71 protein-coding genes, 3 tRNA genes, 4 pseudogenes and 1 other annotated feature are annotated in these 84,034 nt (G+C 42.6%); of the genes and pseudogenes, 16 read left to right on the forward strand and 62 right to left on the reverse strand.

The genetic code is table 11. The features are described 5' to 3' along the window. Positions 1–479: 479 nt before the first annotated feature. The 8 genes from BLS16_RS17040 to BLS16_RS17075 form a co-directional block, all read right to left on the reverse strand. Entirely contained in the window at positions 480–1,685 is a 1,206-nt protein-coding gene (locus BLS16_RS17040) for an FAD-dependent oxidoreductase (RefSeq protein WP_092334871.1), read from the reverse strand. Between the two features lie 99 nt (positions 1,686–1,784). Continuing rightward, positions 1,785–2,108 (reverse strand): thioredoxin family protein, encoded by a 324-nt coding sequence (locus tag BLS16_RS17045; RefSeq protein ID WP_092334872.1) that lies wholly within the window; start codon positions 2,106–2,108, stop codon positions 1,785–1,787. Between the two features lie 232 nt (positions 2,109–2,340). Then, positions 2,341–4,227, reverse strand: coding sequence for an aryl-sulfate sulfotransferase (locus BLS16_RS17050; protein ID WP_092334873.1), 1,887 nt, complete (start codon positions 4,225–4,227; stop codon positions 2,341–2,343). Between the two features lie 271 nt (positions 4,228–4,498). Further along, positions 4,499–6,007 carry an SLC13 family permease gene (locus BLS16_RS17055; protein WP_092334874.1) on the reverse strand — a complete coding sequence of 503 codons (1,509 nt, stop codon included), beginning with the start codon at positions 6,005–6,007 and terminating at the stop codon, positions 4,499–4,501. A gap of 332 nt (positions 6,008–6,339) precedes the next feature. Then, positions 6,340–7,257, reverse strand: coding sequence for a LysR family transcriptional regulator (locus tag BLS16_RS17060; protein ID WP_092334875.1), 918 nt, complete (start codon positions 7,255–7,257; stop codon positions 6,340–6,342). After that, positions 7,238–8,188 (reverse strand): LysR family transcriptional regulator, encoded by a 951-nt coding sequence (locus tag BLS16_RS17065; RefSeq protein WP_092334876.1) that lies wholly within the window; start codon positions 8,186–8,188, stop codon positions 7,238–7,240. The genes BLS16_RS17060 and BLS16_RS17065 overlap by 20 nt, the downstream gene beginning before the upstream one ends. A gap of 114 nt (positions 8,189–8,302) precedes the next feature. Then, positions 8,303–8,590, reverse strand: coding sequence for a hypothetical protein (locus tag BLS16_RS17070; RefSeq protein ID WP_092334877.1), 288 nt, complete (start codon positions 8,588–8,590; stop codon positions 8,303–8,305). A 339-nt stretch (positions 8,591–8,929) separates the two neighbouring features. Then, on the reverse strand, positions 8,930–10,582 hold the full coding sequence (locus BLS16_RS17075) for an FAD-dependent oxidoreductase (RefSeq protein ID WP_092334878.1): 1,653 nt from the start codon (positions 10,580–10,582) through the stop codon (positions 8,930–8,932). 334 nt (positions 10,583–10,916) lie between these two features. On the opposite strand from BLS16_RS17075, the gene BLS16_RS17080 reads away from it, so the two are divergent. Together BLS16_RS17080 and BLS16_RS17085 are read left to right on the forward strand one after the other, a co-directional pair. Continuing rightward, entirely contained in the window at positions 10,917–11,342 is a 426-nt protein-coding gene (locus BLS16_RS17080) for a MarR family winged helix-turn-helix transcriptional regulator (RefSeq protein WP_092334879.1), read from the forward strand. Positions 11,343–11,549: 207 nt separating this feature from the next. After that, the gene (locus BLS16_RS17085) at positions 11,550–12,269 is read left to right on the forward strand and encodes a DUF169 domain-containing protein (RefSeq protein WP_092334880.1); all 720 of its coding nucleotides are present in this window, start codon (positions 11,550–11,552) and stop codon (positions 12,267–12,269) included. Between the two features lie 224 nt (positions 12,270–12,493). On the opposite strand, the gene BLS16_RS17090 is transcribed toward BLS16_RS17085, so the two are convergent. The 18 genes and pseudogenes from BLS16_RS17090 to BLS16_RS17175 form a co-directional block, all read right to left on the reverse strand. Further along, positions 12,494–13,858: an MATE family efflux transporter gene (locus BLS16_RS17090; RefSeq protein WP_092334881.1), complete on the reverse strand. Its 1,365-nt coding sequence runs from the start codon at positions 13,856–13,858 to the stop codon at positions 12,494–12,496. Positions 13,859–13,970: 112 nt separating this feature from the next. Beyond that, a complete protein-coding gene (locus tag BLS16_RS17095; RefSeq protein WP_092334882.1) occupies positions 13,971–14,543 on the reverse strand; it encodes a MarR family winged helix-turn-helix transcriptional regulator in 573 nt (190 codons plus the stop codon). A gap of 321 nt (positions 14,544–14,864) precedes the next feature. Continuing rightward, the gene (locus tag BLS16_RS17100; protein ID WP_034601260.1) at positions 14,865–15,779 is read right to left on the reverse strand and encodes an ABC transporter permease; all 915 of its coding nucleotides are present in this window, start codon (positions 15,777–15,779) and stop codon (positions 14,865–14,867) included. After that, positions 15,776–16,843 (reverse strand): ABC transporter permease, encoded by a 1,068-nt coding sequence (locus BLS16_RS17105; RefSeq protein ID WP_345788541.1) that lies wholly within the window; start codon positions 16,841–16,843, stop codon positions 15,776–15,778. Before BLS16_RS17105 ends, BLS16_RS17100 begins: the two co-directional genes overlap by 4 nt. Continuing rightward, a complete protein-coding gene (locus BLS16_RS17110) occupies positions 16,830–18,362 on the reverse strand; it encodes an ABC transporter ATP-binding protein (RefSeq protein WP_092334883.1) in 1,533 nt (510 codons plus the stop codon). Before BLS16_RS17110 ends, BLS16_RS17105 begins: the two co-directional genes overlap by 14 nt. 451 nt (positions 18,363–18,813) lie before the next feature. Further along, complete coding sequence (locus tag BLS16_RS17115; protein ID WP_092334884.1) at positions 18,814–19,839, reverse strand: BMP family protein; 1,026 nt, start codon at positions 19,837–19,839, stop codon at positions 18,814–18,816. Between the two features lie 167 nt (positions 19,840–20,006). Continuing rightward, positions 20,007–20,810, reverse strand: coding sequence for a response regulator transcription factor (locus BLS16_RS17120; protein WP_092334885.1), 804 nt, complete (start codon positions 20,808–20,810; stop codon positions 20,007–20,009). An 8-nt stretch (positions 20,811–20,818) separates the two neighbouring features. Then, complete coding sequence (locus BLS16_RS17125) at positions 20,819–22,537, reverse strand: sensor histidine kinase (RefSeq protein WP_092334886.1); 1,719 nt, start codon at positions 22,535–22,537, stop codon at positions 20,819–20,821. 455 nt (positions 22,538–22,992) lie between these two features. Next, positions 22,993–25,674, reverse strand: coding sequence for a formate dehydrogenase subunit alpha (gene fdhF / locus BLS16_RS17130; RefSeq protein WP_092334887.1), 2,682 nt, complete (start codon positions 25,672–25,674; stop codon positions 22,993–22,995). A 521-nt stretch (positions 25,675–26,195) separates the two neighbouring features. Next, positions 26,196–26,294, reverse strand: a pseudogene (locus tag BLS16_RS17135) (DUF3102 domain-containing protein); the annotation flags it as partial. Positions 26,295–26,376: 82 nt separating this feature from the next. Then, a complete protein-coding gene (locus BLS16_RS17140) occupies positions 26,377–27,105 on the reverse strand; it encodes a class I SAM-dependent methyltransferase (RefSeq protein ID WP_092334888.1) in 729 nt (242 codons plus the stop codon). Between the two features lie 27 nt (positions 27,106–27,132). After that, positions 27,133–27,405, reverse strand: a complete 273-nt coding sequence (locus tag BLS16_RS17145; RefSeq protein ID WP_092334889.1) for an FAD-binding protein — start codon at positions 27,403–27,405, stop codon at positions 27,133–27,135. Between the two features lie 50 nt (positions 27,406–27,455). Next, entirely contained in the window at positions 27,456–28,277 is an 822-nt protein-coding gene (locus tag BLS16_RS17150) for an FAD binding domain-containing protein (RefSeq protein ID WP_092334890.1), read from the reverse strand. Beyond that, positions 28,271–28,738, reverse strand: coding sequence for a (2Fe-2S)-binding protein (locus BLS16_RS17155; RefSeq protein WP_092334891.1), 468 nt, complete (start codon positions 28,736–28,738; stop codon positions 28,271–28,273). The genes BLS16_RS17150 and BLS16_RS17155 overlap by 7 nt, the downstream gene beginning before the upstream one ends. Beyond that, positions 28,738–30,852, reverse strand: coding sequence for a xanthine dehydrogenase family protein molybdopterin-binding subunit (locus tag BLS16_RS17160; RefSeq protein ID WP_092334892.1), 2,115 nt, complete (start codon positions 30,850–30,852; stop codon positions 28,738–28,740). The genes BLS16_RS17155 and BLS16_RS17160 overlap by 1 nt, the downstream gene beginning before the upstream one ends. 68 nt (positions 30,853–30,920) lie before the next feature. Next, positions 30,921–31,568: a nucleotidyltransferase family protein gene (locus tag BLS16_RS17165; protein WP_092334893.1), complete on the reverse strand. Its 648-nt coding sequence runs from the start codon at positions 31,566–31,568 to the stop codon at positions 30,921–30,923. Between the two features lie 150 nt (positions 31,569–31,718). Continuing rightward, positions 31,719–34,286: a selenium-dependent xanthine dehydrogenase gene (xdh, locus tag BLS16_RS17170; protein WP_092334894.1), complete on the reverse strand. Its 2,568-nt coding sequence runs from the start codon at positions 34,284–34,286 to the stop codon at positions 31,719–31,721. A gap of 116 nt (positions 34,287–34,402) precedes the next feature. Beyond that, positions 34,403–35,332: an NTP transferase domain-containing protein gene (locus tag BLS16_RS17175; protein WP_092334895.1), complete on the reverse strand. Its 930-nt coding sequence runs from the start codon at positions 35,330–35,332 to the stop codon at positions 34,403–34,405. A gap of 230 nt (positions 35,333–35,562) precedes the next feature. On the opposite strand from BLS16_RS17175, the gene BLS16_RS17180 reads away from it, so the two are divergent. Beyond that, positions 35,563–35,814, forward strand: a complete 252-nt coding sequence (locus BLS16_RS17180) for a putative Se/S carrier protein (RefSeq protein ID WP_092334896.1) — start codon at positions 35,563–35,565, stop codon at positions 35,812–35,814. A 61-nt stretch (positions 35,815–35,875) separates the two neighbouring features. Here BLS16_RS17180 and BLS16_RS17185 read toward each other — a convergent pair. From BLS16_RS17185 to BLS16_RS17260, 15 genes are all read right to left on the reverse strand, one after another. Continuing rightward, positions 35,876–35,951, reverse strand: a tRNA-Lys gene (locus BLS16_RS17185). A gap of 3 nt (positions 35,952–35,954) precedes the next feature. Next, positions 35,955–36,030: transfer RNA gene (locus BLS16_RS17190), tRNA-Glu, on the reverse strand. 9 nt (positions 36,031–36,039) lie between these two features. Further along, positions 36,040–36,113 (reverse strand) — tRNA-Gln (locus tag BLS16_RS17195). Positions 36,114–36,287: 174 nt separating this feature from the next. Beyond that, positions 36,288–37,760: a glutamate--tRNA ligase gene (gene gltX / locus BLS16_RS17200; protein ID WP_207649771.1), complete on the reverse strand. Its 1,473-nt coding sequence runs from the start codon at positions 37,758–37,760 to the stop codon at positions 36,288–36,290. Positions 37,761–39,069: 1,309 nt separating this feature from the next. Next, positions 39,070–39,600, reverse strand: a complete 531-nt coding sequence (locus BLS16_RS17210) for an RDD family protein (protein WP_092334899.1) — start codon at positions 39,598–39,600, stop codon at positions 39,070–39,072. Positions 39,601–39,617: 17 nt separating this feature from the next. After that, positions 39,618–40,619: a signal peptide peptidase SppA gene (sppA, locus tag BLS16_RS17215; RefSeq protein WP_092334900.1), complete on the reverse strand. Its 1,002-nt coding sequence runs from the start codon at positions 40,617–40,619 to the stop codon at positions 39,618–39,620. Positions 40,620–40,805: 186 nt separating this feature from the next. Then, positions 40,806–41,120: a hypothetical protein gene (locus BLS16_RS17220; RefSeq protein ID WP_083856548.1), complete on the reverse strand. Its 315-nt coding sequence runs from the start codon at positions 41,118–41,120 to the stop codon at positions 40,806–40,808. 191 nt (positions 41,121–41,311) lie between these two features. Further along, the gene (locus BLS16_RS24780; protein ID WP_176786214.1) at positions 41,312–41,545 is read right to left on the reverse strand and encodes a hypothetical protein; all 234 of its coding nucleotides are present in this window, start codon (positions 41,543–41,545) and stop codon (positions 41,312–41,314) included. A gap of 146 nt (positions 41,546–41,691) precedes the next feature. Further along, on the reverse strand, positions 41,692–42,102 hold the full coding sequence (locus BLS16_RS17230) for a hypothetical protein (protein ID WP_092334902.1): 411 nt from the start codon (positions 42,100–42,102) through the stop codon (positions 41,692–41,694). After that, a complete protein-coding gene (locus BLS16_RS17235; protein WP_092334903.1) occupies positions 42,092–42,715 on the reverse strand; it encodes a CobW-like GTP-binding protein in 624 nt (207 codons plus the stop codon). Before BLS16_RS17235 ends, BLS16_RS17230 begins: the two co-directional genes overlap by 11 nt. 71 nt (positions 42,716–42,786) lie before the next feature. After that, the gene (locus tag BLS16_RS17240; RefSeq protein ID WP_092334904.1) at positions 42,787–44,595 is read right to left on the reverse strand and encodes an ASKHA domain-containing protein; all 1,809 of its coding nucleotides are present in this window, start codon (positions 44,593–44,595) and stop codon (positions 42,787–42,789) included. Between the two features lie 87 nt (positions 44,596–44,682). After that, positions 44,683–45,699: a uroporphyrinogen decarboxylase family protein gene (locus tag BLS16_RS17245; RefSeq protein ID WP_092334905.1), complete on the reverse strand. Its 1,017-nt coding sequence runs from the start codon at positions 45,697–45,699 to the stop codon at positions 44,683–44,685. Positions 45,700–45,741: 42 nt separating this feature from the next. Next, positions 45,742–46,401, reverse strand: a complete 660-nt coding sequence (locus BLS16_RS17250; protein WP_092334906.1) for a corrinoid protein — start codon at positions 46,399–46,401, stop codon at positions 45,742–45,744. 30 nt (positions 46,402–46,431) lie between these two features. Next, positions 46,432–47,520, reverse strand: coding sequence for a uroporphyrinogen decarboxylase family protein (locus BLS16_RS17255; RefSeq protein ID WP_092334907.1), 1,089 nt, complete (start codon positions 47,518–47,520; stop codon positions 46,432–46,434). A gap of 84 nt (positions 47,521–47,604) precedes the next feature. Beyond that, positions 47,605–48,483 carry a uroporphyrinogen decarboxylase family protein gene (locus BLS16_RS17260; RefSeq protein ID WP_092334908.1) on the reverse strand — a complete coding sequence of 293 codons (879 nt, stop codon included), beginning with the start codon at positions 48,481–48,483 and terminating at the stop codon, positions 47,605–47,607. Between the two features lie 358 nt (positions 48,484–48,841). Here BLS16_RS17260 and BLS16_RS17265 point away from each other — a divergent pair, with 358 nt between their 5' ends. Together BLS16_RS17265 and BLS16_RS17270 are read left to right on the forward strand one after the other, a co-directional pair. Next, positions 48,842–48,991: a small, acid-soluble spore protein, alpha/beta type gene (locus BLS16_RS17265; RefSeq protein WP_092334909.1), complete on the forward strand. Its 150-nt coding sequence runs from the start codon at positions 48,842–48,844 to the stop codon at positions 48,989–48,991. A 131-nt stretch (positions 48,992–49,122) separates the two neighbouring features. Beyond that, a complete protein-coding gene (locus tag BLS16_RS17270; protein WP_092334910.1) occupies positions 49,123–49,704 on the forward strand; it encodes a DUF3102 domain-containing protein in 582 nt (193 codons plus the stop codon). 121 nt (positions 49,705–49,825) lie between these two features. Here the strand turns inward: BLS16_RS17270 and BLS16_RS17275 are convergent, their stop codons facing one another. After that, positions 49,826–52,642 carry a response regulator gene (locus tag BLS16_RS17275; RefSeq protein WP_092334911.1) on the reverse strand — a complete coding sequence of 939 codons (2,817 nt, stop codon included), beginning with the start codon at positions 52,640–52,642 and terminating at the stop codon, positions 49,826–49,828. A gap of 154 nt (positions 52,643–52,796) precedes the next feature. Between BLS16_RS17275 and BLS16_RS17280 the strand changes: the two genes are divergently transcribed. Next, positions 52,797–53,054, forward strand: coding sequence for a hypothetical protein (locus tag BLS16_RS17280; protein WP_092334912.1), 258 nt, complete (start codon positions 52,797–52,799; stop codon positions 53,052–53,054). A gap of 150 nt (positions 53,055–53,204) precedes the next feature. Here the strand turns inward: BLS16_RS17280 and BLS16_RS24385 are convergent. Together BLS16_RS24385 and BLS16_RS17290 are read right to left on the reverse strand one after the other, a co-directional pair. After that, a pseudogene (locus BLS16_RS24385) lies at positions 53,205–53,321 on the reverse strand (MarR family winged helix-turn-helix transcriptional regulator); the annotation flags it as partial. A gap of 8 nt (positions 53,322–53,329) precedes the next feature. Next, entirely contained in the window at positions 53,330–55,072 is a 1,743-nt protein-coding gene (locus tag BLS16_RS17290; protein ID WP_092334913.1) for a sigma-70 family RNA polymerase sigma factor, read from the reverse strand. 528 nt (positions 55,073–55,600) lie between these two features. On the opposite strand from BLS16_RS17290, the gene BLS16_RS23785 reads away from it, so the two are divergent. From BLS16_RS23785 to BLS16_RS17315, 6 genes are all read left to right on the forward strand, one after another. Next, positions 55,601–55,753, forward strand: a complete 153-nt coding sequence (locus tag BLS16_RS23785) for an RAxF-45 family protein (protein WP_176786215.1) — start codon at positions 55,601–55,603, stop codon at positions 55,751–55,753. Positions 55,754–55,853: 100 nt separating this feature from the next. Then, a complete protein-coding gene (gene abc-f, locus BLS16_RS17295) occupies positions 55,854–57,776 on the forward strand; it encodes a ribosomal protection-like ABC-F family protein (protein WP_092334914.1) in 1,923 nt (640 codons plus the stop codon). A gap of 377 nt (positions 57,777–58,153) precedes the next feature. Continuing rightward, positions 58,154–59,539: a B12-binding domain-containing radical SAM protein gene (locus tag BLS16_RS17300; protein ID WP_092334915.1), complete on the forward strand. Its 1,386-nt coding sequence runs from the start codon at positions 58,154–58,156 to the stop codon at positions 59,537–59,539. 496 nt (positions 59,540–60,035) lie between these two features. Next, entirely contained in the window at positions 60,036–60,590 is a 555-nt protein-coding gene (locus tag BLS16_RS17305; RefSeq protein ID WP_092334916.1) for a DoxX family protein, read from the forward strand. A 243-nt stretch (positions 60,591–60,833) separates the two neighbouring features. Beyond that, positions 60,834–61,721 carry a phosphatase PAP2 family protein gene (locus BLS16_RS17310; RefSeq protein ID WP_092334917.1) on the forward strand — a complete coding sequence of 296 codons (888 nt, stop codon included), beginning with the start codon at positions 60,834–60,836 and terminating at the stop codon, positions 61,719–61,721. A gap of 264 nt (positions 61,722–61,985) precedes the next feature. Continuing rightward, a complete protein-coding gene (locus tag BLS16_RS17315; RefSeq protein ID WP_092334918.1) occupies positions 61,986–62,885 on the forward strand; it encodes a PLP-dependent cysteine synthase family protein in 900 nt (299 codons plus the stop codon). A gap of 368 nt (positions 62,886–63,253) precedes the next feature. Here the strand turns inward: BLS16_RS17315 and BLS16_RS17325 are convergent, their stop codons facing one another. From BLS16_RS17325 to BLS16_RS24395, 4 genes and pseudogenes are all read right to left on the reverse strand, one after another. Beyond that, positions 63,254–64,750 (reverse strand): hypothetical protein, encoded by a 1,497-nt coding sequence (locus tag BLS16_RS17325; RefSeq protein ID WP_143015548.1) that lies wholly within the window; start codon positions 64,748–64,750, stop codon positions 63,254–63,256. A 168-nt stretch (positions 64,751–64,918) separates the two neighbouring features. Further along, a complete protein-coding gene (locus BLS16_RS24390; protein ID WP_242876344.1) occupies positions 64,919–65,068 on the reverse strand; it encodes a DUF5316 family protein in 150 nt (49 codons plus the stop codon). A 723-nt stretch (positions 65,069–65,791) separates the two neighbouring features. Beyond that, positions 65,792–67,399 carry a hypothetical protein gene (locus tag BLS16_RS17340; protein WP_092334922.1) on the reverse strand — a complete coding sequence of 536 codons (1,608 nt, stop codon included), beginning with the start codon at positions 67,397–67,399 and terminating at the stop codon, positions 65,792–65,794. A 136-nt stretch (positions 67,400–67,535) separates the two neighbouring features. Continuing rightward, positions 67,536–67,643: pseudogene (locus tag BLS16_RS24395) on the reverse strand (DUF3102 domain-containing protein); the annotation flags it as partial. Between BLS16_RS24395 and BLS16_RS17345 the strand changes: the two are divergent. Next, positions 67,627–67,820, forward strand: a pseudogene (locus BLS16_RS17345) (DUF2922 domain-containing protein). The pseudogenes BLS16_RS24395 and BLS16_RS17345 sit on opposite strands and share 17 nt — an antisense overlap. A 142-nt stretch (positions 67,821–67,962) precedes the next feature. Here the strand turns inward: BLS16_RS17345 and BLS16_RS17350 are convergent. The 6 genes from BLS16_RS17350 to BLS16_RS17375 form a co-directional block, all read right to left on the reverse strand. Further along, positions 67,963–68,811, reverse strand: a complete 849-nt coding sequence (locus BLS16_RS17350; RefSeq protein WP_092334923.1) for an amidohydrolase family protein — start codon at positions 68,809–68,811, stop codon at positions 67,963–67,965. A 14-nt stretch (positions 68,812–68,825) separates the two neighbouring features. After that, entirely contained in the window at positions 68,826–69,818 is a 993-nt protein-coding gene (locus BLS16_RS17355) for an NADH:flavin oxidoreductase (RefSeq protein WP_092334924.1), read from the reverse strand. 176 nt (positions 69,819–69,994) lie between these two features. Continuing rightward, positions 69,995–71,440, reverse strand: a complete 1,446-nt coding sequence (locus tag BLS16_RS17360) for a DEAD/DEAH box helicase (RefSeq protein WP_092334925.1) — start codon at positions 71,438–71,440, stop codon at positions 69,995–69,997. Between the two features lie 313 nt (positions 71,441–71,753). Further along, positions 71,754–72,056, reverse strand: a complete 303-nt coding sequence (locus tag BLS16_RS17365) for a nucleotidyltransferase family protein (protein ID WP_092334926.1) — start codon at positions 72,054–72,056, stop codon at positions 71,754–71,756. 271 nt (positions 72,057–72,327) lie between these two features. Beyond that, positions 72,328–72,705, reverse strand: coding sequence for a nuclear transport factor 2 family protein (locus BLS16_RS17370; protein WP_092334927.1), 378 nt, complete (start codon positions 72,703–72,705; stop codon positions 72,328–72,330). A 251-nt stretch (positions 72,706–72,956) separates the two neighbouring features. Continuing rightward, positions 72,957–73,304 carry a DsrE family protein gene (locus tag BLS16_RS17375; RefSeq protein ID WP_092334928.1) on the reverse strand — a complete coding sequence of 116 codons (348 nt, stop codon included), beginning with the start codon at positions 73,302–73,304 and terminating at the stop codon, positions 72,957–72,959. A gap of 591 nt (positions 73,305–73,895) precedes the next feature. Here BLS16_RS17375 and BLS16_RS17380 point away from each other — a divergent pair. Next, entirely contained in the window at positions 73,896–75,338 is a 1,443-nt protein-coding gene (locus BLS16_RS17380) for a 4-hydroxyphenylacetate 3-hydroxylase N-terminal domain-containing protein (protein ID WP_092334929.1), read from the forward strand. Positions 75,339–75,597: 259 nt separating this feature from the next. Here BLS16_RS17380 and BLS16_RS17385 read toward each other — a convergent pair whose 3' ends face one another. The 6 genes from BLS16_RS17385 to BLS16_RS17410 form a co-directional block, all read right to left on the reverse strand. After that, positions 75,598–76,353, reverse strand: a complete 756-nt coding sequence (locus tag BLS16_RS17385; protein ID WP_092334930.1) for an EFR1 family ferrodoxin — start codon at positions 76,351–76,353, stop codon at positions 75,598–75,600. A gap of 121 nt (positions 76,354–76,474) precedes the next feature. After that, complete coding sequence (locus BLS16_RS17390) at positions 76,475–76,771, reverse strand: ArsR/SmtB family transcription factor (protein ID WP_092334931.1); 297 nt, start codon at positions 76,769–76,771, stop codon at positions 76,475–76,477. 191 nt (positions 76,772–76,962) lie between these two features. Next, positions 76,963–77,553, reverse strand: coding sequence for a hypothetical protein (locus tag BLS16_RS17395; protein ID WP_092334932.1), 591 nt, complete (start codon positions 77,551–77,553; stop codon positions 76,963–76,965). 207 nt (positions 77,554–77,760) lie between these two features. Beyond that, positions 77,761–78,186: a PaaI family thioesterase gene (locus BLS16_RS17400; protein WP_092334939.1), complete on the reverse strand. Its 426-nt coding sequence runs from the start codon at positions 78,184–78,186 to the stop codon at positions 77,761–77,763. A 146-nt stretch (positions 78,187–78,332) separates the two neighbouring features. Continuing rightward, on the reverse strand, positions 78,333–79,091 hold the full coding sequence (locus BLS16_RS17405; RefSeq protein ID WP_092334933.1) for a 4Fe-4S binding protein: 759 nt from the start codon (positions 79,089–79,091) through the stop codon (positions 78,333–78,335). Between the two features lie 129 nt (positions 79,092–79,220). Further along, complete coding sequence (locus BLS16_RS17410) at positions 79,221–79,685, reverse strand: MarR family winged helix-turn-helix transcriptional regulator (protein ID WP_092334934.1); 465 nt, start codon at positions 79,683–79,685, stop codon at positions 79,221–79,223. 248 nt (positions 79,686–79,933) lie between these two features. After that, positions 79,934–80,219, forward strand: a binding site (T-box leader). Between the two features lie 62 nt (positions 80,220–80,281). On the opposite strand from BLS16_RS17410, the gene ilvB reads away from it, so the two are divergent. Next, positions 80,282–82,009: a biosynthetic-type acetolactate synthase large subunit gene (ilvB, locus tag BLS16_RS17415; protein ID WP_092334935.1), complete on the forward strand. Its 1,728-nt coding sequence runs from the start codon at positions 80,282–80,284 to the stop codon at positions 82,007–82,009. A 28-nt stretch (positions 82,010–82,037) separates the two neighbouring features. Beyond that, complete coding sequence (gene ilvN / locus BLS16_RS17420; RefSeq protein WP_092334936.1) at positions 82,038–82,535, forward strand: acetolactate synthase small subunit; 498 nt, start codon at positions 82,038–82,040, stop codon at positions 82,533–82,535. Between the two features lie 98 nt (positions 82,536–82,633). Here ilvN and BLS16_RS17425 read toward each other — a convergent pair whose 3' ends face one another. Both BLS16_RS17425 and BLS16_RS17430 read right to left on the reverse strand, forming a co-directional pair. Continuing rightward, entirely contained in the window at positions 82,634–83,005 is a 372-nt protein-coding gene (locus BLS16_RS17425; protein ID WP_242876345.1) for a putative quinol monooxygenase, read from the reverse strand. A gap of 178 nt (positions 83,006–83,183) precedes the next feature. After that, positions 83,184–83,777 (reverse strand): C1q-like domain-containing protein, encoded by a 594-nt coding sequence (locus BLS16_RS17430; RefSeq protein ID WP_092334937.1) that lies wholly within the window; start codon positions 83,775–83,777, stop codon positions 83,184–83,186. Between the last annotated feature and the right edge of the window lie 257 nt (positions 83,778–84,034).

Genomic DNA, 84,034 nt, shown 5'->3' on the forward strand with positions numbered 1-84,034 from the left:
AAAGGTGTTTTTCCTGTCAATAAACTAAAATATTTTGTTCTAAGCTAGATAGATACAGGGTTAGAGGTAACTTTCGCTATGCGAAAGTTGAGTAATAAACTATCATACCCGTACAAAATTGCAGTTGGGTCTTTTGACATTTTTGAGACCAAATAAACAGGAATAGCAAATTTTTAGCACAGCGAATCGCAGGGATTTTAGAAAATTTTTATCCGTAGAAATAAATAATTCTGATGCTAATTTTTTGCTAAAACTGTGTTTAAATTCTGCTAAATTAAAGGAGGCCCCACTATTTTCAAGGCCTCCAGAGTTTTAATTAATGCTAGTTTCATGCTAATTTTCTGATAAAAAGGGTGCTAAAATCAAAATTCCACTCCAAAACTGAACCCCATACGATTACGATTGCCGGAGTCTTTTTGCGTTAATTCACAGTAACAACAGGTTGCTCTCAAGATAATTTGCTGCACAGATCATAGACATTAGATCAGACCCTCTAGGCTCTCCTCTAATCCCTCAAGGCGGCTGATCTCAGTTCCCTTATCCAGCACAACGACTGAGGGGATGGTTTTTATGGCATATCTTTCCGCTAGGTTTTTTTTCGTTGCCATATCGACGCTGAGGATTTTGTAGTCCGTACCCGATTTCTCGTTCAGTTTTTCCAAAGCTGTGCGATACTTAATACTTTCATTGTCCTGGGCATTAAAGAATAATAACAGAACCTTTTTATCGCTTTGCAAAACATTCCTGTTAAAGTCATTAACTTCTTCTATATAGCGCTCTGCTGCAACGGCGGCAGTTGCACCGTCCCCAGCGGCAGAGACAACTTGTCTGAGATATTTTACTCGGTTGTCCCCTACTGCATAGACCCCTTCAAGGTTGGTTTCCATCAACTCGTTGACGGGGATATACCCTCGTTTATCCATCTCTATACCACCGTCTTTAAGATAGCCCGTCGAGGGGACCATCCCCACGAAGAAAAAGACCCCTTGGCAGCTAAGCTCTGCTGTCGAACCAGTTTTCAAATTCTTGATTTTTACCCCTTCGACATTCTCTTTACCTACAACTTCCTCAATGGTCGAGTTCCAGATAAACTCCATTTTTTCATGATTTAAGGCTCTCTCTGCACTGACCTTATTGCAATCTAGAATTCCTTCATCATGTAAAACGATAACCGTGACCTTACGAGCAAACTTGGTAATAAACATGCCTTCTTCAATAGCCTGGTCACCGCTTCCCACGACAACGACATCTTCCCCTTCGAAGAACTCGGCATCACAAGTCGCGCAATAGGCTACGCCCATACCCCTAAGCCGCTTTTCACCCGGGATATTGAGTAACCTAGGCTCGCTGCCACAAGCCACAATAACCGCTTTCGCTAAAAACTCCTGGCCCTTTTTGGTCACAACCTTCTTTTCCGCTTGTGAAAAATCCGTCTGGGTAATCTCACCTTTTAAAAATTCAACCCCAAAAGTCTCCGCATGCTTCTTAAAATCCTTCATGAGATCCGGACCGCTGATTTGTCCATAGCCGGGGTAATTGACGATTTCCCGAGTGGTATTTACTAAGCCGCCGATTGCTCCTTTGTTGATGACCAGGGTCTTAAGTTTAGCCCTTCCACCATATATTGCGGCAGAGAGCCCAGCCGGCCCCCCTCCAATAATGATCAAATCATAGCTATTTGCCATGCCTTTCACTTCCTCTTCCTAAATCGTCAGTGTTGTTTACCATTGTGTCGGGTGTGAAGGTCAGACCCCCACACACTCCTACATAAGTCGTCACAACTCCTACTTGAGGATGTCGGCGATTCTTTCTTCAATTTGGTCCTCCTCAACCTTGCCGGCTTGTTTACCGTGGTACTCACCGTCTTTAAAATAGAGTAATTGGGGAACGCCTTTTAAGGAGAACCGTTGGAATAAAGCCTTGTCTTCTTCGACGTCAACATAATAGAAACCAAACTTGTTTTCGTATTTCGGTTGTAATTCTTCTAAGACTGGCACAACTTCTTTACAAATATGGCAATCTTTTCTGGAAAATATGACTACACACGGTTCACCATTATCATAGATAACTTCCTCAAAACCTACAGCGCTTAATTGTTTTAATGACATAGTCTCCAACTCCTTCATAAGAAACATTTAAAGCAACTGAGAAGTAAGTATCTCTATCGTTACTTCTCAGTCGCTAATTTAGTTTGTCATGTAGCTCACTAATACTAATTCTCAAGCTATACTCTTAACGATATTTAACTGAGGTAGATCATAATTGTTAGAATCGTTTCCCGTTGTGTGGGTGGCAGCCCCCCCACACAACTACTCAACTAAGACTACTTCCAAACAAACCCTACGCCGAGATCGTCACGCCGGTTGCGTAAATTTTTTCTTCGGCAACCAATTTGACTTGATATTTCCCGAGTAGACCGGTTTTGTTGATGAAGACGTCGACATTCCTAGGATCAGCCTTCTGGAAGGTACCTACACACATAGCTTGGAAGTTCTGAGCGACGGTATTGATGGGATAACGTCTTACCTCTCCGGCCTCGTCTACCAAGAGTAATTGTGCCATTTCGCCGGATTCAAAGATGGCGTTAAAGGTCATGCGGTCCTCTTCCTGGATGATGGATGCCTCATAGTGGTCGGGTACCAATTGACCGGTTTCTTGAGCTTTAATCTTCATTTTCGTGGTTTGGGTCTCGATTAAACTGCCAAGAACTTTTCCGGCACCTAATTCAGCGGTCTCATTAGCATAGTAAAGGGGCAGCTTTTCTGCACGATAGCAATTGGCAGGCACGTGTAATTCATACATTATGACATCATCTTTAAGTTCACAAGTAATGGAGTTGAAGGCAATGCTATCCTTCAATTCGGGCTGCATTACTTTCATAACGGCCATTCCCTCGCAGGTCTCACCATTCTCGTAGCCGATTCCCCCGGAATGAACCATGTAATGTCCTTCATTGTAATACTCTACATTACAGATATAAGGAGAGAAGAATTCAGCGCCCCGCTCTTTACCGTATTGCCAAATTTGTTGGATGGTCATTTTTTCAGTATCAATGCGATATCGGACGCCACGGGAGAAGTTTTTCCTGTTGGCCAGGTAGTTCTCTTTATTCTTTGATCTAAAATGGCCGTTGTCAAAGAGCATAACATCCCCATCCGGCAAAATAACACAGGCATGCTGTTCATATTGCCAGTCAAACTCTCCATCGCCAACCGGTGTAAAGAAATATTTATCAACCATTTCCTGGGGCCAACCCTCTGGATCACCAAGAATCCAGTTTAACTCTCCAGTTTCGAAATCCAGGTTAATTACGGCGTCCTGATGACGACCAGAGAGGGTCAGACTGTGGGTTTTCTTATCATACCAAACAGCATTGTTATGAAACCAGTCATGCTCATCTTGGCTACCCGAACCCGCGACATTCTGAGGCAGGACGTTTTTGTAATCCCACGACTTTAAGACTTCACCCGTGTTAGGATCGATCAATAAGCACACATCTTCAACCGTACCTGAATAAAAATCAAAGGAAAGCACCAAGATATTGCCATCTTCCATGACGAATTGGTCGTGGTGATAACCACTAGGTGTTCGGTATTCTTTAAAGATCTTACCGCTAAAGGCCATTTCGTAAAGTCCTGTAGTAAAATAAGGCATTTTAACTAAGCGCTCAGTTCCAATTAAAATATGTCCATTAGGCATGCGCTTCAGATCGAAGGCAAAATTCTCGTTGGTATACCAACGAACATCCCCTGCATAGTCATAGCCTACAGGCATAGATCTCATAGCAGCTGTCAGGAACATCAGATTATCTCCCATATACTCAGATGTGGTCTTAATCGAGGTTGCCAAGGGTACATCGGGGTGAATAGGACCTGTTTGAATGCGAATCATGTTTTTCTGACCATTAGCCATCACGATCTCAACGGTATTTTCATAATCAGCATAAAGGCCATAAACAGGCAGAATATGCTTCTTGCTGGCCGGGAAGGTATGTCGAATATCTCCAGGATGTTCTTTCCCTTTAACAACGATCGCAGCTTCCGTCATGACTGGAGTTTCGAATAAAACCATAGCCGTCAGAGGGCAAACCCCATAGGGATTTAATTTAACCAAAGGGTTATCAATCGTATAACTGCCAGCTTCGAATTCTACTAGCATTGCTTGCTCTAAGCTATCTTGCTTCGTGATAATATGGGCTATCTGTTCATGTTTGATTTGATTTGTCATGGTTTAACCCCTTTCATACTTAAGTTAATACTCGGTTCTACTTCCGCTTGATCAGCGGGAATCTTACAATTGGATCACAAGGTTTAAGAATGTCACAAGGAGAATTGCGAGGTCTAAGGATTAAATTAAAAAACAGTGTGCTTCTATCAGCTATTACAATAGTAGCCCAAAACCACTCTCAGGGCGTAATATAGGTTTCGTAATAATTGATATGTAAAAAATACTATTTCCACTTCTTGTAAGTGAGCGTTGGATGCTTTGAAAGATTATTTTAATAGAAGAAACCCATGAAGAGGTAGTTAACCGCAACAGCGATAACAGTGACCACAAGCACTGTAATTCCACCATATTGATAAATATCTTTCGCACGAATCCATTCAGTATTGGGGAACAAGAGAACGGATGCTGCCGAGGCGGCTGGGGTCAAAATCGCAATGGTACTAACCACCATAATTAAATAAGAAATTTGTTCCGGATGGATGCCAATAGTCGCAGACATACTGATTGCTACTGGTAAGAAAATGGCCACGATCACCATATTAATCATGAAGTTGGTCAGTACAAGTGTGATTGTCGTGATGGCAATCACAAACATCACTGGGGATAAGCTAGTGAGGAGCGGAGCCATGTTTTGCTGAAGAAAGGCATTAATCCCAGTGGAAGGGCTCATTAAGCAGCCACCGATGGCTAAAATAACTACAACCATAGCCACCATATTCCAAGGTATCCCATTACGAGCGAAGGCAGCAAAGTCGAAGATATTCTTACCATCGACTTTGATTAATGAAAGAACGGCAAAGACGAATACCATAACCCCAACGATACCCATGTTATTGAGCAGATACCAAAGTGGAGTGCCTTTTGGTAATAGGCTTGGTAAAAGCAAGAGGAGAATAAAACTTCCTAATGCGACTAAAGCTATTTTTTTCACTTTAGTTAATTGGAGATCCTTAGGGTCAATCATGTTACCCGTTAGTTCTTTAAGAGGTGTGATATCTAATTTAAAGACATACTTACAAAGTACAAGATAAGCAATTATGGAAAGGATACCTACCGGCACGGTGTATATAATATAGCGAACCATGTTACCTGGTTCACCCATCAAGTTAGCATAAACCCCTAAGTTTATAATAGAATTATTACCCCAAGGCATTGCCGAAAGGCTCAAGGCCCCCATCATGGCAACTCCGAAGATCATTAGGGTTGGGAATTTGTCAAAGGGTTTTTGCTTGATGGTTTTAGTAATGGTGTAAACGATTTCCCAGACTAAGAAAATACCGATAAAGGTGTTGACTAAGCTGCAAACGACATAAGCGGTCACTAAGATCATAAAAATCAAACGCCAAGGGTGCCCCTGTATAAACTTACGGCTCATGAGCCAAGAAGCTAAGAATTGGCTAACTCCTGCTTCCTCTAAGAACTTAATTAGAGCAAAGGTAAGTATCATGAAATAAAAGGCATCGCTGCCCCAGCCCATGGCAATGAATTGCTTCATATTGACAACACCCGACAGTGGGAACATTAAACAAGCTAATAAGCTAGGCCAAACATGCTTGGTTACCGTCCAGCCATAAACCGTTGCTAGAAAAACCAAAAACACTTTCATTCCGATGGGTGTAATAGGTGCCGGAGCCGGCAAAATCCAGCCTAAGCCTGCAATCACAAAAAATCCAAATACTTTCAATAATTCTTTATCCATGCCTGGTTTTGCATCGATACTCTTCAGTTGATTATTTATCGGTTGTACGTTGCTTGGTTGCTCTTCTAATTTAACTGTCATTGTCTAAAGCCTCCTCCTATCATTTTCCGTAAAGGATCTAAGTCCTCATCACCAACCCTTCGTTTAATGATGGACTTACGGATTAGCTGCCCCCCAATCAGTGATTGTGCACGATTTCGCATGATTGGGTATAATCTAATCCGAATAAAACGATTATCTTTTTCTATTGTAGATTAGGATAATCAATCTGCATAATATAGGTTTTCTCATAGGTAGTATGTCAAAAAAAATATACCCACTGGGCTCTAACCCTCGTGAGTATATTGAAAAACCATTTTGTTCGCTATTTATCCTAGTTAAGTGTCGAGGCTCCTACTAAGTTCAGTGTTGCTTCATAGTGTATCCGTAATCAACTCTTTTACAATCGTCAGCAATTCCCTTTCAATAAACGACAAGGACTCTTTGCTGGAATAAAGGATATAAAGATTCGATGACTCACTTAATTCTTTAATAGGAACAACCTTGATCATACCACTTTTTACATACAAATCATCATAGGCTAAGATTTCTGGAAAGACTGAAAAACCAAAGTCATCACTGATCAGTTTTTTCAAAAGTTCAACATCTTCAACAATGACAGGTTTTTGTGAATAGCGTTCTAAGTCTTTAGAAATCTTGGAATAATTCTCTTTATAGGAAATCATCCTCAAATTCCTTAGTTCGGATCTACTGACCCATTCCCTATCAGCCAAAGGATTCTTACTGCTTATAAAAAGAGACAATCTTAAACACTCTCCCCCAGGAATAACCTCCCAGGCAATATCTCTTTCTTTGAGCTGTTGAATAAAATTATATTCAAGATCCACTCTACAGCTTATAATCCCTATGGAATATATCCCTTTGTCCATTAGATCTACAATTTCATAATAAGACGCCTCATGTATATGAAGATTAACATTAGGATAAAGCTCTCGAAATTGCCTAAGAAGCCCCGGAACAATGGCATTGGCGAAGGCAGCCGGCAGGGCCATCCGAAGATTGCGAATCGAGGCCTTAGTCCCCTCCATAATTCCAGTTATCTTATCTCTTAAGTCCAGTATATTTTCAGCTAGTCTCAATATTTCTTTCCCTTGCTCCGTGGGAATCACTCCTGCATTGCTTCGTTCGAATATTTTAAGGCCAAGTTCCTCTTCAAGATTATTGACGGATATGCTTAACGATGGTTGGCTGATAAACAAGTCACTGGCCGCTTTGGATATGGATTGTTGCTCTTGAATTTGGACAATTTGTTTAAACTGTTCTATGCGCATTGTATGTTAGACTCCTATGCATAGTTTCCCGAATGGTCTCGATAATCATTTTGATCAATTGTTTAGCTAACGGCGATAAGGGTTCAACCCTAGAATATATAAGGTACATCGTCACTTTCATCCGATCCGTAACGTTTTCTATCCCTTGTATGTTAAGCAGTCCTTGATCAAAATAAATATCATTTAGCAAGAAAAACCGTGGAAAAATTGCAATTCCTTCATTAGCAGCGATGACCGATTTTAAAACCTCACGGTTATAAACAAAAATGGATTGATTCTTTGGTTTAATCCCAAACATTCTTAAAAAGCCTTCCGTGAAGCCGTAATAATCGACAAAGGTCATTTCTTCAAGATCCGCCAATGTGACGACTTCTTTTTTAGCTAAAGGATGATTTCCAACAATCAAGCCAAAATAGTCCTTAATCACTTCTTGATAGGCAATATTGCTAGCATCAAGGAGCATCTTCCTAGTATCATCCTGTTCATCAGGCCAGCCCGTAACACCCAATAAACAAGTCCTGTTTGCCACTTTCTCAATGACTTCTAGAGCTACATCTTCTGTAATCATTAGGTTAACATTCGGATACATCTGATAAAACCTTTCAATGATTTGAGAACCATAGGCGTTAAAAACAGCTGGTCCCAGAGACAAACTCAAATTTCCCGTGAGATCTGCTTCCCTGCTTCCAATCGTTTTCATTTCTTCGACATTATTGATAATTTCACGAGCCAGTCCCAAAACTTCTTTACCCTGAGCAGTCGGTATGAGACCCGCTTTATTACGCCGAAAAATCTTATAGCCTAATTGAGCTTCCAGATTCTTAACAGAGTGACTAAGCTGGGGCTGACTCATAAAAAATGTTTTGGCTGCTTCGGATATGGATTTTTTATTGTCAATTTCAATAATATGCTGGAGCTGTTCTATGCGCATTGCCCACCTCAATCATAGTGATAAAACGCTATTTTCTGTAATCATAATAGCATTTAGAACAGCTGATTGAAAGTTGAAGACTCCACCCCTCTAATTAAGAAAGGCGGAGTCTTATTATTTTACTCCAACAGCATGATCGATTTCATTCATCCAATCAGCAAATGCTGCACAAGGAGTTGAGTATGCAGTCTTCGTTTTCTTAAATAGGGCATTATAGATCGTTTTAATCAGCGAAAAGGAATGCATCTGTTGGTAAGCGCAATCCAAAATAGCACTCATAGATGGATGATCCTCCTCGATCGCTGCTGGTTGATAACCCAGGGTTATCTGTCCAGCGTCATTCGTTGTAACTCTGATAGAATCCTTGATGCGTTGGATCTCCTCTTTTGAATACTCGTACATACTAAATCCTCCCAGTCCCTTATCTTCGCTGATATCCTAGTGCGTCTATCATAATACCAAGAATGCCGAAAGTGAAATTGGAACTTAGTATAAGTTGTATTAGTTTTTTCTATTTGTCAGATTTGTTCCCATAGTGTGACTTACATCAAGGTTCTCTTTTTGAACGTAACCTCTCAGAAAACTGCCGGACTATTGCCGCGCCTAATAAGTTAACGCAAATAAAACCCGGCACGATTGAATGCCGGGTTTTATGCATTAATTCACAGTAACAACAGGTCGTTTTCAATATACCTTCAATACCTATGGGGCAGGATTCTTTCTTCGCTAATTCGTGAAAACTTATCCAAAAACAGCTGGGTAATAAGTAACCCAACCACCGCACAAATTCCTGACCTGAGTAAATCCGTGCTGAGTCAAGATTCGATAAGCAACGTAGCCTCTGAGCCCTATCTCGCAGTAAACTACGATTTCCTTATCTTTTGGAAGTTCGGATAATTTGCTGCGCAGGTCGTTGACAGGTATATGCAGTGAACCGCGGATAAATTTAGCTTTACGTTCTTCTTCATCCCGTACATCAATAATACATGTATCTTTTGCATTAAGTTTACTAAGTTCCTGCCAATGAATCATTTTAACATCACCATTAATGATGTTTTCAGCCACATAGCCGGCCATGTTCACTGGATCTTTAGCCGATGAAAAGGGCGGGGCGTAGGCCAGTTCCAGGTCCTGTAAATCATAGATAGTCCCTTGGTTACGGATTACCCCGGCGATATCATCGATCCGTTTATCGACACCCTGAGCTCCGACAGCTTGGGCACCCAGGACTCGGCCGTTGCTTTTATCAAAGACAAGTTTCATGGATAATCTTGTTGCTCCGGGATAATACCCGGCGTGGGAATTGGAGTGCGTAAACAACACCTCATGAGGAATTCCTAATTTCTTAAGCATTTTTTCATTTGCCCCAGTCGACGCTGCCACTAAATCAAAAACCTTGGCGATGGCAGTCCCTTGGGTACCCTTATACCGGCTATCCCGACCTGCGATAATGTCGGCAACAATGCGGCCTTGTTTATTAGCAGGACCGGCAAGGGGTAAGAGAGCAGCTTGTCCTGTTACTAAGTGTTTTACTTCAATGACATCCCCAACGGCGTAAATATTAGGGTCTGATGTCTGGAGTCGTTCATTAACCTTGATGCCGCCTAACTCTCCGATAGTTAGCCCGGCTTCCTTGGCTAATTTAATTTCCGGTTTTACCCCAATAGCCATGATTGTCAAATCAGCTTGTACTTCCCCACCGCTTTGGAGTGTAATAACAGTCCCATTATCCTTTTTAGCAAAGGATTTCACCCCATCTTCCAAAATGAGATTGATTCCTTTATTAAAAATGTGCTCATGCAGAATTGCTGCCATCTCAAAATCCAGCGGAGCCATGACCTGATCGCTCATTTCTATAATCGTTGTCTCTACTCCTCTGGCATGAAGATTTTCAGCCATTTCCAAACCAATAAAGCCCCCGCCTACGACTGCTGCCGTTTTAGGATTCTGCTCATCGATGAATCGTTTAATCTGATCAATATCTGTAACATTACGTACAACAAGAGCCTCGATGTCATTGATCCCGGGAATCGGCGGACGCAGCGGAGCTGCCCCGGGAGAAAGGATCAATTGATCATAAGATTCTCGATAGACCTTGCCACTCTGTTCTTGAACTTCGATGGCCTTTTCCTCAGGAAAAATACGGGTAACCTCACTAAAGATTCTCACATCAATACGGAAGCGGTTTCTCATCGCTTCAGGCTTTGAAACCAAGAGAGCCTCCCGCTCATTAATAACTCCACTGACATAATAGGGTAAGCCGCAGTTAGCATATGATATATGTTCTCCCCGCTCAAAGATAATGATTTCCGCCTCTTCATCCAACCGGCGCAAGCGTGCTGCAGCACTGGCTCCCCCTGCAACTCCGCCAACAATGAGTACCTTTTTACTCATTACAACATCTCCTTTAGCATAGATTATCTCTGTATAACCAAGTTTATGAAAATAATAACATGATTAATTGGCATTCACAATCATGTTATCTTCTCTTTTGTAAGTTAATTGCTCCCTTAGAAGACTATGATATGATTCATCTATCTTAGTTCCATAAACCTTAAGCAACCACTTCGGTTCTTGATTGGATAAGTATTGTCTAATTGGGCCAGCAAATCAATGAATCTTCTTTCTAATATATTATAACTCAAAAATTGGATTATATCTTGATATTGACTGAATAATACAACGCATTTATAATATAGTTGTTAAGACAACTGAGGTGAGGATTAAGATGGACTTTAAACTAGAGGATTCATTGGGATTTATCCTAAGTAAGACAAATACAAAGCTTAAAAATAAGTTATTTCAACGATTCAGTGAATATAATGTAACACCGGAACAATGGTCTGTACTTAACTGTTTATGGACACAAGAAGGTCTTACTCCTAAAGAGTTGGCTGATATGATCTTTAAAGATAAACCAAATACTAATCGCATTCTTGAAAAATTAGAAACCAAAGAATTAATTGTCCGTAAGCCTCATCCAGTAGATAGAAGATCTTATCAAGTTTTTCTAACTAATCGTGGTTGGGCATTAAAAGAGGAATTAGTTCCTAAGGCTGTTGAATTATTAGAGGAAGCTACAAAAGGAATCGAACAACAAAAACTCGCAGAAATGATCAAACTGTTAAATCAAATCTACGATAATATCAGCTAATATTATTTTGTTGTTATAGTTGTTCTGACAACTATAGTGCAGAATTGATTGGGTGACTGAAACAATAAAAGGAGGCAACTAATATGAAAAACTGTTTATAAATTACGCCTAATTAACCGCTGGTAATAGTTACTTTTATAATCAATGAAAATCTAATGCTATTCGGGTTTATTTAAGAAAAGAAAATTAAGAATAAGAGGTGTTAGTATGAAAAGCAAGATTGCCGATTCCATAAAACTTAAAACCCAACCCGTTGCAGTATTTCGTACAGATCTCAAACCTGAAGGGGCCTTACAGTTTAAGGAAGGAAAATGGGGCTGCGTGATTTCTATGTTAAGTGCTGCCGCCAAAGGTCGTGTCGCTGTTTTTGACGAGAAATCAACCACCTGTGTAGGGGGCAAAGTAGGCCTTGGTTTTAACCGCTTTCAATTAGGCTTTATTGAACATTTTTTGTCCACCGGCGGTGTCGGTAATAGAGAAGGAGAATTCTATAAGAAGAGTCCTGAGCTTGCAGCAAAATTTGCTACCGGATTACCGGAAGTTACCCCAAAAACTTATATTGTCTTTAAACCTTTACTAGAGTTGGCTGAGGGCGAAACACCGGAAATCGTTATCTTCCTAGTGAATGCAGACCAACTATCCGGACTGGTACAGTTCGCTAATTATGATAAATCAACTCAAGACAATGTCAAAATAGATTTTGGTGCCGGCTGTCATCAGTCCGTACTCTATGCTCTAGAGCAAGTAGAGAATGATAATTCCAAGTGCATTGTAGGGCTAACTGATCCCTCAGCACGTAAATTTATCGACAAAGACATCCTTTCATTCAGTATCCCCTATAAACGGTTTTTAGAGTTAGAAGCGCAAGTGGAGGAGAGCTTTCTGACCAAAGAAACCTGGTTGCCAATTGCAGCTCGGATTGAGTAGGCTTTCCCTTGGCGGGGGCGGTTATTCTTCTTTATGAAGGACTCTGTTCCTCACTGGATGTATATAGTTGAAAAGGATATATGCATCCAATTAATTTGTTCCGGGCAATCCAAGATCAAACTGATATCATATGCTAAAGCCTGAGGTGATTCACTTAACCGTGAATCACCTTAGGTTTTAACATATGAATAACTTAGTTCAAAATCCTAATTGAGTACTATGCTTTATGAGTAGGCAGGATTTATTTTCTTCCAGATTCCCAGAAACAGGATAAGCCCTATCAGACAGGTAATTCCTTCTGAAATCGTATTAGCCCATATAACGCCATTGACAGCAAATAACAAATTTCCAAAAAACAAAATCGGAATAAATATAACACCCCTTAGAGAGGACATAATCGTGGATTGTACACCTGTGCCAAAGGCTTGAAATATACCGGTAAAAAGTGCAGACAGTCCGGCAAATATGGTCGAGCAAAGCTGGGCAAAGAGAATTGTTTGCCCGATAGCAATAACCTCAGGATCAATACTAAATATACCTATGACTTGTGACCTGAGTCCGAAGAGAATTACTGACAACCCCAACGTAATACCCATCATGTATAATAGGCTGGTTTTGATAATAAGCCTTAGTCGCTCTTGATTTTTTGCTGCATAGGAATAGGCTATCAAGGGAACGGCCCCCATGGAAAAACCCATTCCCACAAAGTCAATAATTTGAATAACTCTTTGCGATATACCTAACCCGGCAACAACACTATTGCCATAGAGCATGGAATAATGATTAAAAAGCAAGGTGGTAATTACCATAAACCCATCCAGCAAAAAGGCTGAAATTCCCACTTTAAAAATATTTTTATAAATCTCTTTACTGGGTTTAAAATCTTTAATTGATACACTCTGAACTGTACTTTTTCGCTGCAAATAGTATATGAACCATACTACAGAGACAATATTACCAATTACAGAAGCAAGTGCTGCCCCCATGATATCCAGATGAAGAAGAAAGATAAAAATGGGGTCGAGGATTATATTAATGACGACACCGGATATCAAACCAATCATCGAGGCAGTGGATGCCCCCTCAGCTCGGACAGTTTCCTCCAGCGAAAGATTAGCAATAACAAAGGGAGCGCCAAGCACAAACACCAGAATATAATTTCTTGTGTAGAGCAATGTATCCCCCTTAGCTCCCAAAAGCTGCAAGAGGGGAGATAGCAAAGGCAGACACAACGCCATAAAGATGACCCCGGCGAGGATTGATGACCAAAAATTTACAGAACATACTATTTTGGCGCTTTCTGAATTCCCTTCACCTAAAAGTCTTGATACATAAGTTCCCGCGCCCACTCCGAACAGGTGGCCTAGAGCCATTAATATGCATGAAAATGCCAAGGCCAAGGTAACTGACGCCATCATCGCTGTGTTGTCAAGTTTGCCAATAAAAAAGGCATCCGTAATATTGTAGATGATAGTAACAATAAAACTCAGCATCATAGGAATAACCATGTGCATAATAGCTTTGGAAACAGGTGCCTTTTCCAGATAGTAGAGAGATACTTGATCATCAATCTTTTCAATGTTTTCCATATTCAACACTCCTTTACATAGTAAACCCTTAAAATTGGCGCAAAAAAATAAGGCACTGTTACAAGAGGTTGCCGCAGTGCCTTCCAATCGTCTGCTGTACTACTGATAATTTTTATTCAGGTTTATCTGGGTATGAGCCAGGTCGTCGTCCATGGCCCATTCCGGGCCGTGGACCAAATCGAAAAGGATGCTCAAATGGATTTCCCTGGTGTAAGCGCGGGTCGAAATTAAATTCTGGTTCTTCATCTCCAAGTTGAGTTTCAAGTGTTTTGATAATACGGTCAAGAAAGCCGCTCATAGTCTTTTGTTCGTCTTCACTCAGGCAGTCAAACAACTTATCAAAGCTAAATTCTTGCTCAGTTGATTCAGTTGCCTCAATTCCCTCTTTTGTAAGCTTAATATTCATAACCCGGCGGTCTGTTTCTGATTGTTCGCGAGTAATATACCCGCTTTTCTCCAACTTAGAAAGAAGTTCACCTAAGGATTGCGGTCTCATGTCCAGCAGGTAGGATAAGTCTTTTTGGCTAATTTCCGGCTTCATTTTAAGAATCCCTAACACTCTGCCTTGCCCTCTGCGGGGATCTCCCATAGGGCCAAAATGCCTGTGGTTTTGTTGATGGTACCTGTGAAGCAGCCATTCAACCCGAGTAAGTTGCATAATCAAATCAAAGTTCTTTTCTACCATTTATATCTCTCCTTTTAGTATAATGTCCATGTTTCTTATAAGGTACCTTACAATTTATATTCTAAAGGTACCTTTCCTTCTTGTCAACTACTTTTTGAAGGTACCTTACAATAAAGAGAACCAAAAAATAACACTCCAGGTAATTTACCCGAAGTGCATCCATAGTTAAGAGGAATAATAGTAACCATTGTCCTGACAATCCGGCCCTTGAGTGACTATAAAAAGGGGTTCTGCTCACCGCTGCCTCAGTCAGCGTTATATCCTGAGGAAGATAGAGGACTTGAATTTCTTCCTCTAAGGACACTTCATTTTGTCAGGTTCTTAATTTTCTTTCACATAAGGAACTCCCAATTTAGCAGGTACACTAAAAGATTTTCTGGAAACCGTTAAAACAATCGTCATAATATAGGGCAGAGCAATAAATAATTCGTTGGGAAATAAAGCACTGTTCCCTGTAGACTGCATATAAATAGCAATTGCTTCGGCAAATCCGAAAGCCAGGGTACCAATAACTGCTCCTTTGGGATTCCAATTACCTAAGAAGCAAATGGCAAAAGCAATCCAGCCACGACCACCAATAATATTCGTCGTAAACATGCCCAGAAAACCAATGGAATAAAAAGCACCGGCTACTCCACCCATAACCCCTGCTAACAGCACCGTAAGAAAGCGAACCCTAAGAACATTGATGCCTGCCACATCCACCGCTTCAGGATTTTCCCCGGCGGACCGGATGGTTAAACCGATAGAAGTTTTATAGAGCATGAAATAAGAGAGGGGTGCCAACAAATAGATAATGTAGGTCAATATAGTTTGATTAAACAGTATTGGCCCAAGCAGAGGAATATCTGAAAGTAGAGGAATTGGAATCGTTGCTAAAGGATTAACGGTTAGGGGAGTTATAGGAACTCCAAAAATGACCCGGTACAAAAACGAACAAAGGCCCACTGCCAAAAGATTGATGGCCACCCCTGTAACCACTTGATGCTGCTTTAAATAGATGCAAATCCAGCCATATAAAGCTGCCACCAATAAACCGGCCAGCATGGCCGATAAAAATCCCAGGGTCAAACTACCGCTTAAATACCCTCCCACAAAACCAGCCCAAGCTCCCATTAAAAAGATTCCTTCAATAGCCGTTACCATCATCCCTGTTCGTTCGGCAATGACTTCTGCTAGAGCTCCAAACAGCAATGGCGTCCCCATCATGATTGTTGTACTTAACAAAAAGATCATTTTGCCACCGCCTTTTGTAATTTGCGTTTTTCCCGGTTATTTTCCAACCAGGTCCGAACAAAATACGAAAGAATGACAAATACCATCACAAAGCCTTGCATCAATTCAATGATACTTGAGGGGATCCCTGACATTTGCCCCATAATAGTACCGCCAACCTTCAGCGCACCAAATAAAGTAGCGGCAAAAATTATGCCTATGGGGTTGCCATTGGCTAAAATTGCAATGCCAATCCCAGCTGCTCCCAGGTCCGGATTAAAGCCCTGAACCAACATATGCTGCACCCCGTTAACTTCCGTAAATCCTGCCACTCCGGCTAAGGCTCCACTGATAAAAAAGGCCAGGATATAAAGTTTCTTGGCATTGATGCCTGACATTTCCGCTGCTCCCGCATTATACCCTACAGCCCGGATGCGATAACCCAAGGTCGTCTTGTAAAGCAGAACCCAAACCCCAACACAGGCCAGCACTGCCAAAACAAAACCAATGTGCAGCCTGGTACCGGGAATGAGACGAGGCAACCAGACAGCCGCAGCCAGGGCATCCGTTTGAGGGTATTCAGCTTTCCCTTCTATGAGAAAGGTTCGCAACAAATAATTCATAATGGCCAAAGCCACATAGGTGGACATCATACTAACCAAAAATTCATTGGAATTGTACCTGGCCTTGACAAAACCGATAAAAGCCCCCCAGAGGCCGCCGCCAACAATGGTTAGGACCAAGGTAATAATCAGAACCAGCCAACCGGGCAGGATGTTCTGAAGAAACAAAGATCCAGCTGCGGCAATTACCGCACCAATGTAAAACTGCCCTTGAGCGCCAATATTGTACAAATTAGCTTTGTAGGTAAATGCAAAGGCTAAAGCAGTGAACATTAAGGGGGTTGCCTTCACAAAGATGTCCGCAAAGGTATAGCCGTCACGCACCACTGAGGTGATTAATACGCTATAGGCGTTAACAGGATTTTTGCCCAGAAAAAGCAGCATTAACCCACTGGCAACGAGTCCTAAGACAATGGCCAGAATATTGGTGATCAGGAGATCTCTTAGCTTAGCCTGCATCATTGCTCACCTCTCCTTCGCGAAATCCGGCCATTAACAGACCAATCTTTTCCGTGGTAAGCTCGGCACTGTTAAATACCCCTTGGATTTCCCCTTTATACAAGATCGCAATCCTGTCAGAAAGGGCAAAAATCTCCGAAAGCTCAGTAGAAACCAGTAAAATACTTTTTCCTTTGGCACGTTCCTTAAGAATTACTTGGTGAATGTGGTTAACCGCACCCAGATCTAACCCTCTGGTCGGTTGATCGAAGACGATTACCTTCTCTCCATTATCCACTTCCCTGGCCAAAACCACTTTTTGTTGATTACCCCCTGATAAACCACGGGCAATGGTCTCCGGGGAAGGAGCCTTAATTGAATAGTCTCGGATCTCCTGTAAGGCGTATTGATTAAGCTTTTGCTTGTCAATAAACCCGCGCTTTTGCCATTTTTTATCGTAACTACTCTTCAGCAGCATATTCTCGGCAATGGACATATCCATAATCATGCCGTCACTGCTTCTGTCCGCAGGAACATAGCCAATTCCCAAGTCAATCCTGTCTCTGATTTTCCGTTCAGTAATATCCTCCCCATCCAGCAAGACTCTTCCCTTTGTGGGCAAAAGAGCACCACACACTATTTCGCAGAGTTCCTGCTGACCATTGCCGCTAACCCCGGCAATCCCCAAGATTTCTCCTTTGTGCAAGGTCAACGAAATATCCTTCAAGGCCGGAACCCCGGTTTTCTCCTGCAGGGTAACCTGTTGGAGTTCCAAGCGCACTTCCTGATCAAGAGATTCCTGCCGCTCATCTTTATTTACCCAATTTAAATCTCGGCCGATCATCAATTTGGATAATTCCAGTTCATTGGTCTCAGCCCGTTTTATGTCTCCATAGACCCTTCCTGCCCTCATGACAATAATCCGATCCGCAACACTCATGACCTCTTTTAACTTGTGGGTAATAAAAATAACCGAATTACCTTGGGCGGTAAAATCTTTGACAAAGCCCATGAGGTTTTCAGCCTCTTGAGGGGTGAGAACTGCCGTTGGTTCATCCATAATTAACAGATTGGTTTTTTGATACAGGGCCTTTAAAATTTCTACCTTTTGTTGAACACCCACGGCCAGGTCGCGGATATAATCATCAGGATTAAGCTCGAAGCCATAAAGCTTGGCCAGCCTTTTGATTTCTTCGCCAAGCAACTTCTGCTCAATTATTCCCTTAACATTGCCTAAGATAATATTTTCGGTCACTGTGTGAGCAGGCACCAGAGAAAAATGCTGTTGGATCATGGAAATCCCCAGCTCCATGGCCTCCTTAGGCGAATCTATTTTTATCTCCTTGCCATCTTTAAATAGCTTCCCTTCGTCAGCCTTATATAGTCCGTAGAGGATCTTCATAATCGTACTTTTACCAGCTCCGTTTTCTCCCAACAAAGCTAAAACTTCCCCTCTTTGAATGGAAAAAGAAACATCTTGATTAGCAATAACTTTGGCAAAGTATTTACTGATCCCCCTAAGTTCAAAAAAAGCTGTCTCCACAATTTCACCACCTATTCAAAAAAATAGAGGCACCTCTCGGAACCGCTATTTTCTGCTTTATTTATTTATCCTAAGTACCTCTGAAAAATCCCAGTCAGACCCCAAAGGGCGGCTTCGATCCACAGGAGTGAACCCATTGCATGGAGAGGCGGTAAGGCCCACAAAGCTGGCGCGGGGAAGCGGAGCCACGGGTTCACATCAGGTATTACCCGGAGGTTTGGCGTAGCCCCGCGCCAGCGAGTGGGCGAGCCTCGGAGTGCTGGGTACACGAAGACACTGTCTTCGCACGGATTACCCTTCTTGCAACGAAGGCACTGCCTTCGCACGGGTTAAACCTTCTTGCAGCTGTCTTCGCACGAATTAGCTGGTCTTGCACGGATGTGGGCGAAGCCGCCCGACCCGAGGGACCCCATTTTCATCCTCTGATGGCACCGCATAGCGGCATGACGCTCTATTTATTCACAAACATTGCGTTAAAATCAACTTCACCTTTTTTAGCTTTTTCCATGCCTGCAGCTACTTTGTCTTGAATATCTTTACTAATGTTGGCTGTATAGACCGGCTTAAAGATATTCTCAGCGATTCCTGCTTCATGAACCTTGTTGCCATCTAAACTGCCATCCAGGTATTTTTGAATAGCCCAGACATAAAAGGTTTCAAAATCAAACACCACAGAACTGACTACTGTATTGGGATCAATGGTTGTCTGATCTCCCGAGAAACCGATGAATTTAACCCCTTTTTCTTTGGTAGCCTGGATAGAGCCTAGGCCAACCTGATTGGCATAAACAAACATTACATCAGCGCCATTATCAATCATTGTCGAGGCCATTTGTTTGCCTAAAGCTACATCATCCCAGCTATTGGCATAGGCACGGACTGCTTTGGCACCTGAAATTCCGCGCCCTTTAGCAAGATCCACAGCAACTTTTTCATAGACATCCAACAAATGTTCCATAGCCTTATTGGGGAAACCGCCGATGGTGGCAAATTGACCGTTTTTGCTAACTTCTCCAGCCATTAAGGCTGCTATATAACTGGCCTCATATTCTTTCGGGAAAATTGGAGCAACATTTGAACCCTTACTAACCATACCATTGACAACGCAAAAGGTTGTTTTCGGATAGCTCTCTGCAACCTTATTGGCCGCTTCATCAAATTGAGTACCTGCTGCCATAATCAGGTTATAACCACGCTCAGCATAATTTCTAAAGGTAGACTCATAATCAGCCGCCTGTACGTTTTCCACGTATTCCATTTTTGTGCCCAGAGTTGCATTGGACTTAACCAGCCCGGCGTAGTTTGTGGCATTCCAGCTTTGATCGTTAATAGGACCGGGTAATATCAGAACCATTTTGTAATCGCTTGCACCTTTTTTACCTGAATCTACTACTTTGGTGGTGCCACATGCTGTCAGTAAAAACAGCATTAAGACGGCCAAGACAGCTGCTGTCAATTTGGATCTTTTCTTAATCATTTCTCTTACCCCCCAATATAATCTAGTTACCTTGCCCAAGGATTATGGTTAGCCCTTTAAATCTAGCCCTATTGTAACAAAAATAAGCCGCTCTGATAGTAACGGTCATGTCGAGTTTCTAGCACTATCTTGCTGCAGTACACCAGCCCTTGTCACTTTCTTAACATTTAGCACTTTTTTGCTTTAGGGCTGTTTTTTCTCCGCTCATCCTCTGGGGTAATTCCCATATACTTCTTGTATAGTCTGGAGAAATAACTTGGGTTCTGGTACCCTACCCTATAGGCTATATCTGTAATTTTAAAATCTGTATTGACTAATAGTTTTCGCGCTTGGGTCAGTCGATAATTAATCAGGTAAATACTAAAGTTTTCGCCGGTTACTTCTTTAAACAAGCGGCTGAAATACTCAGGAGACCGATACACCTGGCCGGCAACATCCGCCAGGGAAATGGCTTTGTCGAAATGTTCATGAATATAAATTAAGGCCTTTTCAATAAATTGATTGTTGGTATCAATATGCTCACCGGCATACTCTGTCAAAGCTTTTTGGGCCGCACGTTCCAACTGATCCGCAATTCTTGGTCTGTCATATTGGGTATAACGATCCTCTTCGATTTTTACCAGTATTTCAATTAATTCCGAGCTTCGTAACTCAGACTTTAAGATGTATTCCTTAGCACCACAGGTAATTGCTTGTTTAGCGTAGGAAAAATCAGCGTAATTTGTCAAGATAACAAATTCCGTCTGAGGCAGTACTTTCTTTATATTTTTCATCGCCGTAATTCCATCCATTTTCGGCATCCTGATATCCATGATCACCACATCAGGCTTCTCTTTCACAGCCAGCTCTTGGGCCTGCAAACCATCAGAGGCGATTCCAACAATCTCTAACTTGGTATTTTTATCTTTCAGACAATAGTTCAGCCACTCCCGAATGGGCAGTTCATCATCTGCAATGACAATTCTTAACATAGTTCCTCCTAAGCATAGTGTAATTTAAGAATCACTATAGTTCCTTCCGGTTCATTCTGTTCAATGGTCAGACCGTAGGCGCCTCCGTAAAGAATTCTAATTCGTTCATGCACATTTAAAATTCCTACTCTGCTCATTTGAACCTCTTTATTAAAGATCTCGGTAATTTTCTCTTGGCTCATGCCGATTCCGTTGTCGGAAATCTTGATATATAAATCATCATCTGCTAATTCAGCTTCCACCTTAATCACAATCAATCGATTGACCTGCAAACCGTAAAAAATAGCATTTTCAATAATTGGCTGCAGGATAAAGGAGGGAATCTGAGCATTTAAGGTGTTTTCTGCCAGTAAAAATTCTACGAGAAAGGCGTTGGCATATCTCATCTTTTGCAGAACTACATAGTCCTCCAAATGCTTAACCTCATCCCTTAACAGGACGAATTCATCCCCGCGGGACAGTACCCTGCGCAACAGCTTAGAAAAATGATAAAGCATCTCCTCAGCTTCTTTGTTTTTCCCCATTTCCACATAAAAGCGAATAGAGCTTAAGGTGTTATAGATAAAATGGGGGTTAATTTGAGCTCGCAAAAAATCAAGCTCCAGCAAACGTTTTTGTCGTTCATTGTTGATGTTTTCTTTAAGCAAAAAATTCACCCGCTGAATCAGTTCATTAAAGGAAATGGAGATTTCCGAAAACTCCTTATAAGTACTATCCTGAATTTGAATGGAAAGATTACCATCGTTGAATTCAGTCATTTTGTTTCTGAGTAAACTTAAGGGTTCCGCAATCTTTCTTGCGACAACGCATAGTACCACACCCGTCAGTAAAGTGCATAAAATCCCAAAGGCAATTAAAAACAGCTCAATTTTTTTGAGCGGCAGCAAGGCACTTGCTAAAGAAACCGACTCCACAAGGTACCAGCCGCAACCGCTGATCGGTTGAGAAATAAAGAGCTTATCATCTTGCAAATAATAGTTATTCAGCTTGTTTTTGCTATTGGCTTCCACAAAGCTATTCAGCTTTTCAGTGATTTTATCTTTATCCTGGTGAGAAATGATCAGCCCATCCTGGTCAACGATAAAGAAATCTTTTTCTTCATTGGTCAAGCGAATATAATTATCACCCAGTAGTTTTTCATTGACGTTTAACAAGAGCACCCCATAGTCTTGTTTGGAAATATAGTCTTCAACTTTTCTGGCTACCTGGAAATAATAATTATTTCCCCCTGTGGAGGTAAAGTAAGACTTGATAGGAAAAATTTCACTACCCTGTCCATTTTCCAGAACTTTGTCTAAGGCTGCTAAGTCAGCCTCCTGATTGGAGGACATGGAATAGGAGGTGGAATAGGTATTGCCGCGCTTATCGATCAAATGGGCGTCGATGAGCATGGCCGTACTTCGATAAGACCAGATGTAACCTGACATAATTCCTTCAATTTTCAGAAGCTGTTCCTTGTTGGCCCTCTCTCCGTCAGAGCTTTTTTTCAGTGATTCAATAATACTTGTATCATAGGCAATGCGGCTGGCCAGAACTTCAACATCCTTTAATTCTTGATTGATCCTGATGGCAATCTGCTGAAGCATATTAGTGTTCAGCTGAATCACTTCTTTGAGAATCACTGATTCCGCATATTTATAAGTCGAATAGGCCAAAAAGGCAATGAGGCATTGGAGAATGATAAACAGCATAATGAATAACTGCAGAATTAAACTTCTTTTTTTCATTTGCAATTTTCCTTCAATCTGGGATTCTTGCGCGAAGCTTCTTAAGAAATAAATTCGACAAGGCTTGGAATTACCCTTCCGCCCTTGTTAAAGTGCAACAACTATTTAGGACTTATAATCTAAGCAACATTTTGCTTTAGCGACTAGGGTAGAGTTCCCCATAAAAATATGACACCCCCAAAGTATTTTGGTGACGTCATATTTTTATGGGAACCTGGAAAACGAGTACCAAAGCAAATTTTAAGTTATTGGCACCAGTCATGTAGCTCACTTTAGGGCGATCCTAATTGTCAGCCCCCCGCACAACTCCCATAACTCTACGCAGAGATCGTCACGCCGGTTTCGTAACCAGGTGGGGCAACAACCTCAAAGAGACTCATACGGCCTTTAAGATTGCACCAAAGTATGCATGCTAAGCAAAAGGCGCCAATCAACTGATCGGCGCCCTTAGTTAATCAGGCGATTTTTGTGATTTTTACTCCGCAAGCTTTATACTCATAGGTCTTGGATACCTTATCCGCAGCTGCATTGGTTAAGACATTCGTAGGGGTCTCCATATAATGGAATGTCATAAAAATCATCCCCTGGGGTACCCGCTCAGTTATGCGGATTTTCGTTTCCAGTTCTCCCCGCCGGGAGGCCACCTTAACACGTTCCCCCTCTTTAACGTCCAGGTGTTTAGCATCTAAGGGATTAATCTCAGCAAGTTCTTCGGGAGCATAACTTTCCAGAGCTTCTGAATTTTGGGTAAACACGTTGTAATGAGAGAGTTTGCGTCCGGTATTTAATACGAAGGGATACTCTTCATCCGGCAGTTCATTGGCTGCCTGATACTCTATAGGCATAAAGAGTCCTTTACCGCGAGAGAAGGTTTCTTGATGGAGGACCTTGCTCCCGGGATGGTCCAGACCCGGCACCGGCCACTGCAAGCCTTGCGTCCCCAGACGTTGGTGAGTAATTCCGGCATAGAGAGGGGTAAGGCTGGCTACTTCCTGCATAACCTCTTCGGAAGAATCATAGGAGGATAGATAACCCATACGGTTGGCAAGTTCAATAATGATCTCCCCATCCGTCCTAGCCTTGCCAATGGGCTTGATGGCCTGATTAACCATTTGTACCCGCCGCTCCGCATTGGTAAAGGTGCCGGTCTTCTCGGCAAAACTGGCTCCCGGCAGCACCACATCGGCCAGTTTTGCTGTCTCTGACATAAAGATGTCTTGAACAACAATGAAATCCAGGGACTCTAAGCCTTTGCGGACATGATTGGCATCGGCATCAGTGATGACAGGGTCCTCACCCATTATATACATGGCACGCAGATCTTTGTTAATGGCAGCTTTGAACATATCGGGAAGCATGAGTCCCATATTAGGATCGAGGGAAACGCCCCAGGCTGCTTCAAATTTCTTGCGTACCTCCGGATTTACCACCTTCTGATAGCCGGGGTAATCGCCGGGCAGAGCTCCCATATCGCAAGAGCCTTGCACATTATTTTGTCCGCGCAAAGGGTTAACTCCGGAACACTCTTTACCAACATTCCCCGTCAGCATAGCCAGGTTGGCCAGACTCATTACATTGTCCGTACCGGTGGTGTGCTCCGTAATCCCCAAGGTATAGAAAATCATGGCCCGGTCTGCCGTAGCATAAATCCTGGCCGCTTCCTCAAGTTGTTCCACAGGAACCCCGGTGATTTGACTTACTGTTTCCGGCGGATAGTTGGCCAGATTATCCCGGAACTTAGCAAAACCTTCCGTCCTTGCTTCAATAAAGGAAGGATCTTCCCAGCCATTAGCCAGGATAATGTTCATGATGCCGTTAATAAGGGCGACATCCGTCCCCGGGCGAAGTCTTAACCAAAGATGGGAGCTCTCCGCCAGCTCAATCTGCCGGGGATCGACGACGATCAGCTTGGCTCCTTTGGCTAAGGCTTGTTTCATCTTTGTCCCCACGATCGGGTGGGCTTCCGTAGGATTTGCTCCGATGACGAACATCACCTGGGCATTGGGAATTTCTTCGAAGGAGTTAGTTGACGCTCCCGAACCAAAGGAAACGGCCAGACCGGCGACTGTGGGAGCGTGGCAGACCCTGGCGCAATGATCAATATTATTGGTTCCGATAACCCCACGCATAAATTTTTGCATGAGGTAATTTTCTTCGTTGGTGCAGTGGGCCGAACTTAAGGCCGCCAGAGCATTTGCCCCGTAATTTTCCTTGATTTCGCGGAACTTTGCCGCCACCAAATCTAACGCCTCATCCCATTCCGCGGGCACCAGCACCCCATCTTTGCGAATCAAAGGGGTGGTTAAGCGGTTCGGGTTATAAATCATATCCATTCCGAAGCGGCCTTTGACACATAAAGCTTTGCCGTTGACCGGGGCATTGGGATTTGAGGTAACCCCAATTACTTTGCCGTCTTTCACATTGAGATCAAAGTTACAGCCTGTTCCACAAAACGGGCAGGTTGTTTGAACTCTTTTCACTTCCCAGGGACGTCCTTCGCCAATCATCTTCTTCTCGCTTAGTGCACCTACCGGGCAGACTGAAACACATGAACCGCAGAAAACACACTCGGATTCGTGATAAGGAAGATTAAAAGCCGGACCTACCTGAGTATCGAACCCCCGGAAGGAAAAATCCAAAACGCTCCGGCCTTGTATCTCCTCACACACTCGAATACATTTGCCGCACAAGATACATTTATTAGGATCCCTGACAATGAAGGGATTCCCGTCGTCCAGGGGCAGTCTGCGGCGTTCGCCCTGATAAAGTTTTCCGGTAACACCATATTCATAGGCGTACTTAGCCAAAGAACAATCCCCCATCTTTTGACAAGTCATACAATTCAAGGGATGATTCGTCACCAACAGCTCCAAAATAGTTTTTCGGGCTGCCCGGACTTTGGGATTTTGGGTTTGCACCACCATGCCCTGGACTGCTTGGGTTACACAGGACGGAGGAAGATTGCGCATTCCTTCGATTTGGACAATACACAAACGACAGGAACCAGCAGAGGTAAGTTCCGGGTCATTACACAACGTAGGAATTGGAATATCATGCATCCTACAGGCTTCAAGTACGGTCGTTCCCTGGGGTACGCTCACTTCGCGTCCATCAATTGTTAAGGTAAACCACTCCAAAATATCTCACTCCTCATTTGTAATCTTAGCAATATCGCCTATATTACTTAAAAATCACCAATACGTTGTTTTTCTGCTTAAACAAAGTATTGGTGATTTTAAAACGTTAGAGACTTGGTCTATACTCCATAAACACATGTGCCGCAAACAACCAGGAACTTACTCCTTTATCGTACATAATATAATGGTTATAAAACAATATAATATAACGCTTATGAAACTTATTATAGCCTGTTTTGTACATATATGCTAGTCATAACTTTGACTTTTATGGGAAAATTCACACAAGAATCACATTCCATTACTTTCCAGTAACTCCCGGAGTAAATTCATGCAGACAGCTTCTTCCAAGGATGACGGGTGCTAAAAGCCCAAAAACAACAATTTCAACTGGTTCAACAACAACTGCAGCAAGCCCTTCAACAATTAAAGGCGTCCTCCTTTCACTATCTAACAGTGGAGAGAGGACGCTTTAGTATTAGCTCAACCCTTTATCTATGCCTTTAACCATTATTAAATAGTATATCTAGGATGAATTGCGCCCGTTCCTCCTGTGGGATACCTAATAGAAGCACCGCCTGGCTGTAGTTCAAATTTGGATTCGGATACGAATTTGAGGAGTTAGCAAAACATTCCTCTAAAACCCCGGATTTGTCAAAGTTTTACTATCACTAACGGTTACAATAATATTCTAACGGCTTGTTAGACTCTTTTAATAGCTCCAAAAGCTGCAAAACATGAATTCTTGTGTAGCAGTTCAATATGGTCAAATCCAACTTTTCGAAGCAAGTCCAATTGATATGTGACGGAACGAGGCGAATCCTCTTTGTCAATATAGGAAAATACGTTGTTTTTATACTCCTCTCCGCCAATTGAGCACAAATATGCTCCATATCTATCCCACATCATCTTTTGAACTTGCTTGGTTTCATGGGATACTAAATCCGTAATCCAAACACTTCCGCCTGGTGCTGTCAATCTATAAATCTTATGGAACACATTTTCCCAGTCTTGATCATCTCGCAGGTGATGTAAGACAGCAGCAGCCAGGATAATATCGTACCTTTGGTCCGGTAAATCGAGCATGCGGAAATCACATTGAAATGTTCTGATTTCACCCGAATTGGCCGCCGCAATCCTAGTATGTGCCCTGTCGAGCATAGGTTGACTTAAGTCAACAAGGTCACAATCAAAGGGACTGGCATACTGAAGAAGTTTTAAAGTGTTGTTGCCGGCTCCACAGCCTATATCCAGGACTTTTTTGATGTCTGTAGTACTTGATACCGCAGCTTGGGTAATTAACTCCATAGCAAGCGGAGCATCGACTGTGGAAACCTGTCCAGTATCAAGACTTGAGAAACGATCAACATCGTTGTCAAATCGCTTCCTGATGTCTTCTAAAGTTGACTTATCTTTAAAATGTGTTTTCATATTAATCCCTCCCAGGTGGTTGTAACGTCATAGGTCATCACATCCTCCGCCCAGAGTGTATCCGACAACTCCCACTGTAGGACAGGTTCCGCCGGGAAATGGATAGCCTTCTGCTCCCGCATAATTATACACCTCTTGGTTGGCAGCTCCGCTTTGAATACATAAAGTATGGTTAGCTTTATCAAGCTTGATTCCCTTCATCGGACTGACATCTATCACCAGGGCGAGATTTCCTGTCGAGTATCCTTCACAGAACGCCCCTATCCAGGGGCGTTCTGTTGGTGTCAGTTCAGAATGCATCGTTCAATATAATCCTCAGATAGAAAGAGCTCTCATCTTAACGAAAAGAATCAGATTCCATTGCTTTCCAGGAAATCCCGCAGTAAATTCATGCAGACAACCTTGCGATACTCTGCGGAAATTCTCCCCCTGATGGGAAGGATTGCCTGATCATAGGCTCTCAGATATTCTTCCTTAACAGCTTTTTTGGCTTCTTCAATAGTCTTACCACTAAGCATAGCGTCAAGATCAGGCCGTCTGATCACAACCTCGCTGATTGCCCCGAAGGCAGTCTGACAGTTGACAATCCTGCCGCCCTCTATCTCAAGGATGCCGGCAAAGGATACCCTGGAAATTGCCAAGGCATTTCTTGCCCCAACCTTCTTGTAATAGTAATTATTGAGGCCGATTTTAGGCATCAGAATCTCCGCCAGAAGTTCATCAGCCTGCAGGGACGTTTTATTTCTGCCCAGATAGAACTCACTTATGGGAATGACTCGTTCCCCTCTGCTGCTGACCAGGCGCAGTTTAGAATCCGTGGCCCAAAATACCAAGGCACTGTCCGCTTTAGGGGAGCCATTGCAGATATTGCCGCCAACCGTGCCCAGGTTGCGAATGGCAGGTGCCGCTATCTGGGATACAGCTGCTTTCAAAATTGCCGGAGCCAGCTCACTTTCTTGAATAGCTGTAAAAGTACAGGCAGCTCCAATCCGAATATATTCTCCATCCTCAGTGATTTTTTTCAGTTCAGATAGATTGTTCAGGAAGAGATATCCGGCCTTTTCATCCCCTTTAATCATCAAATCAGTTCCTCCGGCGTAAGGAGTGACTGCCTCCCGGGCCCGGATTGCCAGGGCTTCCTGCAAGGATACCGGATGATAACTCTTTACCATAGTCCTTTCCCCTCCTCTGCGGCAATGCTGATTGCCTGGACAATGGCATTATAACCGGTACACCGGCAAAGATTCCCGGAAATACCGGCCCGGATCTCAGCTTCCGTAGGGTTGGGATTTTTCGCCAGTATGCATTCAGAGGCCAAAATCATACCGGGAATGCAAAACCCACACTGGACAGCACTGACTGAGGCATAGGCCTTGTCCAGAGCTGCAAAACGCTCAGTTTCACGGTAGCCCTCAATGGTGGTAACTGTACTTCCTTCAATACTGCCCAGGGCTACCAGACAAGAGTTGACCAGCTGGCCATCCAGAATGACTGAGCAAGCCCCGCATTCACCTTCTTTACAACCACACTTAACTCCGGTAATCCGGAATTCCTGGCGCAGGACATCGAGCAAACGCTGGTTTGCTTGGGCCTGCGAGACGACCTCTTGGCCATTAAGTCTAAACTTGACCATTACTTTAGCCCCCCTTGTAAAACTCTCATGGTATCTTCCGGCGTGAAGGGCGCTTTATTCAAGTTAACGCCCAAGGCGTTTTCCATGGCTTCTACATAAGCCGGAGCCGCACCAACGAGAGGAAGTTCACCGGCACCTTTGGCCCCATAAGGACCGTGGGTATAGGGATTGTTAATGATTTTTGTGACAAGATTGGGCACATCCAGGGCTGTCGGAATGATGTAATCGCTCAAACTGTTGTTGCGAATCATTCCTTGTTCGTTGCAATTCATCTCCTCCATGGAAGCATAGCCAATCCCCTGGAGAAAACCGCCTTGCATCTGTCCCAAAATAATATTCAGATCTACAGGAACGCCTACATCGAAAGTACCCCAGGCGCCCAAAATTTTGGTTGTGGCGGTGAGGGTATCAACTTCCACTTCTATGGCATTTACCGACCAGGAATAGGTAGGATAGGCATCCCCCTTGAATTCTGTAATGCTGAAGGGAATGACAAAATCAGGCTCAACGAAATGTTCTTCAATCACTTGTTCTTCCCCGGCTTTCCATTCGTCCTTAAGCCTCTCTGCCGCCCGCCTGAGCAATCCCCCGACGGTCATCAGGGAACGGCTGGCTACTGTGGGGCCAGAGTCAGGAACCCGGTCCGTATCCGGATTTTCTATTAAAACCCTATCCAGGGAAATTCCCAAGGTATCGGCCACAATTTTACTAAAAGTAGTTTTCAGGCCTTGCCCGATATCCGAATTACTGGCCAGGATCTCTACCGTCTCATCCGGGTTTTTTCTGATCCTGACCACGGCCTTAATGATGTCCCGTTCTCCGCTGCCGGTGAAGCCACAGCCATGGAAGAAGAGAGACATCCCAATGCCTTTGCGGTAGCGGCCAGTCTGATTTCTGTACTGCCGGCGTTTTTCCCGGTAATTAGTCAACTCATCAATCTGCTCAATCATTTCCGGCAAGGGTACATGGAAATGATATTTACCGCCGGTAGACGTAGCATCCCCCTGCTTAACCATATACTTTTGTTTAAGTTCCAGGGAATCCAGACCCATTTCCTTGGCAAGATGATCCATCATCATTTCTACAGCGAAAAAGGTCTGAGGAGCACCAAAACCCCGGTAGGCACCGCAAGGTACAGTATTTGTCTTAACCGCCCTCCCGACAACCCGGAGATTGTCCAGGCGATAGACACCATTGGCACAGATCAAGCCCCGCTGCAGGACAACGGGAGAAAGGGTGGTATAGGCACCGCTGTTGAAGAGGACATCAATATCCATCCCGGTAATTTCCCCATCTTTGACCGCAACTTTGTAGGTACAAATGGACGGGTGACGTTTGGAAGTAAACTCCATGTCTTCCCGCCGCTCAAAGATGACCTTGACCGGCTTGTTGGCTTTTTTAGCTGCTACTGCAGTTTGGCAGGCGAGGATGGAAGGGAAAGCTTCCTTACCGCCAAAGCCCCCGCCGGTGACATCCTGGATGACCTGTACATCCTTCTCCTCATAGCCCAGGGCCTTAGCGACTGCACCGTGGACATAATAAGGACACTGCAAAGAACCGCGGACAGTCATGCGCCCATCATGGGGATAAGCAAGCATGCCCTGGGTTTCCAGATAAGCCTGCTCCTGATAACCGGTTTGAAAGGTCTCGATGAACACCCGATCCGCTTCTTGTAAAGCCTTCTCCATATCTCCTTTGGCATAGTTATACTTGAAGAAAACAGTATCCGATTTGAGCATATCCAGAACCGGCACCAGTTCTTCATAGACAACAACAATCTCCTTCAGGATTCTCTCCACTTGTTTAAGCTCCGGGCCCACAACCATCAGAATCGGGTCACCCACATATTCCACCGTATCCTCAACAAAAACCGGGGTGTCATCCTGAACGATATGCACCTGATTGATACCCGGAACGTCATTCTTATCCACCACATAATAGCCCTCAGGCAACTGGGGCAGCAGGATACTGGTAATGCGTGCCTTGGCCTTAGCAGAGTGCAGAAGTCTCCCCCAAAGCATATCATCCAGGACATGATCATCCACGTATAGAGCACGACCGCTCATTTTAGCATCATGATCCTTTTTCTTCACAGGTTTACTTATCGCTTCCATAAAGCCCCTCCTCTTTTAATAAATTGACCATAGACCACCAACCACTCGCCTCTGTACCTCTAACATGGCTAAAAGCAGTTCTCAAAGATTATGGGTTTGAATTCGAATCTTTGATCATCCAGGTAGTTTACCAGTTTATCATAATCTTCCTTTGTGTCTGTATCGATCAGGCAGCCCAAGTCGTCCACAGGAACTGTTGCTATTTGGGTGGCAAGCTTTTTCCAGACTTCACGCAGACCGCCTTCTCCTTCAAAATTGAGAATGAGATCTCTGCATTGCCAGGAAATCAAAGGCGGATGTTTGCGCTGTCCCTCAATGGTCGGAAAGGCCACCAGGGCCTGAGTTCTGAGCATAGCCTCTTTTACTGCCCTGAAAGTCCCTGTCTGAATGGCCGGCATATCTCCCGGCAGAAGATAAAAAGCAGCACAGGGCTTAAGGGCAGAGACCCCGATTTTTATCGACGTCAACATGTCAGTTTCTGCATAGTTTTGATTATAGGCAAATTGCAGCCGGGAACCGGCATATTTATCAGCCAAGTAAGCTTCAACTTCTTTGCCCCGATAACCCAAGACGAGGATAACTTGATTTACACCGGCGCGAAGCATACTGTCAATACAGTATTCAATCACTGTTTTGTCTTTCAATTTCAAAAGCGGTTTAAAGGCAGGCATACGGCTGGATAACCCGGCAGCTAGGATGATGCCGTTAATTTTCATTTGCACCTCTCGCTTTCTAATTAAACAGTCCTTTAATTTTATGCTTCTGCTTGCATTAATTAAACAGTCTTTTGATTCTTATGCTTTCTCTTGCTTGATGATTAAACAGTTCTTTGATTCTGATTCTTTCTCATGCTTACTTCTTGTCTGTTACTTAGTTGGTGGCTTTTTATAAAAGGTATCTTGCAAGGGCAGCTGAGCACGGAACTTGCCATCCAATCGATAATAAGCATGAGAGCAGGCCGGAGCTGTGGGAATCAGGCATAATTCTCCAACCCCTTTTGCTCCATAGGTTTCAGGGATTTTCCCTTTACCTTGCACAAGGATAACCTCCAGGTCCGGAACCTCCGTGGCCCTCATCAGTCCTAAGGTACCTAGTTTGGTCTTGGGATAACCGCCCTCAACCTTGAACTCTTCCGTCACAGCATAGCCTAAGCCCATCACGATACCCCCTTCAATCTGTCCTTCAACGGACTGGATATTCACGGGGGTTCCCACATCAAAGGCTGCCACGACTTTCTCGATTTTCCCTGTTTCATTAAGAATAACAACTTGAGCTCCGTAACTATAACTCACATGACTGATGGGATTCTCTTTTACAGCTCCCATGGGATCCGTTTGGGCAGAATAATCTCCATAAAACTCTTTACCTTCCAAATCAGCCAGGGTTAAGCCTTGATCCAATTCTGCTTTCAATTTTTCCGAGACTCGTCTTACGGCTTCCCCTGTTACCACCGTCTGCCGAGAAGCGGTACTGGTCCCTGAATTAGGCGTACGCAGAGTATCCGCTCTTTCGTGAACGATCAGAGCCGGATCTATTCCCGTAGTCTGACAGAGCACAGTGGCACACATTGTGCCAATTCCCTGTCCCATACAGGCTGCCGAGGTGCGAATATGAACTTTGCCCTCCTCAATGGATAAAATACAGCGGCCGATATCCTTCTTGCCCACACCTGTTCCGCTGTTTTTAAATCCTATGGCCAGACCGGCATAGGGATTTGATTCATAGACATCCTTAACAGCTGCCAAACATTCTGCCATGGCCACACTTTCATCCGCTACCTGCCCATTAGGCAAGATTTGCCCGGGACGGATTGCATTGCGATAACGCATTTCCCAGGGGGAGATACCCACCATTTCCGCCAGTAGGTTAATATTGTTTTCCGTGGCAAAGCAGCTTTGGGTTACCCCAAACCCCCGGAAAGCCCCGCCCACAACATTATTGGTATAGACAGACATGCCAAAAATATCAATATTTTGATAATTATAGGGTCCCGCGGCATGGGTGCAGGCCCGGTGCAACACAGGGCCACCCAGGGAGGCATAAGCCCCGGTATCTGCAATGATAACCCCTTTCATCCCTGTCAAATAACCATTTTCGTCACAAGCTGTGGTGAACTCCAATTCCATGGCATGCCTTTTTGTATGATAATCCAGACTTTCCTGCCTGGAAAATTTAACTTTGACTGGTTTTTTGGTATGCCAGGCCATTAAGGCTGCATGGTGTTGCACACTCATATCTTCTTTGCCGCCAAAGCCGCCACCCACCAGTTGGGTACGACAATGCACTTTTTCCGGGGGGATCTCCAGCATCATGGAGATTTCACGCTGCTCATCATAGACGGACTGGGAACCGGAATACAAGAAAATACCATCCTCTCCCTCGGGCAGGGCAATGGCACATTCCGGTTCCAGGAATCCATGCTCCTGAAAGGGGGTTTTATATTTTCGGGTTACCACATATTTGGAATTCTTAATGGCTTCCGCCGCATTACCCCGCTGCAGACTGGCACGGCTCATGACATTCCCATCCTCGTGGATTAAAGGGGCATCAGCCTTTAAGGCATCTGTGGGGCAAGTTATGGGCTCCAGTTCGGTATAGTCTATTTCAACTAGTTGGCATACTTCCTCCAGTTTGTCTTTATGATAAGTTGCTACTAAGGCCAGGGCATCTCCCACATATCTGGTGGTACCGCCTTGAGCAATCATAACATCCCAGTCCTGCTTGGCATGTCCAATCAGATTATTGGGGACATCTTTGGCCAGCAAAATTTTCACACAGTCCGGATGAGCTTCAGCTTTGCTGATATCAATTTTTTCCACAATAGCTCTGGGATATTTGGAACGCACTGCCTTAGCATAAATCATGCCCGGCAGAACAAGATCATCGACAAAAACCCCCGTTCCATTGACTTTTTCCGTTACATCGATACGTTTAAATTTCTGAGCCACTTTTAGCTCCCTGGGTGTACTGGGGATTTCCAGCTTATCCCTAAAATAGTCCGCAGCCCTTAAAATAGCTTCTTCAATTTTCTTATACCCGGTACAGCGGCAAATGTTGCCTTTGATGGCTTTCTTGACATCCCCTGGGGTGGGATTGGCATTAACATCCAACAAGGCTTTGGCGCTGATGATCATGCCCGGAATACAAAAACCGCACTGAACCGCACCTGCTTCTCCAAAGCAGTGTTCATAAACAGCCTTTTCTCTCTCACTCAAGCCTTCAACCGTAAGAATCCGTCTTCCTACGAACTTGGATACTTTCTGCACGCAAGCCTTAAGGGCTTTGCCATCCACTAAAACCGTACATGTCCCGCAGGCCCCTTCACTGCAGCCATCTTTTACCGAAGTAATTCTCAAATCATCTCTTAAAAAGAGTAATAAAGATTTGTCACTCATAGCAACGACATTTTCACCATTGATATTTAAGGTAAACATAAATAACCTCCTGTCTGACAATGATTTAACAGCTGGTGTTATGAATCATTATAAGTAGGAGGTTATACTTCATCAAATTCTTTCTCAAAAGCACTCGCTATATATAAAGCCGTCTTCTAAAACAATTTGTTAAATTCATCCTTGGCGTATTGGCGCACCTTCAGCTCAAACTGCTGGTATTTTTCCAGGAATTCAAGCCCTTCTTTTGTCAAATAAGTCTTGCCGCCTTTACTGCCGCCATGTTTCCTTTCGACCACTGCATACCCTAACTCTTGTTCCAGCCCGTTGAGCATATTCCAGGCTTTACTATAAGACAAGGCAATATGCCTGCAGGCACTTCGGACAGAGTTTGTTTCTTGAATCAAAAGCAACAGCAACTTTGTTCTGGAATCGAAAAACAAAAATTCTTTTTCAATACTTATTCTCACAAAGGGGTGCAAAATATGCTGGTTGTGTTTTTTTAAGAGGAGATCCAAGCGATCAATGTCGTCCATATCTCTGAGAACACCCTCGTCGTCGATATCCATCCATTCTCTTTCGATCCCCAGACTGCGAATGGCTCCCCGCATTCCCAAACTTCCATTATATTCCAATATCTTAGGGATCAACTCTGAAGCCAGCAAAAGAGGATGACCCCCTTTCCCCTGATAGGATGGTGAAATTACCTTTGCCCTGCATTCCATCATCTTGCGAAGAGTCTCTGGGGTAAACATGGGAATATTAACCGGATTGAAGAGTACCTGATCACATTTATGCTGTAAAAATCTCAGCCCAATTTTGGCGGAATCAAACATCTGAGAGTTCTCATATTGTATATTTGGCAAAAAGATGACTCCATAATCCGCTAAATCATGTTCGATTTCTCCTGTTTCGCTTCCGGTAATGACGACAATCGGGGAAATTTCAACTTGTTGAAAGGTTAAAACAATTCTTTTCACTGCAGTAATAGAGCCAATTTTCCAGAGTGGTTGTCGTTGGTCTCTATCTGAAGTTTTTCCGGCAGCCACAATAATTCCGCCTGTTGTTTTCTTTGCTTTTCTTTCCATACTCTTACCCCGTCCGGTAGTGGCCTGTTTAAAAGTTGGCTTTACCGATTTATTATCAAGAATACATATTAATGATAAACAATTCAGACAAAGATGTCCATGGCTTTAACCTGGTTCCCATTTTAAAAGGATCTACATACTTATATTGGGTAATAATCTTTCCCCGTTGAATCCACTCTTAGTTGCAGTAGTTACATAATGCCTAAAGACTTATAAGGAGATTTTAGAAAATGGAATCAAGCGAAGAATATTTTGCCGTATTTTTTACCACTTCCGGAGCAATAAGATTTCATAGGTTTTTACGCAACAATACCATTCCGGCTGAAGTTAAGCCGGTACCCAGAAATCTGAGCACAAGTTGTGCCATAGGCATTGAGTTTTTCTATAAGGGTAATTTAAGTCTGTTAATCATCCAGGATATTAAACAAATCTACATTAAGCAAGGCAATCAGTACATTTTAAAGTACGCCAAAGGCCACTAACTGCCTGGTTTAAACGAAATATTTAAAAATCCCGCAATCACTTGCGGGATAAAGTAGTCTCTGGTGCGCCACCCCAGATTCGAACTGGGGACCTGCCGATTAAGAGTCGGATGCTCTACCAGCTGAGCTAGTGGCGCATTTGGTAGCCCCAACGGGATTCGAACCCGTGTTTCCGCCTTGAGAGGGCAGCGTCTTGGGCCTCTTGACTATGGGGCCATGCAATTTTGGCTCCGGGACTAGGATTCGAACCTAGGCTATGTGATTCAGAGTCACACGTGCTACCACTACACAATCCCGGAAGACTAACTGCCTTCCAAATCAGCAGTCATCACTAAAACAATATGAATGATCATTTGCTTTAGATTATGTCACGCCCTCTATTATAGTTTATTTATTACTTATATGCTAGTCATTTTTTAATTTTTTTTTTATGACTCCGGGGCTTAATTCGAAATTTCGCAGTCCCTTCCCCTTTAAAGTTTCTGAATATAGTCAACGGCCTTTTCTAAACGTTCCAAGCATTTCTTTTTCCCTAATAAAGCCATAACGTCAAACAAACCCGGGCTGACGGTCTGACCCGTCAAGGCTAGTCTGGTCGGGTGAATAAGGGTGCCGCCTTTAATCTCAAGTTCCTTCATCAATTGGCGATAGGCACTTTCCACCCTTGCCACATCAAACCCATCCAGGGTTGCCAAACACGCTCTGCCCTTGGCAAGCAAATCAGCCACGTTTTCTTGTTTAACAAAGTATTTCTCGCGGCCTTTTTCATCATAGGCAACAATATCCTGAAAAAAGTAACGACTTGCTTCCACCAGTTCTCTTAGAGTTCTTACTCTTTCCCTGACCGTGTTTACGACGTCACGAATGTAATCTTGCTTATCTTCTGCTTCCCTAGGAGTGATTAGACCCGCCTGAATGAAAAAGGGTATGGCTTGCAGCGTAAGGCTATCTAAATCACAAGTGGTCATATATTGGCCATTAAGCCAGATTAATTTTTGAACGTCATAGACCGCAGCGGTTTTGGATACTTTTTCGAGGGCAAAAGCCGGGATGGTTTGGTCTGGGGAGATGAGTTCACTCTGCTCCCCTGTGGGAGCCCAGCCCAGAAGGGTCAAATAGTTGACTAAGGCTTCAGGAAGACAACCCATCTCTTGGAATTCTCCCACAGAAGTTGCGCCGTGTCGCTTGCTTAACTTACTGCGATCCGGTGCTAAAATCATGGATAAGTGGGCAAAGGAAGGGATTTCGTATCCCAAGGCATCATAGATAAGATGTTGCTTAGGGGTATTGGACAAATGTTCTTCAGCCCTAATAACATGACTAATTTCCATGGCATGGTCATCGACGACACAGGCAAAATTATAAGCCGCCGTTCCATTGGATTTCATTATGATAAAATCATCAAATTGCCCCAACTCAAAGCTGACTGTTCCTCTAATAATGTCTTGGACGATAACTTGACCTCTTTCCGGCACTTTAAGCCGGATCACTGAAGGCTGCCCCTGATCCAGGCGCTCTTTAACCTCCTCCTCCGATAAATTCCGGCATTTCCCTGAATAACGAAAGGGTTTACCCTCCTGCCGTTGCTTTTGACGTTCTTCTTCTATTTCTTCTCCCCTGCAAAAACAATGATAGGCTCTTTTCTCTTGTATTAAGGTTTGAGCGGCCCTTGTGTAAAAGCCTTGTCTTTGAGATTGAAAATAGGGGCCAAAATCCCCACCTTTTTCTGGGCCCTCATCCCAGTTAATCTTTAACCACTTCAGGCTATCCAGAATTTGCTGAACAGAATCGTCGATAAGCCGTTCGGCATCCGTATCCTCAATTCGAAGGATTAATGTGCCGTTATGTTTTTTGGCAAACAGCCAGTTGAACAAGGCTGTTCTTGCTCCCCCAATATGCAAATAGCCTGTAGGGCTGGGGGCAAATCTTACTCTGACCTTTTCCATAGTTAACTCTCCCATACTTAATTGTCTCTCCTCATACTGCTTAAGGTATTTTCGTTACTTTATAAATGTTTAACAGAATTGATCATCATTTTTAGATTATCATTAGTTATTATAATTTAATTATATATCTGTGCTTGTCCAAATATCAAGCTGCGCGACACATGAAGGAAAACTTCCATCTTTCCCCGCAAACCGAACTTGTTCTTTTTACAAAATAAAAATCCCAGGCCGTAGAGCCCGGGGCTGATTTGCAGAATCCTCTTAAAACTAAGCGACTTATCTTCAAGGTACAAACACTAACAAAAGCGACTAAATCTAGGGCACCTCAGACAATCCCATTTTATTGTTTCACATTTAACCGATTAAAACAGGTCTTAACACCCTCTTCAGCTGTTACCTTCAAACCTTCCTTTGACGCTCCAAAAGCTCTTTTGCGGACAGCGTTTCGCTGACGATGGGTTTGAGATTCTTTTCCTACTAAAATACTCGGTGGTTTTCTAATACACTGCACGAAATAAGAATAGCCGGAAGATAATAGGTTATAGTACATAAATAATGTTTTTAGGGATTAATAGCTCTTTACACACACTTCTTGTAAGCACCTATTCAGAAAAAAATTGCATTACCAGGATGCCATAGCTCTAGAGCCTCTTTTTCTCGGGATATAATTTCCTCTATTTGCATATAATCCACTTCTCCCCTCTAAGAGCCTATTTATAAGAATACAATTGTAGTTGGGTTTTATCAAATTAATACTGTGTTACATAATTGAATCAAGTATATATGACAACTAGTATTTTATGAATGTGAAATCTAATATGAGGGTAGGTCAGATAACATGGCAATTATTACTTTTCTTATTATTGGTTGGATCTTAAATTTATTCAAATTCGAACAATTGTTTATTCAAGCTTTTAAAGAGCTATTTGGCAAAGATATGACAAAGGCTACCTACTATTTCTCGTTTTTGTGTGTAGGAGTTTTCGGTGAAATAGTTCTATTTTTTCAAGGTGCTTACTATGAATATTTCTTACATCGCTGAGACAACGTTCAAGTCAGTAGTAATTCAGATAGAAGTGATAAATCAATGGAATTAGATAATAATAACCACTCAGTATTTCTTATGTGATCTTTTCTGTCAATTCGATTCACCAATCACCAAATATTTCAAAACTATGCTAAAGGGCGTCAGTCAGTAATTATACTAACTGGCACCCTGGATTTCTCAAACATTGGGTATTGTTAAAACCGCCCGCTAAGTGGGTGGTTTTGATTAAAATCAATTGAGGCATAACTCAAGTCAATCCGACTATTTTGCTGCTGCTTGGTCAGCTGGGATCTGAACCAATCTACCCAACTTTTTAGCACCAGCATAAACCACATAGGTATCGCCTAGGATATCAGACAATCCCTGCTTCCGGGGATGAAACGCACAAACCAGATACCCCAGGTAGGTACCAAGCAACTGTGCCAGTATTCTTCCGGCAACTTCCCGCATGATGACTGTAAGCCAGCTAAGAGGATGTCCGTCCTTCCTTACGACTTTAATTCCCATGATCATTTTTCCCAGCGTTTGTCCAAAATACATAGTCATCAATACAAAATATAGGCTTCCCCAGATACCGGGGAAGAGTGAATTCATGAGAATAAATGATTTGACTGTTGTTGTTTCCAGACCTGACGGCCATACCAGGCGGAAAAATATCTGACTGCTCATAGCAATGACCAACAGATCAAGGATAAAGGCAAAAAATCTGGTCCAAAATCCCACGACTCTCAGAGTTATAACGTTTCCACTTTCCATTAACTGATTGCCGCTGTGCTCATTAATGATATCCATTGATTAATCACCATCCTTTAGCGGTATAGGTACATAGCTGTAGGTACCGCACTGTTCTGCAAATCCTCTTTGATCCGCGAAAAGTCAAGTCGCGACGACGGAAGGGACAAGAGTGTATTCAAATTGAACAGATCTTCTTTTTTATATTTAATAACTTTAGGGTTCGTTTCGTTAATCATTTTTGCAGCTTCGGTAATAGCTCCGTCCAAATCACCTATTTGGTCTATTAAGCCCAGTGACTTGGCCTGCGACGCTGTATAAACCCTTCCATCAGCAATACTGATGACTGCCTGTCGGTCCATTTTCCTTCCTTTAGCCACGACATCTACAAAATAACCATAATACTCATCAATGATCCCCTGCATGATCTGCATTTCTTCCTGCGTCGTATCACGCATCGGATTTAAGATGTCTTTATTTTTACCACTTTTGAAAACCAGTTCCTCAATACCCCATTTATCTGCCAGCTGGCTGTAATTATATGTAGACATAATGACGCCGATTGATCCGGTCATCGTAAAGCGATTTGCAAGAATCTTATCCGCCGGCATAGAAATATAGTACCCTCCCGAAGCTGCCATTGAACCCATAGATACAACCAAAGGTTTTTGGTATATGTCTTTTAAGCTCTTTAGTTTCTGATAAATTTGATCACTCTCATACACGCCACCGCCAGGTGAATCCACTGCCAGAATGATTGCTTTTATTTCCGAATTTTCAAAGGCGTTTTCGACTTCCTGCAAAAACACCTGATGATCAAAGTTATTGGTACCGGTTGACAATGCATTGCCCGAGTCTTCAATTGTCCCGTCTACGTTAAGAATAGCAATGGTTTGGCCTAATCCTTCTTGATAAGTCTCAGTACTAAATGGTGATTTTGAAGATAACAGCGATAGGGGATCTCCTAATTTTTCTGTCGTTGTTCCAGTTTTTGCCCTTGTAGAAACAACATCTGTACGGATATACACTACCAACAATACAATGATAACAGCTATAGAAACCCAGCGTTTTTTATTCATAACTTTCCTCCTAGTTTATTTATCATCTTGCAGCGAGAAGACTCAGAATTTCCGGAATGACACAATGGATTTTTGATTCCCTTCCGAAGAATTGCGAATCAAATCGACAATGTAGGCAAAGAAATCGAAAACACTGCGAGGCAACTAAAAAGCACCTGCGAATTGCGCGAGTGCTTTGTCTTATATTTATAGATTTGCAGTTTTTTTCTCTAAAGCCTTAATTCTGCTCTCATAGTCGTTAAAACTATTATCTGCAGCAATAACGAATGACTTAATTATTTGTAAATCTGATTTTACTTTCTTCATATCAGATTCTAATGATTTCTGCCCATTTTCTAGTACCTTCTGTCCATTTTCTAGTACCTTTTGTCCTTCTTCTAATACTTTCTGTCCTTCTTCCACTTTTCCCAACCTATTTTCAATAATCCGCTGTCCCTCAGCCAGGGTTTTGAACATATCCCGAACTTCTTCAAGTATTACACCCACCTGATTTTCATTCATAAGTTCACCGCCTTATATATGTTCAAGCCTTTTTATTATACCATAAGTGGGTTTTAAGGGTAATATATTTCGCCTCGATATTTTCATGCTTTGCCGCCTCAACGCTGCACAATTTGACTTACTCCCATGCCAATATCCTCTAAAACCATTAGGAAACAAATTCAGGCAATATATTCCTTATCCTGGGAAATTTAGGGTTTGCCACCATTTTTATCGAATGTTATATTTGGGGTAGCCAAAATATCCGAAGGGGTGAAGAAATTATGGACTATCAGAACGAAGGTAAGATTAATGACTACCGTGTTAATTTCCATAATAACGGAAAAATCATCAGCGTTGAAGTAACCTGCTGCGGTGGGCATATCGGAGAGATGCGCTTCAAAGACGGCGAACATAAACAATGCTTGGCTTGCGGGACGCTGCATACATTAAAGCTCCAGCACAATCACTTTCATATCCGCCAATCCAAGTGAAGACATTATATCATAATATGGCTATATCATAACCCAAATAATCCCAGTCGCATTCGCTATGAAGGGTCTAAGGCATACTAATACCTTTGACCCTTTCGCTAAAAACCTTTTATCATATTTGGCAAGGATGTATTAAAACAGGTCTTAAGACTTTCTTCGACTGTTTCCTTCAAGGCTTCCTTGGTCGTTCCAAAAACAATCACTGTCACGCAGAGGGTGGCTCTATCTAAAAACCATTCACTCCACCCCTGGGATTGTTGACTACTAATGCTTCTGCCGGTAGACGATAACCATAAATTTTCCTGACCCTCAACAAAAACTTTAATATGCCCAACAAAACAGGCCTTAGCACTTGTCCAATCCCTGATCTCTTCAATCCATTGAGTGAGAGCTTGTTTAACCCTTTCGGACTTTACCTTTTCTAAAAGCGCCAGGCTGTAGGTCTCAGAAAAAATCGCCGGGTCAGAATGCTTAGTCGAGCACTTAAGTAAATCCTGATCACTCACCATTAGTCACCACTTTACGCCAGATTTGAGGATCGACTTCAGCCTGGGCGGAGATTGAATAGAAGTGGCCAGAAGAATTGATCCTTTTAATGTCTTCTGCGACTTGGCTAACTTGCTCAGGTTCTAAACAGTCGATTTTGTTCAAGAGAATAACGTTTGCCTGAGCGATTTGTTCTTCTATTAAACCGGGCATGATCGTAGAAAGATCATCCCATCGTTCTGCATCAGCCACAACAATGGTCTTCAAACTATCTATGCCCTTCCCATACTTAGTGATGGTTTCCGCGATGGTATGGGGGAAGGCCATTCCCGTTGTCTCAATGATCACCCATTCCGGCGATAACTCCTCCTGAATTTTATTAAGACAGACGGTAAGCTCCGCGTTCAGGGTACAACAGATACAGCCGGCAATAAGTTCTCGAACATTTAGCCCTTCTGCTTTGAGAATCTTATCATCAATACCCGTTTCCCCTACTTCATTTTCAATAATTACCAAAGAAGGTTTGCCACTATCCAACTGTAGTGCCGAAAGTTCTGCTGTTAGGTATCGAGCAACTTGCAAGATAACCGAAGTTTTGCCTGAACCTAGAAATCCGCCAAAAAGTAAAATATTCATTGCCTATAACTCCTTACGCTGACATTCCGCACCCTTAGTTAAAGGCCCTTGATTGAGGCGAATAAAAAGTTCTATTTCACCTTAAATTGAGAGCACTCAGCAAATAATCGTTCATAACCTTTGGTCACACTTAATTCGAGATAGTTAAAGTCTCGGGCCAGCTTTATCATTTCTCGGCGGGTTTCCAGGGACATCAGGGCCAGATAAGCCCCGGTTTTTGAGGAATTACCGATGTAGGTGATTTTATCTCGGACAGCCTTCGGTAAAATATCCGTCCCCACCAAACTTTCGACCGATAGATGAGCGCCGAACTGACCAGCCACAATCACCTCATCCAGATCCGAAAATGTGAGATCCATAGCCTTTACCAGTGCCACAAATCCGGATAAAATCGCACTCTTGGCCAGTTGGACCTGGCGCACATCCCCCTGGGTAATGAGGACTTTATGGGGGCCCTCTCCGATACGAATTCGTCGTTTCTTGCCATCCAGGTCAATATAGGGCAGTCTCGGGTCCCCAGCCTCTAACTCCTCAGGCTTAACAATATTGCCACGGGCAGTGATAAACCCATGTTTTAACAATTCTCGTATAGCGGCCATTATCCCACTGCCACATAAACCCAGGGGGGCCTTATCTCCGATAACTTTCAGATCAAAACCCTGCTCTTTTTCGAAATAAACTTCCTCAATGGCCCCATCGGCAGCACGCATACCGCAGCTGATATTCATCCCTTCCAGGGCTGGTCCCGCTGCACAAGAGCAAGATACTAACTTTTCCCCGTCGGAGAGAACGATTTCTCCATTGGTACCGATATCGATAAAGAGCACTTTATCCTTCCTGTTGTGGAGCCCAGCCACATAAGCCCCTGCCACGATATCTGCTCCTATATAAGAAGAAACCGCTGGCAGACAATAGACTCGACCAAAGGGGGAAAGGGCCGTTAAACCCACATCCCTTGCTTTAATATCTTTGGCCCCGACAAAGATCGGGGCATAAGGAGCTTTCCCAATGGAGAGGGGATTAACTCCCAAAACCATATGCATCATCGTGCAATTAGCCGCAATAGCGATTTCATAGATCAAAGAAGGGGAGATCTGCTGCCTTTCACACATGGTGTGGAGCATCTCGTTTAAGGAATCGACAATGGCTGTCTGTAACTGATCCCGCCCCTCCTTACCTTGATCGAGAACATAGGTGATGCGAGTAAGCACATCCTGACCAAAATTTTTCTGGGCATTGATGGCCGCTTCGCTATCTATTTCATCTCCTGTCCTTAAGTCGATGAGTGCAGCTACAACGGTGGTCGTTCCGATATCAACGGCGACTCCGTAAAGTCTTTCCCGGGTATCCCCTTTTTCAATCCCAATCAGTTGATCTTGATTAAATACCCCAGTATAGGTTCCCTCCCCCATGATAATTTGGCGGAGCACATCCCAGGGCAGCTGATCCATACCCAGGGCCCTTGCAAACAACAGTTCATAAGGAGTTTGGTCTTCCAGAGTAGGCTTGATGATCTCAATGGTCTTTTTCCGGATTGCCGGATTGGGTTCATACTCTGGTACATAGCCTCCTGTCAGAACCTGGTGATTTTCCTCCTGATCAACGATGTCGATCTCTAAATCCCCTGTCGGATAGATAAGACAGGCCAAACGGATACCTTCAGCGATCTCTTTTGGGGTAAGGCGTTCTTTCTCGTCGTCAGATAGAGGCGGGAGATCTCCTCCTAAATGTTTAATCTTACACTTGCCACAGCTTCCTCGTCCTCCACAGGGACTTTCAATGAAAATCTGCTGGCCGACAAGAATATTCAGGAGATTTTCCCCTGCCCCTATGTCATAGGAAAATTTAATAGTTTGTCTTGGTAAGGCAATTGTATGCATGCTAAAACCTCGTTTTCCAGTACACAGCCCTCTAAATCCTATACTTCAGAAGCTTCATGTGTTTCCTATACTTCATGAGCTTCATAACTACTTTCCTTGAACAGCCCTTAGCATCGCCTGAATATTTTCCAGGGAAGACTTAGTTCCCAGACCACAAGCAGGCGCGATAATATCGGACCCCTCCTCCATCACCTTCCGAGTCATAAGGCGAATGCGGTCTGCATCAGTAAGCTCCAGAGCAAAGGTACTTACATTACCCATCATAATCTTACCTGGCAACATTTTTTTCGACTCTTTGATGCTGACAATCGAGTCAAAGCTGTGGGCATCAGCACGAAGTTTATTCAGTGGTTCATAAACTTTATGCATCCGTCCGCAGATGTGCACAATGATCGGGATTTCTGGATTTCGCTCACGGAGTCCATCGATTAATTGATTGATATAGGTCACTACGTATTCATCAAATAAACGCGGACCTAAGATTTCCCCTGTGCCACTGGGGTCAGAGATCGCAATCACATCGGCTCCTGCTTCGATCTGAGCCCGGCCAAAACTAATCAGACCTTCCGTGACAAACTTCATGAAAGCATGGGCCTCTTCTTTACGGCGTCTTAAAGCCTTATAGTAAACCACCGGTTCAATTAGGGAAGTAGCAACACTGACAGGTCCGGAAAGATTGCCAATAATGGGCACCCGATCAGCGTGTTCTTTCAGAATTTTAATGGCATCCAGCACCACTTTTGCCCGTTTGCTGTAGGGCTCCAGGGGAGTTAATTTCCTCCATTGAGAAAGTTCCTCAAAGGCATACCCTGTGACATGAGGTTCATAAACGGTGGAACCCAAGTCCACGACGGCACCCAACTGTTCTGCTTCAATAGTCATACAGAAGGGTACGCCGTAATTTTCGAAACAACCATAATCATAGACAGCCTTGGCTAGTCCCGCCATTTTTATAGGATCAGTATGCGCTTCCGGCCAATGAATGTCGACCTTTTCCATCAAGGCAGTGACCACCATATTCATCATCCCACCCGGGCAAATACACGGTGAGCGATCCGTATTTACACCCTTTAGAGCGTTAAGAAGTCTTTCTTTTGAATCCATAAGGACGTCCTTTCCGGTCCTGAATCTATTCTGATCCTATGTCTAAGCCATTCCCACTAATTGTTTGGCCAAAGTTACCGCCCCGGTGGCGTTAACGGCATAACCATCAGCGTTGATTTGATTACAGTAGGCCTGAGAAAGTGGCCCGCCGCCGATCATAACTTTTACTTTGTCTCTGATTCCCTCTTTGACGAGGATATCTACGACCTCTTTCATACCGGGCATAGTGGTAGTCATCAGTGTGGAAAGACAAATTAGCTGCGCATCCACGTCCTTTGCTTTTTGTACGAAACTCTGAAGCGGGACATCTCTGCCCAAATCATACATTTCAAAGCCGGCGGTTTCGAGCATGATACGCACCAGGTTTTTGCCAATATCATGGGTATCCCCTTCTACAACGCCGATAACACATTTGTAGTTGACAGCACCTGCGGCCTTCTCTTGAGGCAGATGCTCTCTTAAAACATCCAGACCATTATACATAGCATCGGAGCACACCAAAAGGTCGGTAACAAAATACTCTTCTTCTTCATACATTTGACCGGCGCGGTTCATTCCATCAACAAGTCCTTTTAGGACCCCGTCAAGTGCTTCGTAACCTGCTGCAATATATTCTTTAGCCACATCGGCTACATTTTCATCGTCCATTTCAAATACACTATCGGATAATTGTTGTAATAATTCTTCTTTTGACTTAACCATTACCTTCACCTTCACCTTCTAATTTGTTGATTAATGGTCCGTTGCGGGTTCATTTAATAACGCTTCATCGATAGGATAACGTCCATATTTGCGAACCGCTTCCATCATATAGTCTATATTCTCAACAGGCACATTTTGAGTAATATCACAACCGGAAGCGATAATATAGCCCATAGGGCTGTCTTTTCCCTTGAGGATACAGGTCTTAACCGATTCAAAAACGTCTGATCTGGAGCCCAGCATCAGCACGTCGACGGGGGGAACATTACCCAAAATGGGTAAACGCTTGCCCACTTGTTCTTTCACATATTCCAGATCCACCAGGTTATCAATACTCAGCATATCCGGTCCTGTATCCACCATTTCCATGACAATACTCGTCGTATTGCCACAGATGTGATAGCAACACATTCCCCCCAATTCATGAATATAGCTCATCAATTCCGTAGCATAGGGCTTGACGAATTCTACGTATTGGCTTTTTTTCAGGAGGGTGCCTGAGGCAATGGGATCACACATGAGAATAATAATGCCGCGCTCAATATATTCCTTATAAATATCCTTAAGGGCGTCGGTACACAGGCGAAGCAGCCGGTGGATGGAGGCCGGATCTTTGCGGGTAGCTCTTAAAAGATTTTCAGTGGGAAGGATACTGGAGACGGCTGTGAAAGGTCCTGTAATCAATACCCCTGTCGGGACCTCCTGCCCCATCTTTTCCTGACAGATTTCACAGGCCTCTAAGGTTCTGGCAAACCAAGGATCATTTTCTTTTTTGGTCTTGTTGAAATCCAATTGATCAATATCTTGAAGATTTTTTAAAACGTGATTCACAATTGCAGGCAGACTATCCTCAGGATCATTCATTTCTGATCCCAGGGCGGTTCCTATCCCATGAAGACCATATTCAATGATCATCATATCGTTCCCATAACGTTGATAACAGTCGATTTGGGACTGGGCCTGCTTGAGTGCCGAAGCACGTTTTTCTCGATGGGTCATCCCTGAAACTCTGTGGGAGATAGAAACTAAGATAGGCATCGCCAGAATGCGATCCATTTTTTCTCCTTTCATAAAAGCTTGTAGCCGTTCATTGGGTGTCATTTGGTCTTGTGCGTGCATAGCAAATCCTCCTTTTTATTTCTGTTCATCAATCCTCTACCGAAACCCCGATGTTCGGCTTTAGCTGAACGAGTTCACCGGAAATTACGCTGTCAAAAGCTTTAAGATCTTGATTTGGGCATCTTGGAGTATGTGATTACGATTATGGATACAGACATTGCCTACAAGGTTAACTTTACCGCGCAGTTCCAAACAGGCTTGGGCATAGGACATGGGTTCAGGTAAAGGGTAACTCTCCCACTCAGCCATTCCCAGCGCCGTCAACTGCAGGGCAGTCTTAGGACAGAGATGCATTACCGACTGTCCGCCAATTATCTTCAAGGCCTCTTCCACAAAAGGTTTAGAAAACTGTCGGCCCTGCAACTCAAAGTATTTGGGTCCAAGGATATTCAGCCCCCCCACCGGATCTTCAAAGGCAATGAAGTCCACTCCAGCTGCGAGGGATTTTTCAATATACCGTAACAGCTGAAGGCGTAGCTTCTCTACTACTTTTGCAATGACTTCGGGATTTTTTCTCCAGATCTTAAAGACTCTGCTGATATCGCTTAAATTGTTTAAGATCGTCATTGGGCCGCAGATCTCAACCCCAACCGCTTCCTTTGCTGCTTTAAGAAGTTTTACCGCTTCCAGGGTCTCTTTTAAGCGACCTTTCTCAAAATCCAAATCGGGGAGCCCCAACAAATCTTCTTCATCTTTGCACACCGGTTCCTGGCAGCGTGGCCCAATGGTTGCCGTTCCCAGCTTGATATTGCCGCCTAAATTCTCCGCTTCAACGGTATGACAAAAAGGCACCATACAGAGGGTGCCTCCTTCTACTTCTCGTAGGGTGCCAGCAATCCTAGCCATTCCTTCTCCATAAGTGTAAGCCTCGGGAAAAGGCAAACCTACCTTTTCCACCACACTCTCTGTGAAACCGCTGGTATCCGACCCTTCAGGGCATTTATAATTTGTAAATTGAATCATAGAGTTCCTCCTGACTATATCTAGACGTTATATCGAACTAAAGTTTCATAACTATTTAATAATGCTTTAATCTAACCAAAAAATTATATCATAACTCATAAAAATTTTAAATAATTGTACTGAATTGTGTTCATATTTCAAATTTATTTCCCTTCCACCGAGGATGAGCAGCTGGGTGTAGGTCAAATTCGTCAGTACTGACGAATTTGACTAGCCGCCTCATTCGTTAATTTCACCTAATTGTTTCCTTGAATAAGTTTCGGAATTTAGGAAAATTTAAGATTAACCCCCTAGTCAAAACCTTAGAACCAAATTGATTTGTTGCAAACTTATCTTAATCTCAAGGAGGTACCTCATTATGGCAAAATACAATTTACCTGTCGACAAAAATCAAGTAGCTGCTCAATCGGGTGTTACTCTTGGCCCTGACACTACGTCTCGTCAGAACGGCAGTGTCGGTGGCGAAATGGTTAAACAAACCTTCGAAAGTTTCGGAAAGAAAAAATAATCTGCCCCTTAGGACATATTAGATGGTAATCCCGCTGTGTTGTTCTCGGTCATAATCACGAAAGAGGTTAAATAAAATAACGCCCCCAGTCGGGGCGTTATTTTGGTGTTAGTTCAGAATGCGAATGACTGATGAAGCTCTGCCATGAATATGGGACGGAAGAGCTAGCCTCTCCTAACAGTGACAGCTATCCAAAATCGACACTGGTGTCGAATTTGACCTACACCCAGGCACTCATCCTCCTCGGAATTCCGGAAGAGGAACGGGAGGAATTTATCGAGAACCATGATGTCGAGAGCATGACCAAATTGGAACTGCAGCAGGCTGTCAAGGACAGGGACCAAGCCATTCAGGAAAAGAAAGACCTCCAAAAGAACCTGGACGTAAAAAACAGCGAAATCACCCAACTAACCGCTCAGACCAAAAGTCTCGAAGAACAGATGAACCAGTGCCAAGCTGAAAAAGTTCAATCTTCCATCTCCAAGGCTGATGAACAATTCACCATTCACCGCGATGTCATTCTCAATGCTTGGAAAGAGCTTTCACAAATACTTTCCACTTTAAACAAAATAGATCCGAAGATAAAGGAAACTTACAGGGAACAATTGCATACCATGCTTCAAAACTTGACTAAGCGTATGGAAGTGTGGCCGCCCATTGTCACTACAAATTTATCGATTAAACCCACTCCGGGAGTTAAATCTTCAAACTAAAGGGCCCAGTAGTATCCGGATCACGCCTGTTCCCGAAATCTGGCTCCTCGGCAGCTGATGATCGGATTTCGGGACTGCTAACATTTTCATCCCTCCATACTTATCACGTAGTGCGCAATGCTTAAGAAAATTTTTGATTTATATGCTGAGAAACTATCTTTTGAAGTCCTGCCAGGGTGATTGGCTTGCTAATATAATCATCCATACCAACAGCGAGACATTTTTCGCGATCGCCCTCCATAGCATGGGCGGTCATCGCAATGATAGGAGTGCCCTGATTAATACTACTCCTCTTTTTAATTTCTTCAGTCGCTCTATAACCATCCATAACAGGCATTTGACAATCCATCAAGATTAAAGCAAATTTTTCCTTATCACTTTTCTCAAGTGCTTGTTGTCCATTTACTGCCAATTCCACTTCATAGCCCAATTTTTCCAGCATGGTTTTTTCTAATCTCTGATTGGCTACCATATCTTCTACCAGAAGTATCCTGGCCTTGGTCATTTCATAATCTTCTTCTATCATAGAATGTCTTGTTGCTAGATTTCCACTTTTTACGGACAGCCCTAATTCAGCAACATCCAAGACTATATTAATTAACTCCATTTTTCGTACAGGTTTCGCTATGTAACCGGAAAATCCAATATCCTTAGCTAATCTTGCTTCTCCTTGCTGAGCCGTGGAGGTAATCAAAATCAGCTTAATATCTCTTAGTCTTTTCTCCTTCAACACCAATTTTCCAAATTCATGACCACTCATTCCAGGCATCCTATAATCCACGAGTATTATTTGCGGTAAACTTTCAGAAGGCAGCCCTTTAAGCATTTCAAGACCCTCTTGCCCGTTTTGTGCACTAATAACCTTACATCCTGTTGCGCCAAGATATTCTCGGAAGATCATCCGGTTGCTGTGAGTATCATCGACAATCATAACCGTTAGATGACTTAAGTCATAAGATTTATGAGTTGAAAGTCTCTGGGAATCGTCTTCAATTCCGCCATTCTCTAGCTCTAAGGTGATAACAAACGTGCTGCCCCGATCCAGCTCGCTCACAACTTCAATGTCACCGCCAAATAGTTCTATTATCTTTTTGGAAATAGATAGTCCAAGGCCGGTTCCTTCATATTTTCTCGTTGTCGAAGCATCCGCTTGCATAAAAACCTGGAATAACTTGCGTTTTGTCTCTTCAGACATACCAATTCCTGTATCCTGAATTATTATCTGCAAAAGTACCTTCTCTTTACTTTCTTTTAAGGCCTCTACTTTTACAACGACTTCACCCGTATCTGTGAATTTGACAGCGTTTCCAATAATGTTATTTAACACCTGCCTCAGCCTGCCGGAATCACCTAAGACTCTGTCAGGAACTTCACCGATATAGGAAACGATTTCAATTCCTTTCCCGTAAGCTTTTGGAGAAAACAAGGTGACCGCCTCGTCAACAAGTTTATGAAGACTAAATGGTATATTTTCAATTAACAACATACCCGCTTCGATTTTCGAAAAATCCAAGATATCATTAATTAATAAGAGCAATGCGTCTGATGAAGCTTTCACCTCTGCTATGTAACTTGCTTGTTCCTTTTCCAGAGGCATACTGGAGAGTAGTTCTATGAAGCCAGTAATTCCATTCAAAGGTGTCCTTATTTCATGAGACATGTTGGCGAGAAACTGGCTTTTAGCGATATTGGCCGTTTCAGCAGCAGACACATCTTTCATTACCCCAAAAGTTACTTCTTGACTATTCCATTCCCCAGTCGTGATACGTGTTTCCATAGGAATCTCTTGGCCGTTTTTTGTGATTGCAGGTATCGGAGAATAATCAATTTTGCCCTTTAAAATATCTCTAACAACACCCCCTACTTCACCTCTTCTGTTTTCCGGGTGAACCATTAAAACCGATTTCCCTAGCAGCTCAGCCTCTGAATAACCTAATCTCTTGCAAACAGTACTATTCATATGCTTAATGATTCCATGATGATCTGCTGTTGGATTTAGTTCCAGCATCGTTTTACCAATGATCTGTTCTTGAGATTGATTCATGAGAGTTTCAAAAGCCTGGTTTACCATAAGATAGCGAAAATCGACAACCTCACCTTGGTCATTTGTAATAACTTCTTGAAGTGAAAAACCGTTGGTCATATTTTCAAAAAGAAGTCTCAAATTCTTCTCACTCTGGCGAAGCTTTTCTTCAATTCTTTTTCTTAATGTAATATCTCTTGAAATACCAATAACACCACTTACAACACCGTTTTCATTATAAAGTGGAGTCTTGATCGTTTCATATTCTGCAATTCCCTGAGGGGTTTTCAAGGTGATGTAATTAAACACATTTTTTTGCGATTCCATGACTTCCTTGTCTTGCAGCACATTTCTGGTAGCCACTGAATCATCAAAATAGTCGAAGTCTCCCTTTCCAATCACTAAACTTTTTTCAGAGTGTGCAACTCTTTCAGCGAAGGATTTATTGCAACCTAAATACTTACTGTCCTTATCTTTTAAAAAAATCACATCGGGGATGGCATCAATGATAGAGTTTAGGAACCTATTTTCGTTTTCCAGCTCATATTTAAGTTGTTTTCTTTTAGAAAGATCCCTAGCAGTAATATAAATTTTGTCCTCATAAACCTCTAATTCCCATTCAATATATTTATAGCAGTTGTTTCGGCATTGATACCGGTTGGTAAAATTCATCATCTGGTCAAGTTCTTGAAGAGTATTCATTACTTTTAATGATGCATCTAAATCATCGGGATGAATGAATTCCAGAAATTTTCTACCTTCGAGCTCCTCTGTAGTGTATCCCAGTATAATCTTCCAGGAATTGTTCAGTTTAATAAAAGCACCTTGCCTATCTGCTACAGCTAACATATCAAGGCTCCTTGAAAAAAAGCGTTCGAATGTAATATCAGTACTTTTTTCAACTGGTCCTGACATTTGATAATACCCCCTAATTATTGTTTCTTGTTTTTTAGAACGAGATATTATACAAAATTACTGATGATTAAAGGATTGTAACTTAGAAAATGATTGTTCGCTTAGGCTGTAGTGATAGATTACGTTATAATTACAGTGAATGGAGTTGTTGTTCATGAAAAAGAATTTAGGGTCTGTCAACACCCTTTACCCCATGCCGGTTGTTATTGTAGGAACTAAGATAAACGGTAAGGCTAATTATATTACTATTGCCCACGTTGGAATTATCGATATGAAAACATTCAACATATTACCCTTCTATCCTCCTAAGATTTCAAAAATAAGACAACTTTATCGCACTCTAGTAAATGGAAAGACGCCAGTCATTAAACATGATTGGCACCTTTTTATACATAATTATCATAGTACCTAATTATAAATTGCCCGTTCATTACACTTGTCACGGAAAAGACAAACCCTACATGCTCTAGTTTATAGAAATCATCAGAATTACCGCAGTGCGTAGGGTCATTAAATCTGGTGCCAAAGGCACAATTGCTCATAACATCAGCCCGGAGATTTTAGTCTCCGGGCTGATGTCCAGCAGGTAGGATAAGTCTTTTTGGCTAATTTCCGGCTTCATCTTAAGAATCCTTAAAACTCTGCCTTGCCCTCTGTGGGGATCTCCCATAGGGCCAAAATAATACGCTACTCACCAAGGCGCGGAAATACCTGCGTCAATTTTCCAGGGATTTTGAGCAACACATCTTTTTCAAGCTGCCCGCCGCAGGAATAATAGTAACCATTGTCCTGCCAATCGAGCATGTATTTCACACCCGCTAAATCAATCTTGGTGAGTCCTCCGGTTGCTTTCCTGCCGTCGAACTCAAGTTCTACGGGTTCTTGGCTAGCATTTGGAGGTAGATTGGTATGCGGAACCGGCCCTTGGGTAACAATCAACAACGGGTTCTGCTCACCGAGGACGAAATACATACTGAGCAGAGCACCTTTACCCTCTTTTACTTCAATCCATTGGTGTTTGATCTTATAATTCTGACCAGGCAAAAAATAGGGTACTTGATCAAAACGCTCTGCTGCCTCAGTCAGAGTTATATCCTGAGGAAGATTGAGAACTTGAGTGTTTTCCTCCTCGATAGTTACCCCTTCAGGAAGATCCAGTTCAAACAGGGAGTCAGGCAGTCCCTGATTGAGGCGAAGCTCCCTCACTTCCCGGCGGTTTACCAGCTCTCCTTTGACATTATAATATTCCGTTCGTATTGGCATCCAGGTTTCTTTGTCCATCCAGTGATGAGTATTCATTTCCCCCAGCCCGGGGACTTTTTCACTGAATTGCACATGAAGAACCGGTCGACCTTGCAGGTATTCCGTACCTAAGATCCGGCTGGATTTATTCTCGGCCATGGCCTTGAGGCTGTCCGGGAAATTAAAGTTGCCACGTTCTCTGTATTCCTGGCTTAAGATAAGTTTACTGACCTGGCGCTTATCGGCAAGCCAACTCAGCATAACTCCGTCTTTCATAATTACCGTTATGGGCCCGGTTGCTCCACTGTCCCCGTCTGTCCGATAGTAATCAGGCTTTTTAAACCAGATATGGGAGGTCATGGTGGTCGGTTTTCCCTGCTCAAAGAAAGTAGCATCCACGATTTCCTCGTAATCCTCTGTTTTCTCTATCACCGCCTGCACCTTATCCTTAATTTCGGCTACGGAAAGGGTTATTTTACCGGTCAGTGAATGTAAGAATGTCAAAAAGTCCTTCTGCTTTTTCATCTCCTCTTGCCATGCAGGGTTTTGCGACAGTTCTTGTTCAAAAGCATTTCTGGCCGCTGCCTCCATGGTTCCTTCCAAATAGTCACAAATTCGATCCTTTATATCTGATGACTCTAACGTCATGTCTAATCGCTCCTTTGGCTTTTTTCGATAATCTTTTAGTGTCTCCTGCAGACGGGCCCGGGCCCGGAATAACCGGGACTTAACCGTTCCCAGAGGTAGATTGTATTCTTCCGCAGCTTCCTGTAAATTCAATCCTCGTAGATCAATATCAAGCAGGATTTGCTGTTGTTCCAGCGGAAGCCTCTTAATCGCCTGCCCCATTTCCAACTTCAGCGTGACTGCATCCTCGACAGACAGTTCCCCGGTAGTTAGAAGTTCCGGTGATATCCCCGGCATTACCCTGCTGCTGAAACGCAACAACAGGTATACTTCGTTGGTTAATATCCGCCGCCACCAACCGGTAAAAGCAACCTCATCTTTTAAGCCTGACAGGTTATTAAAAACCTTAAGCATAGTGTTTTGGACGGCATCCTGGGCCAGATCTTTATCTCTCAGCAGGCAGAAAGCCTGCTTGGATGCCAGGGGATAGATATCCCGAATTAATACTTCCCAAGCTTCAATGTCACCCTGCCGAGCCCTCCCAATCAGATCTATTTTCACGCTTTGATCCTCACCTCAACTATTTCAATTCGAAATGCATTTCAGTACTTAGGATTCATAATGGGGTTAAAAAGTTCCACAGTTTAAAAAAATATTACGAGCCAGTCTAATCTTTTTTACTTATCAAAGATTTATGGTCTGTTTTGTAAATAACAAAAGATTTTTTATAAGGAAATCCACAAAATAGTAATATTCCTATTACTATACAATCTTTTACATTAAGACTTCAAAGTTTTATCCTAATATTACACACCACTTCATTACAAACCCTGTAACGGCTCCTTCATCTTATGCATTGCTGACCGGTACCGAAGTAAGCAAGCGTTCCCATTTTATGGCCTATCCATATGTGGGCTGGTTGCATATTTTACAATTCATGGGTATAATATAAGAAAAGGACTGACGTGTTGCAAGCACGCCAGCCCGGCAGATTGTCTAACCAAACGGTTAGCCCGAATTAGAGATTATAAGAAATAACCGCCATCCAGTAGGGGCGGTTATTTCTTCTTCATGAGGAGGTGTGGTAGGATGAATCGTGATTTTGCAATGCTCCGTCTTGAACAGTTGCCAATAGCAATCTTTGGAATTAGGTATGCAGTTTTATTTAACGGGATAGCTATGCCCATTTTTAAGCAACTGAGTACGGATCAACAAAATCACGAAATGACACACCTACCATAACCGCAACGAAACCTTAAAGCTGCGACCGTAGGGACATTTCCCTACGGTTTTTTTTATACTTAAATCCGTGAAAGTGTCATTTCCCTAAAGGAGAATGAACATGATTATTAATTTTCAACACATTAAACTATCTTTTGGCACCAATGAAGTGCTTACCGACGTCTCCTTTGAAATCAGGCAAGGAGAACGAGTAGGTCTAATAGGCCGTAACGGAACAGGAAAGTCCACAATTTTGAAATTAATCATAGGATCCCTTCAACCTGAACAAGGGCAAATCGCCATACGCAAAAATACCAGGATTGGTTTCTTGGCTCAGGCCCCGGAATATAACGACAACATGAGCGTCTATGAAGTGTTGGAACAGTGCTTTCAAGAAGTAAAGAAGTGGCAGCAGCAACTAGAACTATTAGAGCAAAAAATGTCCGACCCCATGAACACCGAGAATAATAAACTTAGTCAGCTTATGCTAGAATATGGCAAACTTCAGGAAAAGTTCGAAGAGGCTGGTGGATACCAAATCTCTTCCCATATCGACGGGATTGCCACTGGACTCGGTATCACAGCGGATTACTATCCACGGCCATTTTCCTCTTTATCCGGCGGAGAAAAAACGAAGCTGGGCTTAGCAGCCTTACTATTGACGCAGCCTGATATTTTATTACTGGACGAACCGACCAATCACCTGGACATGTCTTCCATCGAATGGCTTGAGACCTTTTTAAATAACTATAAGGGCACCGTCATCGTTGTTTCTCATGACCGTTACTTTTTAAATAGAGTGATAACTAAAATCATTGAGCTGGAAGACGGGGAAGCCGTAACTTATCAAACCAACTATACGGACTATCAGAAAGAAAAAGAGAGCCGCCTGCTCTCTGAGTTTACAAATTATCAAGAACAACAGAAAAAGATTAGGAAGATGCAGGAATCCATCAAACAATTAATTGAGTGGGGCAACCGCAATCCGCCGAATCCCAGTTTTCATCGTCGTGCTGCATCAATGCAAAAGGCCCTAGATCGAATGGTTAAATTAAAGAGGCCGATCTTAGAACGCAAAAAAATTGACCTGCATCTCGAACAAAGTGACCGTTCCGGAAAGCAAGTGATTTCACTGGAGGGAATCAGCAAATCCTATGCTAACCGCTCGCTTTTCTGTAAAGTCAGTGCCCAGTTATTCTACGGCGATCGGACCGTCCTCATCGGAAAAAACGGCTGCGGTAAAAGTACTCTTCTAAAATTAATCTTAGATCAGGAAAACCCAGATCACGGTGAAATACGTCTTGGCTCACGAGTTGACACCGGATATCTCTCTCAAGACAGTGCACCCCTCAAGTCCGACCAAACCGTCCTTCAATATTTCCGTGCTGAACTGGACATGGAAGAAGGTGAAGCCAGAAAACAGTTAGCGAAATTTCTCTTCTACGGTTCCGACGTTTTCCAGAAGATTAGCAGTTTGTCCGGTGGAGAATGGAGCCGGCTGCAACTGGCATTACTTATGTACCAAAGGCCAAATCTGTTATTGCTCGATGAACCTACGAATCACCTGGATATTGATTCCCGGGAAGCTCTGGAAGAAGCCTTAGAGGAGTTTCCCGGCACGCTGCTGGCAGTCTCTCACGACCGGTATTTTATCAATCGTTTGGCTCACAAGATGTGGGTGCTTGACCAAGGCGAGGTTACTGCCTACTTGGGAAATTATAATGACTATCTGGAAAGAAAGAACCAACAAATTATTAAACTCGCAGGTAAAGCAGACAGTTCGGCTAGCCTTGCTATTGAACGTGGCCAGCAAGTTAAAGCGTCTGTTTCAAAGGCAGCTAATCCGGATAAATCAGCCACTCAACTAGAAAAGGAAATAACCGCACTGGAACAACAAATTCTCAATATTGAGGTACAAATGTCTGACCCTGCAATTTCTTTCGACTCATTAAGACTCGCTTCGTTTCAGGATGAACGTGAGACAATTGAAAGCCGGCTTAATTTTTTGTATGAGAAGTGGGTTAGGATATCTGAGAAGTCCTAGAAACTCGTCATCCGTAATGGTTATTTCGAATTAGTCCTCCTGATCTCCAATAATCATCGACATATTTATGACCACCTCTGCAATTATTGAACTTATTGATAAGAAAAGAGATCCCCTAGACATCTTTCGAGTTGAACAATGTTAAACAATCGAAAGGAAGAACAAAAACTAAATTAACGGAGCGTATTTGGAAACACTTTCTTTGTTCTAATTGAAGGAAATAGAGGATAAATGTGTAATTAATACGATATATCAATGTTCATGTAACCACATGTCGAGTAATATTAGGGGAGAAAGGTACCCTAATCAGTTCGACGAAGGTACGAATAGTGCTAGGTAAAAAAATAAGGGTTCAAAATGAAATAAGGAGGACTACTATGCACGTTGCATTCCGAAAAATCATGCTCATCAACCCACCTGCGGATCTCCGGCTTTGGGAACCTCACAGCGAAAATCTCGGTCTCGGTTACTTGGCTGCCGTTCTCAGGCAGTTAGGATACCAGGTCACCATTCTTGATGCGTCACTTTTCCGGCTCGGTGTGTCCGCAACGCTCAAATGCGTTCGGGACCAAAAGCCAGATCTGGTCGGCTTTCGTCTGCTCCAAGTCAACATGCCATATGTGATCGACCTGGTGGAGCGTCTGCGTCGCGGAGGCTACACAGGACATATTACAGCGGGCGGGCCAGTCGCTACGTTGATGGAGTCTGATATTCTAGGATTAGTTCCAGGCCTGGATAGCCTCATGGTGGGGGAGGGCGAGGAAACGCTGCCGGAGCTGCTGGAGGCCCTCAACTCCTACGGCTCTCTGAGACCCTCCGGAGATTTTTTAACTAAGATACTCGGCCTGCATTATCGGGATGGCGACACTGTTAGGGCCAACGGACCTCGCCCTCTCATAGAGGATCTCGATGCGCTGCCTTTCCCGGCTCGGGATACGCTACCACATATCCTCAGATGGGGCCGACTGCCAATGGCTATCTCCTCCAGAGGGTGCGATGGGCACTGTATCTTTTGCTGTCCAGCTGCAATGAATGCTAAATCGCCCGGGCCAAAGTGGCGCCCACGCAGCGCCGGCAACGTCGTCGACGAGATCGAGGAACTGCAGCGGCGTTACAAGGTGAGCCATCTTGATTTTTTAGACGATAACTTCTTCGGCCGCGGTGAGGTGGGGGTTCGGAGGGCCTGGGATTTTATCGAGGAATTGCGGCGGCGTGATCTGCGTATAAAGTTTTCGATAGAGTGCCGGGTAGACAACGTGGAGGAAGACCTTTTCAAGGCTTTGCGTGACGTCGGGTGCGTAGAGGTTCGCATGGGCATCGAGTCAGGCGTTCAGCGTATTCTCGACCGCTACGGCAAAGGAACGACAGTCGAGCAAAACCGCCAGGCTTTGCTCAAGCTAAAAGAGTGGGGCCTGCCGGCTAAAATCGGGTATATCCCGTTTGATCCGACGCTATCTTTCAATGAACTTATGCAAAATGGGGAGTTTCTACGCTCGGTTGGTAACCCCGAAGCTTTCAACTATAGTAAGATCGAAGCCGGGGTTGGGACTCCTCTGGAACGCCTGTTCGAGAAAGAGGGACGCCTGACCAAACCCAAGCCGTGGATGTGTGATTACAAGTTTGATGAACCGGCCGTGGGCTTTACGTGGAAAGCAGTTCAGGGATATGTAATGGTCAAGCGGACAGCCTTACAACTAGCCGATGGGTGTAAAGTAGGGCTTGCTGACCTCCAGGCCTTGCTCCGTGGGGAGAGAATCAGATGAGTCAAGTCTGATTTGGATTTAATCCTATTAAAATTTTAGAGAATCTAATAAACTTACTGATTAGGTCAGGCCTCCAAAGTTGGAAGACCAAAAAGCAGGTGAAAATGCACACAGTGCGAGAGCGGGGTTAAAATCAAATAATCTAAGCAGCTTTTGCGAGAAATAAAAATGGCCATATGTAATCCAGAGCGATTAAATGCTCTGGTTTTTTTTATAATGCTCAACGATTAGGGCATTGCCGACAAGCCAGACGGTTCTGGTAGCGAGCGCTGCTATCTTCATGGGTTCGCACTCTTGTATTCTGTCCTGAATTATTCAAGACCATTAAATATTCAAAATTATAAAATTCTTCTTTACTTGTATTAACATTTACCTTATAATAATTATAATATAATAATTACACACTTCACCATTTGTTTATACATAAGGTTCTATTCTTCTTAAGCTTTAACCAGGTGTAAAAGAATCTATTAAAATTATTTGAGGAGGGGATTTTATGACATCTTATATTGAAACAGTAAAGACACAGTTTAAGGATCGGAAAGTTGCTTTATTGGTGATCATCTTCACAGTAACAAGATTAATCTATGGATGGGCTTGGGTAGAATCTGCTTCGCACAAGTTAGCTTGGTTTTCTGATGGCAAACTAAATTCAGCCGGAAAAATTGAAACTCTCATTACTAATATAGCAGGTCCAAAGGTTACCAACTTTGATCCGCTTTACATTAACAAAGGATTTTCTTGGCTAGCGCAAAATATCTTTCTAAGTATGCCAGGAGTGACAGATACCTTAGTCGTAATTTTTGAACTCTTAGTGGGTTTATCAATGATTCTGGGATTCCGGATATTCTGGTTTGCTCTTTTAGCAATGTTTATGAATGTACAGTTCCTAGCCGGTGGGTCATTTAATAATTTCGGCTATATTTGGACTAACTTAGCATTTTTAAAATTTGCTCCCTATGCCGAACTCCTGGGAGTAGGAGGCTTCCTGAAATACAAACAAAATAAGGAATTATTAAGCCAAGGCAAGGGGGAACTATCAACCACCTGAGTAAAATTCAGACAATTCTTGGCGGGGCGGTTATTTCTTCTTTATGTCAAAACAACGAGTGTTGCAAATGCAATCATGAAATACATCGCCTCAACCATTGAGATCATCCTACTATATGTATTCCTAAGCTCAAAACAACTACACCCCGCGACGGGATAGCCCCACCCGTCGGGGGTGTAGTTGTTTGGAAATTTACTTTATAGTAAGAAAAAGAACAATTGTGCAAAAAGGGGGTATCAATCAATGGAATATTTACTGGAAATGCTTAAGTGGATTCAGTCTATCAGAAATCCTGTGCTAGACCAGGTGTTTACATCCATTACCGTATTGGGTGAGGACTATTTTGCTATTGCGGTTTTATGCCTTATATTGTGGTGTGTAAATAAAAAGTCCGGTTACGTGATTGGCTTTGCCTACCTGACATCCTGGATATTCAATTTTTCTTTGAAAGAGGCTTTTAAAATACCAAGACCTTTTGTATTGGATAAAAGCATTATCCCTATAAGACCAGAAACAGCCACAGGCTATTCCTTCCCCAGCGGTCATACTCAGGGCATATCGGCCTTAAGCACAGCCGCAGCATCAGCATTCCGAAGAAAATGGATCTATGCTGCAGGGATCATACTGGTGATCCTTATGGCTATGTCCAGGCTCTATCTGGGAGTCCATACACTTCTGGATGTAGCGATCGGGGCAGTTGCAGGTTTTGCCTGGGTATATGCTGCCAATTTTGTATTCAGCTATGCCGAGAGGACAAACCGGAAGGCACTGCTACTAATCCTGTTTATTCCAATGCTGCTGGGTATGATTTTTGTACGCACCAATGACTATTACAAAATCGCCGGAACCTTCTCCAGCTTTATCATCGGATACCTGCTGGATTCCCGGTACATACATTATGAAGCAAAGGGCCTGATCTGGCAGCAGGTTATTAAGTTTATTCTTGGTATGACCGTACTGATTGCCCTTAAGATTATTGTCAAGGAAGTACTAGGCGAAACCCTTACATCAGATTACATACGCTATCTTATCATAGGATTTTGGATAACCGTTGCCGCTCCCTTGCTGTTTAATAAAATGTTCGCCGCAAAACCCTATGATGCTGCCGATAAAGTTAACAGCCAAATTTAGTCTCTTTACTTATCAGGAAGGTACCTTCTCCTCTTTGTTTTTGGAGAAACCCGTATAGTCGTAATGAAGGCGGCCATCAGAAAACATGCCACGAGAGTAGTCCATAGCTATTTAAGTTTTTTTTCATCGCGTTCACAATACTCTCCTGTCCCATTATATAATGGTGTATGAGCTTAAAGAAGGGATATTGTACTTCTTTTCTCATTCCTGCCTGCTGCAGATGTGTACTATATTAATTGGTAATAAACTGGAAGGATGAAGTACATGTTCAACAATATTCTTGACACTATTGGACATACTCCTCTAGTCAGAATCAACAAGCTAAACCCCAATCCGGATGTTCAGCTCTACGCAAAGCTGGAGAGTTTTAACCCAACCGGTAGTATCAAAGACCGCATTGCCTTAAAAATGATTGAGCAAGCAGAGGAAAGCGGTGCCTTAACTCGAGATAAAATTATCATTGAACCCACCTCCGGTAATACCGGAATTGGCCTAGCCATGACAGGCGCAGTAAAAGGGTATTCCGTGGAAATAGTCATGAGCGAGTCTGTTTCCATTGAGCGTCGTAAAATGATAGAAGCTTTTGGCGCAAAGATTATCCTTACAGAGGCTTCCCAGGGAACTGACGGAGCGATTAGGAAAACTAAGGAACTCTGCCGCAATAATCCTGATAAGTATTTTATGCCGAATCAATTTTCCAATGAATTCAACAAGCTGGCCCATTATTATACTACAGCCAATGAAATCTGGGAGGATACCCAGGGAAAGGTCACCCATTTTGTCTCGGCACTTGGTACATCTGGGACCATCATGGGTGTAGGAATGGGACTAAAAAATAGAAACCCCAGTATTCAGATCGTGGAGGCTCACCCTGTTCTCGGCCACTACATTCAAGGCCTCAAAAATATGGAGGAGGCAATTGTCCCAGAGATCTACGATCCAACGAAAATTGATCGGACGATAATGATTGAATCTGAAGCAGCCTTTGCCATGTGCAGGAACATCGTATTACAGGAAGGGATTTTTGTGGGTATGAGCAGTGGGGCCGCTATGCTTGCGGCCCTGGAATGCATCAAGGATATTAAAGAAGGCTTTGTGGTAGTCCTCTTCTCTGATGGCGGTGAAAAATATCTCAGTACAAGTTTGTTCAATCCACCAGGTTAATAAATATCATCCTCCTGTCCTTCTACAGCATATAGAGCGAATATCATCCGCTGGCCGCCTCGAGTATGAGGCGGCCTGATAACAATGAGTGTCGCAAATGCAATCATGAGATGCATCCCCTCAACTATTTAATTCTAATATCAAACTCGCCCGTAATCCGACTTGGATAATCATGAATTTGAAATGTGATCGGAGATTCGTAAGATTGGTTATCCGGTAGTGTTAGCCATAAGGTTTTATCATACCCTGGTTTGTCCGAGCTAGTTGCAGTACTTTGCCCTTTAATCTCGAATGAATAACCACTATGCCCCACACCGGATCAGCAAGGTGTGGGGCATAGTGGTTATTAGTATCATTAATCTTCTTATTCAACCTTCGACAATAACCTTACCATTAGCTAAAGGAAACACAAAATCCAAACCCTTTTCATCTTTGTACTTATCATAAGTTTTTCGCCATTCAATAGTGTTATCATGCTTATATTTGATCACTACAAGCTCAGTATCATACCAAATGGAAGAGACATACGCAGGTTGAGGTATACATTTTATTTCCCTGACAGCAGTAACTATGTAACCGCCGTCCGACGTGGGCCTGATCTTCCCTGCCGCGTATTTTATATCATTCATTCTTTTCTCTTCCTGACCATTATAATCAACAACCAAGATACTGCCTTGATTTTGTTGTCCTGCCGCAATAATAATATTGTTATTTGGAAGCAAAGATAAGACACACCCCCACAACCCCTTATGAAGGTCGGATTTCAACCATACTCTGTTTCCATTTTCATCAAGCTTTATTAGAAATCCGCTGACAAGAGTACCTTCAACGACGCTGCACCCCTTGTCGCCAAGAACATAGATATAACCGTCAGCAAGGCCAAGTTGATTATAGACAAAGTGTTCGTTTTCGTTAGTCTTGACTACCCATTCCAAGGAAAGGTTTACAGCGATCCTAGCAACAAAATCAGCAAACTTTTGTCCTTCAGGCAGTCCGAAATCTCCATTTTGTGATGTCGTGTGGCCATTGATGATCATTCCCAGATCCTTGTCATATTTTGCACCGTCAAGATTTTCAAAACCGCTGCCCCCAAACCCTTTTTGCTGTATGACCTGACCATCTTTAGCCAGTTTCGTAACGACAATATCGAATTCTCCGCCCCTCGTCTGTTTCCCGTTTTCACCCGACCACTTTCCTACCGCCAGGATTTCTTCCTTCTCTGTGATAAAAAGATACCGCAGCATATCCCCTAGATCATCGTCAAACTCCCGTTGCCAAAGTTCTTCTCCATTCTTATCACATTTTACAAGGATACTTTTTTCGCAAATCATGCCCTGATCACTGTAACGGGGGGATGTCTGAACTGAAAAGATATAACTTCCATCAGGAAAAACCTGCAGATTATTGATCTCTCCCGAGATTGTCGGATACATGTAAACTTTGTCCCAGACAACGTTGCCTTCAAGATCCAGCTTCAATATTTTAGGCCAGCTTTTAGAATTATTTTCATTAACCAAACTCGTTGCAAGATTTACTTTATAACCGCAGAGTAACCCGTTGTTTGTTTCTCTGACAATCAAACCGCCCAAAGAATCAATGTTTAGATCCATCTTTATCTCAGGAACCATGCTAGGGTTTATATCTTCCAACTTGACATAATTTGTTGATATTCCGCTGATGGTAAGCCAATTATTTTCGTTATTAAAATCATTATGCAAATGCAGCCCTGCCATCGGTAAGCCTTCATCAGTATTCTCTGGATCATTCTTACCTGTACTAAGTCCAGGCTTGCTGAACCCTAACGATGACCATAACAAGGCACAAAGCAAGCCAAGGATAAGAACTAATTGTATCTTCCTTTTCAAACAGTCATCTCCCTCACAATCCAGAATTATTTCGATATTGTTCAAGAAAACAACTCCAGACTATTGCAATAGTTTTGGTTTATACTACTGCAATAGTCTGGAGTTGTCAAGGAGAATCTACTTCGCTTAACTGTTCTCTTAGCAGGGGCGGTTATTTCTTGTTCGTGATCATAACAATAAGGAAATCACTATTGCCGACAACACGCAAGGTAACCCAAATACAAATAAATTGGTTGACCTCCTTGAGCGTTCATAAAAATCTTTAGGATCAGTATAATTACCTCTGACTCTATCACCGCTAACATAGGCTCCAGACATAAAACCAGCTATCAAAATAGGAATAAATCCAATTACTAGTAAGGCATAGAAATCTTGTCAGTTTCGTTTAAAAAGATCGACATGATTAAGCTAACAACTCCAACAACTAAGCCTGACAAAAATGAACGCATAACCCCATCACTCCTCGAATTAAGGCTCTATTCAACAAACTCTTTATTTTTAGTGAATAGGATCAAAAAACTATTTTCTACAACTAAAACTATCCAGAAAACTAAAAGCTCCTTCATTTCTTTTATATTCGATTCAGTTGGCGGAGGCGGAGCATCCTGTATGACCAACACATAGTACATAAGAGCCAAATTACTAACAATAAATAAGACTAAAATGCTTAAGATAATCATTAGTATTCTAAAAATCTTATTAAGGGAAATTTTCTTCATACTCTCACCATCTCACACTTTTAACTCATTATATAAATTATGTAAAATTTCTACAATAAAAAATTTAGCACGGCTATCCCCTTCAAGAGAATGTGATTTATGTTTAAAAAGGCTACTGCCAAAAGATTTCCTTCACCTGGAATTCTTTGAGCAATTCAACTTCTCCCCTTATATATTTGAATAAGCACAAGCATCCAACCCGTTCATACGGATCGTTTGCTTGTGCTTTTGAATTCTTGTCAATAATCACCGCATTTTATCAAGTTTTCAAGACTCCCACTTCAAGTGGGAGTGGTCCCCCTGACTCATCTAAATTTGATTACTAAAGCAGCTTCACGATACTATTGACTGTTTCTTTTTCTTCTACATATTTTACACTGATCGTATCACCGATTTTTAAGAAGGGTAATCTTTCTGATTGGGTGATATTTGCAGTAAAGACATCCTCCTGTCCTTCTAACAAGATATAGTAATAAGTATTTCCTTCGATAACGAGATTTTGAATATCTGTAATCTTCGCTATTACTTCAAACTGTTCTTTGAGTTCTGAAACTTTTTCGGTTGTTGCAGTACCCTTATTCGTAAACATTTCAAAGGTTGCTTCTACAGTAACACCTATGATTACCTTTTGATAATCCTCAGCATCTACTAACGCATACATCTTAATAAGCCCTGCGTTATCTTTTAAAGACATGAAATAGGTTGGCTTGCCGTTGATATTTAAAAGAAGCGGAAACGTCGAGACGTACCCTTTCTCTTGTACTGCACCTTGAGCGCTCTCCATAGCGGAATATTCTTCGGCTGACGGTATACTGTAAAATGTCATAGCTTTTGTTCGCAGATTGACTAGGATAAACCCAATATTTGATTCATCACGCACTACAGAGGTTATTCCTGTATACAAATACACATCATCATTAATGGCTAGATAGTTGTATCCATCTGTTGAAGCAAGCACACCTCGTTGTCCAACGATTGAATTCCAAAAACCGCCTTGATATTTACCATTGTAATTAACTTGTTCTATCACAAGTTCAGACTCAAAGACCGTATCCACCCAGGTTGGAACCTCTTCTATGCCTATTTTTTGATGCTCTCCTGTTGAAGCATTTAACATAATCACTTCTTTTACATCAGTACCGCCGAAAAGACCAATTTTCTTTTCAAGCACGGCTATAATCCAATATGGTGTACCTTCTTCATCAACTTCAAAGCTAAAGTTCCCGAAAATATCGTTCATATAATTTAATCTTAAGTATCGTTCTACATTTCTTCCAAATCGTTCGCTTTCTGAATACATGATAGCCTGTTTCGGTTTTTCCAGAGTTACTTTTCCGTTAATCATATCGACCATAATATAATTTGGAAGTCCGGCTTGCTTATTATTGAGCCATTTAAAGAACCCGGCATATTCCAAGGGGGACACTCTAACCGGCTTTCCCTGGTAATTGATTTGCGTATAATCCGAAGCAACACTAAACTGCGAGACCAATTCAACAATCTCACCCATTTTTCTGTCTCCCAGTCTTTGGGCGGTATCTCTATCAACGGTTGGGACTTGATTAAAGGCTATTTCTGCAACATCTTCTGCAAAATTCCCTTCCTGCTTATCAATTAAAGTTGCGTATCGGTGAGCATGGAATAATGGCATAGAGTAAATTGCCATTATTCCGACGGCTGCTATTATAAGCATTGACGCCCTGAGCAGATAAGACCATACTTGCAGCTCCTTCTTTAAGGTAATCTTTTTTCCGTTAACTGCTACTTGGGGCAAAAGAAATAATCCGGCACCCAAAAGAAGCATTATGCAAAAGTATGCCCAAAAACCCACTGATTGGATGTTAATAGGCACAAGCAGAAAATAATATGAGATTAAGATAAGTACAACCCAAATAATCGCTGTAATGATGTTTCCCTTTGAATTTTTCATAGTATCTGTTCCTTTCCTTTGTCATCTCAGGCTTTATGGTGTGGCTGACCGTCCCTAGACAACCTGTCGAAACAATTATAGCATATTTTTCCATACAAAAAGATAAAACTTGTCCCCCTTTGCCACTTACCATCCCTTACTGCGTATCTGCGCCTGGGCAAGCTAGCCTGCTCCACGTCTCGTCCTTGAGCCACACATTCAAAAGATCGTAAACTTTGTTCTTATAAATGATATACGTCTCCTTCGTTATTTCCGTTCAACAGCCCAGGGATAACTTGACACTGTCTGAGGCTCAGACAGCGATGGAAACGGTCATAACCAAGAATATTCTTAACAGCCCCAGGGTGAACTGGCCACGATACGAGATATCAGAGTGGTTGACATGACCACTAACGATCTCTACGATCCGCCGGTGACGTAAGCAATTTAACCACAGCAAAGGAGGTGCCTTTCGAACTGCACTCAGTTCTTTAGGCACCTCCTTCCCTGTTTTCATATACCACCCTTGCGAACTTCGCGCTTAACGGCTGTTTGTTAAGCCTTTCGCAAAATGTAGCATTCCCTTACAAAATTTCATTAAGTTTGGGATAAACCGTAAGCACATTTCGATAAAATACAGCTTCGTGATACTCTTCCGGTATAACATGCTTGATAAATTCTACATAAGGTTTAATAGGTACAAGTGGCCAATCTGATCCAAACAGAACTTTATTATAGCAATTCGAAATGACTAAGGCTTGTTGTATATACTCGACGTAAAGCCTTTTATCTTTGATTTTCATCACGTGCTCTTTATTCCCTGCGATGAGTCCGGATAAGTCTGTGTAAACATTATGATTCTTGGCGGTGACCTCTGCTGCATCAATCATCCACGGGACGCCCATATGACAGATTACAAACGTAACGTCCTCTTGTTTTACAGCTAACTCATCAATCGTTAACGGATGGGAAAATTTTAAAAGCCCTTTTGGGGATTGTGTATCCCCACAATGAATCGCCACGGGAACTTGGTATTTGCGAGCAAGCTCATAGATAGGATCATAAATCGAATCATACACGTAATATGGAAAATAACCGGGATAGAGTTTAATCCCTGTCACTCCCCTTTTTTTAAGTTCTCCTTCAATATAATCAAGTTCTTTATCATCTTCCTTAAGCCTTTCAGGATTGACGCCTACACAAGAAAGTAAACCTTCTACAGTCCCATCTGCCAAAACAAATTCTTCCGGACTTCCCGAAGGTTGGTTGGGCTCCCGACTGGGGGTTGACATGATGATTCCAGCTACAACACCTGCTTCTTCAAACTCTTGTCTTAGCCCTTGAGCACTAAATTCCACTTGTGATATATTTTTCGCCGTTTCATTAAATCCAGGGCGACATGAAAAATGCAAATGGGCATCAATGATTTTCAAAATACCATCCCCCCTCATCGCAATGTTTCAATTGCCTGTTTCGCCCATTGGGAATCCTGTAGTACCGCGCGACCGACGCCGATGAGGTCAGCCTTTTCTGCTGCCAGCAATTTCTCAGCCGCTTGGGGTTCATTAATGCCGCCAGTTAGAATGACAGGGATGGATACAACCTTTTTAATCGCTTCTGTCAGAGGGGAGAAATAGCCTTGCTCAGAACTCCCCGGAGATTTATAACCTAAGAAACTACCGGAAATATCGAGAATGGTGATGCCTGCTTTCTCGAATTCTTTAGCCGCTATCTGGCTATCTTCAATCGTGATGCCGCCTTCCTGATAATCGCAAGAGCCTAACCGTAGGAGTAGTGGGAAATCATTGCCCACAACAGCTTTGACTGCTTCGATAATCTGCAAATGGAGGCGAAGGCGATTATGAATCGTTCCACCATACTCATCGGTTCGCTTGTTGCTCAAGGGGGAGAAAAATTGGTTAAGTAGGTAGCCGTGGGCAGAATGGATCTCCACTCCGTCAAAGCCTGCTTCCTTTACACGACGGGCAGCATCCTGAAAGGCTTGGACGATATCGGTAATTTCCTGTTTGCTAAGCTCTTTAGGGATATTTCCATTCCAAGGATGAGGAACCGGAGAGGGAGCGACCGGAATCTCTCCGATGACTTCCTGAGTGGTGGCGCTTCCAGCGTGATTAATTTGCATCACAGCTTTTGAACCATTGCTGTGAATAACCTGGGCTAAACTACGTAATCCTTCCACCAGATGATCATTAGCGACACAGAGTTGATTCTTGCTAGCTTTACCTTCGGGACTTACGAAGCTATGTTCAACTATAATGAGCGAGAAATAGCCGCCCTTCGATTTTTCTTGATAATAGTCGAGGACCGCCTTGCTTACACCACCGTCCGCTTCAGACTTGGCAGTGGCCATGGGAGGCATAATCAGACGATTATGCAGGGTCAACGAGCCCGCTTGCAATGTATCTAGTAAATGAGCCATCAAAGGAAACCTCCTTAAATTTTAAACGTTTTTCCCATCGAGAAAGCCTGTCCTATCTGATCTCGTATACAATAATACGATTGATACATTTTTTAATATTCCCCACTGCAACGGGAATTAATATGAATGAGTAGTGTTCATTAATTCGCCTGCATTAAAGCACCTAGTTCTTGAGTTTACCGGTCTGCTTTGCTTACCTTCCGAAGCCGGCCCTTGATCGGAGTGTTCTGCAGATTCTGCAGCACCAACTCACCCTTATTGTTTAAGATTTCAACAAAGGTTGATACATCCAGGATATTGATGATTCCGATATCTGCCGGGGTTATGCCCTCAATACTGCAAAGCGTGCCCACAATGTCGACGGGTCTCATCTTTGTTTTCTTCCCGGCATTCACATGGATCTTCATGATTTCAGTGCTCAACTGCACACCTTTTGTTTCCTTGATTTCTGGTAAGGTATTGTTTTTCGCCATAAAATCCTGTTTCGACTCATGCACCCTTGCTTCTTCCGGTCTTTCCTTTAGAAGAATCTCTTTGCCGATGTAGTCGTGGATTTCCTTTAAAAACTTATCCTCATTTTTGGTAACAAAGGTTATGGCTTTACCCAGTTTGTTGACTCGGCCAGTTCTTCCGATCCGATGAACATAGCTTTCTCGGTCGTAGGGGATGTCATAATTGATGACCAAGGTAATGTCCTCGATATCCAGACCTCTTGAGGCAACATCTGTCGCACATAGATATCTGAAATATCCTTGTTTAAAATCCTTCATGACATTCAATCGATCTCGTTGTTCCATTCCACCATGAAGTTTATCACAAGAATAGTCCAGCTTTACGAGTTCAGTGTAAACTTCATCGACGGTTTGCTTAGTATTGCAAAAGATCATACAACTGTCCGGGTTTTCAACCATCGTTAGATCTCGAAGAAGCTTCATCTTGTCTGTCTGATCGACAAGATATCTTTCCTGAGCGATCCGATCCGCCGCCGGATTCTGTTCTTCGATTTCCACGCGGATGGGATTTCTCATAATCTTACTGCATAAAACATTGATGTCTTGGGGCATTGTCGCTGACAATAAAACGGTCACCCGTTCATGGGACAAGTTGGCAATGATCCTTTCGATTTGCTCGATAAAGCCCATATTCAGCATTTCATCGGCTTCATCAATGACCAGGTATTTTATATTCGATATATCCAAGGTCCCTCTTTCGAGATGATCGATCAAGCGACCCGGGGTTCCAACCACAACATGGTTTTTTTGTTTAAGTTCCTTTTCTTGAACATGAAAAGGGTACTTACCAAAAACTGCTGCTACTTTTATTCTTCTAAATCTGCCGATATGAAACAGATCTTCTTTGACCTGAACTGCGAGTTCTCTGGTAGGGGTAAGCACTAATGCCTGCGGTTTATTCTGTTCCCAATCCACTAATTCACAAATAGGGATAGCAAAGGCCGCCGTCTTTCCGCTTCCGGTCTGGGACTTGACGATAATATCCTTTTGTGCCAAAACTGCTGGGATCACTTGCTCCTGGACTTTGCTGGGACTGATGAAATTTAGTAAGCTAATGGCTTTTAATAATTCACTACTTAATTGAAAGTCGTTAAAATTACCCTTGTTCATTTAGAGGTCTCTCTTTCATAATTACAATTCCTGATTCAGGCTTTCAGAGTATAAGAGTATCAAATATTTAGGGAAAACCCAAACTAAATTATAATGCAAAACCATATTTAAGCAAATTTATGCTTAGCTTTTCACCAGTTTTAGAGCAGTGAATAATAATGGAAGCAAAGAATAATTAAAATTAGCGTCAACATAACAAAAAGCGCACATTACATCTCAGAAAACGGCTGTAGATGTCTGCACGCACGAATATCTCATCTATTATGTTAACCTTTCCATAATGTCACCTTAGGTATGTACATCATCGTTTCGGTTATTCTGCATACAAAAGCACTTCCTCATTCTGGATTTTACGCAGAAAATCATCTTCTAGACTTCCCGTTGTCAGAACATCAACTTTTATCTGTAAAGCCTCTTCAATTTCGGTATACAGCCCACATAAAGCAAACATCCCTTTAAGAGACCCCTTATCCACTCGTAAATCCACATCACTATTTTCTGTAACATCTCCACGAGCATAAGAGCCAAATAGAAACACCCGTTCAACACCGTATTTCCGTGCGATCGGTTCGACAATAGCTTTGATTTCTTCTATCGTAACCTTTTTAGCGGACATTGCTCTTACCTCCTTTGAATTATATTACCAATGCACTATTTACAATATTATAGCATAAATCTAGTCAAAATAATCAGTAAAAAATGGAATATTATGGCACATTAATCTACCAGACAAAGGGATGATACTTATCCTTCTTCTAACTCCGAGTGAGCACTAGTCTCCAATTCATACCATTCTTTAGTAAAATAATGCACTTTGTCCACCTCTGACTCAATTTAAATCGTCATACCCAAGTACATGGGCCTTCAATTTATTACTTCTCATAATGTCACTTGCAGTACTCCATTGTTCTGGTTCCTTGATGAAAGACCATTTGCCACCTGCCATCGATGAACTTCCAAATTGAACTTCTTAATGAATTCCTCATTTCTTCTCTAGATTCGCTGGTCTTAACTGCCCGATAGGTTGCTAGTACTGCACCCGGAGCTAAGACTTTCACTTGAAAATCCTCAATAATCATTGGAACTGCAGCAGAATGAGGTAATTCCTCGACAACTTGTAATTTATCGAATATGCGCCCAGAAACTCCAAATTCAACAAAATCGTCAGCTAGAAGCACAGAAATTTCCTCTCTAGATCCACGAATCTCAGGTTGTAACAGCCTCTCTTCTAAATTATATATTTGTTGGTAGAGTGATACTTCCATTTTCTATGCCCACCTTTCATCATAAAAAAACCAATATAGTTTACTCCTCGCAGGCTTTGGCTTAAAAGAAAACCTCAGGAAATTATGTATTCTCCTAAGGTTGAGGTTTCGTGTTATTTAACTCTCATGCCGCTTGAATTATGCAACGATTTCTTAACTTCTTTATGTAAGTACACTTTGGCTTCTTTGGCTGGTATTAAAGATATTTCTAAAGATAAAATTAGCGAAATAAGTTCCCACAGAGCAGGAAATCAGACCGTAAGAACCTTCGTAGTTTCGTCTTTCAGGAAATTTGTCAGCACTTGACCTGTATACAGAACGTTTATGCCCATATTCTCCAAAACTTGCGACACTCCATAACTATCGGCGCAAGCCTTGCAGGCCAAAACCTCCACCCCGGCCTGTTTTATTTTCGCCGCGTATTCCTGCAATTGCTGATCTTCGGTGAGAAGTTTGGCCGAAGGCCCCCAAACGATCAGAGATACCTCATCCCACCATTCGTTGAGTTTTGAATTGAGGGTATACATTAAGGCCATTCGGATAGCAACTTCCCTATCCCCACTAGTCCAGATCACGACCAACTTATTGGGTAAATTCATACCTGCAACGCCTCCTTAAACTTATTATGAGATTCAGGGATATTTAATAGAGAACAGCAGCGACAGGCAGTAACTGCCACCAAAGGCTTCATTCGCGTGATTGCGGGTTGCGGATATTAGTCACTAATTCGTTTTACTGCCCGATACACCTGCTTCCTGCTATTTGGTTTGTCAGGAACGGTCTTCTCCGACTGTGCTTAAGCCCAGCTTATACGTTATTATACTGTTCAAGTCGTTAGAATAAAAGATTTGATATTTCAAAAATCAATCAGAATTACAGTCTTTCCCAAGGCGCAGGCAGAAGCAACAATCTTCCCAATGTCGCCGGATTTGCTGTATTTTTTCACCTTCCTTCAGCTTTACCTTGTGTGACCTGGTTGCATATTTTTGATTTGTTAATGAATGAGTTTTCTCCCTTCGGGTGTGTACTTGTTTACCTTTTTGGAAAAACACATTGCATTAATAACGCAATTTACTATTTATAACATTAAGAAAAAGGGGTTCGAGAATCTTTGTAGAATATTTTGAATATTAAGTTAGTACATCGTGTTATTACTTCTATACCTGCTTCATTAAAAAAGGAGGTTAATTATGAAAACAGCAACTGAATACCTTGAGAGTATGAAGGCTTATAACCCAAGGATCTTTCTTGGCGGTAAGCAGGTCAACCTTCATGAAAATTCCACTGCCTTGACCGTTCTTCGTGCTAACGCCAGGGTTTACGAACTGGCTGAAGATCCGAAATACGCAGACATTATGACTGTCATTTCAGCATATTCAGGTGAAAAGGTAAGCCGAAATTTGCACATCTCCTCCAGCACCGCCGATTTAGAAAAAAGGTCAGAAATGGCCACCCTAACCAGCCAAATGCTAGGAACTTGTAATTATCGCTGCGTGGGGGCGGATGTATTGAACGCTTTAGCCGGTATCACTTGGGAAATGGACAAGGAGTTAGGCACAAATTATCACAGCCGCCTGCTCAATCATCTTAAATACCTCCAGGAAAACGACCTGGCAGTGAGCGGAGGGGTTACCGACGCTAAAGGCGACCGAACTAAACGGCCTGTGGAACAGGAGGATCCCGACGTCTACGTTCACGTCGTGGAAAAAAGAGAAGACGGCATCGTGGTACGGGGAGCAAAGGTTAGCCAGAGTGGAGCTATCGGCTCTCACGAGACCTTAGTAATCCCCACTATGGGCATGCGGCAAGGAGAAGAGGACTTTGCCGTTGCCTTTGCCGTACCCAACGGAACCGAAGGATTAACCTACATTTGTCAGTACACTCCCTTCACCGCTGAAAGAGAACTTTCCCCTGACGTGAAATATCTGGGCAATCCCCTTTACGGGCAAAGGGAGACTTGCATCATGGTCTTCGACAACGTATTTATACCTTGGGAACATGTTTTCATGTGCGGTGAAACAAAGTATTCCGGACGATTAGTCGCTCGGTTTGCCAAGACACATCGCATGAACTGCGGCGGTGCCTGTAAAGTAGGTTTTGCGGACCTGATCATCGGTGCCACCCAACTTGCCGCAGAGTACTCCGGGGTTCAAAAGGCACCTCATATTGTGGAAAAGATGACCGACATGATTCGAATCAATGAAACCGCTCGGGCCTGTACTATCGCCGCAGCGCTGAAAGGACATGAGGAACCCGCCGGCTCCGGCTTTTTTCAGCCGGATGACATCTTTGGCAACGCAGCCAAACTTACCATTGCCGACGGTTTTTGGGATATCTTGAAATGGGCCGGAGACATTGGCGGCGGGATGGCAGTAACCATGCCTTCAGAGCTGGAATTGGAAAATCCGGAAACAGCCCATTATGTCCGCAAGTTCATGAAAGCCTCAGCGCCGGCCGAACAACGCCTCCGAATCTCCAAGTTTATTCAAAACTGGTGTGCCGGCCTGCATGGTGCAGGTACTTGGCATGGCGCCGGTTCCCCCATGGCGCAAAAAATGGCTTTATATGCCCTTACTAACTTCGAAGAGAAAAAGAACCTTGCCAGAAGTCTAGCAGGTTTAAGAGAAGAATAAAGGCAAAAGAGCTCGATGTGGGGCAACACCGTCTTAAATACAGGCTCAACTCCGCGGAAAATCAGGGATAAAAACAAAACCCACTAGCTAACACCATAGTATCTAGTGGGTTTTCATTGCTATATGGCCTGACTGAGAAGGCGAGTTATCTTCAAATGGCGGAAATCACAATGGGTTTTCCCCTTTAGATCAGGCAGGTTACGCCCTGCCCCCATCACCATAGCCTCAGATTTCAACACCCCATATGGAATATCCTTATTTAATTATTAGCCGTGATAATTTCTTTTAATGTAATATTTCCATTCAGATAACGCGCATTTGGATTGCTTTCTTTTTTTAATCGGATTGCCTTTTGCGGACAAAGGTTTATACACGCAAGACAAAATTCGCAGTCCCCCCCATATGCTGGTTTAAGCTCATGAAGTTTTATATTGTTACGCGGGCAAACCTTGACACACGTTCCACATTGATTGCAGTTATTCCCGACAGTAAAATCTTTATCGGAATTAAAGTTTGGGTGTCTTTTGTATAAATACTGAATGGCTTTGGTCAACATTGAATCTGTGAATGACTCATTCCTGATAAATCGTTTCTTTTGCTTAACATCATTTAACAAACGGCTCAGATTTTCTTCAGTATATTTCTCTTTCATCTTTTGCTTCTCAATATTAAAAAATGGTAAATAGTTATCAATCATGAGCAAACCGTCAGCATATTGAACATGAATATTTTTTTCCTCAGCATACCGTACAAACGAATTAACACCGCCGGCAAGCTTATTTCCATAGGTCATGATGACAAAAATATAAGGGCTCTTAAGGGTGATCTTCTCAATAAATTCCCGGACAATCTTTGGAGTTGCAAAGCCGTAGCAGGGAAATACAAGGCCTATCGTTTCGTCTTCAAAATGAAATTGATCACCTTTTAAAACCTTTGGTATGGAATACATTTCTCCTCCGAACCTTTTGGCAACATCTAAACTGTTGCCAGTAGCCGTAAAATAAAACACTTTCATAATATACCTCCATCAGTTTTATCTTTCGTTTGTTCAATGGAATTCAAACGCTTCAATGCCTAAAACACTTTTATAGTTTTATAACTATCGAATCGTCATGCACTCTTGAAGCCAGGCTGAATTATTGCTGCTGTAATGACAACAACTTAGTAACTTCCTCAATCAACTCTTCATTGACTTTACAGATCAAAAATTTTCCTTTTTTCTCCGTTCTAACTAAATCAGCATTTACTAATTCTTTGATATGATGTGAAATAGTCGGAGCCCCGATATTCAACGAGCTGATGATATCCGTAACAAAGCATTCCGAATCGGCCGGAAAACTAGACTCGTGCATCTTGGCGATTTGAAAATACAATTCCAGCCTATTGGGATTGGATAGTGCCTTAAATATCTTTGCCGCTTTTTTCGTGTCCATATTCCAACTCCATACTCATACTATAACGATTCGATAACTATCGAATTAATTGTAGCTTTTCTAAATGGTCCTGTCAATAACTCTATTTACTTCTGAACACATAGAAGCTTCTGTTACCTTCCTCTATCATGGTTATATTTTTGCTTTTGGAAACAATTCAGGCCAGACCTCGAATGATCTGACCTTCCTACTTATTTATTAAATGAATAATATCTTTCATCAGGTTCCTGCCATTTATAATTTACATATTCAACAGTTACACATCCAGTACCCTTGTCTTTTATCTGGAAATTCGCAATAACCATGGGTACATTATCTCCTTTCATTTGGCTCTCATTCTGTGGAACAAATAGAGCAGATTTAGTTGAATAATATATGTCATCTACATTCTCATAATTCTTATTAATATAAGTTTTTAGTTTATCTTCAAGACTTTTATGCCCCTCGACTCCTCCAAAAACATATATTTCTTCATAAGTTTGGTAGCCAGTTATGATACCATTATAGGCAAAATTAAATAATACCCAAGATAAAGTAAAGAAAACTACAATTCTGCCTTTATGTATGGCCTTCTTTTTCTTTAAGTGAAAGTAAATATTCCCTACCGGTACTATTATTCCCCAGATAATTATTAATGGGAATAAAAAAATACTCACAAGCAAAATTCCACATGCTGCCTCAGCAATTCTTGTTACTCCCCCAAGTAAAAGGATTATTAGATAAACCCAAACAAAGATTGATGACCCTATGAATAATTTAAATTCCCTTAAAAGCATATTCATTTAATTTACCTCTTACCTGATTAATATATCAACTTCCATTCCACATCTTACCTCCTATTTCCTTCTTATATATTATTTTTAATACCCGAGGGGGGGGGCATAATCCTCACCCCATTGAGTTAACTATCTGTTCTCGGCGATCCTCCCCCTCTTCTATTCTAGAAACCTCAGGTTCGATGGTTACCTGCAACCATTCCACTAAACAAGCTATCTCCCCTCGGCAGACTCTCCACGTAAAGTCATGCAGGTACTTGTAACAAAGGCGACCAGACCATTTTCACTGTCAGTTACCTCACACTGTAACAGACCGATTGTCTTTCCCATCTTAATAACCTTGGCTTCGGCTCTTATTAACCCCTTCCATACTGGCTTCATAAAATTTATTTTCAACTCTAATGTTGTAAATGATTCATCTTCCCCGAGCGTGGAATAATAAGCCGCACCCATAGCAGCATCAGCAACATCGCAAATTACTCCTCCGTGAAGAGTACCCATGGGATTAGTGTGCTTCGTTCCGGCTTCAAGCTCCATCACTGCCTGACCCACACCAACTTCTACAATATTAAACCCTATCAGGCGGGCAATTGGGGGAATGGGCATGTCCCCGAATTTTCTCCTAATTTTTTCTGTCATTGTTCGGCTCTCCTTTTGTGTTTTTTTAATTAGCACCTTGGTCCTCCAACTCCCATTTTCAGCCCACTATTGTGCATGAGTATTATTCGGACGGTTGAACACTCAATTTAATTGACGATTTCGCGTCTCCTTTACGATATTCATCATTACTGGCCGACAGGACATGACTTCATACAATTAAAGCATTGATACTGATTACCTAAATGATGCGATTCACGTATTCTTTGATACTCTTCACTCATAAGCATTTTCTTTTTCTCTTCAGTCGAAGCTCCAAAAAGCTGGTTCCAGAACATTATCTCAGTCCTCACTCCGTATGGAAGTGAATGCGGCATACATTTCATCAAGTCGGTTTTTCCCTCTATATCCAAAGCTTTTCCTGGGCAATTTTCAACACAAAGATTACAATGAATACAGAAATCCTCGTTAGATCTTGGCGAAGGATGCAAATCAAGGTTGGTAATGATACTAACAAAATTAACTCGGGTACCGAACTGAGGGTGAATTACTAGGTTGTGGCGACCAAAAGACCCCAGCCCAGCAGCAACAGCTGCATGACGATGAGAAAAGTCGGCAATAGCCCTTCTGTCATTATGGATCTCAAACGGGGCTGTCCATGGAATATTAGCTACTTTTGCCCTGAATTTGTTCTCCAGAAACCTAGCAACTCGATAGCTTGCGTTCCTTGCGAACTGCTCCAAATCTAAATAGCCATTAAGGGCAATACTTAAACTTGGACTTTCGCAACTTGATAAGACTTTAAATGCTAAAACTATTATAGATTTTGCATCAGGTAGAAACTTCGTGATCTCATAAGATTTTGGGCTGTTGTAATCAAACGCATTGGCAAATCCTACATCATCAACACCTATGCTTAAAGTAAACTCGCGAATCTCTTTCTCCATGATTCCATACTCCTTTCACATTAGGAAATTGACCCAATATATTATGTTCATTAGCAATTCTTAAGCACTTTTCCTTTATAATAACTTTAACTCATTGTGTGTATATACACGTAATTGTGTAAAAAAATTTTAGAGTTTGGTTTCGCGCCCTAAATCCTGCAGGTCGTTCAAAAGTACAGTCAAACGTTCATTGCCCATTTTCTCAGCCAGCTCTAATTGAACTCCCTCCCACATGGGTATAGCCTCTTGCAGCAATGAAATTCCCTCTTCAGTAAGGTTAAATATCTGTTCTCGGCGATCCTCCCCCTCTTCTATTTCTAGTAACCCTTTGTTTTCTAAAATTTTAGCATTACGACTTAAGGTGGACCGATCCATTCCAAGGGGACGAGCCAGCTTCCCAATCGGTATACCACGATTCCCGGCAACGGCCATCATTAAAGAAAACTGCGTTGCTTTTATTCCTGTTGGCTTTAGCGCTTGGTCATAGACCAGGCTCAAAAGCCTAGAGGCCTTGCGCAAGTTGAAGCAGACACAAGTCTTGCCCGTTATCCTGGACATTTTTTTTAAGTCTTCCCTTGTAGTTTCATCGTGCATTTAAAGTCCCTCTTTAGCATTTTATGTTAATATAAGTATATACACATATTAGATATAATCAAGATTTATTTGATAATTTCAATACACAGGACAGCTGCACAATGTGCGGGGAAATGTGTTCTATACGCCTTATGAACCGGGTTATGAATAAATAGCGTTAAATTGTGTTATATAACTGTTCTGCAAATCATTATCCTGATATTGACATCGGCTAAGATCCTTGATATACTGACCAAACAAAAGCAAATTGCAATGCAATGATTAGGAGAAGTACATACTCCCGATATTTAAGAGAGAAGATGGTTGGTGCGAATCTTCATGGAGGAAGTATGGAAGTAGCCTTTGAGCAGTGAACCGAACGAGAGAAATCTTTAGTAGACTTCAACGGAGTTTCCACCGTTACAAGGAAAGCGGTATCGATCACAGTAGTCGTGCTGATTTTATTCAGGACCATACATGTTTTCCGTACTGACAGAGTGCAGAGGTTTTTCCTCTGAATTTAGGTGGTAACACGGAAGTAAATTCGCCCTAAGCTAAAGTAAAATTTAGCTTAGGGTTTTTTATTTCCTTTAAAATTTTAAGGAGGAGACAAGACTATGGAACAAATCAGAGGCACCAGTTTATTGGTAAAAGCGTTACAGGAAGAAGGAGTAGATACAATCTTTGGCTATCCGGGCGGGCTGGTAACGGATATTTTCGACGAACTCTATCACCATGATGACATTAAAGTTGTCTTGCCGCGCCATGAGCAGGCCCTGGTTCATGAGGCAGACGGTTATGCACGTTCGACAGGTAAAGTGGGAGTCTGCCTGGTTACCGGCGGTCCGGGCGCAGCAAACATGGTCACCGGAATTGCAACGGCTTACTATGACAGTGTGCCGCTGGTTTGCTTGTCAGGGCAGGTTGCCTCCAGTCTGATTGGCGACGATGCCTTTCAGGAGGCCGACATCGTCGGGATCACCAGAAATATTTGTAAACATGGAGTTATTGTTAACGATCGCAAGAATCTAGGCAGAATACTCAAAGAAGCTTTCTATATTGCCAGAACCGGGAAACCCGGTCCGGTCTTAGTTGATTTGCCTAAGAACGTTATGGTGGAGTTAGGCAGTGATGAATATCCGGACAAGGTGAATATCCGGGGGTACAAGCCAAGTACAAAAGTCCACATCGGACAGCTTAAAAAGGCGGTAGATTTATTAAATACTTCCCAAAAACCGATTTTCCTGATTGGCGGAGGCGTCAATATCGCCGGGGCCCAGGCTGAACTAACCAAGCTGGTGGAACTGACCAAGATTCCTGTGGTGACCACCATGATGGGCAAAGGCAGTATTGACACAAAACATCCCTACTATCTCGGCAACGTAGGCATGCATGGCAATTATGCCGCCAATATGGCCGTTACGGAATGTGATCTGCTCTTTTCCATCGGAACAAGATTTAGTGATCGGGTTACAAGTAAAATCAGTGAATTTGCCCGCAATGCTAAAATCGTGCATATCGATATTGATTCAGCCGCCATCTCCAAGAATATTAAGGTGGATATACCCATTGTCGCCGACGCCAAAGAAGCCATTACAGCTATGCTTAACTATGTAAACGAGCATGAGACAACGGAATGGCTGCAGCAGCTTTTAAGCTGGCAAGCGGCCCACCCCCTTACTATGCAGAGTAACAACGGGCTGACAGCCAAAAAAGTCATTGACCATATCAATGAAACCTGCCAAGACGCCATCGTCGTGACGGACGTGGGACAACACCAAATGTGGACCATTCAGTTTTTAGAGTTAAACAGCAATATGCAGCTCTTAACTTCAGGGGGTATGGGAACAATGGGCTATGGTTTCCCTGCTGCCCTAGGTGCCAAACTGGGTAATGAGGATAAAACGGTGATTTGTATTTCCGGTGACGGGGGAATGCAGATGAACATTCAAGAGCTGGCTACTGCTGTGGCGGAGGAGCTTCCTGTGATTATCTGCCTGTTTAACAACAGTTCTTTAGGCATGGTAAGACAGGTGCAAACCCTCTTTTTCGAGAAGAATTATTCAAGTATCTGTACCAGACGCAGGAAATCATGCCCCAGAAAATGCAGCGGTACAAGTGAACAATGTCCTCCCTATTCACCGGATTTTGTGGCCTTGGCTAAAGCTTACGGAGCGGAAGGTATCCGGGTGACCACAGAAGGGGAAATTGCGTCTGCCTTCCAACAGGCCTTAGAAAACACCCATGCTCCTACGATCATCGAATTTATCATTGACAAGGACGATCTGGTTCTGCCCATGGTCCAAGGCGGCAAACCATTGTATGAGATGATTTTAGAACATTAAGTATTAGAATACTAAGGAGGAAAAAAACATGGAAAAGCGCTGGCTTTCACTTTTTGTGGAAAATGATATCGGAGTATTGGCCAAGATTTCAGGCCTGTTTTCCGGCAAAGCCTATAATTTAGAAAGTCTCACAGTGGGCATGACCGAGGATGAAACTGTTTCCAGAATGACCATAAGATTAATCAGTGACGATGAGACCTTTGAACAGATTAAAAAGCAATTAAATCGCTGTGTAGAAGTCATCAAGGTTGTCGATTTTACCAATACTCCCATTCATATGAAGGAATTGCTCTTTGTTAAAGTCAGAAAATGTTCTAAAGGGGATCTGGATGAATTGTTCAGAATTGCCGAGGTCTTTGGGGTTTCAATCACAGATTATGATAAAGAAAGTGTCTTGATGGAATGCGTGCAAACAGAAAGCAAGAACAACGCTCTGATTTCACTCTTGAGCAGTGATTTCCAAAGCATTGAAGTGGTTAGAGGCGGGAGTGTGGCCATAGAATCTATCAGTATCACTGAGCGGTGATTACAGGGTCGTTCGCTTCGTTGCAGCATGAACGGGAAACTATTGAAAGCCGGCTTTGTTCCTCACCCAAAGATTACCAAGTCCTCACCTGAAGCCACCTAAACTTCTTCCAGAAATTTCACCTGGATCTTACCCTCCAAAAGTTCTTCAAACTTTTGGGCTGCTGCCTGAAAATAAGCTGAACTCCCATGGGCTTTGAAGGCCTCCTTATCCTTGTATTTTTCAAAGAAGACAATTTCAGTCGGGTCATTTTTTACCACATGAGGTATGTACATCAAACAGTCCTTTTCCTTAGCCAGAACTTCTTTGGCCAATTGCGCACAAATTTCGGCCACTTCAGCCTCTTTGCCGGTTTTTACCTTCAAGGTTGCCATTAAGGTCAACAATTCCATCACTCCTTTGTTTTTACTCGGAACGCAGTAACTATATTCAACATTCAGGCAATTTCCTCCTGCAAAGTAGCGCTGCATTTTGCTTACTCCACTTTAAACAAAAGTATCAAATGGAACTTCCGTCAAGACTCTCAATTAATTTCTGATCATAGCCACATGCGACTAGGATATTATAAAAAGCCTATTGGTCATAAACCATAGGCAAATTATTCTTAGCTCGAGTTAATATGCTTAGTCCGAATTCGGTCGAATATTCTTAAAGATCTCTCCCACTGAAAATACTGGAACCGGAAGTTATTATAGTAGTTGATGGATCGTTAATTAGTGGAGATGGAAGCCTTGCTGCTTCAAAGTGCATACCTAGTGGAATATCCGTGAGAAAACCATTCGTGGAACTTTCAGCAGAGACATTCACTGCATCTCCTGCAGTTAATTGGAGGATTGCAGAAACACTTGTCACATTTCGAAACGTGATTTCACCAAAAAAATCGTTATCAACAACGACAGGATTTCCATTTATCAGGATAGTTATTAACACTCTATGATTAACATGAGCAATTTCCGGATAAAAATCAACACTGGCAATAACTGAATAAATTCCATCTTGTTTTGGAGTAAAGGTCGAGCAAACCGGGTCATATTCATTGTTCAAGTCAAATACTTGAGTTGGATACATCACTGGGACGACGGGAGTGTCTGCAGCAACACCTTGTTGAGTAGAGTTATTGACTGCCCTGAAAGCGGATGGTCTAAGCCACTTTATTTTCTTATGACAACAGGTTGAATTTAGGGTCAAATTCTGAAATCTTTTTATAATATTACGCAGTGTATCATCTTTCTCTGTAAACATAATAACGAACTCCTTTCATCGTTTGCATTAATATATGCCGGACATGATGAGTTGGACCACTCTATGGTTACAGATTACGGAAGGGCATTAGAGAAAAAAACTGCAAATCTATAAATATAAGACAAAGCACCTGCGTAATTTTTGATATGCTACCCCCAGATACAATGTCATTAAGTTAAGCTCATGAGAAACCCCAGCGGTAGAAAAGTGATACCGCTGGGGTTGTCGCATACACGGAATAACATAGAAAAACACGG

Source organism: Desulfosporosinus hippei DSM 8344, from assembly GCF_900100785.1.
GTDB classification, from domain to species: Bacteria; Bacillota; Desulfitobacteriia; order Desulfitobacteriales; family Desulfitobacteriaceae; genus Desulfosporosinus; species Desulfosporosinus hippei.

Bases quoted from the DNA above. Each gene is read 5' to 3' on its own strand.
- BLS16_RS17040 (WP_092334871.1), bottom strand. From the start codon at position 1,685: ATGGCAAATAGCTATGATTTGATCATTATTGGAGGGGGGCCGGCTGGG.
- BLS16_RS17045 (WP_092334872.1), bottom strand. From the start codon at position 2,108: ATGTCATTAAAACAATTAAGCGCTGTAGGTTTTGAGGAAGTTATCTAT.
- BLS16_RS17050 (WP_092334873.1), bottom strand. From the start codon at position 4,227: ATGACAAATCAAATCAAACATGAACAGATAGCCCATATTATCACGAAG.
- BLS16_RS17055 (WP_092334874.1), bottom strand. From the start codon at position 6,007: ATGACAGTTAAATTAGAAGAGCAACCAAGCAACGTACAACCGATAAAT.
- BLS16_RS17060 (WP_092334875.1), bottom strand. From the start codon at position 7,257: ATGCGCATAGAACAGTTTAAACAAATTGTCCAAATTCAAGAGCAACAA.
- BLS16_RS17065 (WP_092334876.1), bottom strand. From the start codon at position 8,188: ATGCGCATAGAACAGCTCCAGCATATTATTGAAATTGACAATAAAAAA.
- BLS16_RS17070 (WP_092334877.1), bottom strand. From the start codon at position 8,590: ATGTACGAGTATTCAAAAGAGGAGATCCAACGCATCAAGGATTCTATC.
- BLS16_RS17075 (WP_092334878.1), bottom strand. From the start codon at position 10,582: ATGAGTAAAAAGGTACTCATTGTTGGCGGAGTTGCAGGGGGAGCCAGT.
- BLS16_RS17080 (WP_092334879.1), top strand. From the start codon at position 10,917: ATGGACTTTAAACTAGAGGATTCATTGGGATTTATCCTAAGTAAGACA.
- BLS16_RS17085 (WP_092334880.1), top strand. From the start codon at position 11,550: ATGAAAAGCAAGATTGCCGATTCCATAAAACTTAAAACCCAACCCGTT.
- BLS16_RS17090 (WP_092334881.1), bottom strand. From the start codon at position 13,858: ATGGAAAACATTGAAAAGATTGATGATCAAGTATCTCTCTACTATCTG.
- BLS16_RS17095 (WP_092334882.1), bottom strand. From the start codon at position 14,543: ATGGTAGAAAAGAACTTTGATTTGATTATGCAACTTACTCGGGTTGAA.
- BLS16_RS17100 (WP_034601260.1), bottom strand. From the start codon at position 15,779: ATGATCTTTTTGTTAAGTACAACAATCATGATGGGGACGCCATTGCTG.
- BLS16_RS17105 (WP_345788541.1), bottom strand. From the start codon at position 16,843: ATGATGCAGGCTAAGCTAAGAGATCTCCTGATCACCAATATTCTGGCC.
- BLS16_RS17115 (WP_092334884.1), bottom strand. From the start codon at position 19,839: ATGATTAAGAAAAGATCCAAATTGACAGCAGCTGTCTTGGCCGTCTTA.
- BLS16_RS17120 (WP_092334885.1), bottom strand. From the start codon at position 20,810: ATGTTAAGAATTGTCATTGCAGATGATGAACTGCCCATTCGGGAGTGG.
- BLS16_RS17125 (WP_092334886.1), bottom strand. From the start codon at position 22,537: ATGAAAAAAAGAAGTTTAATTCTGCAGTTATTCATTATGCTGTTTATC.
- BLS16_RS17140 (WP_092334888.1), bottom strand. From the start codon at position 27,105: ATGAAAACACATTTTAAAGATAAGTCAACTTTAGAAGACATCAGGAAG.
- BLS16_RS17145 (WP_092334889.1), bottom strand. From the start codon at position 27,405: ATGCATTCTGAACTGACACCAACAGAACGCCCCTGGATAGGGGCGTTC.
- BLS16_RS17150 (WP_092334890.1), bottom strand. From the start codon at position 28,277: ATGGTAAAGAGTTATCATCCGGTATCCTTGCAGGAAGCCCTGGCAATC.
- BLS16_RS17155 (WP_092334891.1), bottom strand. From the start codon at position 28,738: ATGGTCAAGTTTAGACTTAATGGCCAAGAGGTCGTCTCGCAGGCCCAA.
- BLS16_RS17160 (WP_092334892.1), bottom strand. From the start codon at position 30,852: ATGGAAGCGATAAGTAAACCTGTGAAGAAAAAGGATCATGATGCTAAA.
- BLS16_RS17165 (WP_092334893.1), bottom strand. From the start codon at position 31,568: ATGAAAATTAACGGCATCATCCTAGCTGCCGGGTTATCCAGCCGTATG.
- xdh (WP_092334894.1), bottom strand. From the start codon at position 34,286: ATGTTTACCTTAAATATCAATGGTGAAAATGTCGTTGCTATGAGTGAC.
- BLS16_RS17175 (WP_092334895.1), bottom strand. From the start codon at position 35,332: ATGGAAAGAAAAGCAAAGAAAACAACAGGCGGAATTATTGTGGCTGCC.
- BLS16_RS17180 (WP_092334896.1), top strand. From the start codon at position 35,563: ATGGAATCAAGCGAAGAATATTTTGCCGTATTTTTTACCACTTCCGGA.
- gltX (WP_207649771.1), bottom strand. From the start codon at position 37,760: ATGGAAAAGGTCAGAGTAAGATTTGCCCCCAGCCCTACAGGCTATTTG.
- BLS16_RS17210 (WP_092334899.1), bottom strand. From the start codon at position 39,600: ATGGATATCATTAATGAGCACAGCGGCAATCAGTTAATGGAAAGTGGA.
- sppA (WP_092334900.1), bottom strand. From the start codon at position 40,619: ATGAATAAAAAACGCTGGGTTTCTATAGCTGTTATCATTGTATTGTTG.
- BLS16_RS17220 (WP_083856548.1), bottom strand. From the start codon at position 41,120: ATGAATGAAAATCAGGTGGGTGTAATACTTGAAGAAGTTCGGGATATG.
- BLS16_RS24780 (WP_176786214.1), bottom strand. From the start codon at position 41,545: ATGCAGCGTCCCGCAAGCCAAGCATTGTTTATGTTCGCCGTCTTTGAA.
- BLS16_RS17230 (WP_092334902.1), bottom strand. From the start codon at position 42,102: ATGGTGAGTGATCAGGATTTACTTAAGTGCTCGACTAAGCATTCTGAC.
- BLS16_RS17235 (WP_092334903.1), bottom strand. From the start codon at position 42,715: ATGAATATTTTACTTTTTGGCGGATTTCTAGGTTCAGGCAAAACTTCG.
- BLS16_RS17240 (WP_092334904.1), bottom strand. From the start codon at position 44,595: ATGCATACAATTGCCTTACCAAGACAAACTATTAAATTTTCCTATGAC.
- BLS16_RS17245 (WP_092334905.1), bottom strand. From the start codon at position 45,699: ATGGATTCAAAAGAAAGACTTCTTAACGCTCTAAAGGGTGTAAATACG.
- BLS16_RS17250 (WP_092334906.1), bottom strand. From the start codon at position 46,401: ATGGTTAAGTCAAAAGAAGAATTATTACAACAATTATCCGATAGTGTA.
- BLS16_RS17255 (WP_092334907.1), bottom strand. From the start codon at position 47,520: ATGCACGCACAAGACCAAATGACACCCAATGAACGGCTACAAGCTTTT.
- BLS16_RS17260 (WP_092334908.1), bottom strand. From the start codon at position 48,483: ATGATTCAATTTACAAATTATAAATGCCCTGAAGGGTCGGATACCAGC.
- BLS16_RS17265 (WP_092334909.1), top strand. From the start codon at position 48,842: ATGGCAAAATACAATTTACCTGTCGACAAAAATCAAGTAGCTGCTCAA.
- BLS16_RS17270 (WP_092334910.1), top strand. From the start codon at position 49,123: ATGAAGCTCTGCCATGAATATGGGACGGAAGAGCTAGCCTCTCCTAAC.
- BLS16_RS17275 (WP_092334911.1), bottom strand. From the start codon at position 52,642: ATGTCAGGACCAGTTGAAAAAAGTACTGATATTACATTCGAACGCTTT.
- BLS16_RS17280 (WP_092334912.1), top strand. From the start codon at position 52,797: ATGAAAAAGAATTTAGGGTCTGTCAACACCCTTTACCCCATGCCGGTT.
- BLS16_RS23785 (WP_176786215.1), top strand. From the start codon at position 55,601: ATGAATCGTGATTTTGCAATGCTCCGTCTTGAACAGTTGCCAATAGCA.
- abc-f (WP_092334914.1), top strand. From the start codon at position 55,854: ATGATTATTAATTTTCAACACATTAAACTATCTTTTGGCACCAATGAA.
- BLS16_RS17300 (WP_092334915.1), top strand. From the start codon at position 58,154: ATGCACGTTGCATTCCGAAAAATCATGCTCATCAACCCACCTGCGGAT.
- BLS16_RS17305 (WP_092334916.1), top strand. From the start codon at position 60,036: ATGACATCTTATATTGAAACAGTAAAGACACAGTTTAAGGATCGGAAA.
- BLS16_RS17310 (WP_092334917.1), top strand. From the start codon at position 60,834: ATGGAATATTTACTGGAAATGCTTAAGTGGATTCAGTCTATCAGAAAT.
- BLS16_RS17315 (WP_092334918.1), top strand. From the start codon at position 61,986: ATGTTCAACAATATTCTTGACACTATTGGACATACTCCTCTAGTCAGA.
- BLS16_RS24390 (WP_242876344.1), bottom strand. From the start codon at position 65,068: ATGTCTGGAGCCTATGTTAGCGGTGATAGAGTCAGAGGTAATTATACT.
- BLS16_RS17340 (WP_092334922.1), bottom strand. From the start codon at position 67,399: ATGAAAAATTCAAAGGGAAACATCATTACAGCGATTATTTGGGTTGTA.
- BLS16_RS17355 (WP_092334924.1), bottom strand. From the start codon at position 69,818: ATGGCTCATTTACTAGATACATTGCAAGCGGGCTCGTTGACCCTGCAT.
- BLS16_RS17360 (WP_092334925.1), bottom strand. From the start codon at position 71,440: ATGAACAAGGGTAATTTTAACGACTTTCAATTAAGTAGTGAATTATTA.
- BLS16_RS17365 (WP_092334926.1), bottom strand. From the start codon at position 72,056: ATGTCCGCTAAAAAGGTTACGATAGAAGAAATCAAAGCTATTGTCGAA.
- BLS16_RS17370 (WP_092334927.1), bottom strand. From the start codon at position 72,705: ATGGAAGTATCACTCTACCAACAAATATATAATTTAGAAGAGAGGCTG.
- BLS16_RS17375 (WP_092334928.1), bottom strand. From the start codon at position 73,304: ATGAATTTACCCAATAAGTTGGTCGTGATCTGGACTAGTGGGGATAGG.
- BLS16_RS17380 (WP_092334929.1), top strand. From the start codon at position 73,896: ATGAAAACAGCAACTGAATACCTTGAGAGTATGAAGGCTTATAACCCA.
- BLS16_RS17385 (WP_092334930.1), bottom strand. From the start codon at position 76,353: ATGAAAGTGTTTTATTTTACGGCTACTGGCAACAGTTTAGATGTTGCC.
- BLS16_RS17390 (WP_092334931.1), bottom strand. From the start codon at position 76,771: ATGGACACGAAAAAAGCGGCAAAGATATTTAAGGCACTATCCAATCCC.
- BLS16_RS17395 (WP_092334932.1), bottom strand. From the start codon at position 77,553: ATGAATATGCTTTTAAGGGAATTTAAATTATTCATAGGGTCATCAATC.
- BLS16_RS17400 (WP_092334939.1), bottom strand. From the start codon at position 78,186: ATGACAGAAAAAATTAGGAGAAAATTCGGGGACATGCCCATTCCCCCA.
- BLS16_RS17405 (WP_092334933.1), bottom strand. From the start codon at position 79,091: ATGGAGAAAGAGATTCGCGAGTTTACTTTAAGCATAGGTGTTGATGAT.
- BLS16_RS17410 (WP_092334934.1), bottom strand. From the start codon at position 79,685: ATGCACGATGAAACTACAAGGGAAGACTTAAAAAAAATGTCCAGGATA.
- ilvB (WP_092334935.1), top strand. From the start codon at position 80,282: ATGGAACAAATCAGAGGCACCAGTTTATTGGTAAAAGCGTTACAGGAA.
- ilvN (WP_092334936.1), top strand. From the start codon at position 82,038: ATGGAAAAGCGCTGGCTTTCACTTTTTGTGGAAAATGATATCGGAGTA.
- BLS16_RS17425 (WP_242876345.1), bottom strand. From the start codon at position 83,005: ATGCAGCGCTACTTTGCAGGAGGAAATTGCCTGAATGTTGAATATAGT.
- BLS16_RS17430 (WP_092334937.1), bottom strand. From the start codon at position 83,777: ATGTTTACAGAGAAAGATGATACACTGCGTAATATTATAAAAAGATTT.